96 protein-coding genes and 1 pseudogene (1 of these 97 only partly in view) are annotated in these 112,131 nt (G+C 67.5%); 56 read left to right on the top strand and 41 right to left on the bottom strand.

Annotated features, from left to right (window positions below):
• The 8 genes from HFGMBDPB_RS17970 to typA form a co-directional block, all read left to right on the top strand.
• A protein-coding gene (locus tag HFGMBDPB_RS17970) for a cytochrome c (protein ID WP_212645943.1) crosses the window boundary here: on the top strand, positions 1-780 show its 3' portion. The gene continues 564 nt to the left of window position 1, outside the view; the window shows 780 of its 1,344 coding nt (coding positions 565-1,344); its start codon lies off the left edge, out of view; it ends in the stop codon at positions 778-780.
• A gap of 10 nt (positions 781-790) precedes the next feature.
• Positions 791-1,192, top strand: coding sequence for a thioredoxin family protein (locus HFGMBDPB_RS17965; RefSeq protein ID WP_016452383.1), 402 nt, complete (start codon positions 791-793; stop codon positions 1,190-1,192).
• A 278-nt stretch (positions 1,193-1,470) separates the two neighbouring features.
• On the top strand, positions 1,471-2,049 hold the full coding sequence (gene rimP, locus HFGMBDPB_RS17960; RefSeq protein WP_026062108.1) for a ribosome maturation factor RimP: 579 nt from the start codon (positions 1,471-1,473) through the stop codon (positions 2,047-2,049).
• 86 nt (positions 2,050-2,135) lie between these two features.
• The gene (gene nusA / locus HFGMBDPB_RS17955) at positions 2,136-3,623 is read left to right on the top strand and encodes a transcription termination factor NusA (protein ID WP_016448885.1); all 1,488 of its coding nucleotides are present in this window, start codon (positions 2,136-2,138) and stop codon (positions 3,621-3,623) included.
• A 23-nt stretch (positions 3,624-3,646) separates the two neighbouring features.
• Positions 3,647-6,502, top strand: a complete 2,856-nt coding sequence (gene infB, locus HFGMBDPB_RS17950; protein ID WP_016448884.1) for a translation initiation factor IF-2 — start codon at positions 3,647-3,649, stop codon at positions 6,500-6,502.
• 6 nt (positions 6,503-6,508) lie between these two features.
• Complete coding sequence (gene rbfA / locus HFGMBDPB_RS17945) at positions 6,509-6,880, top strand: 30S ribosome-binding factor RbfA (protein WP_016448883.1); 372 nt, start codon at positions 6,509-6,511, stop codon at positions 6,878-6,880.
• Between the two features lie 4 nt (positions 6,881-6,884).
• Positions 6,885-7,850, top strand: a complete 966-nt coding sequence (gene truB / locus HFGMBDPB_RS17940) for a tRNA pseudouridine(55) synthase TruB (protein ID WP_047217232.1) — start codon at positions 6,885-6,887, stop codon at positions 7,848-7,850.
• Between the two features lie 23 nt (positions 7,851-7,873).
• Positions 7,874-9,703, top strand: a complete 1,830-nt coding sequence (gene typA, locus HFGMBDPB_RS17935; RefSeq protein WP_026062109.1) for a translational GTPase TypA — start codon at positions 7,874-7,876, stop codon at positions 9,701-9,703.
• Positions 9,704-9,824: 121 nt separating this feature from the next.
• On the opposite strand, the gene HFGMBDPB_RS17930 is transcribed toward typA, so the two are convergent.
• A complete protein-coding gene (locus HFGMBDPB_RS17930; RefSeq protein WP_016452380.1) occupies positions 9,825-10,715 on the bottom strand; it encodes a LysR family transcriptional regulator in 891 nt (296 codons plus the stop codon).
• An 83-nt stretch (positions 10,716-10,798) separates the two neighbouring features.
• Here HFGMBDPB_RS17930 and HFGMBDPB_RS17925 point away from each other — a divergent pair, with 83 nt between their 5' ends.
• From HFGMBDPB_RS17925 to HFGMBDPB_RS17910, 4 genes are all read left to right on the top strand, one after another.
• Positions 10,799-11,995, top strand: coding sequence for a CaiB/BaiF CoA transferase family protein (locus HFGMBDPB_RS17925; RefSeq protein ID WP_212645942.1), 1,197 nt, complete (start codon positions 10,799-10,801; stop codon positions 11,993-11,995).
• A 1-nt stretch (position 11,996) separates the two neighbouring features.
• A complete protein-coding gene (locus HFGMBDPB_RS17920; protein WP_212645941.1) occupies positions 11,997-12,500 on the top strand; it encodes a MaoC family dehydratase in 504 nt (167 codons plus the stop codon).
• 42 nt (positions 12,501-12,542) lie between these two features.
• Positions 12,543-13,556, top strand: a complete 1,014-nt coding sequence (locus tag HFGMBDPB_RS17915) for a Bug family tripartite tricarboxylate transporter substrate binding protein (RefSeq protein WP_212645940.1) — start codon at positions 12,543-12,545, stop codon at positions 13,554-13,556.
• Between the two features lie 153 nt (positions 13,557-13,709).
• Positions 13,710-14,801: an enoyl-CoA hydratase/isomerase family protein gene (locus tag HFGMBDPB_RS17910; protein WP_016448876.1), complete on the top strand. Its 1,092-nt coding sequence runs from the start codon at positions 13,710-13,712 to the stop codon at positions 14,799-14,801.
• A 75-nt stretch (positions 14,802-14,876) separates the two neighbouring features.
• Here the strand turns inward: HFGMBDPB_RS17910 and HFGMBDPB_RS17905 are convergent, their stop codons facing one another.
• Positions 14,877-15,542 carry a TetR/AcrR family transcriptional regulator gene (locus HFGMBDPB_RS17905; protein WP_016448875.1) on the bottom strand — a complete coding sequence of 222 codons (666 nt, stop codon included), beginning with the start codon at positions 15,540-15,542 and terminating at the stop codon, positions 14,877-14,879.
• Positions 15,543-15,698: 156 nt separating this feature from the next.
• Between HFGMBDPB_RS17905 and HFGMBDPB_RS17900 the strand changes: the two genes are divergently transcribed.
• Positions 15,699-16,394, top strand: coding sequence for a DAPG hydrolase family protein (locus HFGMBDPB_RS17900; RefSeq protein WP_016448874.1), 696 nt, complete (start codon positions 15,699-15,701; stop codon positions 16,392-16,394).
• 16 nt (positions 16,395-16,410) lie between these two features.
• Here the strand turns inward: HFGMBDPB_RS17900 and HFGMBDPB_RS17895 are convergent, their stop codons facing one another.
• The 4 genes from HFGMBDPB_RS17895 to smpB form a co-directional block, all read right to left on the bottom strand.
• Positions 16,411-17,247, bottom strand: a complete 837-nt coding sequence (locus tag HFGMBDPB_RS17895) for an anti-sigma factor family protein (protein WP_016448873.1) — start codon at positions 17,245-17,247, stop codon at positions 16,411-16,413.
• Between the two features lie 10 nt (positions 17,248-17,257).
• Positions 17,258-17,791, bottom strand: a complete 534-nt coding sequence (locus tag HFGMBDPB_RS17890; RefSeq protein WP_016448872.1) for an RNA polymerase sigma factor — start codon at positions 17,789-17,791, stop codon at positions 17,258-17,260.
• A 30-nt stretch (positions 17,792-17,821) separates the two neighbouring features.
• The gene (locus tag HFGMBDPB_RS17885) at positions 17,822-18,238 is read right to left on the bottom strand and encodes a COG4315 family predicted lipoprotein (RefSeq protein WP_016448871.1); all 417 of its coding nucleotides are present in this window, start codon (positions 18,236-18,238) and stop codon (positions 17,822-17,824) included.
• 109 nt (positions 18,239-18,347) lie between these two features.
• Positions 18,348-18,821, bottom strand: a complete 474-nt coding sequence (smpB, locus tag HFGMBDPB_RS17880; protein WP_016448870.1) for an SsrA-binding protein SmpB — start codon at positions 18,819-18,821, stop codon at positions 18,348-18,350.
• Positions 18,822-18,989: 168 nt separating this feature from the next.
• On the opposite strand from smpB, the gene HFGMBDPB_RS17875 reads away from it, so the two are divergent.
• The gene (locus tag HFGMBDPB_RS17875; RefSeq protein WP_016452375.1) at positions 18,990-19,442 is read left to right on the top strand and encodes a type II toxin-antitoxin system RatA family toxin; all 453 of its coding nucleotides are present in this window, start codon (positions 18,990-18,992) and stop codon (positions 19,440-19,442) included.
• Complete coding sequence (locus HFGMBDPB_RS17870; RefSeq protein WP_212645939.1) at positions 19,435-19,779, top strand: RnfH family protein; 345 nt, start codon at positions 19,435-19,437, stop codon at positions 19,777-19,779. The genes HFGMBDPB_RS17875 and HFGMBDPB_RS17870 overlap by 8 nt, the downstream gene beginning before the upstream one ends.
• Before the next feature lie 19 nt (positions 19,780-19,798).
• Here the strand turns inward: HFGMBDPB_RS17870 and HFGMBDPB_RS17865 are convergent, their stop codons facing one another.
• Complete coding sequence (locus HFGMBDPB_RS17865; protein ID WP_034364364.1) at positions 19,799-20,353, bottom strand: DUF4124 domain-containing protein; 555 nt, start codon at positions 20,351-20,353, stop codon at positions 19,799-19,801.
• Between the two features lie 84 nt (positions 20,354-20,437).
• Between HFGMBDPB_RS17865 and guaB the strand changes: the two genes are divergently transcribed.
• On the top strand, positions 20,438-21,913 hold the full coding sequence (gene guaB, locus HFGMBDPB_RS17860; RefSeq protein WP_013803023.1) for an IMP dehydrogenase: 1,476 nt from the start codon (positions 20,438-20,440) through the stop codon (positions 21,911-21,913).
• Between the two features lie 127 nt (positions 21,914-22,040).
• Here guaB and ilvD read toward each other — a convergent pair whose 3' ends face one another.
• The gene (ilvD, locus tag HFGMBDPB_RS17855; RefSeq protein ID WP_071955098.1) at positions 22,041-23,735 is read right to left on the bottom strand and encodes a dihydroxy-acid dehydratase; all 1,695 of its coding nucleotides are present in this window, start codon (positions 23,733-23,735) and stop codon (positions 22,041-22,043) included.
• Positions 23,736-23,828: 93 nt separating this feature from the next.
• Here ilvD and HFGMBDPB_RS17850 point away from each other — a divergent pair, with 93 nt between their 5' ends.
• From HFGMBDPB_RS17850 to guaA, 4 genes are all read left to right on the top strand, one after another.
• Positions 23,829-24,758: a LysR family transcriptional regulator gene (locus tag HFGMBDPB_RS17850; protein WP_047217240.1), complete on the top strand. Its 930-nt coding sequence runs from the start codon at positions 23,829-23,831 to the stop codon at positions 24,756-24,758.
• A 140-nt stretch (positions 24,759-24,898) separates the two neighbouring features.
• Positions 24,899-25,177, top strand: coding sequence for a type II toxin-antitoxin system Phd/YefM family antitoxin (locus HFGMBDPB_RS17845; RefSeq protein WP_012204855.1), 279 nt, complete (start codon positions 24,899-24,901; stop codon positions 25,175-25,177).
• On the top strand, positions 25,174-25,608 hold the full coding sequence (locus HFGMBDPB_RS17840) for a type II toxin-antitoxin system VapC family toxin (RefSeq protein ID WP_012204856.1): 435 nt from the start codon (positions 25,174-25,176) through the stop codon (positions 25,606-25,608). Before HFGMBDPB_RS17845 ends, HFGMBDPB_RS17840 begins: the two co-directional genes overlap by 4 nt.
• Positions 25,609-25,639: 31 nt before the next feature.
• On the top strand, positions 25,640-27,256 hold the full coding sequence (guaA, locus tag HFGMBDPB_RS17835; protein WP_212645938.1) for a glutamine-hydrolyzing GMP synthase: 1,617 nt from the start codon (positions 25,640-25,642) through the stop codon (positions 27,254-27,256).
• A gap of 91 nt (positions 27,257-27,347) precedes the next feature.
• Here the strand turns inward: guaA and HFGMBDPB_RS17830 are convergent, their stop codons facing one another.
• Both HFGMBDPB_RS17830 and HFGMBDPB_RS17825 read right to left on the bottom strand, forming a co-directional pair.
• Positions 27,348-29,219 carry a DUF2075 domain-containing protein gene (locus HFGMBDPB_RS17830; protein ID WP_061287779.1) on the bottom strand — a complete coding sequence of 624 codons (1,872 nt, stop codon included), beginning with the start codon at positions 29,217-29,219 and terminating at the stop codon, positions 27,348-27,350.
• A complete protein-coding gene (locus HFGMBDPB_RS17825) occupies positions 29,216-29,590 on the bottom strand; it encodes a nucleotide pyrophosphohydrolase (protein WP_016448215.1) in 375 nt (124 codons plus the stop codon). The genes HFGMBDPB_RS17830 and HFGMBDPB_RS17825 overlap by 4 nt, the downstream gene beginning before the upstream one ends.
• A gap of 319 nt (positions 29,591-29,909) precedes the next feature.
• Between HFGMBDPB_RS17825 and HFGMBDPB_RS17820 the strand changes: the two genes are divergently transcribed.
• Both HFGMBDPB_RS17820 and HFGMBDPB_RS17815 read left to right on the top strand, forming a co-directional pair.
• On the top strand, positions 29,910-31,052 hold the full coding sequence (locus HFGMBDPB_RS17820; protein WP_016448214.1) for a protein NO VEIN domain-containing protein: 1,143 nt from the start codon (positions 29,910-29,912) through the stop codon (positions 31,050-31,052).
• A gap of 157 nt (positions 31,053-31,209) precedes the next feature.
• Entirely contained in the window at positions 31,210-32,496 is a 1,287-nt protein-coding gene (locus tag HFGMBDPB_RS17815; RefSeq protein WP_212646077.1) for a M16 family metallopeptidase, read from the top strand.
• 67 nt (positions 32,497-32,563) lie between these two features.
• On the opposite strand, the gene HFGMBDPB_RS17810 is transcribed toward HFGMBDPB_RS17815, so the two are convergent.
• Positions 32,564-32,992 (bottom strand): 5-carboxymethyl-2-hydroxymuconate Delta-isomerase, encoded by a 429-nt coding sequence (locus HFGMBDPB_RS17810; protein WP_212645937.1) that lies wholly within the window; start codon positions 32,990-32,992, stop codon positions 32,564-32,566.
• Between the two features lie 12 nt (positions 32,993-33,004).
• Positions 33,005-33,985, bottom strand: a complete 981-nt coding sequence (locus HFGMBDPB_RS17805; protein ID WP_126311968.1) for a Bug family tripartite tricarboxylate transporter substrate binding protein — start codon at positions 33,983-33,985, stop codon at positions 33,005-33,007.
• A gap of 105 nt (positions 33,986-34,090) precedes the next feature.
• Here HFGMBDPB_RS17805 and HFGMBDPB_RS17800 point away from each other — a divergent pair, with 105 nt between their 5' ends.
• Entirely contained in the window at positions 34,091-35,035 is a 945-nt protein-coding gene (locus HFGMBDPB_RS17800; RefSeq protein ID WP_227468457.1) for a LysR family transcriptional regulator, read from the top strand.
• 40 nt (positions 35,036-35,075) lie between these two features.
• Here HFGMBDPB_RS17800 and HFGMBDPB_RS17795 read toward each other — a convergent pair whose 3' ends face one another.
• From HFGMBDPB_RS17795 to HFGMBDPB_RS17785, 3 genes are read right to left on the bottom strand one after another with little or no spacing between them, the layout of a single operon-like run.
• Positions 35,076-35,375 carry a putative quinol monooxygenase gene (locus HFGMBDPB_RS17795; protein ID WP_212645936.1) on the bottom strand — a complete coding sequence of 100 codons (300 nt, stop codon included), beginning with the start codon at positions 35,373-35,375 and terminating at the stop codon, positions 35,076-35,078.
• Between the two features lie 3 nt (positions 35,376-35,378).
• Positions 35,379-36,398, bottom strand: a complete 1,020-nt coding sequence (locus HFGMBDPB_RS17790; RefSeq protein ID WP_047327221.1) for a zinc-binding alcohol dehydrogenase family protein — start codon at positions 36,396-36,398, stop codon at positions 35,379-35,381.
• Positions 36,399-36,444: 46 nt separating this feature from the next.
• Positions 36,445-37,551, bottom strand: a complete 1,107-nt coding sequence (locus HFGMBDPB_RS17785; protein WP_212645935.1) for an alkene reductase — start codon at positions 37,549-37,551, stop codon at positions 36,445-36,447.
• Between the two features lie 220 nt (positions 37,552-37,771).
• Between HFGMBDPB_RS17785 and HFGMBDPB_RS17780 the strand changes: the two genes are divergently transcribed.
• A complete protein-coding gene (locus HFGMBDPB_RS17780) occupies positions 37,772-38,332 on the top strand; it encodes a dihydrofolate reductase family protein (RefSeq protein WP_212645934.1) in 561 nt (186 codons plus the stop codon).
• Between the two features lie 29 nt (positions 38,333-38,361).
• Here HFGMBDPB_RS17780 and HFGMBDPB_RS17775 read toward each other — a convergent pair whose 3' ends face one another.
• The 3 genes from HFGMBDPB_RS17775 to HFGMBDPB_RS17765 form a co-directional block, all read right to left on the bottom strand.
• Positions 38,362-39,312 (bottom strand): LysR family transcriptional regulator, encoded by a 951-nt coding sequence (locus HFGMBDPB_RS17775; protein ID WP_212645933.1) that lies wholly within the window; start codon positions 39,310-39,312, stop codon positions 38,362-38,364.
• Positions 39,313-39,445: 133 nt separating this feature from the next.
• On the bottom strand, positions 39,446-40,960 hold the full coding sequence (locus tag HFGMBDPB_RS17770) for a 4-hydroxyphenylacetate 3-hydroxylase family protein (RefSeq protein WP_212645932.1): 1,515 nt from the start codon (positions 40,958-40,960) through the stop codon (positions 39,446-39,448).
• Positions 40,960-42,108: a branched-chain amino acid ABC transporter substrate-binding protein gene (locus HFGMBDPB_RS17765; protein WP_034364373.1), complete on the bottom strand. Its 1,149-nt coding sequence runs from the start codon at positions 42,106-42,108 to the stop codon at positions 40,960-40,962. Before HFGMBDPB_RS17765 ends, HFGMBDPB_RS17770 begins: the two co-directional genes overlap by 1 nt.
• A 289-nt stretch (positions 42,109-42,397) precedes the next feature.
• On the opposite strand from HFGMBDPB_RS17765, the gene HFGMBDPB_RS17760 reads away from it, so the two are divergent.
• The 7 genes from HFGMBDPB_RS17760 (at position 42,398) to HFGMBDPB_RS17730 (ending at position 48,613) form a co-directional block, all read left to right on the top strand.
• Positions 42,398-43,315: a branched-chain amino acid ABC transporter permease gene (locus tag HFGMBDPB_RS17760; RefSeq protein ID WP_013802992.1), complete on the top strand. Its 918-nt coding sequence runs from the start codon at positions 42,398-42,400 to the stop codon at positions 43,313-43,315.
• Positions 43,315-44,496: a branched-chain amino acid ABC transporter permease gene (locus HFGMBDPB_RS17755; RefSeq protein ID WP_046238696.1), complete on the top strand. Its 1,182-nt coding sequence runs from the start codon at positions 43,315-43,317 to the stop codon at positions 44,494-44,496. Before HFGMBDPB_RS17760 ends, HFGMBDPB_RS17755 begins: the two co-directional genes overlap by 1 nt.
• Positions 44,486-45,313, top strand: coding sequence for an ABC transporter ATP-binding protein (locus tag HFGMBDPB_RS17750; RefSeq protein ID WP_016448201.1), 828 nt, complete (start codon positions 44,486-44,488; stop codon positions 45,311-45,313). Before HFGMBDPB_RS17755 ends, HFGMBDPB_RS17750 begins: the two co-directional genes overlap by 11 nt.
• The gene (locus HFGMBDPB_RS17745) at positions 45,306-46,004 is read left to right on the top strand and encodes an ABC transporter ATP-binding protein (RefSeq protein WP_016448200.1); all 699 of its coding nucleotides are present in this window, start codon (positions 45,306-45,308) and stop codon (positions 46,002-46,004) included. Before HFGMBDPB_RS17750 ends, HFGMBDPB_RS17745 begins: the two co-directional genes overlap by 8 nt.
• Before the next feature lie 115 nt (positions 46,005-46,119).
• Positions 46,120-47,394 carry a flavin-containing monooxygenase gene (locus HFGMBDPB_RS17740; RefSeq protein WP_212645931.1) on the top strand — a complete coding sequence of 425 codons (1,275 nt, stop codon included), beginning with the start codon at positions 46,120-46,122 and terminating at the stop codon, positions 47,392-47,394.
• 53 nt (positions 47,395-47,447) lie between these two features.
• Positions 47,448-47,882 (top strand): RidA family protein, encoded by a 435-nt coding sequence (locus HFGMBDPB_RS17735; RefSeq protein WP_212645930.1) that lies wholly within the window; start codon positions 47,448-47,450, stop codon positions 47,880-47,882.
• A 53-nt stretch (positions 47,883-47,935) separates the two neighbouring features.
• The gene (locus HFGMBDPB_RS17730; protein WP_017406790.1) at positions 47,936-48,613 is read left to right on the top strand and encodes a DUF1028 domain-containing protein; all 678 of its coding nucleotides are present in this window, start codon (positions 47,936-47,938) and stop codon (positions 48,611-48,613) included.
• Between the two features lie 67 nt (positions 48,614-48,680).
• On the opposite strand, the gene HFGMBDPB_RS17725 is transcribed toward HFGMBDPB_RS17730, so the two are convergent.
• A complete protein-coding gene (locus HFGMBDPB_RS17725) occupies positions 48,681-51,650 on the bottom strand; it encodes a diguanylate cyclase (RefSeq protein WP_249343532.1) in 2,970 nt (989 codons plus the stop codon).
• A 317-nt stretch (positions 51,651-51,967) separates the two neighbouring features.
• On the bottom strand, positions 51,968-52,939 hold the full coding sequence (locus HFGMBDPB_RS17720) for a LysR family transcriptional regulator (RefSeq protein ID WP_212645928.1): 972 nt from the start codon (positions 52,937-52,939) through the stop codon (positions 51,968-51,970).
• Between the two features lie 116 nt (positions 52,940-53,055).
• Here HFGMBDPB_RS17720 and HFGMBDPB_RS17715 point away from each other — a divergent pair, with 116 nt between their 5' ends.
• Together HFGMBDPB_RS17715 and HFGMBDPB_RS17710 are read left to right on the top strand one after the other, a co-directional pair.
• The gene (locus HFGMBDPB_RS17715; protein ID WP_212645927.1) at positions 53,056-54,297 is read left to right on the top strand and encodes a serine hydrolase domain-containing protein; all 1,242 of its coding nucleotides are present in this window, start codon (positions 53,056-53,058) and stop codon (positions 54,295-54,297) included.
• The gene (locus tag HFGMBDPB_RS17710) at positions 54,294-55,466 is read left to right on the top strand and encodes an MFS transporter (protein ID WP_133073039.1); all 1,173 of its coding nucleotides are present in this window, start codon (positions 54,294-54,296) and stop codon (positions 55,464-55,466) included. The genes HFGMBDPB_RS17715 and HFGMBDPB_RS17710 overlap by 4 nt, the downstream gene beginning before the upstream one ends.
• A gap of 32 nt (positions 55,467-55,498) precedes the next feature.
• Here HFGMBDPB_RS17710 and HFGMBDPB_RS17705 read toward each other — a convergent pair whose 3' ends face one another.
• The 6 genes from HFGMBDPB_RS17705 to HFGMBDPB_RS17680 all read right to left on the bottom strand — a co-directional run bounded on the left by HFGMBDPB_RS17705 (position 55,499) and on the right by HFGMBDPB_RS17680 (position 61,319).
• Positions 55,499-57,775 (bottom strand): putative bifunctional diguanylate cyclase/phosphodiesterase, encoded by a 2,277-nt coding sequence (locus tag HFGMBDPB_RS17705; protein WP_212645926.1) that lies wholly within the window; start codon positions 57,773-57,775, stop codon positions 55,499-55,501.
• A gap of 28 nt (positions 57,776-57,803) precedes the next feature.
• Positions 57,804-58,562 (bottom strand): GGDEF domain-containing protein, encoded by a 759-nt coding sequence (locus tag HFGMBDPB_RS17700; protein WP_016448192.1) that lies wholly within the window; start codon positions 58,560-58,562, stop codon positions 57,804-57,806.
• On the bottom strand, positions 58,562-58,963 hold the full coding sequence (locus HFGMBDPB_RS17695) for a DUF1987 domain-containing protein (RefSeq protein WP_016448191.1): 402 nt from the start codon (positions 58,961-58,963) through the stop codon (positions 58,562-58,564). Before HFGMBDPB_RS17695 ends, HFGMBDPB_RS17700 begins: the two co-directional genes overlap by 1 nt.
• 84 nt (positions 58,964-59,047) lie before the next feature.
• Positions 59,048-59,620 carry a SiaB family protein kinase gene (locus HFGMBDPB_RS17690; RefSeq protein ID WP_212645925.1) on the bottom strand — a complete coding sequence of 191 codons (573 nt, stop codon included), beginning with the start codon at positions 59,618-59,620 and terminating at the stop codon, positions 59,048-59,050.
• A 9-nt stretch (positions 59,621-59,629) separates the two neighbouring features.
• Positions 59,630-60,862, bottom strand: a complete 1,233-nt coding sequence (locus HFGMBDPB_RS17685; protein WP_016453717.1) for a SpoIIE family protein phosphatase — start codon at positions 60,860-60,862, stop codon at positions 59,630-59,632.
• 193 nt (positions 60,863-61,055) lie between these two features.
• A complete protein-coding gene (locus HFGMBDPB_RS17680) occupies positions 61,056-61,319 on the bottom strand; it encodes a DUF2789 domain-containing protein (protein ID WP_034364437.1) in 264 nt (87 codons plus the stop codon).
• Between the two features lie 224 nt (positions 61,320-61,543).
• Here HFGMBDPB_RS17680 and HFGMBDPB_RS17675 point away from each other — a divergent pair, with 224 nt between their 5' ends.
• The 7 genes from HFGMBDPB_RS17675 (at position 61,544) to HFGMBDPB_RS17645 (ending at position 71,235) form a co-directional block, all read left to right on the top strand.
• Entirely contained in the window at positions 61,544-62,584 is a 1,041-nt protein-coding gene (locus tag HFGMBDPB_RS17675; protein ID WP_016453715.1) for a ligase-associated DNA damage response exonuclease, read from the top strand.
• Positions 62,581-64,272, top strand: a complete 1,692-nt coding sequence (locus HFGMBDPB_RS17670; RefSeq protein WP_212645924.1) for an ATP-dependent DNA ligase — start codon at positions 62,581-62,583, stop codon at positions 64,270-64,272. Before HFGMBDPB_RS17675 ends, HFGMBDPB_RS17670 begins: the two co-directional genes overlap by 4 nt.
• Before the next feature lie 22 nt (positions 64,273-64,294).
• Positions 64,295-67,180, top strand: coding sequence for a ligase-associated DNA damage response DEXH box helicase (locus HFGMBDPB_RS17665; RefSeq protein ID WP_212645923.1), 2,886 nt, complete (start codon positions 64,295-64,297; stop codon positions 67,178-67,180).
• A gap of 16 nt (positions 67,181-67,196) precedes the next feature.
• Positions 67,197-67,928, top strand: coding sequence for a ligase-associated DNA damage response endonuclease PdeM (pdeM, locus tag HFGMBDPB_RS17660; protein WP_034347934.1), 732 nt, complete (start codon positions 67,197-67,199; stop codon positions 67,926-67,928).
• Between the two features lie 133 nt (positions 67,929-68,061).
• A complete protein-coding gene (locus tag HFGMBDPB_RS17655) occupies positions 68,062-68,679 on the top strand; it encodes a hypothetical protein (RefSeq protein WP_016448183.1) in 618 nt (205 codons plus the stop codon).
• 200 nt (positions 68,680-68,879) lie between these two features.
• On the top strand, positions 68,880-69,923 hold the full coding sequence (locus HFGMBDPB_RS17650) for a transporter (protein ID WP_016448182.1): 1,044 nt from the start codon (positions 68,880-68,882) through the stop codon (positions 69,921-69,923).
• Between the two features lie 94 nt (positions 69,924-70,017).
• Positions 70,018-71,235 (top strand): Fic family protein, encoded by a 1,218-nt coding sequence (locus tag HFGMBDPB_RS17645; protein ID WP_016453711.1) that lies wholly within the window; start codon positions 70,018-70,020, stop codon positions 71,233-71,235.
• Positions 71,236-71,245: 10 nt separating this feature from the next.
• Here the strand turns inward: HFGMBDPB_RS17645 and HFGMBDPB_RS17640 are convergent, their stop codons facing one another.
• From HFGMBDPB_RS17640 to HFGMBDPB_RS17625, 4 genes are all read right to left on the bottom strand, one after another.
• The gene (locus tag HFGMBDPB_RS17640) at positions 71,246-72,754 is read right to left on the bottom strand and encodes a tripartite tricarboxylate transporter permease (RefSeq protein WP_212645922.1); all 1,509 of its coding nucleotides are present in this window, start codon (positions 72,752-72,754) and stop codon (positions 71,246-71,248) included.
• A 27-nt stretch (positions 72,755-72,781) separates the two neighbouring features.
• Positions 72,782-73,381 carry a tripartite tricarboxylate transporter TctB family protein gene (locus HFGMBDPB_RS17635; RefSeq protein ID WP_212645921.1) on the bottom strand — a complete coding sequence of 200 codons (600 nt, stop codon included), beginning with the start codon at positions 73,379-73,381 and terminating at the stop codon, positions 72,782-72,784.
• 11 nt (positions 73,382-73,392) lie between these two features.
• On the bottom strand, positions 73,393-74,433 hold the full coding sequence (locus HFGMBDPB_RS17630; protein ID WP_212645920.1) for a Bug family tripartite tricarboxylate transporter substrate binding protein: 1,041 nt from the start codon (positions 74,431-74,433) through the stop codon (positions 73,393-73,395).
• Between the two features lie 105 nt (positions 74,434-74,538).
• Positions 74,539-75,780 carry a pyridoxal-phosphate-dependent aminotransferase family protein gene (locus tag HFGMBDPB_RS17625; protein ID WP_212645919.1) on the bottom strand — a complete coding sequence of 414 codons (1,242 nt, stop codon included), beginning with the start codon at positions 75,778-75,780 and terminating at the stop codon, positions 74,539-74,541.
• Between the two features lie 159 nt (positions 75,781-75,939).
• On the opposite strand from HFGMBDPB_RS17625, the gene HFGMBDPB_RS17620 reads away from it, so the two are divergent.
• Genes HFGMBDPB_RS17620 through HFGMBDPB_RS17610 form a run of 3 tightly spaced genes read left to right on the top strand, consistent with a single transcriptional unit; the run spans position 75,940 to position 80,193 of the window.
• Positions 75,940-76,629 (top strand): GntR family transcriptional regulator, encoded by a 690-nt coding sequence (locus HFGMBDPB_RS17620; RefSeq protein ID WP_074923449.1) that lies wholly within the window; start codon positions 75,940-75,942, stop codon positions 76,627-76,629.
• A gap of 8 nt (positions 76,630-76,637) precedes the next feature.
• Positions 76,638-79,724 carry an FAD-binding and (Fe-S)-binding domain-containing protein gene (locus HFGMBDPB_RS17615; protein ID WP_212645918.1) on the top strand — a complete coding sequence of 1,029 codons (3,087 nt, stop codon included), beginning with the start codon at positions 76,638-76,640 and terminating at the stop codon, positions 79,722-79,724.
• A gap of 49 nt (positions 79,725-79,773) precedes the next feature.
• Positions 79,774-80,193 carry a heme-binding protein gene (locus HFGMBDPB_RS17610; RefSeq protein ID WP_212645917.1) on the top strand — a complete coding sequence of 140 codons (420 nt, stop codon included), beginning with the start codon at positions 79,774-79,776 and terminating at the stop codon, positions 80,191-80,193.
• Between the two features lie 12 nt (positions 80,194-80,205).
• Here HFGMBDPB_RS17610 and HFGMBDPB_RS17605 read toward each other — a convergent pair whose 3' ends face one another.
• A complete protein-coding gene (locus tag HFGMBDPB_RS17605) occupies positions 80,206-80,892 on the bottom strand; it encodes a GntR family transcriptional regulator (RefSeq protein ID WP_012204906.1) in 687 nt (228 codons plus the stop codon).
• A 228-nt stretch (positions 80,893-81,120) separates the two neighbouring features.
• On the opposite strand from HFGMBDPB_RS17605, the gene HFGMBDPB_RS17600 reads away from it, so the two are divergent.
• Positions 81,121-82,071: a transglutaminase-like domain-containing protein gene (locus HFGMBDPB_RS17600; protein WP_016453703.1), complete on the top strand. Its 951-nt coding sequence runs from the start codon at positions 81,121-81,123 to the stop codon at positions 82,069-82,071.
• 54 nt (positions 82,072-82,125) lie between these two features.
• On the opposite strand, the gene HFGMBDPB_RS17595 is transcribed toward HFGMBDPB_RS17600, so the two are convergent.
• The 7 genes from HFGMBDPB_RS17595 to msrB all read right to left on the bottom strand — a co-directional run bounded on the left by HFGMBDPB_RS17595 (position 82,126) and on the right by msrB (position 90,803).
• Positions 82,126-84,285 (bottom strand): TonB-dependent siderophore receptor, encoded by a 2,160-nt coding sequence (locus HFGMBDPB_RS17595; protein ID WP_212645916.1) that lies wholly within the window; start codon positions 84,283-84,285, stop codon positions 82,126-82,128.
• 321 nt (positions 84,286-84,606) lie between these two features.
• On the bottom strand, positions 84,607-85,293 hold the full coding sequence (locus HFGMBDPB_RS17590; RefSeq protein WP_212645915.1) for a B3/B4 domain-containing protein: 687 nt from the start codon (positions 85,291-85,293) through the stop codon (positions 84,607-84,609).
• Between the two features lie 84 nt (positions 85,294-85,377).
• A complete protein-coding gene (locus tag HFGMBDPB_RS17585; RefSeq protein ID WP_203399558.1) occupies positions 85,378-86,205 on the bottom strand; it encodes an AraC family transcriptional regulator in 828 nt (275 codons plus the stop codon).
• Between the two features lie 13 nt (positions 86,206-86,218).
• Positions 86,219-87,577: a chromate efflux transporter gene (gene chrA / locus HFGMBDPB_RS17580; RefSeq protein ID WP_212645914.1), complete on the bottom strand. Its 1,359-nt coding sequence runs from the start codon at positions 87,575-87,577 to the stop codon at positions 86,219-86,221.
• Positions 87,578-87,672: 95 nt separating this feature from the next.
• Entirely contained in the window at positions 87,673-88,422 is a 750-nt protein-coding gene (gene msrA / locus HFGMBDPB_RS17575) for a peptide-methionine (S)-S-oxide reductase MsrA (protein WP_212645913.1), read from the bottom strand.
• A 34-nt stretch (positions 88,423-88,456) separates the two neighbouring features.
• Positions 88,457-90,286 carry a cytochrome c biogenesis protein DipZ gene (locus tag HFGMBDPB_RS17570; RefSeq protein ID WP_212645912.1) on the bottom strand — a complete coding sequence of 610 codons (1,830 nt, stop codon included), beginning with the start codon at positions 90,284-90,286 and terminating at the stop codon, positions 88,457-88,459.
• A gap of 16 nt (positions 90,287-90,302) precedes the next feature.
• Positions 90,303-90,803: a peptide-methionine (R)-S-oxide reductase MsrB gene (gene msrB, locus HFGMBDPB_RS17565; RefSeq protein ID WP_016448169.1), complete on the bottom strand. Its 501-nt coding sequence runs from the start codon at positions 90,801-90,803 to the stop codon at positions 90,303-90,305.
• A 168-nt stretch (positions 90,804-90,971) separates the two neighbouring features.
• Here msrB and HFGMBDPB_RS17560 point away from each other — a divergent pair, with 168 nt between their 5' ends.
• The 6 genes from HFGMBDPB_RS17560 (at position 90,972) to HFGMBDPB_RS17535 (ending at position 97,369) form a co-directional block, all read left to right on the top strand.
• Positions 90,972-91,688, top strand: coding sequence for a response regulator transcription factor (locus tag HFGMBDPB_RS17560; protein WP_016448168.1), 717 nt, complete (start codon positions 90,972-90,974; stop codon positions 91,686-91,688).
• Positions 91,689-91,690: 2 nt separating this feature from the next.
• The gene (locus tag HFGMBDPB_RS17555) at positions 91,691-93,196 is read left to right on the top strand and encodes a sensor histidine kinase (RefSeq protein ID WP_074923442.1); all 1,506 of its coding nucleotides are present in this window, start codon (positions 91,691-91,693) and stop codon (positions 93,194-93,196) included.
• A gap of 87 nt (positions 93,197-93,283) precedes the next feature.
• A complete protein-coding gene (locus HFGMBDPB_RS17550) occupies positions 93,284-95,002 on the top strand; it encodes an FMN-binding glutamate synthase family protein (protein ID WP_034364403.1) in 1,719 nt (572 codons plus the stop codon).
• A gap of 88 nt (positions 95,003-95,090) precedes the next feature.
• A complete protein-coding gene (locus tag HFGMBDPB_RS17545; protein ID WP_016448165.1) occupies positions 95,091-95,369 on the top strand; it encodes a hypothetical protein in 279 nt (92 codons plus the stop codon).
• 16 nt (positions 95,370-95,385) lie between these two features.
• Positions 95,386-97,059, top strand: a complete 1,674-nt coding sequence (locus tag HFGMBDPB_RS17540) for a PepSY-associated TM helix domain-containing protein (protein ID WP_212645911.1) — start codon at positions 95,386-95,388, stop codon at positions 97,057-97,059.
• The gene (locus HFGMBDPB_RS17535) at positions 97,052-97,369 is read left to right on the top strand and encodes a DUF3325 domain-containing protein (RefSeq protein WP_046984647.1); all 318 of its coding nucleotides are present in this window, start codon (positions 97,052-97,054) and stop codon (positions 97,367-97,369) included. The genes HFGMBDPB_RS17540 and HFGMBDPB_RS17535 overlap by 8 nt, the downstream gene beginning before the upstream one ends.
• A 31-nt stretch (positions 97,370-97,400) precedes the next feature.
• Here the strand turns inward: HFGMBDPB_RS17535 and HFGMBDPB_RS17530 are convergent, their stop codons facing one another.
• Complete coding sequence (locus tag HFGMBDPB_RS17530; protein WP_249343530.1) at positions 97,401-99,917, bottom strand: cadherin-like domain-containing protein; 2,517 nt, start codon at positions 99,915-99,917, stop codon at positions 97,401-97,403.
• 179 nt (positions 99,918-100,096) lie between these two features.
• Here HFGMBDPB_RS17530 and HFGMBDPB_RS17525 point away from each other — a divergent pair, with 179 nt between their 5' ends.
• The 4 genes from HFGMBDPB_RS17525 to HFGMBDPB_RS17510 are packed head-to-tail and all read left to right on the top strand — an operon-like array spanning position 100,097 to position 107,659.
• Positions 100,097-102,478, top strand: coding sequence for an ATP-binding protein (locus HFGMBDPB_RS17525; protein WP_212645910.1), 2,382 nt, complete (start codon positions 100,097-100,099; stop codon positions 102,476-102,478).
• A 4-nt stretch (positions 102,479-102,482) separates the two neighbouring features.
• Complete coding sequence (locus HFGMBDPB_RS17520; protein WP_017407842.1) at positions 102,483-103,694, top strand: EAL domain-containing response regulator; 1,212 nt, start codon at positions 102,483-102,485, stop codon at positions 103,692-103,694.
• A gap of 20 nt (positions 103,695-103,714) precedes the next feature.
• Positions 103,715-106,987: a hybrid sensor histidine kinase/response regulator gene (locus HFGMBDPB_RS17515; protein ID WP_212645909.1), complete on the top strand. Its 3,273-nt coding sequence runs from the start codon at positions 103,715-103,717 to the stop codon at positions 106,985-106,987.
• Between the two features lie 18 nt (positions 106,988-107,005).
• Entirely contained in the window at positions 107,006-107,659 is a 654-nt protein-coding gene (locus tag HFGMBDPB_RS17510) for a response regulator (RefSeq protein ID WP_016448158.1), read from the top strand.
• A 25-nt stretch (positions 107,660-107,684) separates the two neighbouring features.
• Here the strand turns inward: HFGMBDPB_RS17510 and HFGMBDPB_RS17505 are convergent, their stop codons facing one another.
• Positions 107,685-107,930, bottom strand: coding sequence for a hypothetical protein (locus HFGMBDPB_RS17505; protein WP_223275363.1), 246 nt, complete (start codon positions 107,928-107,930; stop codon positions 107,685-107,687).
• 372 nt (positions 107,931-108,302) lie between these two features.
• Here HFGMBDPB_RS17505 and HFGMBDPB_RS17500 point away from each other — a divergent pair, with 372 nt between their 5' ends.
• The gene (locus HFGMBDPB_RS17500; protein ID WP_212645908.1) at positions 108,303-110,462 is read left to right on the top strand and encodes a methyl-accepting chemotaxis protein; all 2,160 of its coding nucleotides are present in this window, start codon (positions 108,303-108,305) and stop codon (positions 110,460-110,462) included.
• Positions 110,463-110,476: 14 nt separating this feature from the next.
• Here HFGMBDPB_RS17500 and HFGMBDPB_RS17495 read toward each other — a convergent pair whose 3' ends face one another.
• Positions 110,477-111,310, bottom strand: coding sequence for a BRO-N domain-containing protein (locus HFGMBDPB_RS17495; RefSeq protein ID WP_438831799.1), 834 nt, complete (start codon positions 111,308-111,310; stop codon positions 110,477-110,479).
• 582 nt (positions 111,311-111,892) lie between these two features.
• Here HFGMBDPB_RS17495 and HFGMBDPB_RS17490 point away from each other — a divergent pair.
• A pseudogene (locus HFGMBDPB_RS17490) lies at positions 111,893-112,131 on the top strand (IS30 family transposase); the annotation flags it as partial.

The raw sequence follows: 112,131 nt of genomic DNA, 5'->3' as shown, positions 1-112,131 counted from the left end.
TGGCGCGCGCTGTTCTTCTCGCCGAAGGATTGGCAGGACCAGCCAGGGAAGGCCCCGGCCTGGAATCGCGGCGCCTATCTTGCCCAGGGGCTGGGCCATTGCGCGGCCTGCCATGCGCCGCGCAATGGCCTGGGTGCCTCCGGCCAGGCCATGTCCGGCGGCTTTGTGGCAGGGCAGTCCTGGTATGCGCCTTCGCTGCTCGATCCCGGCGAGGCGGGTGTGCGCGCCGGCCAGGAATCCGCCTGGGTGCAGTTGCTGCAGACGGGGTCCGGCCCCGCAGGCTCGGCACTGGGCCCCATGGCCGAAGTCGTGGCGCGCAGCACCCAGCACTGGCAGCCACAGGATCTGCAGGCGCTGGCTTCCTATCTGCAGGAGCGGGGTGCTGCTGCTGCCCCAGCTGCCGGCACAGACGGGCACGGTGCCATCAAGGCTGTGCAGCCTGGGCAGATGGCCTTGGGGCGGGCCGTGTACGAACGGCAGTGCGCGGTCTGCCATGGTGCGCAGGGCCAGGGAACACCGGGCGCGTTTCCTGCGCTGGCCGGCAATGCTTCCGCGACCATGGCCGAGCCGCGCAACCTGCTGCTGGTGCTGCTGGACGGTGGCTATCCCCCGTCCACGCGGCAACAGCCGCAGCCGCATGGCATGCCGCCCTTTGGCCATGTGCTGTCTGACGCACAGGTGGCCGCCGTGGCCAGCTATGTGCGCAATGCCTGGGGCAACAAGGCGGCGGAAATCGGTACCATGGAGGTTTATCGCGCCCGGGAAGGGCGTGGTTTCTGAGAGGTTTTCCATGGATTCAATGGCCGGCAAGCTGCCGGACGACAGCGCGGCAGCCAGCCCCTGGTGGGTGGTTTGCCTGTGTGCGCAATGGTGCGGCGTTTGCAACCAGTACCGGAGCGCGTTTGCGGAGCTGGCCACCCAGTTCCCGCAGATGCACTTCGTCTGGCTTGATGTCGAGGACCGCGAGGATGTGGCCGGGGACCTGGACATCGAAACCTTTCCCTCTGTGCTGATCGCTGACGGCGAGCGCGCGCGCTTTCTGGGGCCGGTGCTGCCCCAGCCGGGCGTTGTGGCGCGCATGCTGCAGTCATTGGCCCAGGACCCTGGCGCGGCCCCGGCCGACCCCGCCGAAGCGCAGGCCCTTTTGCGGCGGCTTCAGTCGGCGCAGGCGCTTGAGCGCGTGGGCGCCTGAGCCTCCGGCGGAGGGGTGTCCGCCCTGGCCTGGGCTGCCTTGCGCAGTGCCTGCCAGCGCCTGTTTTTGTACGGCGCGAACTTGGCCTGAAGGTCGTTTGCGGATACAATGGCATATTCACGACCAAACGGGCGGGTACCAACCGCCCTTTTTTTTGGGCGATCTTCGGGCGACCTTAGGGATTGCCATGGGGCTCGGCGCTGTTGGGACATGGCTGCTGCCAAGGTTCCAGGGGCGTTCCGGGTCTTTTGTGTTTGCAGGATTGAATTTAATTACACGTGGCACTACAGCAAATCGTTGAACAAACCGTGACAGGTCTGGGCTATGACCTGGTGGAAATAGAACGCTCGGCAGGCGGGCTGTTGCGCGTCACAATTGATTTGCCTTGGCAGCCCCCGGTGGAGGGCGAGCCGGTGGTGCCGGAGCAGTTCGTGACAGTCGAGGACTGCGAGAAGATCACGCGCCAGCTGCAGTTCGCGCTGGAGGTCGATGGCACGGATTACACGCGCCTCGAGGTCTCCTCCCCGGGCATCGACCGCCCCCTGCGGCATGAGCAGGACTTCATCCGCTTTGTCGGGGAAGTCATCGACCTGACCCTCAAGGAGCCCATCGGCGCTGCCGCTGAAGGGCAGGTCAGCGCCAATCGCAAGAAATTCCGCGGCACGCTGGAGCGTGCCGAAGGTGGTGGCTGGCAGATCGTCTGGAGCGACGAGCCACCCGTCAAGCCTGGCCAGAGGGTCAGCAAGAAGCGTGTTCCCGCGCCCCTGCAGGCGCTGGGTTTCACGCTGGAGGAGCTGCGCGAGGCGCGTCTGGCTCCCCTTGTGGATTTCAAGGGGCGTTCTGCCAAGCCGGTCTGATCGGAGCGGGCAGGGTACGTCGAATCATTGGGGCAGAAGGGCATTGCCATCCCCTTTCTGCGTGATTGAAATAGGAGAGTCGTCGCATGAATCGCGAATTGTTGATGTTGGTAGAAGCCATTTCGCGCGAAAAGAACGTGGAGCGCGATTTGGTGTTCGGTGCAGTGGAATCGGCCCTGGCCCAAGCCACGAAGAAGCTGTACCAAGGTGAAGTGGACATCCGCGTGGCCATCGATCGCGACAGCGGTAACTACGACACCTTCCGCCGCTGGCTGGTGGTGCCCGATGATGCGGGCCTGCAAAACCCCGATGCCGAAGAAATGCTGATGGACGCACAGGACCGCGTCCCCGGCATCTCCGAAGGCGAGTACATCGAGGAAGAGATCGAGTCGGTGCCCATCGGCCGCATCGGTGCGATGGCGGCCAAGCAGGTCATCCTGCAAAAGATCCGCGATGCCGAGCGCGAAATGCTGCTCAACGAGTTCCTGTCGCGCGGCGACCGGATCTTCACGGGCACGGTCAAGCGCATGGACAAGGGCGACATCATCGTCGAGGCCGGCCGTGTCGAAGGACGCCTGCGCCGCAGCGAAATGATCCCCAAGGAAAACCTGCGCAACGGCGACCGCGTGCGGGCCATGATCATGGAAGTGGACGCCACGCTGCGCGGCGCGCCCATCATCCTGTCGCGTTCGGCGCCGGAGTTCATGGTCGAGCTGTTCCGCAACGAAGTGCCCGAGATCGAGCAGGGCCTGCTGGAGATCAAGAGCTGCGCTCGCGATGCCGGCAGCCGCGCCAAGATCGCCGTGCTCAGCCATGACAAGCGTGTCGATCCCATCGGCACCTGTGTCGGCGTGCGGGGCACCCGCGTCAACGCCGTCACCAATGAATTGGCTGGCGAGCGCGTGGACATCGTGCTGTGGTCCGAGGACCCCGCACAGTTCGTGATCGGTGCGCTGGCTCCGGCCAATGTGTCGTCCATCGTTGTGGACGAGGAAAAGCACGCCATGGACGTGGTGGTTGACGAGGAAAACCTCGCCATCGCCATCGGCCGTGGCGGCCAGAACGTTCGCCTGGCTTCCGAGCTTACCGGCTGGAAGATCAACATCATGGACGCGGCTGAGTCTGCGCAAAAGCAGGCGGACGAGTCTGCCGTTGCGCGCCAGCTGTTCATGGAAAAGCTCGATGTGGACGAGGAAATCGCCAACATCCTCATCGAGGAAGGTTTCGAGACCCTGGAAGAAGTGGCCTACGTGCCGCTGCAGGAAATGCTCGAAATCGAGGCGTTCGACGAAGAGACGGTGAACGAGCTGCGCACCCGTGCGAAGGATGCCCTGCTGACGCAGGAAATCGCGCACGAGGAAAACGTGGGCAAGGTGTCGCAGGATCTGCTGACGCTCGAGGGAATGACTCCGGAGATCGTGGACAAGCTGGCCGAGGCCAATGTGCACACTCGCGACGATCTGGCCGATCTGGCCATCGATGAGTTGACCGAGCTGACCGGGCAGACCGAGGAAGAAGCGAAGGCTTTGATCATGAAGGCGCGTGAGCACTGGTTCACCGAAGGGCAAGAGTAAGGTCAGGGAGGTTCAGAGCATTTATGTCCAGTAATACGGTTGCCGAGTTTGCAAAAGAGCTCAACAAGACCCCTGACACGTTGCTGCAGCAGCTCAAGGCTGCAGGCGTCGCCAAGGACAACGCATCGGATGCGTTGACCGACGGCGACAAGCAGCAACTGCTCAGCCATCTGCAGGCCAGCCACGGAAGTGGCGCCAAGAAGATCACGCTGACCAAACGGTCCACCAGCGAGATCAAGCAGGCCGATTCGTCGGGCCGCGCCCGCACCATCCAGGTGGAAGTGCGCAAGAAGCGCACCTTCGTCAAGCGCGACGAGGCCGCCGAAGGCGCCTCCGATCCCGCTGCCGTTGCGGCTGCCCAGGAGCAGCGCGCGGCGTCGGAGCGCGAATCTCAGGAATTGGTGCGCCGCGAAGGGGAAGCACGTCGCCAGGCCGAAATGATCGGCCGGGAGGAGGAAGAATTGGCACAGCAACGCCGTGAGCGCGAAGAGCGCGAGCTAGTCCAACAGCGCGAGCGCGAAGCCGAAGAGCGCGCAGCCGCCTATGCGGCTGCCGAAGCCGCAAAGATTGTCGAGGCCAACCGCGCTAAGCAGGAAGCCTCGCGCGAGCAGGCTGCCGGCCAGATAGCGCGCGCCGAAGCCCAGCTCGCGGCACGCGCCAAGGCCGAGGAAGAGTCCAAGGCCCGTGCGGCCGAGGAAGCCGAACGCGCCAAGGATCTGGAAGACCGCCGCCGCAAGGCGCTGGCCGAAGCCGAAGCCATTCGCGCCATGATGGCCGCGCCCAAGAAGGTGCTCGTGGCCAAGAAGCCCGAAGAGCCCAAGCCCGTGGCAAAGCCTGCAGCGCCTGCTGCCGCCGATGCCAAGAAGACCACGCTGCACAAGCCCGCTGGCACGACCGCCGGCGGAGCCGGTGCGCGCGCGCCTGCCGGCGCCGGCAAGGAAGTCAAGTCCGCCAAGCTCTCCTCGAGCTGGGCCGGCGATGGCAAGAAGAAGGAAATCAAGACCCGTGGCGACAGCTCCGGTGGCGTGGGCGGCCGTTCCAACTGGCGCGGCGGCCCGCGTGGCGGCCGTCGCGGCAATGACCGCAATGACGGACAGCACCAAAGCGCGGCAACGGAATTCCGTGCCATCGAAGTGCACGTGCCCGAGACCATCACCGTGGCCGAGCTGGCGCACAAGATGTCGGTCAAGGCATCCGAGCTGATCAAGGTGCTGATGAAGATGGGCCAGATGGTCACCATCAACCAGCCCCTGGACCAGGACACGGCCATGATCGTGGTCGAGGAAATGGGCCACACCGCCAAGGTCGCTGCGCTGGACGATCCCGAAGCCTTCACGGCCGAGGAAGTGTCCCAGCAGGAAGCTGCCCAGGAGTCGCGCGCCCCCGTGGTCACCGTCATGGGCCACGTGGACCACGGCAAGACCTCGCTGCTGGACTACATCCGCCGCACCAAGGTTGCGTCGGGCGAAGCCGGCGGCATCACCCAGCACATCGGTGCCTACCATGTGACGACGCCCCGCGGCATCGTCACCTTCCTGGACACCCCGGGCCACGAGGCCTTCACGGCCATGCGTGCCCGTGGTGCACAGGCCACCGACATCGTCATCCTGGTGTGCGCTGCCGACGACGGCGTGATGCCCCAGACCAAGGAAGCCATCAAGCACGCGAAGGCGGCGGGTGTGCCCATCGTGGTTGCCATCACCAAGGCCGACAAGCCCGATGCCAACCTCGACCGCGTCAAGCAAGGCCTGGTGGCCGAGCAGGTGGTGCCTGAAGAGTACGGCGGCGAGTCCCCGTTCATCGCCGTGTCGTCCAAGACCGGCCAGGGCATCGACGAGCTGCTGGAACAGGTCCTGCTGCAGGCCGAAGTGCTGGAGCTGACCGCTCCCGTGGAAGCCGCTGCCAAGGGTCTGGTCATCGAAGCGCAGCTGGACAAGGGCCGCGGCCCCGTGGCCACGGTGCTGGTGCAGTCCGGCACGCTGAAGGTGGGCGACGTGGTGCTGGCAGGCCAGACCTACGGCCGCGTGCGCGCCATGCTGGACGAAGACGGCAAGCAGACCAAGTCCGCTGGCCCCTCCATCCCGGTGGAAATCCAGGGTCTGTCCGACGTGCCCCAGGCCGGCGACGACTTCATGGTGCTGCAGGACGAGCGCCGCGCCCGCGAAATCGCGACCTACCGCGCCGGCAAGTTCCGCAACACCAAGCTGGCTCGCCAGCAGGCTGCCAAGCTCGAGAACATGTTCGCCGAAATGGGTGCGGGCGAGGTCCAGACCCTGCCCATCATCGTCAAGGCCGACATGCAGGGCTCGCAGGAAGCACTGGGCGCATCGCTGCTCAAGCTCTCCACCGAAGAGATCCGCGTGCAGCTGGTCTACTCGGGCGTGGGCGGCATCAGCGAGTCCGACGTGAACCTGGCGCTGGCCTCCAAGGCCATCATCATCGGCTTCAACGTCCGGGCCGATGCCCAGGCGCGCAAGACGGCCGAGAGCAACGATGTGGACCTGCGCTACTACAACATCATCTACGACGCCGTCGAAGAGGTGAAGGCAGCGATGTCCGGCATGCTGGCTCCCGAGCGCAAGGAAGAGATCATCGGCATGGCCGAGATCCGTACCGTGTTCGTGGCGTCGAAGATCGGCACCGTGGCTGGCTCGTACATCACGCAAGGCCAGGTTACGCGCAATGCGCATTTCCGCCTGCTGCGCGAGAACGTGGTCATCTACACGGGCGAGATCGAATCGCTCAAGCGCCTGAAGGACGACGTCAAGGAAGTCAAGGAAGGCTTCGAGTGCGGTATCAAGCTCAAGAACTACAACGACATTCGCGAAGGCGACGTGCTCGAAGTGTTCGAGATCAAGGAAATCGCGCGCTCGCTGTAATTCGACATGGCAACACGCAAGTCCGCTGCGCCGAACCGCAGCTTCAAAGTCTCCGACCAGATCCAGCGGGATCTGGCGGAGCTGATCGCACGCGAGTTGAAGGACCCGCGCGTGGGCATGGTGACGCTGCAAAGCGTGGAGGTGACTCCGGACTATGCCCACGCCAAGGTCTACTTCAGCCTGCTGATCGGCGATCCGCAGGAGACGCAGGACGCCCTGAACCAGGCCGCAGGCTTCCTGCGCAACGGCCTGTTCAAGCGCCTGCACATCCATACCGTGCCCACGCTGCACTTCATCTACGACCGCACCACCGAGCGTGCGGCCGACATGAACGCCTTGATCGCCAAGGCCGTCTCCTCGCGCGGGAAGGAAGAGTAGCCCCATGAACGCGCCACGCACAAGGGTGCAGCGGCGCCCTGTGCATGGGGTGTTGCTGCTCGACAAACCGCTGGAGCTGTCCAGCAACGACGCCTTGCAGAAGGTCAAGTGGTTGCTGCGCGCCGAAAAGGCCGGACACACCGGCACGCTGGACCCATTGGCCACCGGCGTGCTGCCGCTGTGCTTCGGTGCGGCGACCAAGTTCAGCCAGTTGCAGCTCGAAGCTGCCAAGACCTACGAGGCGATTGCGCGCCTGGGCCAGACCACGACCACGGCCGATGCCGAGGGCGAGGTGCTGCGCGAGCGCGCCATCGATCCCGCCGCCCTCACGGCCGAGCGGCTTGCCGCCGTGCAGGCGCAGTTCACGGGCTCCATCCGCCAGGTGCCGCCCATGTACAGCGCGCTCAAGAAGGACGGCAAGGCTCTTTATGAATATGCGCGTGCCGGCATCGAAGTCGAGCGACCGGCGCGCGAAGTGACAATCCACGCACTGGAGCTTTCGCTGACGCAAGACAGCCAAGGCCAGCCGGCGATCCGGATGCTGGTGACCTGCAGCAAGGGCACCTATATCCGCACGCTGGCGGAGGACGTGGGAGAGGCCCTGGGCTGCGGCGCGCACCTGCGCGCGCTGCGCCGTATCGACACTGGCGGGCTGGGTGTCGAGCGCTGTATCTCGCTGGAGGCGCTGGCCGCCATGGGCGAGGACGAGCGTCTGCAGCAGTTGCAGCCTGTCGATGCCTTGCTGGCCAGCCACACGGCTGTCACGCTGGGCGAGCAAGATGCGGCCCGTTTTCTCACGGGCCTGCCCCGCAAGGGCGCTTGGGCCGATGCCGAGGCGGTGGCTGTGTATGGCGAAAACCCCCAGGCTCTGCTGGGGGTGGGGCGCGTGGTGCGTGGGGAACTCATCCCCGCCCGCCTGCTCAGTTCACTGGAAATTCAACAGATTTTGGAAGACACGCCGCGCCCATGACGCAGCGGCAATGGGAAAACACTATGAGCAAACAAATCCGCAATATCGCGATCATCGCCCACGTGGACCACGGCAAAACCACCATGGTGGACCAGCTGCTGCGTCAATCCGGAACCTTCGCCGAGCACGAGAAAGTCGTGGACACGGTGATGGACAACAACGCCATCGAACGCGAGCGTGGCATCACCATCCTGGCCAAGAACTGCGCCGTGAGCTGGAACGACACGCACATCAACATCCTCGACACACCCGGCCACGCGGACTTCGGCGGTGAAGTGGAGCGTGCCCTGTCCATGGTCGACGGCGTGGTGCTGCTGATCGACGCGCAGGAAGGCCCCATGCCCCAGACGCGCTTCGTGACCAAGAAGGCGCTGGCCCTGGGCCTGAAGCCCATCCTCGTGGTCAACAAGGTGGACAAGCCCGGCGCGCGTCCCGACTACGTGGTCAACGCCGCGTTCGACCTGTTCGACAAGCTGGGTGCCACCGACGAGCAGCTGGACTTCCCCGTGGTGTACGCCTCGGGCATCAACGGCTGGACCTCGCTGGAAGAAGGCGCTCCGGGCGAGCAGTGGGGCCCCGACATGTCGGCCCTGTTCGACACCATCCTGAAGCACGTGCCTTCGGTCAAGGGCGATCCCGCCGCTCCGCTGCAAATGCAGATCTCGGCGCTGGACTACTCCACCTTCGTGGGCCGCATCGGCGTGGGCCGCATCACTTCCGGCACGCTCAAGCCTTCGACCGACGTGCTGGTCATGGAAGGTCCTGACGGCAAGAGCTACAAGGGCCGCATCAACCAGGTGCTGAAGTTCCAGGGCATCGACCGCGTGCAGGTGACCGAAGCCGGCCCCAGCGACATCGTGCTGGTCAACGGTATCGCCGACCTGGGCATGGGCGTCACGCTGACCGACCCGCTGAACCCCCGGCCGCTGCCGATGCTCAAGATCGACGAGCCCACGCTGACCATGAACTTCTGCGTCAACACCTCGCCGCTGGCGGGCCGTGAAGGCAAGTTCGTGACCAGCCGCCAGATCTGGGACCGCCTGCAAAAGGAACTGCGTTCCAACGTGGCCCTGCGTGTCAAGGAAACCGACGAAGATGGCATCTTCGAAGTGTCGGGCCGCGGCGAACTGCACCTGACCATCCTGCTGGAAGAAATGCGCCGTGAAGGCTACGAGCTGGCCGTGTCCAAGCCCCGCGTGGTCTACCGCGACGTGGACGGCGTGCGCCACGAGCCCATCGAGCTGGTGACGGCCGACATCGAGGAAGGCCACCAGGGTGGCGTGATGCAGGCCCTGGGCGAGCGCAAGGGCGAGCTGGTCAACATGGAACCCGATGGCCGCGGCCGCGTGCGCCTGGAATACCGCATTCCTGCGCGTGGCCTGATCGGCTTCACCAACGAATTCCTGAACCTGACCCGTGGTTCCGGCCTGATCTCCAACATCTTCGACAGCTACGAGCCGCACAAGGGCGAAATCGGCGGCCGCAAGAACGGTGTGCTGATCTCCATGGACGAAGGCGAAATCTTCACCTACGCCCTGGGCAAGCTGGACGACCGTGGCCGCATGTTCGTCAAGGCCAACGATCCCGTGTACGAAGGCATGATCATCGGCATCCACAGCCGTGACAACGACCTGGTGGTCAACGCCACGCGTACCAAGCAGCTGACCAACTTCCGCGTGTCCGGCAAGGAAGATGCCATCAAGATCACGCCCCCGATCGACCTGTCGCTGGAATACGCGGTGGAATTCATCGAGGACGACGAGCTGGTGGAAATCACCCCCAAGAGCATCCGCGTGCGCAAGCGCCACCTGTCTGAGAACGAGCGCAAGCGTGCTTCGCGCGCAGGCGCATAAGCGCCGTGGCGCCGAGGGCGCGCAAGCCAGCCGGCTTAGCCGCCCTGATTGTCAAAGGCCGCATCCGCGGCCTTTGTCTTTTCTGCGGCGGCTTCTGCCAGGCCGTCCGCCAGGCCGTCCGTCAGGCATTCAGCCGCAGCAGCAACTCGCGCAGGCGCTGGCCGGCCGCTGCGCTTTGCTGCGGATTGAGCGCCAGGGCCAGGCCGATGGAGGGCAGGTTCTCGGTATCTGCCAGCGCGCGGAACACCACCCCCGGCGTGCTGCCCTTGGCCACGACGGCCGGCACCAGGGCCACGCCCAGGCCCGCGCCCACCAGGCTGACCAGGGTCTGGGCCTGCACCGCATGCTGCTTGACCTGGGGCATGAAGCCCGCGTTCTGGCAGGCCAGCACCACAAGCGCATGCAGGCCGGGCACTTCGCTGGGGCGGTAATTGATGAATGGCTGGTCGGCCAGATCCCGCAGCCGCAAGGCGGGCCGCTGCAGCAGCGGGTTGCCTTCGGGCAGCACGGCCACCAGTTCGTCCTTTTCCACGGGCGTGATGGACAGCTCGGTGGCCTGCGTCACCGGGTAGCGCAGCAGGCCGGCATCGAAATCGCCGCTGGCCACCTGCGCGCAGATCTCGCGCGTGGTCGATTCGGTCAGCACCAGGTCGATCAGCGGATATTCGCTGCGAAAGGCCTGCACCAGCCGTGGAATCAGCGAGAACGTGGCCGAGCCTATGAAGCCTATGTGCAGCCGGCCGCGCTCGCCACTGGCCGTGGCCTGCGAGACCTCCTGCACCTGGCGCGCATGGTGCAGTGCCAGCTCGGCACTTTCCAGGGCCGCCCGGCCTGCCTCGGTCAGCTCCGTGCCCCGGCGGTCGCGCTGGAACAGCTGCACGCCCAGGCTGTCTTCGAGCCGGCGGATGGATTGGGACAGCGGCGGCTGCGACATGTGCAGCTGCTCGGCCGCCTGCCGGTAGTTGAGCGTGCGGGCCAGGGTGACGAAGTGACGCAGTTGGCGCAGGTCCATTGATATCCACCGTGTATCAGCGATGCTGAATTAAGTCTTAGACGCGACTTCAAAGATATCAAATACTGGCTCCCTGAAGCAACATGGAGACCACAGTGCAGGCTGCGTTGACAGGGATTCGGGTGCTGGATCTGTCCAGCGTGGTGTTCGGGCCGCTGGCCAGCCAGGTGCTGGCCGACTATGGTGCCGAAGTCATCAAGATCGAGCCGCCGGCCGGCGACTCCACGCGCCATACCGGCCCGGCCGTGGAGCCCGGCATGGCAGCCATGTTCATGGGCACCAACCGCAGCAAAAAGAGCGTGGTGCTGGACCTCAAGCAGGACGAGGCGCGCCAGGCCCTGCATGCGCTGCTGGCTACGGCCGATGTGTTCATGCACAGCATGCGCCCGCAGAAGCTGGCCCCGCTGGGCCTGGACCCCGACACGCTGCGCGAGCGCTATCCGCGCCTGGTCTACGCAGGCCTGCATGGCTTTGGCGAGGACGGCCCCTATGCGGGCATGCCCGCCTACGACGACGTCATCCAGGGCATGAGCGGCCTGGCCGACCTGATGGAACGCCAGACGGGCGAGGCGCGCTACCTGCCCACCATCGCGGCCGACAAGACCTGCGCCCTGGTGGCCGCGCATGCCGTGCTGGCGGCGCTGTTCCAGCGCGAGCGCAGCGGCCACGGCTGCTTTGTCGAAGTGCCCATGTACGAGACCATGGTGGGCTTCAACCTGGTCGAGCATTTCTACGGCATGCACTTCAGCCCCGCGCTCAGCGGCGCAGGCTACCCGCGCGTGATGGCGCCCTGGCGCAAGCCCTACCGAACGCTGGACGGCCACGTCTGCATGATGCCGTACACCGATGCGCACTGGCAGCGCTTCTTCGCCGCCGTGGGCCAGCCGCAGCTGGCCCTGGACGCGCGCTTTGCCAGCCAGGCCAGCCGCACGGCCCACATTGCCGAGCTGCTGGAGACCGCTGGCGAGCATGTGGCCCTGCACGGCACCCAGTACTGGCTGGACACCTGCCAGCGCCTGGAGATTCCCGCCGCCCCGGTGGCGCGCATGGATGAGCTTCCCGCCGATCCGCATCTGCAGGCCACGGAGTTCTTCGTGCCGCTGCACGACCCCGCCATGGGCACCGTGCACCTGCCTCGCTCCTCCGTGCGCATGGATGGCCGGCAGGCGCCCATGGGCATGCCGCCGCGCCTGGGCGAGCACACAGTGGCGCTGCTGGCCCAGGCGGGCTGGAGCGCCGAGCGCATTGCGGGCCTGAATACCCCGCAACAGGAGATTTGAAATGACTGCAGACATCACTCCCCCGCCCGCCGCCTCCGCACCCGCCTGGAACGCCGTGCCCCGCATGGGCCAGGGCTTTTTCTGGCAGGACCTGCAGGTTGGCCAGCAGCTGCGCACCTTCCGCCGCACCGTGACCGAGTCCGACCTGGTCGCCTTCATCAATGCCACGGGCATGCTGGAGGCCATCTTCATCGAGGAGGGCTACGACGGCGGCGCCATTGCCGGCCGCCCCGTGCCGGGCGCCATGACCTATGCGCTGATCGAAGGCTTCATCCTGCAAAGCATGATCCAGGGCACGGGCCTGGCCATGCTGGAGCTGCACCAGAAGATCCTCGGCCCCGTGCTGGTGGGCGACACCATCGAGGCCCTGGTCGAAGTCACCGCCATCAAGCCCACCTCCAAGGGCAACCGCGCCGTCGTCACCTCGCGCATCGAGGTCTTCAACCAGGGCCACCAGAAGGTGATGGAATACACGGCCGTGCGCCTGCTGGCCGGACGCAGCTAGACGGACAAAAGAATTCCCATAACGACACCAGGAGACAACAGCATGGACAAGAAAGGCAACAAGGCCGCAGGCAGACAAGCGCGGCGCAGGGTGCTGGCCACCGTGGCGGCCTGCATGGCAGCCGCAGCGGCAGTGCCGGGAGCGGCCCTGGCCCAGCAGCCCTGGCCCAGCAAGCCCATCACGCTGGTCGTGCCTTTCCCGCCGGGCGGGCCCACCGACCTGGTGGCGCGCGTGCTGGCCCAGCAGGTGGGGCAGCAACTGGGCCAGACCGTGATCGTGGACAACCGGCCCGGCGCCAACGGCAACATCGGCAACGCCCTGGTGGCCAAGGCCGCGCCCGATGGCTACACCGTGCTCTACAACACTTCGTCGATTGCGCTGAGCCCGTCGCTCTACAAGAAGATGAGCTACGACGTGAACAAGGACCTGATGCCCGTGGCGCTGACGGCCGTGGTGCCGCTGGGCCTGGTGGTCAACCCCAAGCTGCCGGTGAAGAACGTGCAGGAGTTCGTGCGCCATGCCAGGGACAAGGCGGGCCAGCTGTCCTATGGTTCGGCCGGCAACGGCAACGTCACGCACCTGGCGGCCTTCCAGGTCGTGCAGCACTACCAGATCGAGGCCAGCCACGTGCCCTACAAGGGCAGCGCGCCGGCCGACGTGGATCTGGTGGCCGGGCAGATCGACTTCATGACCGACACCATCAACTCCGTCGCACCCTTCATCAAGGAGGGACGGCTCAAGCTGCTGGCCGTGAGTTCCTCCAAGCGCCTGCCCAACTTCCCCGATGCACCCACGCTGGCCGAAAGCGGCATGTCCGGCTTCGAGGCCGGGGCCTGGCAGGGCGTGATGGTGCCCGCGAAGACGCCAGCCGCCATCATCCAGCGGCTCAACCAGGAGCTGATGCGCGCGCTCAAGGACCCGGGCGTGGTCGAGAAGCTGCAGCTGCAGGGCGCCGAAGGACTGGGCTCCTCGCCCGAGGAATACGGCGCCTACATCCGCAGCGAGATCAAGCGCTGGGCCGGCGTGGTCAAGAGCACGGGCGTCTCTCTGGACTGAGTGCGCTGCGGTGCGCGGCGGCTGCCCGCCCTGTCGTGCACTTGCGCAAATTGGCACCTGTTTGTCAGGGGTGGGCGCGGATTTTCAGCTATGGTTGCGGCTCATCGCCCCGGGCTGCCGGGGCAGGGCATGCATAGCAACAAGGAGCAAGATATGACGGGAGCTGCCGGCGAAGTCCTCAGCGAAGTGCGGGGCCGCATTGGCATGATCACCTTGAACCGGGCCAAGGCGCTGAACGCGCTGTCGCTGGGCATGGTGCGCGATCTGCTGGCCACCCTGCTGGCCTGGCAAAAGGACGATCAGGTGCTGGCCGTGGCCATCCGCGGCATGGGCAAGGAAGGGGCCTTCGGCGCCTTCTGCGCGGGCGGCGACATCCGTTTTCTGCACGGCGCAGGCAGCACGGGCAATCCCCAGCTGGAGGACTTCTTCACCGAGGAGTACGCGCTCAACCACCTGATCCACACCTTCGGCAAGCCCTACATCGCCTTCATGGACGGCATCGTCATGGGCGGCGGCATGGGCATCAGCCAGGGCGGCACGCTGCGCATCGTCACCGAGCGTACCAAGATGGCCATGCCCGAGACGGCCATCGGCCTGTTCCCCGATGTGGGTGGCGGCTACTTCCTATCGCGCTGCCCCGGTCACGCGGGTGAGTGGCTGGCGCTGACGGGCGACGTGATCGGCGCGGCCGACGCGCTGGACTTCGGCCTGGCCGATGGCTATCTGCCCTCGGACCAGCAGCCTGCGCTGTGGGATGCCCTGGCCGCCGGCAGCTTTGCCGATGCAGCGGCCGTCGAGGCGCTGGTGAAGTCGAAGTTCACGGCCCCGGCCAAGCCAGCGGCCCAGCCCCGCGCCGAGATCGACCGCGTGTTTGCCCTGCCCACGGTGGCTGCCATGGTGCAGGCACTGGAAGCGGCGGATGGCGAGTGGGCGCAGCACACGGCAGCCACGCTGCGCAAGCGCTCGCCGCTGATGCTGCACGTGGTGCTGGAGCAGATTCGCCGCGCGCGCGGCATGACGCTGGCCCAGGACCTGCGCATGGAGCGCGACATGGTGCGCCACTGCTTTTACCTGCGCCCCGGCCAGAGCGAGACCATCGAAGGCATTCGCGCCCTGGCCGTGGACAAGGACCACCAACCGCGCTGGAACCCCGCGCGCATCGAAGACGTGCAGGACGCGCAATGGCGTGCCTTCTTCGACAGCCCCTGGCCAGTGCACTCGCACCCGCTGGCGGCGCTGGACTGATCGCGCGGCGGTTGCTCAAACCTCCAAGGGTTCAAAAGGCTATCCGGCACCGCGCCGGATGGCCTTTTTTTCGGTTTAGCAATCAGCGGGCTCCATGCGGCAGGAATGGCCTGCCAGCAGCCGTACCGCGTCGTCAATGCGCGGGCCCGGATCCCATTCGGGCACGGGCGGCGTCAGGCCCAGGGCCATCTGCCGCAGCGGCTCGGCAATGGCCATGGACAGCAACAGGTCGCAGATGACATCGGGCTGCTCTGCCCTGAGCAACCCCTTCGCGCACTGGCGCCGCAGCCAGTCCACCAGCATGCCGCGGCCGCGCTCTATGCCGTTGCGCTGGTAGACCTCCAGCAACTCGGGCTTGGCGGGGAAATCGGTGGTGAGCAGGCGGAACATCCCCACCGCCTCGGCCGACAGCACGCGCGCGGCAATCACGCGCAGGATCTCGGCCAGCGCCGGAGCCACCTCTGAGGCCGACTGCGCATCGGCCGACAGGGCGGGGCGGAAACCGTCGGTCCAGCTGCGCACCACCAGGGCCACCAGATCCTCGCGGTTGGCGGCAAAGCGGTAGAGCGTCTTCTTGGCCAGCCCCGCGCGCTTGGCCACGGCTTCCATGGTGGTGGCGGCATAGCCTTCGTTGAGCAAGAGCCAGGTGGCGGCGGCCAGGGCGGCATCGTTGGCCTCGTGCTCGGGCCGGGCCGGCCGCCCGCGCGGCCTGGGGGCCGCAGGAGTGATTTCGGATTCCATTGGATTTCTTGTCGTTCCGTTCGGTGTTGCGCAGGGTCGTGCCTGGTTGTGCAGCATTTTGTTACCCGGCTGGGATTATCCGATTGTTTGGAAACGTTGTTCGTTTCTTTAATATAAGATGGCTTTTCCTCATCAACCCAGGAACGGAAAACACCCATGAACTCCCATGCCTTCGAGCCCGACATTTCCCGCATCGACGAGCTGCTGCACATCACGCCGCTGCGGCTGGAGACGGGAATCCAGCGCCTGCCCAGCGGCTGTCTGGTGGTGGCCTGCCGCACCGACCTGCACGGCTGCAGCGGCCGCATGCTGGACTGGTGGTTCAAGTTCTTCGAGACCACGCAGCACATCAAGTGGTGGCATCCGCATGACCACATCGCACATCGCGGCTGGGATGCGCAATGGAAGAAGGGCGAGAGCTACATAGGCGCCTCCATCGAGGCCGTGGAGTCCCTGGCCGATATTCCGCCCGTGGCGGCCAGGCTCAAGTTCCATGATCCGCGCGAGCTGTTCGACCCTGCGCAACTGGAGCTGGCCTTTGCCGAAAAACGCGCCTCGGCCGCCGTGTATGCGCGTATCGGCTTCGGCGAGCATGTGCAGCTGGATGCCAGCGGGGACCCGATGGACGGGCAGATGGTGCACCTGGCGCGCGATACGCCCTTTGGCTGCGTGCTGCGCAGCCGCTTCCTGCTGGGGCAGTCCTGCACGGACCCGGCGGCCGAGCTGCCCGACGCTCTGGGCCTGGGCCTGCTGCGCCACTGCTACACGGAGTTCACCTACCTGTCGCGCTTTCTGCCCTCGCTGTACTACGGCGAACATGGCAACGGCGAGGCGGCGCCGCTGCCCTGGTAACTGCGGCCCCAGGGCTTCAAAGCTGCTGGTGCACGGCCGTGGCCAGCTGCAGCAGCCGGTTGCGTGGCAGGGCGCCGCTGAGGGCATAGCCAAAGCCCTGGTCCACCCAGTAGAAGCTGGGCACGGGGCCGTCGCTGCTGAAGCGAAAGGCGGTCTCGCCACGCGTGGCCGGGTCCTCCAGCGCGCCCAGATACAGGGTGATGCGCTCGCCGGCCGCATCCTGGTACATGAACTGGGCGCGTGCGCCGCTGTCGCCGGGCAGCAGCCGGCCGCCCACCAGCTCATAGCCCAGTTCCGTGAGGGCTGGCAGCTTCAGCGGCCGGCCCAGCCGCTTGGAAAGCCATTGCAGCAAATGGGCCTGTTGCGCTGCCTCGACCTCGACCGGGTGGCGCTGCTCGGGCTGGTAGACCGCGTGGGCGACTGCTGCCTGATGGGCGAAGCGGGCAGGTGCGGCAGCGGCCAGCGTGTCCGCCGTTGAGGGTGCCGCAGGCGCTGCCTGCTGCCCGTGCACCAGCCAGCCCAGGCCGAAGGCCAGCAGCCAGCCTGCGGCCATGCCGCCCCAGCGCCACCATTGCTGCTGGCGCTGTTGCAGGCCCTGCAGCTGCTCGGCGGCGGCGCGCATTTCATCGGGCATGGGCGGTTCGCTGCGGGCGCCGTGCAGGGCGCGCAGCAGCTGCCGCTGGCGCTGCCATTGCTCCACGCGTGCTGCGCTGTCTGCATCCAGCTGCTCGCGCAGCGCCTGTGCCTGTGGGGCCGGCAGGCGGTCATCGACCAGGGCATGCAGCTGCTCGTCGGGGATGGCCGTGGCAGCCGAGACACAGGAGGAGGGGGAGGTGGGGGCGGGGGCAGTCATGGCGGCCTCGTCATTTGAGCCGGCGCAGCGACGGGGCTGCGGCTTGGGGTGCAGCAGTCTGGGCGGGCGAAGCTGCGGGCGGTGCCTCCATCAGCTCGCGCAACCGGGAGCGTGCGCGCGACAGGCGCGACATCACGGTGCCCAGGGGCAGCTGCAGCACGCGCGCCGTGTCGGCATAGCTCATGTCCTCCACGCTGACCAGCAGCAGCACGGCCCGCTGCTCGGCGGGCAGGCGCTGCAGGCAGCGCTCCAGGTCCAGGGCAGCGTCGCTGCTGTCCTCGGGCGCTGCCAGGGACTCGGACAGGCTGTCGATGTCCAGCCACTGCCCTCGTGCGGCAGAGCGCCGCTGGTTCAGGTAGAGGTTGTGCATCAGGGTGAACAGCCAGGCGCGCAGATCGCCATCGGAGCGCCACAGCAGCCATTTGCGGCAGGCGCGTTCCAGCGTGTCCTGCACCAGGTCGTCGGCTGCCCAGGCATCGCCTGCCAGCAGCCGCGCGTAGCGGCGCAGGCCGGGCAGGTGCTCCAGGATCTGGCTGCGGTCCATGGGCAGGTCTGATCGCGCAGGGGGCCGGACTCAGGGGCGTGCGGTATGCCAGACGCCCATGACGCCGTCGCCCGTGGTATCGCCGGCCTTGCCGTCCTTCACCCAGTAGTACAGGGGCTTGCCCTTGTAGGCGATCTGGCTGCTGCCATCGTCGCGCTGGATCACGCTGTAGTTGCCGCCAGAGGGCGCCTGCTTGCCCATCAGGGGCGGCCAGTTGGTCGCGCAGGGGCCATTGCAGACGGACTTGCCACTGCCGGCCGTGTCCTTGTCGAAGGTATAGAGCGTCATGCCGTTGGCGCCGACCAGGATGCCGTTTTGCACGCTGACCGCACTGGGCGGCGTCTGGCCAGAGGCGTTGGCCGCAGGCGCGGAATAGCAGCCTGCCAGGGCCAATGTCAGGGCTGCCGTGAAGGCACAGGTACCAAGTTTCATGCCGAGCTTCTTCATCGCTGTCTCCGGTGCTTGCCGGCGCGCGAAATTGCGGCCGGACACTGCAATGAACACTGGGCCGTGCCGGTTTATTCCGCAGCAGTGCAAAAAAAGCTGCGGATGCCCGTCAACGGTTGAAGCTCTTCATGGCGCGCTCGACCTCGCGCTTGCCTTCGCGGTCCTTGATCACGTCGCGCTTGTCGTGCTCGGCCTTGCCCTTGGCCAGGGCAATGTCGCATTTGACATAGCCGTTCTTCCAGTGAAGGTTGATGGGCACCAGGGTGAAGCCCTTTTGCTCCACCTTGCCGATCAGGCGCAGGATGTCGTCCTTCTTGAGCAGCAGTTTCTTGATGCGCGCCGCGTCGGGGTTGACGTGGGTGGAGGCGGTCTTGAGCGGGTTGATCTGGCAGCCGAGCAGGAACAGCTCGCCGTCCTTGACGATGACGTAGCCGTCCGTCAACTGCACCTTGCCGCTGCGCAGTGCCTTCACTTCCCAGCCGTGCAGCACGATGCCGGCCTCGAAGCGTTCCTCGAAGAAGTAGTTGAATGCGGCTTTTTTGTTGTCGGCGATGCGCGACTGTGTTTCAGGTTTCTTGGCCATGGAGTAATAGATGCGGCGAAAACCTGGAGATGAAAGGTCTCCCTACAATACTGGATTGCCGTCTTCCCGCCGTGCGGGATTTTAGTTTCGCCTTGCCGTCATTGTGACAGCCGGCTGTGCCATGGCGGCGCTGCCGGTGTTTTGCATGCCGTGCAGCCCGCCCCATTCATGAAAAAAGTCAATAAGTCCGTCCTGATCTGGTACAGCCCCCAAGAAATGTTTGCCCTGGTGACGGACGTGGCCCACTATGCCGACTTCCTTCCCTGGTGCGATCAGGCCAGGGTGCTGGAGCAGGACGAGCAGGGCATGACGGCCGAGGTGGGCATTGCATTCGGCGGCATGCGCAAGTCCTTCGTCACGCGCAACACGCACAGCGTGCTCGACGATGGCGGGCGCCAGGTCAGCATCCGCCTGATCAAGGGGCCGTTCTCGCGGCTGGAGGGCCACTGGATGTTCCGCCCCGTGGGCGACGGATCGCAGCGCGCCTGCCGTGTCGAACTGCAACTGGACTACGGTTTCGACAACATGGCCCTGGCCGCCGTGGTCGGCCCGGTGTTCGACCGCATTGCAGGCTCCATGGTCGATGCCTTCATCAAGCGTGCCGAGCAGGTCTATGGCTGAGGCCCAGCCCGCTGTGCGCATCACGCTGGCCTGCAGTGCGCGCGCCGGCGAAGTCGTCGAGCTGTTTCTGCAATTGCCGGCCGGTGCCACGATTGCCGATGCGGTGGCGGCGGCGGGCGGCTGGCAGGCGCTGGGCTTTGCGCAGGCCGGGCCGGCAGGCCTGTGGGGCCGCGGCGCGCCTTTGACGCAAGCCCTGCGCGACGGTGACCGAGTGGAGCTTTACCGGCCCTTGACCGTGGACCCCAAGGTGGCGCGCCGCGAGCGTTTCGCACGCCAGGGCGCTCGGGCCACGGGGCTGTTCCAGCGCCAGAGGCCTGGAGCCAAGGCCGGCTACTGAGCCGGCCCGGATTCGGCGATCAGCGCATTGCGCCGCAATCGGAGGCGATGATGGCGTCGGCGCGCTTGAGTTCCGCATCGCGCGTGGCGTCGTCCATGAAGCCGCGCTCGCCCTGCTCATTCGTGTAGCCCAGCAGGCGGCCCGAAGACAGCGCGGTCTTGGACTGCTTGGCGCGTGCGCAGTTGTCCTGGCGCTGCTTGGCAATCCGTTCCTTTTCCGCCTTGGCCTTGGCGGCCTCCTGGGCTTCGGCCTTGCGCTTTTGCTCTTCCAGTGCCTTGTCGGTGCCTGCGGGCTTGGTGTCCTTGGCGGCTGCGGCAGGTGCTGCCGGTGCCGCGGCGTCCGCCGCAGGCGCCGTGCCTGCATCCGCAGCTGCCGCAGCGGCGGAGGGCGCGGCGGCAGGCGGCGGTGTGCTGCCGCCAGGCTGGCGCAGGATGTTCTTGGCGGGAATGTCAGGAGGCGGTGCGCGGTCGCTGAAGACCTTGCGGCCTGTGGCGTCGACCCATTGCCACTGGGCGGCTGCGGGCAGCGAACAGGCGGCAAGCGTGACTAGCAAAACAAGCTTGATGGCGTGCATGGTGAGTTGGGGATCGGGCCGAATGGCCTACAGCATACATTGTGATCCGGCGCACGGGTACAATCCTTCTTTTGGAGCTCTCACATGCGCCTTCTCGGTAAAGCCCTGACCTTCGACGACGTCCTTCTGGTCCCCGCTTTCTCCCAGGTCCTGCCCAAGGACACTTCGCTCAAGACGCGCTTTTCGCGCAACATCTCCCTGAACATTCCCCTTGTGTCCGCCGCCATGGACACCGTGACCGAGGCGCGTCTGGCCATTGCCATCGCGCAAGAGGGCGGTATCGGCGTCATCCACAAGAACATGACGGCCGAGCAGCAGGCCGCCGAAGTGTCCAAGGTCAAGCGCCACGAATCCGGCGTGGTGCACGACCCCGTGGTCATCACCCCCGAGCACACCGTGCTGCAGGTGCTGCAGCTGTCCGAGAACCTCGGCATCTCGGGCTTTCCCGTCTGCGACGGCGGCAAGGTGGTGGGCATCGTCACCAGCCGCGACCTGCGCTTCGAGACCCGCTACGACGTCAAGGTCAGCCAGATCATGACGCCGCGCGAGCGCCTGATCACCGTCAACGAGAAGGACGGCACCACGCCCGTGGAAGCCAAGGCCCTGCTCAACAAGCACAAGCTCGAACGCATCCTGGTCGTGAACGACGCCTTTGAACTCAAGGGCCTGATCACCGTCAAGGACATCACCAAGCAGACCACCTTCCCCAACGCAGCGCGTGACAGCGCAGGCCGCCTGCGCGTGGCCGCCGCCGTGGGCGTGGGCGAGGGTACCGAGCAGCGCGTGGAGCTGCTGGTCAAGGCCGGCGTCGATGCACTGGTGGTGGACACGGCCCACGGCCACAGCAAGGGCGTGATCGACCGCGTGCGCTGGGTCAAGCAGAACTACCCGCAGGTGGACGTCATCGGCGGCAACATCGCCACCGGCGCCGCTGCGCTGGCACTGGCCGAGGCAGGCGCCGACGCCGTCAAGGTCGGCATCGGCCCCGGCTCCATCTGCACCACGCGCATCGTCGCCGGTGTGGGCGTGCCCCAGATCATGGCCATCGACAGCGTGGCCCAGGCCCTGCAAGGCACGGGCGTGCCGCTGATCGCCGACGGCGGCATCCGCTTCTCGGGCGATATCGCCAAGGCCCTGGCCGCTGGCGCCTCGACCATCATGATGGGCGGCATGTTCGCCGGCACCGAAGAGGCTCCGGGCGAAGTCATCCTGTACCAGGGCCGTTCGTACAAGAGCTATCGCGGCATGGGCTCCATCGGCGCCATGCAGCAGGGCTCGGCCGACCGCTACTTCCAGGAATCGAGCACCGGCAATCCCAACGCCGACAAGCTCGTGCCCGAAGGCATCGAAGGCCGCGTGCCCTACAAGGGCTCCATGGTCTCCATCGTCTACCAGATGGCCGGCGGCGTGCGCGCTGCCATGGGCTACTGCGGCTGCGCCACCATCGAAGAGATGAACAACACGGCCGAGTTCGTGGAGATCACCGCCGCAGGCATCCGTGAATCGCACGTGCATGACGTGCAGATCACCAAGGAAGCGCCCAACTACCGCGCCGACTGATCCAGGTCCAGCGCCTTGGCGCGGGATGGAAAAGAGGTCCGGGCAGCCGCTGCCCGGGCCTCTTTTTTTCGTGCGCTCACGAAGCTCAGATGGCGAAGCTCAGATGGCGAAGCTCAGATGACGACGCTCAGATGGCGAAGTTGTCCAGCACCGCGCCCGAGCTGGCGCTCGATGCGTTGAACGCGAACTTGGCCTGCACGCCCCGCGTGTAGCGGGGCGCGGGGGCCTTCCATGCCGCACGGCGCTGGGCGAGCACGTCTTCGGGCACGTTCAGCTGCAGCTGCAATGCGTGCGCGTCGATGGTGATCGAGTCGCCCTCGTGCACCAGCGCGATGGTGCCGCCCACGGCCGCTTCCGGCGCCACGTGGCCGACCACCATGCCCCAGGTGCCGCCGGAGAAGCGGCCATCGGTGATCAGGCCCACGCTCTCGCCCAGGCCGGCGCCGATCAGGGCGCCCGTGGGGGCCAGCATTTCCGGCATGCCGGGGCCGCCCTTGGGGCCCAGGTAGCGCAGCACCATCACGTCGCCGGCCTGTATCCTGCCGTCGAGGATGGCCGCCAGTGCCGATTGCTCATCGTCGAACACGCGTGCCGGGCCGGTGATGACCGGGTTTTTCAGGCCCGTGATCTTGGCCACCGCACCTTCCGGACTCAGGTTGCCCTTGAGGATGGCCAGGTGGCCCTGCGGGTAGAGCGCATCCGAGAGGGGGCGGATGACCTGCGGGTTGGGCGGTTCGTCAGGCACGCCGGCCAGTGTCTGGGCGATGGTCTGGCCCGAGATGGTGATGCAGTCGCCGTGCAGCAGGCCCGCATTCAGCAGGATCTTCATCACCTGCGGGATGCCGCCCGCCTGGTGCAGGTCCACCGCCAGGTATCTGCCGCTGGGCTTGAGATCGCACAGCACCGGCACCCGCTGGCGGATGCGCTCGAAGTCGTCGATGGACCAAGGCACGCCGGCCGCATGGGCGATCGCGAGAAAGTGCAGCACGGCATTGGTGGAGCCTCCGGTCGCCATGATCACCGAGACCGCGTTCTCGATGGACTTGCGCGTCACGATATCGCGCGGCTTGAGGTCCATCTTGATGGCCTCGATCAGCACCCTGGCGGATTCCTTGGCCGAGTTCTCCTTTTCATCATGGGGATTGGCCATGGTGGAGGAGTAGGGCAGGCTCATGCCCAGCGCCTCGAACGCGCTCGACATGGTGTTGGCGGTGTACATGCCGCCGCACGAGCCCGTGCCGGGAATGGCGTGCTGCTCGATGTCCTTGAGCTCCTGGTCGCTGATCTTTCCCGCGGCGTTCTCGCCGACGGCCTCGAACACGCTGACGATGTTCAGGTCCCGGCCTTTCCACCTGCCGGGCAGGATGGTGCCGCCGTAGACATAGATGGCCGGCACATTGGCGCGCAGCATGCCCATCATGCCGCCCGGCATGTTCTTGTCGCAGCCGCCGACCACCAGCACGCCGTCCATCCACTGGCCGCCCACGCAGGTCTCTATGCAATCGGCGATCACCTCGCGGCTGACCAGCGAGTACTTCATGCCTTCCGTGCCCATGGACATGCCGTCCGAGATGGTCGGCGTGCCGAACACCTGCGCGTTGCCGCCGGCCTCCTCGATGCCTGCGATGGCCGCGTCCGCCAGCCTTTGCAGGCCGGAGTTGCACGGCGTGATCGTGCTGTGGCCGTTGGCCACGCCGACCATGGGCTTCTTGAAATCCTCTTCCTTGTAGCCCATGCCGTAGAACATGGAGCGGTTGGCTGCGCGCGCCTTGCCTTCGGTGATGTGGGCGCTTCGGCGGTTGATCTGGTTCGGCGGGGTCATGGCATGTCTCTCGTTGTGGGGGTTGGATGAGTATGGGCCGACTGATTCATCTGATCCAATCCTATTCATCGGCATGATTGATATGCTGCACATATGAATGAGCCCCCCATTGATCTGCGCGTCTGGCGGCAATTCCTGGCCGTGGCGGACGAGCTGCACTTCGGCCGCGCCGCATCGCGCCTGCACATGACGCAGCCGCCGCTCACCCAGGCCATCGCCCAGCTGGAGCGCAGCCTGGACGTGGCGCTGTTCGAGCGTTCGAGCCGCCACGTCGCGCTGACGCCGGCCGGCGAGGCGCTTGTGCCGCAGGTGCGTGAGCTTCTGGCGCGGGCGGCGGCGCTGCCCGGGATTGCGCGGGCTGCGGCAGCGGGAGAAGTGGGACGCGTGCGGCTGGCCTTTGTCTCCACCATCGGCTTCACCCGGCTGCCGCTGTGGGTGCGGGACTTCGTGGCAGGCACGCCAGGTGTGGCGCTGGAGCTGGTCGAGGCCACCAGCGATGTGCAGATGGAAGCCTTTGAGCGCGGGCAGATCGATGCCGGACTGATGTTGCATGCCCCCGGGCATGCGCCGGCCGGCCTGGAGCGCCTGGCCGTGGGACGGGAAGCCATGGTGCTGGCCCTGCCGCAGCAGCATGCGCTTGCCGGTGCGGACCGGCTGATGCTCGACGAAGTGCTGGAGCAGCCGCTGGTGATCTTTCCGCGCCGCATCATGCCCTCGCTCCATGACGCGGTGACGGATCTGTACCGACGGCACGGACATGTGCCGCGCATCGCGCAGCAGGCGATACAGATGCAGACCATCGTGAACCTGGTCTGGGGCGGTATCGGCCTGGCCTGGGTGCCCGCCAGCGTGATGCAGTTCTGCAGGCCCGGAGTGGTCTACCGCGAGGCGGTTTTCGCCAGCGCCCGTGCAGGCAGCAAGGCCGTTGCCCTGCCGGTCTGCGAGACCAGCCTGGCCTGGCCTGCCGGAGCCATGTCGCCCGCGCTGGCGCGGTTTGTCGGCTTCGTGCGCGAACAGCGCTGACTGGCGTTCACCGACAGCCCCCCGAGGCAAGGCCCGTGAATATACGCATGGTTCTGGTCTGAATTTTTGGAAATTCTGGCCAGAATGATAGAATTCGGGCCAGGCCGGACACCAGGCCTGCTTTTGTTTTCAGCCCCGCCATGCAATCTGTCGGTATCTACGAAGCCAAGACCCGTTTCTCCGCCCTGATCGAACTTGTCGAGCAGGGCGAGGAAGTGCGCATCACCCGCCACGGCAAGGAAGTGGTGCGCATGCTGCCGGTGCGCCGCCGCCCCGTGATCACCGACGAGCAGATCGCCCGCGAGCTGGAGCAGATGCAGGCGCTGCAGGCCACGGTGCGGCCAGCCCAGCCGGCCCAGTCGGCACAGGCGCCGGACTCCACCACCCGACTGCGCCACGCAGGCCGGAGCCAGGCATGACCTCCTTCGTGCTCGATGCCTCCGTCACCGCCGCCTGGCTGCTGCCCGATGCCGCCAGCGTGCACACCCAGCGCCTGTACACCCGAATCCGACGCCACGAAGTGGACCCGCAGGCGCCCAACCTCTGGCAGTGGGAGTGCGGCAACCTGATCGCCTCGGGCGTGCACGGCGGCCGCATTCCGCACAGCTCGGTCGAAGGCCTGTGGGGCGTGCTCGAGGCCATCCGCCACCGCGTGGAACTGCACGAGCTGGCGCCCGCCCAGCACAAGGCCGTGCTCGACGTGGCGCTGGACACCCGCCTGCCGGTCTATGACGCGGCCTACCTGTGGCTGGCGCAGTCGCTGCGCCTGCCGCTGGCCACCTTTGACGCGGCCCAGGCCGCCGCCGCCCGCAAGCGCGGCCTGGCGCTGCTGGCCCCTGAAGATTTCTGATCCCCTCCCATCACCTTTGCCTGAGATGACCATGCAACACGACAAGATCCTCATTCTTGACTTCGGCTCCCAAGTCACCCAGCTGATCGCCCGCCGCGTGCGCGAAGCCCATGTCTACTGCGAAGTCCACCCCTGCGACGTCAGCAGCGACTGGGTGCGCGAATTCGCCGCCGACAGCCGCCTCAAGGGCGTGATCCTGTCGGGCAGCCACGCCAGCGTCTACGAAGTGGACGACCGCGCCCCCGACGCCGTGTTCGAGCTGGGCATTCCCGTGCTGGGCATCTGCTACGGCATGCAGACCATGGCCACCCAGCTGGGCGGCAAGGTCGAAGGCTCGCACACCCGCGAATTCGGCTACGCCGAAGTGCGCGCCCATGGCCACACCGAACTGCTCAAGGGCATCGAGGACTTCGCCACGGCCGAAGGCCACGGCATGCTCAAGGTCTGGATGAGCCACGGCGACAAGGTCACCGAGCTGCCCCCGGGCTTCAAGGTCATGGCCTCCACGCCGTCCTGCCCCATCGCCGGCATGGCCGACGAGGCGCGCCGCTTCTACGCCGTCCAGTTCCACCCCGAAGTCACGCACACCGTGCAGGGCGCGGCCCTGCTCAACCGCTTCGTGCGCGAGATCTGCGCGGCGAATGCCGACTGGATCATGGGCGACTACATCGAGGAAGCCGTCGCCAAAATTCGCGAGCAGGTGGGTGATGAGGAAGTCATCCTCGGCCTGTCGGGCGGCGTGGATTCGTCCGTGGCTGCAGCCCTGATCCACCGCGCCATCGGCGACCAGCTGACCTGCGTCTTCGTGGACCACGGCCTGCTGCGCCTCAATGAAGGCGACATGGTCATGGAAATGTTCGAAGGCAAGCTGCACGCCAAGGTCATCCGCGTGGACGCCAGCGACCTGTTCCTGGGCAAGCTGGCCGGCGTCAGCGAACCCGAGGCCAAACGCAAGATCATCGGCGGCCTGTTCGTGGACGTGTTCAAGGCCGAGGCCGCCAAGCTCAAGGCCGGCGATGCAGGCCACAAGGGCGCCACCTTCCTGGCCCAGGGCACCATCTACCCCGACGTCATCGAGTCGGGCGGTGCCAAGAGCAAGAAGGCCGTCACCATCAAGAGCCACCACAACGTCGGCGGCCTGCCCGAACAACTGGGCCTGAAGCTGCTCGAGCCCCTGCGCGACCTGTTCAAGGACGAAGTGCGCGAACTCGGCGTGGCCCTGGGCCTGCCGCGTGAAATGGTCTACCGCCACCCCTTCCCGGGCCCGGGCCTGGGCGTTCGCATCCTGGGTGAAGTCAAGAAGGAATACGCCGACCTGCTGCGCCGCGCCGACGCCATCTTCATCGAGGAACTGCGCAACTGGACCGACGAAGCCACCGGCAAGAACTGGTACGACCTCACCAGCCAGGCCTTCACCGTCTTCCTGCCCGTCAAGAGCGTGGGCGTCATGGGCGACGGCCGCACCTACGACTACGTCGTGGCCCTGCGCGCCGTGCAGACCAGCGACTTCATGACCGCCGACTGGGCCGAGCTGCCCTACGGCCTGCTCAAGAAGGTGTCTGGCCGGATCATCAATGAAGTGCGCGGCATCAACCGCGTGACTTACGACGTTTCGACCAAGCCGCCGGCGACGATTGAGTGGGAATGATTGCGCAATAGGAAACGGCCGGGGTCGTCCGGCCGTATTTCCGAATCAAGCCCGCGGCACTGCGGGCTTTTTTCTGCCCGCCCGCCGTTGTTCAGTGGGATGCTGGAATAGCCGAATGCTCGCGCAGGTATGCCCTCAGCTTCGCGTCCGTGGCATACACATAGCACCCCTTCATGCCACGGGTCATCAAGGTGCGATAAGTGTTCTTGATGATGCTTTCCGCCAGCCGTGCGGCCTCGGCAGGCTGCTCCTTCGTCATCTTCACGAATCCCTTCATGGTCTTGTCATGTCTGTCCCTGGCTCGGGGCACTGCCACCAGCGTGTCGCCCATGATGGTCAGGTCTGGCCCGATGATGACTCCCACATAGTCCACTTCCAGCCCCTGGCAGGTGTGTATGCAGCCGACCTGTGCCACAGAGTTCGGTGCCACGATCCAGAGGCTGCCGTCCTGGTCCAGATTCCATTGGCGCTCGTAGTCTCCGATGACTACGTCCATAAGCTTGGGATTCTTCTTGCTGTTCCATGGCCAGCAGTAACCAGCCACAACGCGTGCCCGGTTGTTGGCGTTCTTCGTCTCGATGGCCTTGTGCAGATCCGAGGGGTCGTCAAACACCTGAAAGTCAAACGGAATATCTGCAAGGCTAGGGTTGGCGGTAGTTCGGATCTGCAACGTATGGTCTACCCAGGCCAGATAGCCGTCGGAGCCGGCGCACCGAAATTGGGAAGTCAGCGAATATTCCTCTACCTCAGCATTCCGCCCGGCTGCAAACTTGCGGATGATCTCCTTGGAACCTACATCCTTGAGAGTCACGCGCTGGTCTTCGTCGATGAAAAAGATGCTGCACTTGGCAGCTTCTATCAGCTCCTTGACCTGATGGGTGCCCAGATTCCCATAGAAGCCGCTTTTTTCGGTTAGGCGATGTGCTTCGTCCACGACCAAGACATCAAAGGCATCCTGCACGGTTTCCGTGAAGGAGCCTGATCCGCCGAAAAGATTGACCAGATGTGCGTTGTCGCGCGTCTGTATCAGCTTGTCGCTATAGACAGCGCGTGGGGCAGCGTTCTTGGAAATGTATTTGACGGTCAAGCCTTCGCGCAGAGCCGCAAGCAGGTTGACGGCGATCACCGACTTGCCGGTTCCAGGACCGCCCTCAATGATCAAGACGCGAGGCCTGCCGCTGGCGCTGGCCTGGCGGCATGCCGCCTTCGCAGCCTCGAACACTTCCTTCTGGTCGTCGATTAGCGCGAACTCGCTGTTGCCCTTCAGCAGCTTGCCGACCACATCCGCCAGCGCTTTGGATGGCCGCATCCTTCCTCGTTCAAGATCGAACAGCACCTGGCGGCCTCGGCCATGCCGGATGTGCTGTTTGATGAACTCGCGGAGTTTCTTGCGGTCTTCATCGCCTTTCAGGAACAAAGGTGCCCGCTCGATATAGGGCTGGTACTGGGGGGAGTCGATGATGCCATCGGCGGCATAGTTGTGCAGGTAGGCGCAAGGCTTCAGCTGCAGCCCGCCGTCATAGATGGCCTCGTTGAACCCCTCCAGAAATGCCGTGTACGACCACGCCTGGTAGCTGGGGTGAATGCGCGCCTGGTCAGGGCGCATTCCACCGCGCAAAAGCACGATGGCATCGCGGTCGGTGGCGCCGACCGATGACCATTGCTTGAGTTCGACCACCACCAGCCGTCGAGAGCCGTCGTCGGCATGTCCGGCAAGAATGACATCGATGCGTTTTGACGATTGCGGCAGGATGAATTCGACAGCGACCCCGATGTCGGGTGCGATTTCCGGGTCACGCAGAAGGCGGGCAATGTAGCCCAGCGACTCGCGCCATGATCGGATCTCCGCCTTGGCTACCTTGCGGTGAGTCGCTGCCTGGTACTTCGCGTAGATGACGTCTTCAATATCGCGTTCGTCGTAGTCGAGCAGGAATTGTGTCTTCTCGGCCTGATAAACGATCATGGCTCGGGCAACTGGTCGTATTTGGTGCTGACGCCGCGCGACGCCTCGACAGGGTATTTGGCGGCGTTGGAAGCCAGCTTGCTGGCGATGGCTGCGTTGAGGTCCACGTCCAGCACATCCGCCAAGCGGATGAGGTACAGGGCGACATCGGCCAGTTCGTCGCGTACCGCCGAGGCGGTTTTAGGATTCGAGGCGGCCGAATGAGAGTCGGCCTCGGTCATCCATTGGAATATTTCGGTCAACTCACCCACCTCGCCCGAGAGAGCCATGACCAGATTCTTGGGTGAATGGAATTGCTGCCACTCCCGCTCTTGCGCAAACTGCCTCAGCGCGTGTACCGCGCCCGTCACGTCAATCAGACTTTTGTCCACATCCAGACCCTTTCGGAACGGATTGTTACCTATTCTGCAGTTCCTAGGACTCAGAGACCTGAAGTATCGCTGCGCCTAGGAAGATTCTGAGCCCGGGCGAGGCTTGGATGTAAGAACTAGCCGCCTGATTCCCAGGCCAGGTGCAAGCACTTGCGCGCAGACAGACGAAGTCCAGTGTTCCCCATGAAAGACATGGCTGCTACCAGACCAAGCATGCGTTTGTAACGTAAAGTACTATTTCTTTGCAATTTGCTGTGTGCTGCTGCGGACCTAGCCCGTGGGTATTGATTCCGCATGAAGATACTTCTCCCAAACGCTGATGGCTGTTGAAATCTCTCGCCTTCAAAGTCCTGCGGCCGTTCAGGCGGCGTTGGACGAGTTTTCACGTCTTGGTCGGACGGCATTCCTGAAGCGATACGGATTTGGAAAATCGCGCGATTTCTTGGTTCGCAATGCAAGAACCGGGCAGCTATGCGACTCCAAGGCCATCGTCGGAGCTGCGTTCGGCCATCAGTTCCCGCAGGAGGGACCGCTCAAGCCGACTGATTTCTCCGGTGGAGAGGCCACCGTCGTTCCTCGATTGCAGCATCTGGGCTTCGATGTCGTGCGCATTGGTGAAGACTGGACCTTCGATGAGGTGCAGGCCACGGTCGCGTCATATTTCGAGATGCTTTTGCTGGAGGCCGAGCAGCAGCGCTACACCAAGACCGAATTCAATGCGCAGTTGCGCCAGCGGCTGCGTGAGCGCAGCAAGGGATCGGTGGAGCTGAAGTTCCAGAACATCAGCGCCGTCCTGCATGACCTGGAGCTGCCCTTCATCCGCGGCTACAAGCCCCGGAGCAACGCTCAGCTTCTGTTGCGTCAGGCGGTGCAGCAGTTCGTCCTGAATCAGCCGGGCCTGGTTTCCCGTGTGGTGGATGCGATGGAGGAGGTCAAGACGTCTGCTGAGCAGAGCTTTCATGCCTGCCTGGTTGAACCGCCTGCGCTGGAGACAGTGGCGCAGTTAGCGAAAGACGGCGCCAAGGTCAGATTTCCACGCAAGACGAACTGGGCCCAGCGGGATGAAGCCAACCGGCATCTTGGCCGTGCCGGAGAGCAGTGGGTCATCGGATTCGAGCAGCGGCGACTTGTCCATGCCGGGTATCCGGAGCTTTTCCAGCAACTGGACTGGGTGTCTGACCGGCTCGGCGACGGGAGCGGCTACGACATCCTCTCGCATGAGCGGCCCGGCGAGCATCGCTTCATCGAGGTCAAGACCACCAATGGCGGGCATGCCTCGTCCTTCATCATCAGCCGCAACGAACTGGATTTCGCAGCAGAGGCCGGGGATGCCTTCCATCTCTACCGGGTTTTTCAGTTCCGGGAGGAACCAAGGCTCTACATCCTGAACGGGCCGCTGGCGGACCAGCTGCACCTGGAGCCCATCGATTTTCGGGCGTCGTTCCGGCGCCTGGTGGGGTAACGCGCAGGTCGGCCGGGCCAGAGCTCCCCGCAGCTTTGATCACAGGCACATGAAAGAGGGCTGAAGAGGGCTGCCCTGCGCATCCGCTGGAGCGCGACGACAATAGCCCATGATTCAAGAAAAGCCCCTGGCGGCAACCGAACTGGAGCGGCCTGCCATGGCCTTGCGCACTCTTGCGAATGGGGTCCGGCTGCTGGCGCTGCCCATGCCGCATTTGCAGAGCGTCAGCGTGGGTGTGTTCCTGCGCGTGGGCTCCCGCGACGAGACCTCCACCAGCAACGGCATCAGCCATGTGCTGGAGCACATGGCGTTCAAGGGCACGCACACGCGTTCCGTGCAGGAGATCAACCTGGATGCGGAGCGGCTGGGCGCGGAGGTCAACGCCTTCACCGGCAAGGACATCACCGGCTATTTCATGACCGGCCTGGGCTGGCATGCGCAGGCCTTGCTGGGAATGATTGCGGACATCGTGCTGAACAGCGTGTTTCCCGAGCATGAGCTGCAAAGGGAGCTGCAGGTGATCCGGCAGGAGGCCATCGAGTACGAAGAGGACCCGGAGGACAGCGCCGGCGATCTGCTGGACCGCGCCATCTGGGGCGACGACCCCATGGGCATGCCGGTGATCGGCACGGTGGCCAATATCGAAGGCTTCACGCGGCAGGATCTGGTGCGCCATGTGCAGTCCCATTACGTGGGAGAAAAGACCGTCGTCGTCGCGGCCGGAAACTTCGATGTGCCGGCCTGGCTGGAGCAGGCGGCGCAGCTGTTCGCCGGCATGCCTGCGTCGGCCGATCCCGCTGTGGCGTTGCCCCCTCAGCCCGCAAAGTATGTGGGGCAGGCCCTGGCGCAACGCTTCACGCAGGTGTCCCAGGTGTTCGTGAACCTGGCCTATCCCCTGGTGTTCGAGCAGTTGCAGGGCGAGCATCCGCAGCGTGCGCGTCTCGTGGCCTCGCTGGCGGCCCATCTGCTGGGTGAGGGGATGTCGTCGCCCCTGGTCGATACCGTGCGCGAGCGGCTCGGACTGGCCTATACGGCCTATGCGGCGATGGAGGGCGGTGACGTCTGGGCCAATTTCATCGTGCATGCGGTCACGACGCCGGACAAGCTCGAAGCGCTGGTGGCCGCGACAGGCGGCCTGCTGCGCGCCCAGGCTGCCGGCATCGACCCCGTGCATCTGGAACGGGCCAAGAACCAGCTGGCGGTCTCGCGGGTGCGTGCGGGCGAGCGGACCTACGCCACCATGGAGCGGGCTGTCGAGGACCTCTTTGCCCATGGCAGCGTGACATCCGTGGCCGAAACGCTGGCGATGATCGATGGCATCGGGGCCGAGGAAGTGCGCAAGGTCTTCGAGCGCATGCTGACCCATCCTCCAGCGGTGGCCATCACCGGCAAGGGCGCCAGTGCCCGGACCGTGCGGCAACTGGCCGCAGGCCTGGCGGCCTGAGCCGGCAGCGCGCGATCAGCGGCCAGCGTCCAACCGCCAGCCGCAACACATGGCGCTTTTCCCGTTGTCATGGAGTTGAGGGAGCGGGCGGCGGCGCGTTCCATTGCCGCTTGAAGTAGTGCGACTTCGGGTGCTCCTGCAGGAACACGCAGCACTGCACCCACGCCGCTGATTCCGGGGGCGCTTCGAACGGGCCGATCGCACCGATCGCACCGATCGCACCGATCGCGCGCGAGAGATGCTCGAACACGGCCTCGGCCATGGCCGAGCACATCTGCGGCGGGCGCGGGTTGGTCAGCGTCAGGGTGGCGATGAGTTGCTGCGCGTGGGGGTCCTCGCCGCACAGTCCGACGGCGATGGGTGCCACGCGCGACTTCAGGTCCGCGAGCCGTGCCCATCCGCGCTCGGCCAGCGCAAGGTGCATGGCGTGCAGGACCGGCTCCCACTGGATCGACGGGAGCAAGGATGGCGATACCTCGATGGCGATGTGCGGCATGGGGCGGCGCCTTCAGTCGAGCTTGATGCCGACTTCGCGGATCAGCGTCTGCCAGCGTGCCCGCTCGCTGTCCAGCAGGCGTGCGAATGCCTGGGGCGAGTTGTCGATGGGCACCGAGCCGAGTTCGGCCAGCCTGTCCTGCGTGGCCTTGGCCGCCAGCGCCGCGCCCATGTGCTTGACCAGCCAGGCCTTGCGGTCGGCCGCAATTGCAGCGGGCGCGAGGAAGCCGTACCAGCCGCTGATCTCGGCGTCCACACCCGATTCCTTGAGCGTGGGCACGCCAGGCAGCGCGGGAATGCGCCTGGCGGACGTCACGGCCAGCGCCTTCAGGCGCCCGCTTTGCACATGCTGCAGGATGGCCGGCGTGGCTTCGAACACCATCTGCACCGTGCCGCCCAGCACGTCGTTGAGTGCAGGCGCGGAGCCGCGGTAGGGAATGTGCAGGATCGAGGTGCCGGTATGGCGCTTGACGAGTTCTCCCGCCAGGTGCTGCGGCGTGCCGTTGCCGGCGGATGCGTAGGAGAACTTGCCCGGGTTCTTGCGCAGCCATTCGAGCGCCTCCTTGGCCGTGGCCGCCGGGAAGGAGGGATGCACGGCCCAGATCAACGGCACCGAGGCGGCCCATGCCAGCGGTGTGAAGTCCTTGGCCGGATCGAAGTTGAGCCTGGAGTACAGCGCCGGGTTCGCGGCCATGGGGCCGAGTGCGCCCAGCAGCAGCGTGTAGCCGTCGGCCTCGGCGCGTGCTGCCGCCTCCGTGCCGATGTTGCCGCCCGCACCGCTGCGGTTGTCGACGATCACCGTGCTGCCGCTGTCCGACTGCAAGGCATTCGCCATCAGGCGGGAGACGGCATCGGTGGTCGCACCTGCCGGATAGGGGCAGATGATGCGGATGGGCTTGGAAGGGAATGCCTGTGCGCGCGCCGAGGGGCTTGCGCCCATGGCTGAAATGGCCGTCGCCGTGCTGGCGTACTGAAGGAAGTTGCGTCGTTTCATCGGTGCTCTCGTGACCAGAGTTGTCTCGTGGCCGTAGTGTCGGCAGGCCCTTGTTTCTTCGCAATTCGCATTTTCTGGCCGCGCCTATCGGATAATCCGATGGCCATGTCCGCACGCAGCCGCGACCCCCTCGATCTCGTCTCATTGCGCCAGTTGCGCTACTTCGTGTCGGCGATGCGGGCGCACAGCTTCAGTGCGGCATCACGCGATGCCTCGATCTCGCAGGCGGCGCTGTCGGAGCAGATCGCCTTGCTGGAATCGACCCTGGACGTGCAGCTGTTCGACCGTGCGAGCGGGCGCGCCGTAGCCACGGCCTCCGGACATGAGCTCGACCGCCGGGTGTCGGCCTGCCTCAGTGAGCTGCAGGCGGCGCTGCGCGACGTGCAGGCGCGTGCGAGCACCGTGGCGGGCCTGGTGCGCATCGGCCTGGTGCAGTCCTACGCGGGATGCTGGGTACTGCCCGTCGTGCGCAGGGCCCAGGCGCAGTGGCCGCAGCTGGCGATCGCACTGCGCAGGCGCACCGCACAGGCCTTGGTGGAGGGCGTGTTGCGTGGCGATTTCGATCTCGCCGTCAGCTTCGACCCGGAGCCGCATGCCGATCTGGAGATCCTGGCCTGCTTCGACGAGCCCGTGGTGGCCGTGGGATTGAAGCCCCGGCGGCGGCGACGCCTGCTGGAGCTCAGCGAGGTCGCGAACCACCCCCTGGCCTTGCTGCCAAGCGAATACGCCATGCGGCGCCAGCTCGACAACGCCTTTGCGGCGCAGGGGCTGAAGCCGGGCGTGCATCTGGAGTCCGATACGCTGGAGGACCTGGTGCATGCCGCCCGTGAAAACGGCATGGTTGCGCTGCTCAACGGTGCCGCGGCAATGAGCCTGGACGTGCAGGATGCAGTCCCGTTGGCCGAAAGAAATCTGGGCCGGCAAGCCTGCCTGGTGCGCTCACGCAGCCGTCACCACGGCTTTGCCGCCCAGTACGTATGGGACGAGCTGTCGGCGGCAACCCCCACGCTGCCGCCAGCGTGGGGGCGGCGCGTTGCAGCCGCGCGCTAGTCGTCGGCCGGGTCCGTTCCGCCCAGGCCCGTACCGCCCGTCAGGGCACTTCCTTCAGGCCCACCAGTTGCAGGGGGCGTGCCAGCAGTTCGTCGAAGCGTTTCTCGAACGCCTTGAAGTACGGCATGCTGAAGTGCGCATCCAGCGCTGCCTGGTCCCTGAATGACTCCCGCATGTAGAAGGTGCCGGGTTTGTCCGCCAGCTCGAACAGCGTGTAGTCCAGGCATCCGGGCTCTTGCCGGGTGAATGGCACCAGCGCGCGCAGGGCGTCGCGCAGCTGGTCTTGCTGGCCGGCCTTCGCCTCAAGGATGGCCAGGTTGAAAATGGTCTCTGTCTTCATGGCTCAGCCCCAGTTCTCCAGCACCACCTTGCCGCGCGCCTTGCCCGACTCGATCAGGGCATGGGCGCGCTTGAGGTTGTCGGCGTTGATGCTGCCGAAGCGCTCGGCCAGCGTGGTGCGGATCAGGCCGGCATCGACCAGTGCGGCAACCTCGTTGAGCAGGCGGTGCTGGCCGATCATGTCGTCGGTGCCGAACAGGGCGCGGGTGAACATCAATTCCCAGTGCACCGACACCGACTTGCGCTTGAGCTTGGTGATATCCAGCGACGCGGGATCGTCGATCAGGCCGAATTTTCCCTGGGGCGCGATCGCCTCGACGATCTGTGCGAAGTGCAGGTCGGTCTGCGTGAGGCTCACGATGAGGTCCACCGTGGGAAAGCCGATGCGCTTGAGTTCGTCGGCAATCGGCTGGCTGTGATCGATCACGTGGTGGGCGCCGAGCTCCTTGACCCAGGCCTGCGTCTCGGGCCGCGATGCGGTGCCGATGACGGTAAGGCTGGTCAGCCGCGTGGCCAGCTGCGTGAGGATGGAGCCCACGCCGCCGGAGGCGCCGATGATGAGCAGTGTCTTGTGGCTGGGGTGCTTGCCCGGCGCGATGCCCAGGCGGTCGAACAGCATCTCCCATGCGGTGATGGCGGTCAGGGGCAGGGCCGCCGCCTGTGCGAAGTCCAGCGACTTGGGCGCGTGGCCCACGATGCGCTCGTCCACCAGGTGCAGTTCGCTGTTCGTGCCAGGGCGCGCAATGGAGCCGGCGTACCAGACGCGGTCGCCCGGCTTGAACAGCGTGACTTCGGGGCCCACGGCCTTGACGATGCCGCTGGCATCCCAGCCCAGCACCTTGTGCGTTTGCCCCTCGGCGGGCGCGCCGCTGGCGCGCACCTTGGTGTCCACCGGATTGACGGACACGGCCCTGACTTCGACCAGCAGGTCGCGGCCGGTGGCCACGGGATCGGGCAGGGTGATGTCGATCAGCGATTCGGGTTGGCTGATGGCCTGGGGCTTCTGGTATCCAACGGCTTTCATGGTCGTGCTTTCAAAGGTTGAGGAAGAGGGGAGAGCAGGGAGGGCTTCAGGCGGTGGCGAGGGCTGCGTAGTCCGAGTAGCCGCGTGCGTCGCCGCCAAACAGGGCCTTGGGATCGAATGCGGCCAGCGGCGCCTGGGCGGCGTAGCGCGCCGGCAGGTCCGGGTTGGCAATGAAGGGGCGGCCGAAGGCGACGAGGTCTGCCAGGCCCTCGTGCAGGATGGCTTGGGCGCGCTCCGCGTCGTACTTGCCCGCAACGATCACCTTGCCCTGGTAGGCGCGGCGCAGCGCGTGGCGGAAGTCGTGCGGAATCTCGGGCGCATCGTCCCAGTCGGCTTCCGACAGGTGGATGTAGGCCAGGCCGATCTCGTCGAGCTTGCTGGCCAGATGCAGGATGGTCTCGATGATCTGCGGGCAGTTCATGTTGCGCTGCGTGATGAAGGGCGCCAGGCGGATGCCGGTGCGCTCGGCCCCGACCTCGCCCGCCACGGCGGCCGTGACCTCTTCGGCGAAGCGCGTGCGCTGGGCGATGCCGCCGCCGTAGGCGTCGGTGCGGTGGTTGGAGGTGGTGCGCAGGAACTGATCGATCAGGTAGCCGTTGCCGCCGTGGATTTCCACGCCATCGAAACCGGCACGCATCGCATTGGCCGCGCCCCTGCGGAAGTCGCCGATCACGTCCTGGATGTCCTGTGCGCTCAGTGCGCGCGGTACGGGGCAGTCGACCATGCGGCCGACACCGTCGTCGCCGACCACCCAGACCTGCGCTTGGGGCGACAGCGCCGAAGGCGCGACCGGCAGGCCATCGGCGTGAAAGCTGGCATGCGACATGCGGCCAACGTGCCACAGCTGCAGCACCATGCGCCCGCCGGCGGCGTGCACCGCGTCCGTGACGCGGCGCCAACCGTCCACCTGCGCCTCTGAATAGATGCCGGGGGTGAAGCTGTAGCCTTGGCCCTGGCGGGAGATCTGGGTGGCTTCCGAGACGATCAGGCCGGCGCTGGCGCGTTGTGCGTAGTAGGTGGCCATCAATGCATTGGGCACGTCGCCTGGCTGGCTGGTGCGGCTGCGCGTCATGGGGGCCATCACCATGCGGTTGGGCAGGCTGAGCGGGCCGAGCTGCAGGGGGCGAAACAGGGGCGTGGAGGCGGTGGTCATGCGGTTCCTTGGCGGAGCTGTAGAGGTGTTGGGGCGGGAGCGGAAACCCGGTTCGCAAGTCGTCTGGGCATGGAGCGATGTTGACCTGGGTGTTTCAATTGAAAAAGACCCGCAAGACTGAAGGCGGCTTCAAAAGAAATTTGACGATGGGGTCCAGGCGCGGCCTGCACGACACCCGGGCGGATGGCCGTGCCGCGCCTGCCTGGCTACCATCTCCCCCATGAAAACCCAATACTTCGCCGCCACCTCACTCGACGGATTCCTGGCCACCGAGGACGACTCCCTGGACTGGCTGTTCCCGCTGGGCGACATGCAGGCCACGGGCTACCCGGAGTTCATTGCCGGCGTGGGCGCGCTGGCCATGGGGTCGGCCACCTACGAATGGATGCTGCGCCACGCGGAGACGGTGGCCAGGGAGACCGGGGCGGCGTGGCCCTATACGCAGCCTGCCTGGGTGTTTTCCAGCCGCACGCTGCCTGGTATCCCGGGTGCCGATATCCGGTTTGTCAGCGGTGATGTGCGTGCCGTGCATGCGCAGATGCAGGCGGCGGCCGGCGGGCGCAACCTCTGGATCATGGGAGGCGGAGACCTGGCAGGCCAGTTTTATGACGCGGGCCTGCTGGACGAGATGATCCTGAGCGTGGGCTCGGCCACGCTGGGCCGGGGCAAGCCGCTGTTTCCGCGCCGGGTGCTGCATCCGGTGCTGCGTTTGTTATCCGTGCGGCAGATTGGCGAAGGCATGGCGGTGCTGCATTACGAGGTGCGCAAGAGCACGGCCTGACAGGCTCCCTGATTCGGTCTGCGCGCCGCTCAGTTCGCCTCCCCGCGCCCAGGCGCCGTCATCCCCGGAATGTATTCATTGGAGATGAAGCTGCGGCAGCGGTGCATGAAGGCTTCCACCACATGGCGGGGCTTTTGTTCGCGGGCCCAGGCCAGGCCCAGTTTCATGGGGCGGTGGTTGCCGTTCAGGTGCAGGTTGACGATCTTCTTGCCGTCCAGCGCATGGGAGTTGCGCGGGCGCACGTTGACCAGGGAGTAGCCCACGTCGTTGGCGACCAGGGAGCGCACCACGTCGGGGCTGGCGCTGCGGGCCGCGATCAGGGGCGAGACGCCGGCTTCGCGGAACAGCGACATGAAGTATTCACGGCTCAGGGGCAGGTCCAGCAGGACCATGGGCAACTGGGCCAGCGCCTCCAGCGTGGTGGAGCGGTGGTTGGCCAGCGGATTGAGTTCGCTGACGATGACCATGGGCGGCAGCTGGGCCAGGGGCTCGAAGCAGATGTCCGATTCGGCCACCAGCAGGTCGTAGGTGATGGCGACATCGATCTGCGCGGTGCGCAGCTTGTGGATCAGGCCTTCCTGGTGGTCCTCGATCTGGGTGACCGTGGACTTGGGGTGGGCGCGCGCGAATCCCTGGCACAGCTCGGGGGCGACCATGGCCGCCAGCGTGGTGAAGCAGCCCACGCGCACGGGGCCGCGCACCTGGCTTTGCGCGCTGCTGGCCACGTCATACAAGGCCATGGCCTGGTCGAGCAGGCCGCGGATTTCCCGCAGGACCTCGGCGCCTGCGGGCGTGACGGACAGGCCTTGCGCATGGTGGCGCACGAACAGCGGCACCTGCAGCTCCGCCTCCACCTGGGTGATGGCCGATGAGATGGACGAGGGCGAGACATGGATGCGGTTGGCGGCCTCGGCAATGCTGCCGAACTCGCCCGCCGCCACGCAGTATTCCAATTGTCTGAAGGTCAGTCGTGTCAGCACGGTGTGCAAGAGGTGGAGAGGGGGAGGGCGGCCAGGGTGACCTGCCGCGTAGTTGACCAAGCGGCGGACCGCGCTGCAAGAGGCCCTTCCCGCAAGGCGCCTGCATTGTGCGGCGGTCGGGCCCCGGCAGCCTTCAGTCGCTGGCGTTGTGATTGCGAAACCATTGCGCCACCGCACCGTCGCCCTGGGCCGGCGCCTGCGTGGCCTTCACGCGGTCCGTCAGCCCGGCGGACTTGCCCACGAAGTCCAGCGGCGCATCCCAGTTGAAGTGCCGGTACACGGCCGCCGTCTGGGCGTAGGGCGGGCATTGCGCAAACAGCTGGAAGCTGAGCCGGTGGCCGGCGTGGTCGGAGTCGAGCAGGTCGCGCGCATAGGCCAGCAGCCTGCGGCGGTCGTCGGCCTGCCATTGCGGGCCGAGGGTGTAGAACTTGCGCAGCCAGGGGCCGGTTTCCTCGTTCTCGAAGCTGGCGTGGTCCGGCGTCAGGCAGACCTGGCCGCCGCACAGCTCGCGCACGGTGTTCATCATGTGGTGCAGCTGGCCGGTGGCCAGCGACCTTCCCGTGAACAGCAGCGACTGGTTGGGCATCATCAGCCCGGCCGGGCTGCGCTCGGCCAGCGCGATGGCGGCCGTGAGGTGGGCGTTGATGCCTTCGCGGTAGCAGGCCAGGCCGGCCAGCCTGTCCTGCACGGCCTGCAGCTTCTCCACGCCGGTCTGGCGCGCGTTGTGCAGGGCCGTGCCTATCAGCATGTCGGCCAGCTTCAGGCTGCGCTGCAGGAAGGTGAAGGCCGAGTAGCGGTGCAGTGTCTCGCGCAGGAAATGGGCGGCCCGGGTGTGGCGGTAGAACAGCACGTTCTCCCAGGGAACCAGCACGTCGTCGAAGACCACGATGGCGTCCACTTCGTCGAAGCGATGGCTCAGCGGGTGGTCCTGGGCCGATGCGCGGGCGGCCAGGCCCGGGCGGCAGATGAAGCGCAGGCCGGGCGCGCCCAGGTCGCAGATGAAGCCTATGGCGTATTCGGACTGCGCCGCGTCGCCCCAGTGCGCCAGCCCCGGCTTGGTGAAGGCCTGGTTGGCATAGGCGGCAGCGGTCTCGTACTTGGCGCCGCGCACGATGACGCCTGCATCGGTCTCCTTGACCACGTGCAGCAGCACGTCGGGGTCCTGGTCCTGCGGCAGGCGCGAGCGGTCGCCCTTGGGGTCGGTGTTGGCCGATACGTGGAACAGGTCGCCACGCACCACGCGGCGGATGTGGGTGCGGATGTTGGCGGAAAAGCGCGGGTCCAGCTCGTTGAGCACGTCCTGGCCGTCGAACAGCGACCACATCTCGCCCACGCTCTCGTCGCCCACGCGCATGACCACGCCGCCCATGTCCTCCAGCAGCAGATCGGTGGCGCGGCGCTTGTCCCACCAGTCCTGGCGCGTCAGCGGCAGCTTGTGGGCGATGGGGTGGCGCTCGCCGTCGCCTTCGTCGCAGGTGAGCGCGTCGCGCAGCGCGGCCTCGTGCTGCAGGTCGTACATGCGCGCGCGGATGTCCACCAGCGGCTTGAACATGGGGTGGGTGGTCACATCCTTGACGCGCTCGCCGTTCATCCAGACCCGCCGGCCATCGCGGATGGAGTCGCGGTACTGGCTGCCTGTCCTGATCATCAGCGGCTGGCCCACTTGCCGTCTTTGACCTCGTGCAGCTGCAGCTCCACGGGCACCTGCGTCTGGCCGTTGGCATCAAAGGTCACGGTACCGGTCACGCCGTCGTAGCGTATGGCGCGGATGGCCTTGGCCACGGCCTGCCGGTCCTTGGTGCCTGCCGTCTTGAGCGATTGCAAAAGGATGCCGGTGGCGTCGTAGGCGTACTTGGTGTACGGGCTCTCGGAGTCGGCATAGCCCTTGGCGGCATAGGCGCGGCTCATGGCGTCCAGCCGGGGGTTGGTCTGCGATTTGGGCGTGCCGACGATGGTGCCGTCCGCGGCCGGGCCGGCGATCTGGATGAGCTGCGGATCGAAGATGCCGCTGATGCCCAGCATGGGCTGCTTCATGCCCAGCTCGGCCATCTGCTTGCGCACGATGCCGGCCTCGGTGATCACGCCGCCGAAGTAGACCGCGTCGGGGTTCAGGCTCTTGATCTTGGTGAGGATGGAGCGGAAATCCGTGGTGCCCACGGGGTAGCTTTCCTCGGCCACCACGCTGCCTTTTTCTGCCTTGTAGAAGCTGCCGAACGAGGCCAGGTTGGCACGCCCGTAGTCGCTGGTGTCGGCAATGATGGCGATCTTTCTTGCGCCCAGGCCCGTGGCGGCCCAGGCGGCCAGGGGCTTGTTCTCGTTGACCAGGGTGGGCGTCACGCGCGTGGTGTTGGCGAAGTTCTGGTCGGTGATCTTGGGGCCGATGGCGCCCCAGACGATGAAGGGCATCTGCACGCGGTTGAACACCGGCAGCGTGGCCAGGGCCACGGGGCTGTTCCAGTGGCCTATGGCGCCCACCACGTCGCGGTCGTTGACCAGCTTGAGCGCGGCGGACACGCCGGTCTGCGGGTCGGAGGCATCGTCCAGCACCACGCCCTCCACCTTGAACGGCACGCCGGCCGTGGCGTTCCACTGGTCGATGGCCAGCAGGAAGCCGTTCTTCGCGCCCAGGCCCTGCTGTGCGTTGCCGCCGCTGACGGGGCCGATGAAGCCCAGCTTCACGGTGGACTGGGACCAGGCCGCGCCGCAGGCCAGCGTGGCGGCGGCCAGCGCCAGGGCGGATGCGGCAAGGCGCCGGCGCGATGGCAGGAGGGCGGTGGATGTCGTGAAGGCTTGCATGGTCGGTCGGTCCTGTTCGGGTGAAGACGAAGGGCAGCCATGGCGGCCCGGGCGGGGCCCGGGGCGGCGGGGCGCCACGGTGCATGGCGGGCTGGCCGGCGCTGTCTGGCAACGCCGCCGGATCAATGTATCGCCGCACCGGCCCGGGACTGGATCGCGTTTTCCGAAGCAGCGCCTCGGCAAAAGCGACGCAGGTTTTGTGCGGTTTCTTGCTTCAATGGTTGCGTGACATGGAGACAAGCGAAGCCCCGCCAACCCGGCCGAACCCGACACAAGAGGAACCCTATCGATGCATGACGCGCTGTTCCAGCAACTCATCAACTGGCTGACCCTGGGCTGCATCTACAGCCTGCTTGCCCTGGGTTTCAGCCTGTTGTTTGGCGTGCTGCAGGTGATTCACTTTTCCCATGGCGACGTGGCCATGGTCGCCCCCTTCATCGCCCTGGCGGCCGTGCAGGCCCTGGCCGCCGCGCTGGGCGGCTCGGCCACCTGGCTGGTGCTGGGCCTGGCCTGCCTGGTGGCCATTGCGGCGGTGGGAGGGCTGGGCGTTGCCCTGGACCGGCTGGTGATCAGCCGCTTTCGCAATGCGCCGGCCATGATGCCGCTGGTGGCCACGGTGGCGCTGGGCATCGTGATCCGCGAGCTGATCCGCCACCTGTACCCGCAGGGCAGCAATCCGCACGCGTTCCCAGCGATTGCGCAGGGGGCCGTTCCCACCCCGTTCGGGCCGCTGCCCCTGATCAGCGTGGTCTCGGTGCTGGTGGCGGTGGCGCTGGTGGGCGTGCTGCTCTATGTGCTGCACCACACGCCCATGGGCATGCGCATACGCGCCGTGTCGCAGGACCGCGAAACCGCGCGGCTGTTCTCCATTGCGCCGGGGCCGGTGTTCCGCAACACCTTCTTCATTGCCTCGGCCACCGGCGCGGTGGGCGGCATCTTCCTGGCCAGCTATGCGGGCGTGGTGCGCTTTGACTTCGGCGTGCAGGCGGGACTGATCGGCTTTTCCGCCGCGGTGGTCGGCGGCCTGGGGCGGCTGGGGGGCGCCATTGTCGGCAGCCTGCTGATTGCGGCCATCGAGACCATCGTGCAGGGCTATGTGCCCAACGGCACCTCGTACCGGCTGGTGTTCGTGTTCGCCCTGGTGATCCTGGTGCTGATCTTTCGCCCCGCCGGCCTGTTCGGCGTTCAGAAAATGGAGAAGGTGTGATGCAGACAACGACGATACAGGCGCCGCCGCGGGCGGCTCCACGGAGTGCGGGCTCTGCCGCCATCGTGCTGGGCGTGGCCCTGGCGGGCGCCGTGCTGCTGCGCCAATTCCTGCTGGCCGAAAGCTGGATCACGGTGATGGCGCTGCTGGCCTGCTTTGCCGTGGCCCTGGTCGCGGTGCAGAAACGCCCGCTGATGGAAGACCGCATCGTGGCCGCCTTCGGCCAGTGCAGGCCGCTGGCCGTGGGCACGGGCGCGGTGCTGGCCCTGGTGTTTCCGTGGGTGCTGGGCGGTGACAGCTACGCCATGCACCTGATGATCATCGCCTGCCTGTACGCGGTGCTGGCGCTGGCGCTGAACTTCCAGCTGGGCAGCGCCAACATACCGAACTTCGCCACCGGCGCGTCCTACGGCATCGGCGCCTATGCGTCGGCCCTGCTGGCCATCCACTTCGGCGTGAGCTTCTGGATCTGCCTGCTGGTGGCCGCCGCCGTGGCCACGGTCTTCGGCTTTCTGCTGGGCCTGCCGTCCATGCGCACCCGCGACAGCTACCAGGCGCTGGTGACGATCGCTTTCGGCATCGTCGTGCACCAGCTGCTGATGAACCTGGAGTGGACGGGCGGCGCCAACGGCCTGGTGGGCATTCCTTCGCCCACATTGTTCGGCCATTCGTTCAACGACCCCATCACGCTGTGGGGCCACAGCCTGCCGGGCCAGGCCAACTTCTACTACGTGGCCGTCGCCCTGCTGGGGCTGGCCATCGTCTCGGCGCAGCGCCTGCACAGCTCGCGCGTGGGACTGGCCTGGAATGCCCTGCGCGACGACGAGATCGCCGCGCGCGCCTGCGGCATCAACGTCACCTGGTTCAAGGTCAAGGCCTTTGCGGTGGACGCCTTCCTGGCGGGCTTCGCGGGCACGGTGTATGCGTTCTATGTGAGCTTTATCTCGCCGGACAACTTCACCTTCCTGGTGTCCGTGACCATCATGACGCTGGTGATCGCAGGCGGCATGGACAACACGCTGGGCGTGATCGTCGGCGCCTTCCTGCTGACCATGCTGCCGGAGAAGCTGCGGGCGTTTTCCGACTACCGCATCCTGTTCTACGGCCTGGTGGTGATTGCCTTCCTCATCATCCGCCCGCGCGGCATCTTCCCCCAACGGGTGCGCAACCATGAGCATTGATTCCCATCCCACCCACCATGCCGCGCCCGCAGGTCCGCTGGTCCTGGAGGGGCGTGGCCTGACCATGCGCTTCGGCGGCCTGACGGCGGTGCAGGGCGTGGACATCCACCTGGCGGCGGGCGAGGTGCTGGGCATCATCGGGCCCAACGGCGCGGGCAAGTCCACCTTGCTGAACCTGCTGACCGGCATCTACCAGCCCACCGAGGGCGAGGTGCTGCTGCAAGGCCGCTCGCTCAAGGGCATGGCCGCGCACGACATCGCGGGCGCCGGCATTGCGCGCACCTTCCAGACCAGCCGGCTGTTCGGCTCGCTGAGCGTGCTGGACAACGTGATCATCGGCATGCACGCGCGCACCCGCTGCGGCGTGCTCACCGCGCTGCTGCGCCCGGCCGTCTCGCGCGCCGAGATGAAGCGCTGCGCCGAGCGCGCCTGCGCGCTGCTGCAAAGCGTGTCCAGCGACCTGCACCAGCGCCGCAACGTGCTGGCCAGCAGCCTGCCGCAGGCCGACCGCCGCCGCCTGGAGATTGCGCGCGCCCTGGCCGCCGAGCCCCGCATCGTGCTGCTGGACGAGCCCTCCAGCGGCATGGACGATCGCGACACCGATGCGCTGATCGCCGACATCCAGCGCCTGCGCGAAGGCAATCCGGCGCTGGGCTTCATCATCATCGAGCACGACATGCGGCTCATCGCCACCTTGCCGCACCGCGTGATGGTGCTGGACTACGGACGCAAGATCGGCGACGACAGCTTCGAGGCGGTGCGCCGGCTGCCGCGCGTGCAGGAAGCCTATCTGGGCAGAAAGGCCAGCCATGCTTGAACTGGACTCCATCAGCACGCGCTATGGCGTGGTGAACATGCTCAACCAGGTCTCGCTGCAGGTGCCCGAGCACAGCATCGTCTGCCTGCTGGGCCCCAACGGCGCGGGCAAGACCACCACCTTCAAGGCGATCGCGGGCCTGCTGCCCGTGCACCACGGCGCCATCCGTGTCATGGGCCAGCCGCTGGCGCGCATGCGCACCGAGGACCTGGCCGGCCTGGGCGTGGGCTTCGTGCCCGAAGGGCGGCGCCTGTTTGCCGAGCTGACCGTGCAGGAGAACCTGAAGATCGGCCACGACGCGCTGCGCCCGCAGCAGGGCTTTGCCCAGGCGCTGGAGCGCGTGGTGGCCCTGTTCCCCCGGGTGGGCGAGCGCCTGTCGCAGGCGGCCGGAACGCTGTCCGGCGGCGAGCAGGCCATGGTGGCGCTGGGCCGCGTACTCATGGGCGAGCCGCGCCTGGTGGTGATGGACGAGCCCACGCTGGGGCTGTCGCCCAAGCTCATCGAGGAGTACTTCGAGACGGTGCAGCGCATCCACAGCCAAGGCATCACCGTGCTGCTCATCGAGCAGAACGCCGAGGCGGCGCTGTCCATCGCCCACACGGGCTATCTGCTGCTCAAGGGCCAGCTGGTGGCCTCGGGCACGGCCAGCGAGCTGCTGGCCAACGACGTGGTGAAGCACCTGTACCTGTAGCGCCGCACGGGCGGCCTTCACCTCCTTCCCTTTTTTGTTGCGGACCACACCAAGGCAGTCGGCACCGCGCCGATGCGGGACGGCCTGCGCCTTTTTTTCCTGAGAGATCCACACCATGACAGCTGACATCCAAACCATCAACACGCTCGTGGTCGGCGCCGGGCAGGCCGGCATTGCGGCCAGCGAACACCTGAGCCAGCTTGGCGTAGAGCACCTGGTACTGGAGCGCCAGCGCATCGCCCAGGCCTGGCGCACGGGGCGCTGGGACTCGCTGGTGGCCAACGGGCCGGCCTGGCATGACCGCTTTCCGGGCCTGGAGTTCAAGGGCGACCGCGACGGCTTTCCCGGCAAGGACGAGGTGGCCGACTACTTCGAGGACTATGTCCGCCAGATCAAGGCGCCCGTGCGCACCGGCGTGGAGGTCAGGCGGGTCACGCGCAACCAGGGCCGGCCGGGCTTCACGGTGGAAACGTCCGAGGGCGTGATCGAGGCCCGCAACGTGATCGCGGCCACGGGGCCGTTCCAGGTGCCGGTGATCCCGCCGATAGCGCCAGCTGCGCCCGCCGATGGCCGCCTGCTGCAGATCCATTCCGCGCACTACCACCGCCCCGCGCAGCTGCCCGAAGGCGCCGTGCTGGTGGTGGGCGCAGGCTCCTCGGGCGTGCAGATTGCCGATGAACTGCATCGCGCGGGCCGCAAGGTGTTCCTGTCGGTGGGCGCCCATGACCGGCCGCCGCGCGCCTACCGCGGCCGTGATTTCTGCTGGTGGCTGGGCGTGCTGGGCGAATGGGATGCGGCCATTGCCAAGCCTGGCCGCGAGCACGTGACCATTGCCGTCAGCGGCGCGCGCGGCGGCCACACCGTGGACTTTCGTGCGCTGGGCCATCAGGGCATCACCCTGGTGGGGCTGACCGAGTCCTTCGCCGATGGCAGTGTGCGCTTTAGGGACGACCTGGCCGAGAACATCGCCAACGGCGACGCCAACTACCTGGCCATGCTCGATGCGGCCGACGACTACATCCGCCGCAACGGCCTGGACCTGCCCGAGGAGCCCGAGGCGCGCAGGCGCCTGCCCGATCCCGAGTGCGTGACCCATCCGCTGCGCGAACTCGACCTGGCCGCCGCAGGCATCACCTCCATCATCTGGGCCACGGGCTACAGGGTGGACTTCAGCTGGCTGCAGGTGGACAGCTTCGAGCCCGGCGGCAAGCCGCGCCACCACCGCGGCGTGGGCCACGAGCCCGGCATCTACTTCCTGGGCCTGCCCTGGCTGTCGCGCCGTGGCTCGTCCTTCATCTGGGGCGTGTGGCATGACGCCAAGTTCGTGGCCGACCACATCGCCAAGCAGCGCCGCTACAGCGACTACGACGCCGCCGCCCGCAGCAGGTAGCCGGTAGCGCGCTCTGAGACACCTTCCCATCCACCCCCTGCAGGAGCCAGACCATGCCCACCCATACCCGCATCCGCATGTTCAACACCAAGGACACCTATCCCAACCAATCGCTGGACAACGACCTGTGCCAGGCCGTGCGCGCCGGCAACACCGTCTATGTGCGCGGCCAGATCGGCACCGATTTCGAGGGCAACCTGGTCGGCCTGGGCGATCCGCAAAAGCAGGCCGAGCAGGCGATGAAGAACGTCAAGCAGCTGCTGGAGGAGGCGGGCAGCGACCTGTCGCACATCGTCAAGACCACCACCTACATCATCGACCCGCGCTACCGCGAGCCCGTCTACCGGGAAGTGGGCAAGTGGCTCAAGGGCGTGTTTCCCATCTCCACGGGGCTGTGCATCTCGGCCCTGGGGCAGCCGCAGTGGCTGATGGAGATCGACGTGATCGCGGTCATCCCCGATGACTGGCAGCCGGCGGCCAGCGCCTGAGCGTCAACCCCAGCAAGCACCTGGTACAGCCGCATCGGCAGGAGGAAGAAACCATGACTTTTTCGATTGTGGGGCGCTGCGAGCGCACCGGGCAGCTGGGCGTGGCCATCAGCTCGTCCAGCATTGCGGTGGGCGCGCGCTGCCCCTGGGTGCGCGCGGGCGTGGGCGTGGTGTCCACGCAGAACATCACGCTGCCCGCCCTGGGCCCGCGCGTGCTGGACCTGCTGGAGCAGGGCGCCGACCCCCAGGCCGCGCTGCGCCAGGCGCTGGACGACGGCAGCTGGCCCCAGTACCGCCAGGTCACCGTGGTGGACGCGCAGGGCCGCACCGGCGTCTTCAGCGGCAGCCAGGCACTGGGCATCTTCACCAGCGCCGTGGGGCGGCAGTGCGTGGCGGCCGGCAACCTGCTGGCCAGCGAACGCACCATCGAGGCCATGGTGCCGGCCTTCGAGCGCAGCGCGGCGCTGCCGCTGGCCGAGCGCCTGCTGGCCGCCATGCAGGCCGCCATGGCCGCGGGCGGCGAGGCCGGGCCCGTGCATTCGGCCGCACTCAAGGTGGCGGGCGAGCACAGCTGGCCCATGGCGGACCTGCGCGTGGATTGGTCGGAGCACGATCCCATCGGCGCGCTGCAAGGCCTCTGGGCCGCCTACGCGCCGCAGATGCAGGACTACCAGACGCGCGCCATCGATCCCACGGCCGCGCCCAGCTACGGAGTGCCGGGCGATGAGTGAGGCGGCCGGGTAGCTGACACATCGCCTTGCCCGGGCGCACGGGCGTGTCGCGGCACTGGCATCGCGTTCACTTGGCGTCTGAAATCACGGGGGTATCGGGCGTCCAGCACGTGGTGCGGTTGCGGCCATTGCGCTTGGAGAAGTACATGGCGGCGTCGGCCCGCTCCAGGCAGCGCTCGACCGATGCCTCGCCCTCGTCCATGAGGCATACGCCCAGGCTCACGGTGAAGCGGATCGGGCTGTCCTGGCCCTGTACGGACACGGCCAGCGCCGCCACGGCCTCACGCAGGTTCTCCGCGCGCCGCAGTGCGGTCGGGGCGTCCACGTCCGTCAGCAAGACGGCGAATTCCTCGCCGCCCAGGCGGCCCAGCATGTCTCCCTGGCGCAGCTGCTTGGACACCGCGATCACCAGATGCCTGAGCACCTCGTCGCCCACGCCATGGCCGAAGCTGTCGTTGACGCGCTTGAAATGGTCGATATCCAGCATGATCAGTGCCGACGGATGGCTCAGTCCCAGGCGCAGATGCTCCAGCTCCGACTCCATGCGCGTGATGAAGGCCCGCCGATTGCTGGCACCCGTGAGCGCATCGGTCAATGCCAGGGCTTCGAGCTGCGTTTCGCGCCTCTTGTAGTCGGTCACGTCGTGGAATACCCAGCAGTAGCCAAGCAGCCGCTCCTGCCTGCGAAGCGGCAGCAGCTCCGTTTCTATATGGCGGCCGTTGGACAGGGCAAAGATCGTTCGTTGCGACAGGGCTCCTCCCCCCGGTTGCGGTGCAGGTTGCAAGGCCGTTGCCATGGCCGGGGGCAAATAGGACAGCAAGGTCTGCAGGCTTTTCCCCACAAGGTCCGTGGCGGACAGCGGCAGCTCGAACAGGTCCACCAGCATTGCGTTGCTTGCCCTGATGCACTGCCCCGCATCGTCGGTCACCAGGATGCCTGACGGAAATTTCTCGATGATGGCCTCCAGCCGCTGCTGTACCTGGTGCAATGCGCTTTCCGCCTGATGGCGGGCATCTACGTCGAACAGTGTCCAGATCACATTGCCCTGGGGGTCTTCGGGGTCCAGCAGTGCGCCCTGCATGTCGAACCAGCGCATGTGGCCACCCTTGACCTTCAGTGCCCACTCGGTACGCACCGTGCCCTTCAGGCTCAGGCGCTCGTACAGCGATGCGAAGCTGTCGAAACTGTCGCTGGACGGATGCAGCTGCTGGAATGAGCACTGCGGCTCGAGCGCGCCCGCGGCAAGGCCGAAGCACTCGGCTGCCCGGGCATTGGCGTAGACGATGCTGCGGCGATGGCTGGCGACAAGCACCAGGGCGCTTCCGCGCTCCAGCAGGGCGCTCACCATATGGGTCTGCTCCACCCGTTCCTGGATATCGGTGTGCATTCCCAGCATGCGCAGTGCCTTGTTGTCGGCATCGCGCAGGGTCACTTCCCCGCGCGATTCGATCCATCGCCAGGAGCCATCGGCCTGCCTTATGCGCATCTCGACACGGAATGGGTCGCCGTGTTCGAGGTGGCGCCTGAGCCGTTCCTGGACGCGAGGCTGGTCCAGTGGGTGCAGCAGATGCATGAAGCCGGCCACGGTGAACGAACCGAGTGCCTGGTCCGGCATGCCCAGCATCTGGTAGCAGCGGGCATCCCACAGCACCTGGTCGTGTTCGCGGTCCCACTGCCAAAGTCCGTCACGCACGGCACCGATGGTCAGCCGCAGCCGCTCCTCGCTCTCATGAAGCGCCTTGCGCAGGCTTTCGTCCTGGGTGACATCGAGGATGTAGCCATGCCAGAGCACGGTTGCGTCGTCAGTGCGTTGCGGGCGTGCATGGCCCTGCAGCCAGCGCACGGAGCCATCGGCGGACTGCACGCGGTACTTGCAGGCCCAGTCCTCCTGGCTGCGCATCGCTTCGTCGATGGACCGCCTGAGCGCGGAGATATCTTCCGGATGAACCCGCTGTGCCAGGTCCTGCAAGGCAGGGTCTGCCGTATCCGGATCGATGCAGTGCATGGCATAAAAGCCGGGGTTGGCAAACGACAGAGCGTAGTGGCCGGCAGGGTCCCAGCTGTACTGGAACAGGCCGCCCGGCACTTCCTGCGACAGGAGATGAAAGCGCTCTTCGGACTGGACCCGCTGGTCCTCCTCCCGCCAGCGCTGGAACGCCAGCCAGGCCGTCAGCATCCCGCCCAGAAAAATCAGCAGCGTGCCTATGCCGTTGCGCCACAGGCTCTGCCGTATGGTCTCGTTGAGCGGGCCGAACACGGCCTCGTGGTCCAGCCCCGTGCTCACCAGTATCGGAAAGCCGCTGACGCGGCTCCAGGCATACATGCGCTGTATTCCGTCGGTGCTCGCCAGCACCTCGTAGGTGCCATGCGTGACATCGGGGGCAAACAGCGCCACCCGCTTCGCGGGCAACTGGCGCCCGAGCACCCGGTCCTGGTTCTGCGAGCGCGCAAGATAGGTGCCGTCCTCGCGCAGCAGCAAGATCACGTCGCGCGGGCTGTCGAAGATGGCCTGCAACTGCCGTGACAGGTACTGCGGCGACAGCGACACCACCAGCACGCCCGCAAACGCGCCACGGTGGTGCAGGGCGCGGCTCAGCTGGATACCCCATTGCCCGGAAACCCGTCCCTGTACCGGACGGCCAATGAAGGTTCCCTGCGTCAGGCCCTTCAGATGCGCCTGGAAATGTTCGCGGTCGAAAATGGACACGCCCTGCGCAGGCGGCTCCGAGGCTGCCAGGCTCGAATACACCACCTGGCCCTTCGCATCGGCCACGGCCACCTGGACGATGGTGCCGGGCGGATAGGCCTCCTGGACGCTGGCGACGGCCCGCCCGAACGCCTCGGAGTCACCCGACTCGTAGTCCTGGGCCAGGTCCCGCAGGGAATAGTTCAGGCCCGACAGCATGGTCCCGGCCTGCGCGGAAACCGCCTGGGACATCTGCGAGACGCGCAGCCATGCCTGATCCTGTGTGTAGCGCTGCATGTACTGGTGGCTGGCCAGCAACGCGGCCCAGTACAGCCCCGCTGCGAGCGCCATCAAGCAGACGCCTGCAATGACGGCCAACGATGTTCTTGCGTGCGAGCGCGAGGAAAGGGCGGGACGATGGATAGCGGTGGAACGAGAAGACATGCAACGCAGCGAGACAAGAAAAAAGATCTGCAACGCCAGCTGTCAACCGCAATGGCCCACCGATACAGCGCCCCGCACGCCACAGCGCTCGAGACGCAGGTCCTGCCTGCCGGTGGGCCAGAGCAACCGATATGACTCTGTGAATACGTCGCTCTATAAGCATGCTAACTCAGATAGGGGCCTGCGCGATAGCCAGCAAGTCAGGGCAGCAGCCGGCGCGCAGCCTATCCGCGCGTCCCGGATGTCTGGGGTGTCTTGGGTGTCTTGGGCGCCCCGGTCCTGGCAGCGTCCTGGACCTGCCCGGGCTGCGCCTGTGGAAACACCCGCGCGCACAGGAAGTCCACCAGTGCCCGCAGCTTGGGCGAGGGGTGCCTGCTGGCGGGCCACAGCACGTGGAAGACATTGGTGTGCTCCATCCAGTCCGCCAGCACGGGCTGCAGCCGGCCGTCGGCCAGCGGCTCGCGGATGGAAAAATCCGGCAGGTAGGCGATGCCCAGGCCCTGCAGCGCAAAGCACAGCCGGGTTTCGATGTTGTTGCAGATCATGGAGGTGGGCAGTTGCAGCTCGGGCGCGCCCGCTGCGCGCCGCAGCACCCAGGGCTCCAGCTTGCCGCTGTGGGGGTAGCGGTAGTGCAGGCAACTGTGATGCAGCAGATCCTCGGGCACCCGGGGCGTGCCGCGCTGCGCCAGATAGCCGGGCGAGGCCACCAACAGGTAGCCGAAGGCACCCAGCCGGCGCGCGGACAGCCGGGAGTCGGCGGGCGCGCCCGTGCGCACCACGGCATCGAAGCCTTCCTCGATCACATCCACCAGCTGGTCCGTGAAGTCCAGGTCCAGCTCGATCTCGGGATAGGCGCGCATGAACTCGCCCAGCACCGGCAGCACCAGCGAGCTGACCAGGGGCAGGCTGACCCGCAGCCGGCCGCGCGGCGCGGTGCTGGCCTGCGACAGCTCCAGCTGCGCGGCCTCGATCTCGGCCAGGATGCGCCGGCTGCGCTCCAGGAACAGCGTGCCCTCGGCCGTCAGCGTGATGCTGCGCGTGCTGCGGTGGAACAGGCGCACGCCCAGCCGGTCCTCCAGCCGCGCCACGCTCTTGCCGATGGCCGATGCCGAGACTCCCATCAGCCGGCCTGCCGCCACGAAGCTGCGGGTCTCGGCGACCTGCACGAACACCAGGAAACCGTTGAGGCTGTCCAAGGCCACTCCTTCATTGCGGACAGAAAGCTCCGCATAACCCGGAAATCTACCCCACTTTTTCTTTAATCGAGGGCTTTCTATCGTCAGGACCCTGTTCATTGATCCCGGGAATTCCCATGACGATTGCTCTTTCTGCGGCATCTGCTGCACCCGCTGCGCTGCCTGCAGCCCCGTTGAACTCGCCCCTGTCCGACCGCATCCAGGCCGTGGTCCGGCAGGCGCTTGAGGCGCAGCGCCTGGTCGGCGCCGTGGTGCTGGTGGCGCGTGGCGGCGCCCTGGTCCACCGCCAGGCGGCCGGCTGGGCTGACCGCGAGCGCGGCCTTCCCATGGCCGTGGACACGGTGTTCCGCCTGGCTTCGGCGAGCAAGCCCATTGTTTCGGCGGCGGCCCTGGTGCTGGTGGCGCAGGGCCGGCTCGGTCTGGATGAGGGCGTGGACCGCTGGCTGCCGCAGTTCCGGCCCCGGCTGGCCGATGGCCGGCCGGCGCGCATCACCGCGCGGCAGCTTCTCAGCCACACGGCGGGGCTGGGCTACCGCTTCTTCGAGGCCGACGCACAGGGCCCTTATGCGCTGGCCGGTGTATCGGACGGCATGGATGGCTCGGGCATCAGCCTGGCGGAGAACCTGCGCCGCATCGCCAGCGTGCCGCTGCGGTACGAGCCTGGCACGGCCTGGGGCTACTCGCTGGCCACCGATGTGCTGGGCGCCCTCATTGAACAGGTGCACGGCAGGCCGCTGGAGCAGGCCGTGCGCGACCTTGTGGCCGGGCCGCTGGGCATGGCCGATACCGGCTTTGCCGTGACAGATGCGCTGGCCGCACGGCGCGTGGCCACGGCCTATGTCAGCGATGTGCCGCAGCCCCATCCGTTGGCCGAGGGCGAGACCGTGTCGCCCTTCGAGGGTGCCATCGGCATCCCGTTCAGCCCGGCCCGCATCTTCAATGCGCGGGCCTTTGCCTCGGGCGGCGCGGGCATGGCCGGCACGGCCGGCGACTTCCTGCGCCTGCTGGAGGCCCTGCGCCAGGGCGGCGGAACGCTCCTGCCCGACGCGCTGGTCGCCGAGATGACGCGCGACCAAACGGGCGGGCTGGAGCTGCCCGATGCGCCCGGGTTCGGCTTCGGACTGGGCTTTTCCGTGCTGCGCGATCCGGCGCTGGCCGCGTCGCCCGAGTCGGCGGGCACCTGGCGCTGGGGCGGGGCCTATGGGCATTCCTGGTTCGTGGACCGGGCGCAGGAGCTCAGTGTCGTGGCCTTCACCAACACCTTGTACGAGGGCATGTCGGGGCGCTTCGTCAACGATTTGCGCGACGCGGTCTACGGGGTTTGTGAGGTCCACGGGGCTTCGGGAGAGCCGCAATGAACGGAACAAGCCAGGACCGCCTGCCCGTTGCCTCCCTGCTGGCGCTGGCCATGGCAGCCTTCATCACCATATTGACGGAGGCGCTGCCGGCCGGCCTGCTGCCGCAGATGGCCCAGGGCCTGGCCGTGACCGAGGCCTGGGTAGGCCAGACCGTCACCCTCTACGCCATAGGTTCCCTGGTGGCCGCCATACCGCTGACGGCCGCCACGCAGGGCATGCGCCGCCGCCCCCTGCTGCTGGCGGCGATCGCCGGCTTTGTCGTCGCCAACACGGTCACGGCGCTGTCCACGCACTTTGCGCTGACCCTGGTGGCGCGCTTTCTGGCGGGGGTCTCGGCCGGGCTGCTTTGGGCGCTGCTGGCCGGCTACGCGGCACGCATGGTGCCCGGCCATCTCAAGGGCCGCGCCATCGCCATTGCCATGGTGGGCACGCCGCTGGCGCTGTCGCTGGGCGTGCCGGCCGGCACCGTGCTGGGCCAGTGGGTGGGCTGGCGGCTGTGCTTCGGCCTCATGAGCGTGCTGGCGCTGGCGCTCATGGTCTGGGTGCGCGCCCGCCTGCCCGACTTTGCGGGGCAGGCGGCAGGCCGCCACCTGCCGCTGCGGCGCGTGTTCACCCTGGCGGGCGTGCGCCCCGTGCTGTTCGTGGTGCTGGCCTTCGTGCTGGCGCACAACATTCTCTACACCTACATCGCGCCCTTCCTGGCGGTGGCGGGCATGGCCGCGCGCACGGACCTGGTGCTGCTGGTGTTCGGCGCCACCTCCGTGCTGGGCATCTGGATCACCGGCGTGCTGATCGACCGCCACCTGCGTGCGCTCACGCTGGCCAGCATTGCGCTGTTCGCCTTGTCCACGCTGGTGCTGGGCGTGGCCGCTGATGCGCCGGCCCTGGTGTATGCGGCGGTGGCCGTCTGGGGCCTGGCCTTTGGCGGCGCCGCCACGCTGCTGCAGACCGCCATTGCCCACACGGCGGGCGAGGCCGCCGACGTGGCGCAGTCCATGCTGGTCACGGCCTGGAACCTGGCGATTGCCGGCGGCGGCATCGTGGGCGGCCTGCTGCTGGCGCGCATGGGCGTGGGCGCCTTCACGCCCGTGCTGCTGGCGCTGCTGGGCGCATCGCTGGCCGTGGTGTGGGCGGCCAGGCGGCATGGGTTTCCTGCGGTTTGCAGGTAGGTAGGGAGGGAGCAGGACGCGGCCTGCCCGCCTCAGGGGAACTCAGAGGTGCCAGGCTGTCGCTGAAGCGCTTCATTGCGCTGGCCCAGCCAGCCCAGCAACTGCGCCTTGTCCATGGGCCGGGCAACGTGATAGCCCTGTCCCTCCTGGCAGCCCATGGCGCGCAGGGCCTGCCAGGCGCTGGCGTCCTCTATGCCTTCGGCCAGGACCTGCAGGCCGAGCTTGCGGCCCAGCTGGGCGATCATTTCGGCGATGCGCGCTTCCTGTGATTCGCCAAGCTGGCGCACGAAGCTGCGGTCGATCTTGATGCGGTCCAGCGGCAGGCGCTCCAGGTAGCTCAGCGAGGAGTAGCCGGTGCCGAAGTCGTCGATGGCAATGGTCACGCCCAGCGTGCGCAGGGCGCTGAGCGTGGCCTGCAGCAGCTGGGTGGGCAGGACCGCGACGGATTCGGTGATCTCCAGCTCCAGCTGCGCGCCCTGCAGGCCGTGCTCGGCCAGGGCATGGCGCACCGTCTGCAGGAAGCCCGGGTCCTGCAGCTGCACGGTGGAGACGTTGACGGCCATGCGCCGGGGCGCGCGGCCGGCGTCCAGCAGTTCGCGCATGGTGCGGCAGGCCGTGGCCAGCACCCATTGGCCCAGCGGCACGATGAGGCCCGAATGCTCGGCCACGGGAATGAAGCGGTCGGGCGGCACGAAGCTGCCGTCCTGCCGTGGCCAGCGCAGCAGGGCCTCCAGGCCGACCAGGGCATGGGTTTCCAGGTCCACCTGGGGCTGGTAGACCAGGAAGAGCTGGGCGCCGTCGATGGCCGCGCGCAGGTCGGACAGCAGCAGGGCGCGGTCGCGTGCCTCCATGCCCATGTGCTCGGAATACTCCAGCAGCTGGCCCCGGTGGTCGCGCTTGGCGCGCTTGAGGGCGATGGTGGCGTCCTTGACCAGGTCGGTGCCGGCCTGGCGTTCACGGGGCAGGTGCACGTAGCCGCAGGTCAGCGAGACCTTGTGCGGCACGCCGTCCACGGCCAGGGGCTGGCGCGCGCAGTCCAGCAACTGGCCCAGGGCCACTTCCCTTGTGGGGCCCAGGATGCCGAAGGTGTCCGAGCCCACGCGCGCCAGCAGCACGCCGGCGGGCAGGGCGCCGGCCAGGCGGCGGGCCATGGCTTCGAGCAGGCGGTCGCCGAAGCGGTGGCCCATCACGTCGTTGGTGGCGCTGAAGTCGTCGATGTCCACCAGGGCCAGCACATGGTCCTGCGTGCCGCGCCACACGCATTCGTCCACTTTTTCCACGAAGTGGGCGCGGTTGGGCAGGCAGACCAGGGGGTCGAAATAGGCGGACTGGTGCAGGCGCTCCAGCAGGCCGCGGTTGTGCAGCAGCGTGCGCAGGTTGGCGCAGAAGACTTCGAGCAGCTGGCGGTCCAGTGCGCTGTGCGAGGCCGGCGCGTCGATGAAGACGGCCATGTCCTGCTCGTCGCCACGGCCTATGTACAGGGCCACGCCGCGCTGCACGCCATAGATGTTGCGGCGGGTCTGCAGCGCCTGGCGCAGCAGGCGCAGCCCGCGCGAGGCCAGCACGGTGGCGATGGGCTGGTCGATGAGCCGGGCGAACGGCCCCGTGGCCGCGAGCACGCGGTAGGGCTCGGCCGGGTGCGTGCCCTCCGAGCAGACCAGGCCTTCGCTGGCCACGCCCAGCAAGGTGGCCAGCTGGGTGATCACGCCGCGTGCGAAGGCGTGCAGGTTGGTTTCCTCCAGCAGCGAGGCGCTGGAGCGCACCATCAGCTCCAGGCTGCGGCGGTTGGCCTCGATGGCGCACAGCTGCTCGTAGGAGCGCACGGCGGTCACCACGATGGCCAGCAGCCGGTCGGGCGTGAGTTCGGTCTTGGTGCGGCAGTCGTTGATGTCGTAGCGCAGCAGGGTTTCCAGATCGGGCGCCTGGCCCGGGCGGCCGGTGCGCAGCACGATGCGGCTGTTGCGCAGGCCGGCCGTGTAGCGGATGAAATCCACCAGGTCCAGCCCGGCGCCCGTGCCGTCGGTCACGGCGTCGAGCACCACCACGGCCAGGTCCTGCTCGCTGCGCAGCAGGTTGCGCGCCTGCGTGCCGGAGCGGGCGTAGAGGAACACCAGCGGCCGGCCGAACAGGCTGTGGCCTTCCAGCGCCAGGCGGAAGGCGGCGTGTACGTCGGGGTCGCTGTCCACGATCAGTACCCGCCATTCAGGCCCGGGCACGGGCGATGGCGGGGGCGGCTGCAGAGCCGGCTGCAGGAGGGCGGAAGCAGGGGCGGGCGCCCTGGGCGCCCGTGCGCGCATCACGAAACTCATGCCTCAGCCCTGTCCGTGTCCGCGCCGCTCAGGCCGTGGCATGGTCTGCCGCGCGCACGACCTGGTTGCGCCCGCTGCGCTTGGCGGCGTACAGCGCCTCGTCGGCCAGGCTGTAGGCCTCGTCGAAGCGGCCGCCGCTCGGGCGCCAGCTCACGCCGAAGCTGGCCGTGATGCAGCTGGCGTCAGGCAGGCCGAAGGGATGGGCCTCGATGGCGGCGCGCACCTGCTCGGCCACGCGCACGGCGCCGTCGCTGTCGTGCTGGGGCAGCAGCACGGTGAATTCCTCGCCGCCCACGCGGCCGATGTGGGCCGTGTCCGGCACGGCGGCCTTGAGACAGCGCACCACGCCCAGGATCACGCTGTCGCCCACGGGGTGGCCGAAGCTGTCGTTCACGCGCTTGAAGTGGTCTATGTCCAGCACGATCAGGGCCAGGCCCTGCTGGGTGAAGTGGCGGTTCACGCGCTCGATGATGGCCGCGCGGTTGAGCACGCCGGTCAGCGGGTCGTGCGTGGCGCGGTACTCCAGCTCGCCGGCCAGCTCCTGCAGGCGCTGGTTGAGCTGGGTCATCTCCAGCTCGGCGCGGTCGCTGCGGCGCACCAGCCGGCGCGTTTCGCGCAGCAGGCGGTCATAGGCGGCCAGCAGCGCGCCCAGGGCCTGGTGGCAGGCCCGGGCGCCGGCCTCCTCGCCCAGCTCGTGGGCCGCGCGGGCCGCCAGCAGGGCCCGGTGCTCGGCATCGAAAAGATCTGCAGGAGCGGCGCAGGCGGCGGGTGCTGCCACGGTGTCCATCACGCGGCCTTCACGGGATGGCCGGTGAAGGCAATGGCGGCAAAGTCGTCGCGCAGCTCCTCGCCGAATTCGCAGATGGTGTCGTCTTCCTCGTCGTAGTACCAGTGCAGGGCCACGGTGCGGCCGGCCTCGGCGGCCTCGCTCAGCGCCTCGATGAGGTTGAACAGCATCTTGGTGCTGGAGCTGTTGAAGTAGGCCAGCGCGATGTGCACCTGGATCGGTGCCTGCTGCTGCGCGGGCTGCGCCAGGGCCAGGTAGTCCTGCAGGCGGGTGAGGATGCCGCCATAGAAGGCGGCGGCGTTCTCCGGATAGGACTCGCCACGCAGGTGCAGCGTGTGCGTGTCGAACCGGAAGTCCACTTCCGGGGAGCTGGGGGTCGGAGCGATGTAGAGGTTGTCCATGCGTGATCTCGGTGCGTTGTCCGTGCCTGCGCGCCCGGCCTGTCCAGGTCCGGTGCCGGAGCGTTCCTGGCTGGCCGGTGCGGCTCAGAGCGTGGCTTTCAGGTAGAAGACGGGACGACCGTCCACGGTCTGGGCGGGATCGAAGTCGAACTGCAGTGGCTCGCGCGCATCGCGGGCCAGGGTCAGGAAACCCATGCCCGCGCCCTTGCTGCCTTCGGGCGCGTCGTCGCGCAGCGACTGGCGGCAGGCCTTCTTGATCTCGTCCAGGGTCATGCTGCGCAGGGCGTCGAGCTTGGCGCGCAGCGCCTCGCCCATGCCGGGCTCGATGGGGTTGGCGCACAGCAGCACGAAGCTGCCGTCTTCCTCGCGGCGGATGCAGACCGCGCCGTGGCGCAGCTCGCCATCGTCCTGGTGGGGCGGGGTCAGGGCATCGGCCGAGTAATGGATGATGTTCTGCGCCATCTCCACGAAGGACGAGAACAGCTTGCGCCGCGTGGGGCCGGGCACGCCGGCCACTTCCAGCTGCAGCCGCACGGCCTCGGCCATGGCCGCGACGATGTTCTGCGAGAAGTAGCCCACGTAGTAGAAGATCACCTGGTGCTGGCGCGCCAGGTGGAAGAAGCTGCCGTACTTGTCGGCGATCTGTGCTTGGGGCATGGGAGGCATTCAGGTTCTGAAGCAGAAGAAGGTCAGGTCGTCACGGCGGTGGTGCTCGCCTTGCCAGGCCTGCAGGGCGTCCAGCAGGGCGCGGTTGATCTCGGCGGGCGTGCGGCCGGCCTGCTCCAGCAGCAGCTCGCGCAGGCGCTTCTTGCCGAAGGTGATGCCGCGCGGGCCGCCGACCTGGTCGATCAGGCCGTCGGTGGTGGTGAAGACCAGGGTGCCTGCGGGCAGCTCCAGGCCGATGTTGTTCCAGGCGAAGTCGAATTCGCTGTCCACATAGCCCACGCCCTTGCGCTGGCCGTCCACCACCTCCACCGCCTCGGCGCCGGGGCGCAGCAGGAACAGCGACAGGCGCGCGCCTGCAAAGCGCAGGCGCCGGTGCGCGGGCTCGAACCAGAAGCAGGCCGCGTCCAGCCCGTCGTCCGAGCCCGGCGTGCCGTCCTTGCCGTCGAGCTGGCCCAGCATCTGCTTGACGCTGCGGTTCACATGGCCCAGCAGCGCGGCCGGGTCGCGCGGGCCGTGTTCCTTGATGGCCTGGCCCAGGCTGCTGGTGGCGATCAGCGTCATGAAGGCGCCGGGCACGCCGTGGCCCGTGCAATCGGCCACGGTGGCAAACCAGCCATCGCCGTCCTGGCTGAACTGGTAGAAGTCGCCGCCGACCACGTCGCGCGGCTCCCAGACCAGGTCGGCGCCGGGGCAGGCGCGTGCCAGGGCCTCGCGCGAGCTGCGCAGCAGCGACTGCTGGATCACGCTGGCGTATTCGATGCTGTGCATGATCTGGCGGTTGCGCGCCACCTGCATGTCCGCCACCGCACGCATCAGCTGCAGGCCGTGGCCCACGCCCGCGAACAGGCCGCCGCGCGTGATGATGAAGCCGTCGGTCAGCGCCTTTTCACCGTACTCCACGGTCTTCACGGTCAGGGTGTCGATGTCGGTGGAGGCATCGACCACCAGCGGCTCCTTGTCCATGAAGGCGATGCAGCTCTTCTTGCCGTACAGCTCCATGCGAAACGGCTTGCTGAACTGCGACAGGAAGATGCTGCGGTTGATCAGGCCGATGGGGCGGTCGCCCTCCACCACGGGCAGGCTGGCCAGATCGCGGTGGCGCGTGAAGACCTCGAGCACCTTCTCGTTGGTCTCGTCGGCGGTCATGCAGGGGACGGGGGTGCACAGGTCCGCGGCGCTGGGTGGGCGGAAACGGGGCCGGGAATCGCTCAGGTAGGCGCGGGACTCATCCATGGAATGCACATCGCAAAATTGTTAGGGAATGTTACGATTTCCCTGTTTCAGTTTTGTGACGCGGATGGGCCTGAGGGGCAGGCACCTCTTTGGAGGACTGTGAGCCGACAGCCTTCGTCCTGGCGCGGCATGGCCGTTCGCGGCCTGGGGCTGCCGTCCATGCAGGCCATCGGGGTGGACAGGCTGCCTCGCTTCAGCTCAGGCCTTCGGCGCGCCGCCTGACCGCGTCCTCGTGCAGCGACTCGCTGAGCTGGTCGACCACGATGGCCCAAGAGGCATCGGCCTTGAGCTGCTCGGCCAGGAACTGGCGCTGCGCATCGCTCCAGTAGGGCGCATCCACCACATCCACATCGGCGGCCAGCTGGTGGGCGCGGATGAAATCGGCAATGGCCTGGTCGCTGGCATCCAGGCCCAGTTGCAGGAAGAGATTGGACATGCGGACGACGGAGTTGTTCATGGCGGCGTGTTCGGTGCGTGTGGGATCAAAGGGAGCCGGCGGGCCGGCTGCAGGAAGGGGCCAGGGCGCTATCTTCCCCGATTTGCAGGGCGCCGCAGGCCAGTTGCGGCAGCATGGCAGCGCGGGTAGGTGCAGGCTGACAGCCTGCCGCGCTCCGGGCCAGCGCGCGCCCGTCGACTGCCCCACTAGCATGGGGACATGAGCACTGCTTTCCCCGATCCCGCATGCCCGCCGACCTGATCGTGGCCCGTCCCGAAGGCCTGTACTGCGCGGCCGGCGATTTCTACATCGACCCCTGGCGGCCCGTGGACCGGGCCGTGATCACGCATGGCCACTCCGACCATGCGCGCGCCGGCCACGCCCATTACCTGGCCCATGACGACAGCGCAGGCGTGCTGCGCGCACGGCTGGGCGCGGACATCACGCTGCAGACCCTGCCGTATGGCGAAGCCATCGATCACCACGGCGTGCGCATCTCCCTGCACCCGGCCGGCCATGTGCTCGGATCGGCCCAGGTGCGGCTGGAGCATGGCGGCCAGGTCTGGGTGGCCTCGGGCGACTACAAGACCGAGGCCGACGGCACCTGCACCCCCTTCGAGCCCGTGCGCTGCGACACCTTCATCACCGAATCCACCTTCGGCCTGCCCATCTACCGCTGGCCCCGCCAGCCCGAGCTCATGGCCGACATCAACGCCTGGTGGCAGGCCAATGCGGCCCAGGGCAGGCCCTCGGTGCTGCTGTGCTATGCCTTCGGCAAGGCCCAGCGCATCCTGCATGGGGTGGACAGCGGCATCGGCCCCATCGTCGTGCACGGCGCGGTGGAGCCGCTCAATGCCGTGTACCGCGCAGCGGGCGTGGACCTGCCGCCCACGCTGCGCGTGACCGACCCCGGCGTGGATGCACAACGGCTCAAGACCGCCCTGGTGCTGGCGCCGCCCTCGGCGCAGGGCACGCCGTGGATGCGCCGCTTTCCCGGCCATGCCGATGCCTTTGCCAGCGGCTGGATGCAGCTGCGCGGCACGCGCCGCCGCCGTGGCGTGGACCGGGGCTTTGTCATGTCCGACCATGCCGACTGGCCCGGCCTGCAGTACGCCATTGGCGCCACGGGCGCCGAGCGGGTCTTCGTCACCCACGGCAGCGTGGCCGTGCTGGTGCGCTGGCTGCGCGAGCAGGGCCTGGATGCGCAGGCCTTCCAGACCGAATACGGTGATGAGGACGAGGCTGCCGCCGCCCAGGCTGCACCGGATGAGGCGCCCGCCCCATGAAGGACTTCGCCGCCCTCTACCGCGCGCTGGACGCCAGCACCGCCAGCCGTGACAAGCAGGCCGCGCTGCAGGCCTATCTGCGCGCCGCCGCGCCTGCCGATGCGGCCTGGGCCGTCTATTTCCTGGCCGGCGGCAAGCCGCGCCAGCTGGTGCCCACCAAGGTCTTGAAGGAGCTGGCGCGCGAGGCTGCCGGCCTGCCCGAATGGCTGTTCGACGAAAGCTACGAGGCCGTGGGCGACCTGGCCGAGACCATTGCGCTGCTGCTGCCGCCACCCGGTGACGCGCACGACCTGGGCCTGGCCGCCTGGGTCACGGACCACCTGCTGCCGCTGCGCGGCATGGCGCCCGAGGCGCTGGCGGACACGCTGCGCATGCAATGGGCGCGGCTGGCGGCCGATGAGCGGCTGGTCTACTTCAAGCTGATCACCGGCGCCTTCCGGGTCGGCGTGTCGCGGCTGCAGGTCACGCAGGCGCTGGCGGCCGTCAGCGGCGTGGATGCCAAGCGCATCGCCCAGCGGCTCATGGGCTACACCCACATCGGCGCGCGGCCCGGGGCGGCCGACTACCTGCGGCTGGTGGCAGGCGAGGAAGAGGGCGATGACGCGCATTCGGGCGAAGCACGCGGCCACCCCTATCCCTTCTTCCTGGCCCATCCGCTGCAGTTGCCGCTGCAGCAGTTCGACGCCGTGCTCGGCCCGCCGTCCCAATGGGTGGTGGAGTGGAAATGGGACGGCATACGCGCCCAGATCGTGCGGCGCGGCAGCGGTGACGCGCTGGGCACCTGGATCTGGTCGCGCGGCGAGGAACTGGTGAGCGAGCGCTTCCCCGAGTTGCAGGCCATGGGCGATGCCTTGCCTGCGGGCACCGTGATCGACGGCGAGATCGTCGTCTGGGCCGCGCAGCAGGGCGAGGCGCCCGCCCATGTGCGCCCCTTTGCCGACCTGCAAAAGCGCATAGGCCGCAAGAGCCTGGGCCCCAAGCTGCTGCGCGAGCTGCCCGTGGTGCTGCTGGCCTATGACTTGCTGGAGGAGGGCGGCCAGGACCTGCGCGCCTTGCCCCAGCATGAACGGCGCGCGCGGCTGGAACGGCTGGTGGCCCTGGTGGCGCACCCGGCGCTGCTGCCCAGCCCCGTGCTGGCAGGCGACAGCTGGCAGGCCCTGGCCGAACTTCGCGAGCAGGCCCGTTCCCTTGGTGTGGAGGGCATGATGCTCAAGGCCCGCGACGCCGCCTACGGCGTGGGCCGCACCAAGGACAGCGGCGTGTGGTGGAAGTGGAAGATCGATCCGCTGAGCGTGGACGCCGTGCTCATCTATGCACAGCGTGGCCATGGCCGTCGCGCCAGCCTCTACAGCGACTACACCTTTGCCGTCTGGAACGCGCCGCCCGGCACCGAGGGCCGCGCCCTCGTGCCCTTCGCCAAGGCCTATTCGGGCCTGACCGATGCAGAAATGGCGCGCGTGGACGCCGTCATCCGCAAGACCACGGTGGAGAGCTTCGGCCCCGTGCGCAGCGTGCGGCCCACCCTGGTGTTCGAGCTGGGCTTCGAGGGCATTGCGCGCAGCGCACGCCACAAGAGCGGCATTGCCGTGCGCTTTCCGCGCATGCTGCGCTGGCGCGAGGACAAGCCTGTGCAGGAGGCCGACTCCATCGATACGCTGGCGGCCCTGCTGCCGCACTCCGACCCGTGACCCACCCTTGACGCACCGCGCCATGGCCACCCGTTCCCCCCATCCCCTCGCCACCGCCTGGCTTGCCGCACGGGGCTGGAAGCCCTTTGCCTTCCAGCGCGCCGTGTGGAAGGCGCTGGCCCAGGGCCACAGCGGCCTGCTGCATGCCACCACGGGCGCGGGCAAGACCTATGCGGTCTGGCTGGGCGCGCTGCAGGCCCTTGCGGGCCCGCCGCAAACCCCGATGCCGGCGCACACCGGAAAACGAAAACCGGCCTCCGCACCGCTCACCGTGCTGTGGATCACGCCCATGCGCGCCCTGGCGGCCGACACGCTCAAGGCGCTGCAGACGCCCTTGCAGGCGCTGGCCCAGGGCCATCCCGCGCTGGCGCGCTGGACCGTGGGCGCACGCACGGGCGATACGGGAAGCGCCGAGCGCAGCGCGCAGTCGCGCCAGCTGCCCACCGTGCTGGTCACCACGCCCGAGAGCCTGTCCCTGCTGCTGGCGCGCGCCGATGCGCGCGAGCTGCTGGGCTCCGTGCGCCTGGTGGTGGCCGATGAATGGCACGAGCTGCTGGGCAACAAGCGCGGGGTGCAACTGCAGCTGGCCCTGGCGCGGCTGCGCGGCTGGAGCCCGCAGCTGTGCGTTTGGGGCATGTCGGCCACGCTGGGCAATCTGGACGAGGCCATGCAGACCCTGCTGGGCTTGGACGACCATGGCCAGCCGCGGCCCGGCGTATTGGTCCAGGGCCAGGTGGACAAGCGCCTGGTGGTGGACACCCTGCTGCCCGACCGGCCCGAGCGCTTTTCCTGGGCCGGCCACCTGGGCCTGGCCATGCTGCCGGCCGTGGTGCGCGAGCTGGAGGCCACGGCCGGCTCCACCCTGGTCTTTGTGAATGTGCGCTCGCAGGCCGAGCTTTGGTACAAGGCGCTGCTGGAAGCCCGGCCCGACTGGGCCGGCCTGCTGGCCATACACCATGGCTCTCTGGACCGGGGTGTGCGCGAATGGGTGGAGGCCGGGCTCAAGGCCGGCACGCTCAAGGCCGTGGTCTGCACCAGCAGCCTGGACCTGGGCGTGGACTTCCTGCCCGTGGAGCGCGTGCTGCAGATCGGCTCGGCCAAGGGCATCGCGCGGCTGCTGCAGCGCGCGGGCCGCTCGGGCCATGCGCCGGGCCGGCCCTCGCGCATCACCCTGGTGCCCACGCACAGCCTGGAGCTGGTGGAAGCGGCCGCCGCCCGCGCCGCCGTGCGCGCGCAGCAGGTGGAAATGCGCGCCAGCCCCCGCCAGCCCGCCGACGTGCTGGTGCAGCACCTGGCCACCGTGGCCCTGGGCGGCGGCTTCGTGCCCGATGAGCTGTATGCCGAAGTGCGCCGCACCGTCGCCTACGCCGGGCTGGCGCCTGCGGTCTGGCAGTGGTGCCTGGACTTCGTGCACCGCGGCGGCCCCTCGCTGGCCGCCTATCCCGACTACCAGCGCGTGCGGCCCGATGAACAGGGCATCTGGCGCATGCCCGATGCGCGGCTGGCGCGCAGGCACCGCGCCAACATCGGAACCATCGTCAGCGATGCCAGCATGAGCGTGCAGATCCTGCATGGCGCGCGGCTGGGCAGCATGGAAGAGAGCTTTCTGTCGCGCCTGTCGCCCGGCGATGCCTTTGTCTTCGCGGGCCAGGTGCTGGAGCTGGTGCGCATCGAGGACATGACCGCCTACGTGCGCCGCGCCGCGAGAACGCGGCCCACCGTGCCGCGCTGGGCCGGCGCGCGCATGCCGCTGTCCACCGTGCTGGCCGACTTCGTGGTGCAGCAATTGGCGCTGGCGGCGGCGGGCGACTACCACTCGCCCGAACTGCGCTGCGTGCGCCCCCTGCTGGAAGTGCAGCAGCGCTGGTCGGCCCTGCCCACGCCAGCCACGCTGCTGGCCGAAACCCTGCGCACGCGCGAGGGCTGGCACCTGTTTCTCTATCCGTTTGCAGGCCGCCATGCCCATATGGGCCTGGCCAGCCTGCTGGCCTGGCGCGCCGCCCAGGGCGAGACGGGCACCTTCTCCATCGCCGTCAACGACTACGGGCTGGAGCTGCTGAGCGCCACCGAGCGTGACTGGGCCGCCATGCTGCCCGAACTGCTGCGCGCCGAGCCGGCCCAGGCCGTGGCAGTGCCCGGGCGCGTGTCCGCCAGCCAGGCGGTCGCCACGCGCAACACCGCCAATGCGGACCGCCACTGGGACCAGGCCGCCGACGATGCCCACCTGGCGGGCGAGGAGGCCCATCAAGCCCGCCATGCCCTGCTGCACGAAGTGCTGGCCAGCCTCAACGCCACCGAGATGGCAAGGCGGCGCTTCCGCGAGATCGCCCGCGTCTCTGGCCTGATCTTCCAGAGCCACCCGGGCGAGCGCCGCAGTGCGCGCCAGCTGCAGGCCTCGGCCCAGCTGTTCTTCGAGGTGTTTCGCAAGTACGACGACAGCAACCTGCTGCTGCGCCAGGCCGACGAGGAAGTGCTGAGCCAGGAACTCGATGTCGCCCAGCTGCTGGCCGCGTTGCGCCGCATGCAGGCGCAGACGCTGGTGGTGAGCGCGCTGCGCCGGCCCAGCCCGTTTGCCTTCCCGCTCATGGTGGAGCGCTTTCGCGAAAAGCTCACCAACGAGCATCTGGCCGACCGCATCGCGCGCATGCTGGCCCAGCTGCACGAGGCGGCAGATGCCGGCGGTGCAGCCAGCGAGCCGCGCACGCAGGACCTGGTCCCGCCCGATCCGCCGCTGCGTCCACGGAAAAAGCCCAAGGCAGACCAGCCCCCCGCCGTGGACGAGGATACGGCCGCCGTGCGCCGCACGCTGGATTTCTCGCTGCAGGCCACCGACGGCCCCGAGGCCGATGCCGCCAGCCGCCGCCCGCGCCGCGTACGCAAGCCCTCGCGGCCCTTGCCGCTGCTGTAGAACCATTGCACCGCTGATGAAAGGCCACGCACCGTTGCCAAGTCCTGTTTCCCCCGACGCCCTGGCCGGCAGCCTGGGCATGTTCCTGGCCGGCGAGCCCGTGCACCTGCTGGCCCAGCATGCGCTGTGGTGGCCCGCCCAGGGCACGCTGTTCATCGCCGACCTGCACCTGGGCAAGGCCGCCACCTTCCGCGCGCGCGGCATTCCCGTGCCGGCGGGCACCACGCAGGGCAACCTGGAGCGGCTGTCGGCCCTTCTTCTGGGCCTGCCCGTGCGGCGGCTCGTGGTGCTGGGCGACTTCCTGCACGCGGCCGAGGCACGCAATCCTGCCGTACTGGCTGCACTGGCCCGCTGGCGCAGCCGCCATGCGGCCGTGGAACTGGTGCTGGTGCGCGGCAACCATGACAGCCACGCAGGCGATCCGCCGCCCGCGCTGGGCTTTGCCATCGTGGACGAGCCCTGGCACCTGGGGCCGTTCGCCGCCTGCCATCACCCCCCGCCGCCAACGCAGGACCTGCAGGCGCAGCAGGCCCGGCCCTGGCATGTGCTGGCCGGCCATGTCCATCCCGCCATCGTGCTGCGCGGCACCGGCCGCGACGCCCTGCGCCTGCCGTGTTTTGCCGTGCACGCTGGCTTTACCCTGCTGCCCGCCTTCGGCCTGTTCACCGGCATGGCCAGCCTGCCGCCCGAGCCAGGCCGCCAGCTCTTTGCCGTGGGTGCGGACCGGGTCTGGGCCGTGCCTGGGTGAGCCCAGGGATGTAATCGGGCGTAATTCTCCGCAAGGCCGTTGTTCCCTACAGTGACTCCCGCAGCAAGCGTGGCGGGACAGCAGGCAGTGCCCGGGGATGCCGCAGCGCTTTTCGTTCCACCAGGAGGAATGCATGGGCGTTCAACTCAATTTCTTCAACCAATCGAACGACGCGAACCACCCGCAGATCGTCATCTTCCAGAAGAACGTCGCCAGCGACCTCGATGCGCCTGCCGTGGCCTGGCGCGTCATCAAGTACTGCGGACAGGGCGACAACCATCCGTTCACCTTTCCGCTGGGCCTGCAGGTCGGCGCCAGCGACAGCCATGGCAACTGCACGCCGCAGCTGGAGGCGCAGTACGGCCAGCAGTTCCAGATGGCGCCGTCCACCGCCGGCGATCGCCTGGCGCCCGCAGGCTACGGCGCCAGCTCCAAGGAAGTCCAGGTGCTCAACGCGCTGCCCCAAGGCGCCATCAACGCCAGCTGCTACAAGGACGGCAGGCTGCTGGCCGTCAAGACCGCGATTGCCCCCCGGCAAAAGGCCGTCTTCGAATTCAAGCCCAGCATCTGGATCGGCGTGGCCTCGCACATCCAGCAGGGCCAGATCATGAACTCGGCCATCGTCTCCCAGATGAACACCGAGATCTCCCTGCTGGGCATCTCCCGTGCCGACATCGTGATGCGCGGCGGCGGCTCGGGGGCGAATTCCCGCCCCTTCTCGTTCTCGCTGGAGAACGTCGTGATGTGCTGATGCAGGGTCGCGGCAAGGGGAGGGGAGGAGCAGGGGCCGTGAGGGGGCCGTGAGGGGGCGGTGAGGGGGCGGTGAGGGGACGCAAGGGCCTGTGCATGACGGTCTGATGACGGCTGTCACATCCCTGTCATGGACGCAGCCAAGAATCCCGCACTTGCCCGGCCCGCGCAGGCCACTTCCGCAGGTGCTTCCTCCTCCCCATGACCGATGCAGCCTCCCCCCTGGCACAGGCCCACGAAGACGCAGGCCTGATCTGCGGCTGGCGCTTCTTCAGTGACACACGGCAGTGCGTGCAGGCCGTGACGGCGCCATCCGCCGCGCAGTGGCTGGCCGATGCCGCAGCCCGGTCCGATGCGGGCCGGCGCGATTTCCTGTGGCTGCACTTCAACCTGACCCACACCCAGTCCCTGCGCTGGCTGCAGCGCCATGCGGGCCTGCCCGACGTGTTCTATGCCGCCCTGCGCGAGGGCCTGACCTCCACGCGCATCGAGCGCGCCGACGACAGCCTGGTCGCCGTGCTCAACGATGTGAACTTCGAGTTCAACTTCGATTCGGCCGACATCGCCACGCTGTGGATCTGCCTGGACGAGCGCCTGGTCATCACCGCGCGCACCCAGCCGCTGCGCTCTGTCGATGCCCTGCGCGACGCCGTGCGCCGCGGCGACAGCCCCGCCAGCACGGCCGAGCTGCTGGAGCACCTGATGCGCACCCAGGCCGATGTGCTGGTCAAGGTGGTGCGCGAGACCACGGCGCGCGTGGACGATATCGAGGACGCCATCCTGGCCCAGCGCTACCACCATCCGCGCGCCCACCTGGGCCGGCTGCGCCGCCTGCTGGTGCGCCTTCAGCGCCTGCTGGCGCCCGAGCCCGCCGCGCTGTTCCGCCTGCTGCAGCAGCCCCCCGGCTGGATGGGCGAGGAAGACCGGCGCGGCCTGGCCGCAGCGAGCGAGGAGTTCTCGCTCATGCTGCGCGACATGCAGACCCTGCAGGACCGCATCAAGCTGCTGCAGGAAGAGGTGGCCGCCGCCGTGAACGAGGACAACAGCAACAGCCTCTTCGTGCTGACCGTGGTCACCGTGCTGGCCCTGCCCATCAACATCCTGGCCGGCCTGTTCGGCATGAACGTGGGCGGCATACCGCTGGCCGAGCACGAGCACGGCTTCTGGATCGTGGTGTCCATCGTCGTCGCCTTCACCGTCATCGCCGCATGGCTGGCGTTTCGCAAGAAGCGGTACAGGGATTAGGGGACGTGTCAGGGAATCTTGCAGAAGAACTCGCAAAATATCTCGCACCAAACGGATTTCATCTATATAAATCAGCTGCTTATATAGGTGATCAATGTCGCAAAAATTCCTGCTCTACGACCATCCTGCCCAGATGGAGCCGCTGCTGCCGGGGGAACACAAGCTGGGCCCTTTGCTGGAGCTCTCCCATGACCTGATCAGGTTGGGTGAGCGGCTGGCCGGCCGCTACCGACCAGACACATTGCCAGGCCTGCGCCGGCTGCTTCGGGCCATGAACTCGTATTACTCGAACAGGATCGAGGGGCAGCACACCTTTCCGCTGGATATCGAGCGCGCCCTGCACAACGACTATGCGCAGGACGAAGATCAGGCCCGCCGTCAGCGATTGGCGCTGGCGCACATGGCCACTGAAGAGCAACTGGAGTACAGGTCCACGCAATGGACGAATGCGCAGGTCTGGACCCCCCAGATGCTGGCCGATATCCACCAGGATCTCTTCGCCCGTCTGCCCCAGGCCGATCTGGAGGCCGGCGCCCTTGGCGACGATGCCATCGAGCCGGGTCGATGGCGCACGCGGGAGGTTAGCGTGGGCAGGCATGCGGCGCCTGCAGCGGGGCAGTTGCCATTTTTTCTGGACCGCTGGTCGAGCTTCTACTCAGGCGTGCGCCGTGGCGAGTTGCAGTTGGTGGCCATGGCCGCTGCGCACCAGCGCCTGGCCTGGATCCATCCGTTCCGGGACGGCAACGGGCGCGTGGCCCGGCTGCATTCACATCTCGTACTAACCCACATGGGCCTGAGCAATGGTCTGTGGTCCCCCCTGAGGGGGTTCGCACGGTCGCAGGAGCGCTATTACGCCTTGCTTGCCGCCGCAGACGAGCCGCGCCGTGGTGACCTTGATGGCCGTGGCAATCTGACCGAACTGGGGTTGATCGACTGGATCGCATACGTGCTGGAACTATGCATGGACCAAGTGAGCTTCATGGAGGGACTTCTGTCGCTGGACGGCATGAAGGAACGCATGGCGGCATGCCTTGCCTATGAGGAACGGGTGGTGCGCCAAGGCGTGCGCAGCGAGGCATTGCGCGCATTGCACTATCTTTTTGCGGCCCAGGCGGAGATGGATCGGGCCGACTTCAAGGCCATGCTGGGGTTGGGTGACCGGCTGGCCACCGCCCAGGTATCGGCACTGCTCAAGCGCGGCCTGCTGGAGACGGATTCACCGTATGGAAGAGTGCGCCTGGGCGTGCCGCTGCACGCCCTGCGTTTTTACTTCCCCCGCCTCTGGCCGGAAGCGGAGGCTGACTCGCTGTAGACGGCTCCTCTCAGGCCGCCACAGCCCTCGCCCCGAACGCCACCGCCCGCAGCCTGCCCAGCAGCGGCCACACCAGCATCAGCAGGGCCAGCGTGGTGATGGTGCCCGACAGGCCGTTGTGCCAGAAGATGCCTAGCGCGCCCTGGCTGGAGAGCATGCTCTGGCGGAAGGCGTCTTCCATTCGGTCGCCCAGCACGATGGCCAGGACCATGGGCGCCAGCGGATAGTCGAGCTTCTTGAACACGTAGCCGACCACGCCGAAGACCAGCATGAGCCAGATGTCCGTGGCATTGCCGTGCACGGTGAAGGCGCCGATGGCGCAGACCATGAGGATCATGGGCGCGACGATGGAAAACGGCACGCGCAGGATGGCGGCGAACAGCGGCACGGTGGCCATGACGATGACCAGCCCGGCGATGTTGCCCAGGTACATGCTGGCGATCAGGCCCCAGACGAAGTCCTTTTGCTCGGTGAACAGCAGCGGGCCGGGCTGCAGGCCCCAGATCATCAGCCCGCCCAGCAGCACGGCCGCCGTGGCCGAGCCCGGAATGCCCAGGGCCAGCATGGGCAGCAGGGCCGAGGTGCCGGCCGCGTGGGCGGCGGTCTCGGGGGCGAGCACGCCTTCGGGGTTGCCCTTGCCGAAGCTGTCGGGGTCGCGCGAGAACTTCTTGGCCAGCCCGTAGCCCATGAAGCTGGCCGCCACGGCGCCGCCGGGCGTCACGCCCATCCAGCAGCCCACCAGGGCCGAGCGCAGCATGGTCAGCCAGTAGCGCGGCAGCCGGGCCCAGGTCCTGAACACCACCTTGAGGTCGATGGAGGCCTTCTTGCCCTTGAAGGCCAGGCCTTCCTCGATGGTCATCAGGATCTCGCTGATGCCGAACAGGCCGATCACCACCACCAGGAAATCAAAGCCGCGCAGCAGCTCGGTGGAGCCGAAGGTCATGCGCAGGTCGCCCGAGATGGTGTCCATGCCCACGGCCGCCAGCAGCAGGCCCACGGCCATGGCGGCCACGATCTTGGCCTTGGGCTCCTTGCCCATGCCGATGAAGGAGCAGAACGTCAGGAAGAAGACCGCAAAGAACTCCGGCGGCCCGAACTGCAGCGCGAACGAGGCCACGACCGGCGCCAGGAAGGTGATCAGCATCACGCCCGAGATGGCGCCGATGAAGGAGCCCGTGAAGGCCGTGGTCAGCGCGGCCCCCGCGTGCCCCTGCTGGGCCATGGGGTAGCCGTCGAAGGTGGTGGCCACCGACCAGGCCTCGCCCGGGATGTTGAACAGCACCGAGGTGATGGCGCCGCCGAACAGCGCCCCCCAGTAGATGCACGACAGCAGGATGATGGCCGAGGTGGGCGACATGCCGAAGGTCAGCGGCAGCAGGATGGCCACGCCGTTGGGGCCGCCCAGGCCCGGCAGCACGCCGACCACGATGCCCAGCAGGATGCCCGTGAGCATCAGCCCCGTGTTCTGCCAGGTGGTGACGGCCGCGAAGCCGTGCGCAAGGTATTGGAGTTCGTCCATGGTGTTGCTCCGTGGCGGCGACAGGGGTCAATAGCCGAGCCAGGCTTCAAGCGGACCCTTGGGCAGGGGCACCTTGAACTGGATCTCGAAGACGTAGAACAGCAGCACGCTGGTGAAGCCCGACAGCGCCACGGCCTTCCACCAGGGATAACGGCCCGCAAACACCATGAAGCCCGTGATGAACAGCACCGAGGCCGCGTAGATGCCCAGCGGCGCGATCACGGCGATGTAGGCCGTCAGCGGCAGCAGCACCTGCGCCACGCGCCTGAGCTGCAGCCAGCTGGCGAATTGCTCCTGGCTGCGGCTGCGCAGCGCCTGCACGAAGACGGCGATGGCGCAGATGCCCAGCACGGCGCCCACGCGCAGCGGGAAGTAGCCGGCCTGCGGGCCGGTGTCGCCCCAGCCCGCGCCAATGCGCTGGTTGTCCCAGACCACGAGCACGGCCAGCGCCAGCAGCACGGCGGCCACGCCGTACTCCACATGGCGGCGGGACAGGCCGGGGACCTGGGCTTCGGTGGCGGGGATGGATTCGGTGGCCGCGCTGGCGGGCTGGGCCGGGGCTGCTGCTGCTGCCGCTGCTGCCGCTGAATTGGAGGAGGGCGGGGCAAGGTGGATGGCGGTGTCCATGGCGCGGCTCCTCACTTGGCTGCGGCGGCGGCCACGCTGGTCGACAGGAAGCCGGCCTTCTTCATGATGTCGAGGTGGCGCGTCTCGTCCTTGGCCAGGAAGTCCACGAAGGCCTGCCCCGTCATGTACTCGGGCTTGAGCGCGTTTTTCTCCAGGTACTCCTTCCACTCGGGCGTGGCCACCACCTTGTGCATCACGCCTGCATAGAACTGCGCCTGTTCGGGCGTGGTGCCGGGCGGCAGGAAGAAGCCGCGCAGCATGGTGTATTGCACATCCAGGCCCTGCTCCCTGCAGGTGGGGATGTCCGACAGCGCCTGGCTGCCCGTGACCTTGGCCGTGTACTCGATGCGCTGCGTGTCGAACACGCACAGCGCCCGCACCTGGCCCGCGCGCCACTGCGCCATGGACTCGCTGGGGTTGTTGACGTTGGAGTCGATGTGCTTGCCCACCAGCTGGGTGCTGGCCTCGCCGCCGCCCTTGTAGGGGATGTAGGTGAACTTCACGCCGGCGGCCTGTTCCATGTTGGCGGTGATGATCTGGTCCTCGCGCTTGGAACTGGTGCCGCCCATCTTGAGCTTGCCGCCGGCCTGCCGCGCTGCGGCCAGGTAGTCGGCGGGCGTCTGGTAGCCGGTCTCGGCATTGACCCAGAGCACGAACTGGTCCTGGGCAATCATGGCCACGGGATTCAGGTCGCGCCACTGGAAGGGCAGGGCCGTGGCCATGGGCAGGGTGAAGATGGCCGTGGAGGCCACCAGCAGCTTGTGCGGGTCGCGCGCCGAGGCCTTGACATCCAGAATGCCCTCGGCGCCGGAGGCACCGGCCTTGTTGAGGATGACCACGGGCTGCTCGATCAGCTTGTGCTTGGTGACGATGGCCTGGATCACGCGCGCCATCTGGTCCGAGGCGCCACCGGCCGAGAACGGCACGACGAGTTCGACGGACTTGGCGGGCTTCCATTGCGCCCAGGCGGCAGGGGCGGCGAGGGTGATGGCGGCGGTGGCGGCGAGGGTGGCGACGGCAGTTGCCGCCAGGCGGTTGCGGGGCGATGTCATGTCTCTTGTCTCCTGTTATTTCCTGGTATGGGTGCAATCCACGATCAAGGGGGCGAGCCATGTGCTCCGGCTCTGCCAAGGGGTTTCGGCGCGGGGCCGATGGGTTCAGGCGGCCTTGCGCAGCGCACCGGCTGCGGCGTGGGCCGCGAAGTAATCCATGGACGCCTGCACGCCGCTGCCGGCCAGCCGGATGCCGTACAGCTTCAGCCCCATCTCCACGCCCGCGACCATGGCCAGCAGCGTCAGGTCGTTGCTGTCGCCCAGGTGGCCCATGCGGAACATGCGGCCCTTGAGCTTGCCCAGGCCCGCGCCCAGCGACAGGTCGAAGCGCGTGTGGATCAGGCGGCGCAGGGCGTCGGCATCCACGCCCTCGGGCGTGATCACGCCGGTGAGCACGGGCGAGTAGACCTGCGGATCGGCGCACTGGATGGGCAGGCCCCAGGCCTGCACGGCGGCACGCACGCCGGCCGCCCAGCGCTGGTGGCGCGCAAACACCGTATCCAGCCCTTCGGCCAGCAGCATGTCCAGCGATTCGGACAGGGCGTACAGCAGGTTGGTGTTGGGCGTGTAGGGCCAGTAGCCGGTCTGGTTCATCTCCACGATCTCGTCCCAGGCCCAGAACGACTTGGGCAGCCTGGCGCTTTTGGCGGCCTCCAGCGCGCGTGGCGACAGCGCGTTGAAGCTGATGCCGGGCGGCAGCATCAGGCCCTTTTGCGAGCCGCTGATGGTCACGTCCACGCCCCATTCGTCATGGCGGTAGTCGGCGCTGGCCAGGCCCGAGATGGTGTCCACCAGCAGCAGGGCCGGGTGGCCCGCCGCGTCGATGGCCCGGCGCACGGCGGCGATGTCCGAGGTCACGCCCGTGGAGGTCTCGTTGTGCACCACGCACACGGCGCGGATCCGGCGCTCCGTGTCCTTGCGCAGCCGTGCCTCGATCAGCCCGGCCTGCACGCCATGGCGCCAGCCCGGCGCCTGGGGCAGGTGCTCATCGGAGCCGCCATAGGACAGGAACTCGGTGGACAGGCCCAGGCGCGTGGCCATCTTCTGCCACAGCGAGGCGAAGTGGCCGGTCTCGAACATCAGCACATGGTCGCCAGGGCTGAGCGTGTTGATCAGGGCCGCCTCCCAGGCGCCCGTGCCGGAGGCCGGATAGATCACCACCGGATGCCGGGTCTTGAAGACCTGCTGGATGCCGGCCAGCACCTTCAGGCCGAGCTGGCCGAACTCCGGCCCCCGGTGGTCGATGGTGGGCAGGCTCATGGCCCGCAGGATGCGGTCGGGAACCGGGCTGGGGCCGGGGATCTGGAGGAAGTGGCGGCCCGTGGGATGGTTGTCGAGCGTGAGCATGGTGCGTCCCTTTCAAGGAAATGCCAGGTCGGTCTGTGGGGGGAGGGTGTTTGCGAATTTTTGCATTCAAAATTCATAAATGCCTTGGTGATAACCATAAATGCCTTAAGAAATGCTTGCGTAAAAATGAATGCAAAATTCATTCGACCAGGAGAATCCATGGCGGAGATCATCGAGATTTCGCGGCTTGCCCTGCATGACCAGGTGGCGGCGCGGCTGCGCACCTGGCTGGTGGAGGGGCGCATACCGCCCGGCGCCAAGCTCAACGAGCGCGCGCTGTGCGAGCAGCTGCGCGTCTCGCGCACGCCGCTGCGCGAGGCCATCAAGCTGCTGGCCTCCGAAGGGCTGGTGGACCTGGTGCCCAACCGCGGCGCCGTGGCCGTGCGCCTGGGCGAGACCGATGTGCTGCAGACCTTCGAAGTGCTGGCGGGGCTGGAGGGCATGTCGGGCGAGCTGGCCGCGCAGCGCATCAGCGAGCAGCAACTGGCCGAGGTGCGGGCCCTGCACTTCGAGATGCTGGCCAGCCATGCGCGCCAGGACCTGTCCGGCTACTACCGGCTCAATGCGCTGATCCACTCGGCCATCAACCGCGCCGCCGCCAACCCCGTGCTGGCCGAGACCTATGGCCGCATCAACGCCCGCGTGCAGTCGCTGCGCTTTCGCACCAACCAGGACGCGGCCAAGTGGAAGCGCGCCGTCCAGGAGCACGAACGCATGCTGGAGGCGCTGCAGGCGCGCGACGCCGCCGCGCTGCGCCAGGTGCTGGTGGCCCACCTGGAGCACAAGCGCGACACCGTCATCGCCCTGCTCAAGGCAGGCCAGATCTACCCACGAACCATGAACGAATGAGAGCTACCATGCTGATGGAATCCACGCACCGCCTTGCCGCTTCCCCCGACGACACCGTGCCCGCCCCCGGCACCGTGCTGCCGCCCGACGATGTCAGCCAGATGCTGGCGCGCCGCCTGCGCGCGGACACGCGCGGCCAGGTCCTGTTCGACGCCGCCTCGCGCGGGCGCTATGCCACCGATGCCTCCATCTACCAGATCATGCCGGTGGGCGTCTTCGTGCCCACCTGCGAAGAAGACATCGCCACGGCCCTGCAGATCGCCCGCGAGCTGAGGGTGCCCGTGCTGCCGCGTGGCGGCGGCACCAGCCAGTGCGGGCAGACCACGGGCGCGGCCCTGGTCATCGACAACAGCAAGCATTTGCGCAACATCCTCTCGGTGGACCCTGATGCAGGCACGGCCGAGGTCGAGCCCGGCCTGGTGCTGGACCACCTCAACGCCCGGCTCAAGAAGCTCGGCCTGTGGTATCCGGTGGACGTATCGACCAGCGCCCAGGCCACGCTGGGCGGCATGGCGGGCAACAACTCCTGCGGCTCGCGCTCGATTGCCTACGGCAACATGGTGCACAACGTGCGCGGCGCCCGCGCCTGGATGGCCGATGGCGAGCTGCTGGACTTCGGCCCCGTCGCCCAGGCCACGGGCCGCGCGGCGCGCATTGCGCAGTTCGTGCACGGGCTGGCGCAACAGCACCGCGAGGACATCCACGCCCACTGGCCCAAGGTCATGCGCCGCGTGGCGGGCTACAACCTCGACATCTTCGACAACCAGAGCGAGCGGCCCTACACGGCCGACGGCAGCGTCAACCTGGCCCATCTGCTGATAGGCGCCGAGGGCACGCTGGCCTACACGCGCTCGCTCACCCTGCAGCTCAGCGCGCTGCCGCGCGCCAAGGTGCTGGGCGTGGTCAACTTCCCCACCTTCCACGCGGCCATGGACTCGGCCCAGCACATCGTGAAGCTGGGACCCACGGCCGTGGAGCTGGTGGACCGCACCATGATCGAGCTGGGCCTGGCCAACCCGGCCTTCAAGCCCACCATAGAGACCGCGCTCATCGGCCGCCCGGCTGCCATCTTGCTGGTGGAATTCGCCGGCGACGACCGCGCGGCGCTGCTGGCGCGGCTGCGCCAGCTGGTGGAGCTGATGGGCGAGCTGGGCCTGCCCGGCAGCGTGGTGGAAATGCCCGAGGAAGCGGCCCAGAAAAACCTCTGGGAAGTGCGCAAGGCGGGGCTGAACATCATGATGAGCCTCAAGGGCGACGGCAAGCCCGTGAGCTTCATCGAGGACTGCGCCGTGCCGCTGCAGCACCTGGCCGAGTACACCGACGCGCTCACCGAAGTGTTCGCGCGCCACGGCAGCCGGGGCACCTGGTACGCCCATGCCTCCGTGGGCACGCTGCATGTGCGGCCCATCCTGGACATGCGCACCGACGGCGCGGCGCGCATGCGCGCCATTGCCGAGGAAGCGGCCGAACTGGTGCGCAAATACAAGGGCGCCTTCAGCGGCGAGCACGGCGACGGGCTGTGCCGCGGCGAGTGGATTGCCTGGCAGTTCGGGCCCGCCATCACCGAGGCCCTGCGCGCCATCAAGCAGGAGTTCGATCCCCAGGGCCTGTTCAACCCCGGCAAGATCATCGATACGCCCAGGATGGACGATGGCCGGCTGTTCCGCTTTGCGCCCGCCGATGCGCCCCGGCCCTACCGGCGCATTCCCATCACGCCCGTGCTCGACTGGTCCGCCTGGAACGTGCAGGCCGACCCGGTCACCGAAGTCACCACGGCGCCCGGCACGGGCGGCGACGTCACCGGCGGCTTTGCCAAGGCCGTGGAGATGTGCAACAACAACGGCCACTGCCGCAAGTTCGACGCCGGCACCATGTGCCCCAGCTACCGCGTCACGCGCGACGAGCAGCACCTGACGCGGGGCCGCGCCAACACCCTGCGCCTGGCCATCTCGGGCCAGCTGGGCCCGGACGCCTTCACCAGCGAGGCCATGCACGACACCATGGACCTGTGCGTGGGCTGCAAGGGCTGCAGGCGCGACTGCCCCACGGGCGTGGACATGGCCCGCATGAAGGTGGAATTCCTGGCCCACTACAAGGCCCGCCATGGCCACACGCTCAAGGACCGGCTGGTTGCCCATCTGCCGCGCTACGCGGCCACGGCCAGCCGCATGCCCTGGCTGCTGAACCTGCGCAACCGCCTGCCCGTGCTGCGCCAACTGGGCGAAAAGCTGCTGGGCCTGTCCGCCCGGCGCTCGCTGCCGGCCTGGCGCAGCGACACCTTCTGGCGCGAGCCCGAAGCACATACCTTTCTTGACCGCGACCAGGCCCTGGCCCGCGCGGCGGCCGGCGAGCGCGTGGCCGTGCTCTTCGTGGACACCTTCAACGGCACCTTCGAGAGCGAAAACGCCCTGGCCGCCGCGCGCGTGCTGCAGGCTGCCGGCTATGCGCTGCACACCGCCAGCAAGTCCACCAAAGAGGGCGGCGGCCACCACTGCTGCGGCCGCACCTACCTGGCCACCGGCATGGTCGAGCAGGCCAAGGCCAGCGCCGGTGCGCTGATCAACGCCCTGGCGCCCTTGGCCCGGGCCGGCATCCCCATCGTCGGCCTGGAGCCCTCCTGCCTGCTGACCCTGCGCGACGAAGCCCTGGTCATGGGCCTGGGCGAGCCTGCACAGGCCGTTGCCGCCCAGGCCCTGCTGTTCGAGGAATTCATTGCCCGTGAAGTGAAGGCCGGCCGCTTTGCGCTGCCGCTGCGTGCGGCCGAGGCGCCCATCCTCGTGCACGGCCATTGCCACCAGAAGGCCTTTGGCGCGGTCAGCCCCATCCTCGACGTGCTGCGGCTGATTCCCGGCGCCCAGCCCGAGCTCATCGAAAGCTCCTGCTGCGGCATGGCCGGCAGCTTCGGCTACGAGGCCAGCCACCACCAGGTGTCCATGGACATGGCCGAGGCGGCCCTGCTGCCGGCCATCCGCCAGCGCCCCGAAGCCATCGTCGTGGCCGACGGCACCAGCTGCCGCCACCAGATCGCCGACGGCGCGGCGCGCGAAGCCGTGCATGTGGCGCGGCTGCTGGAAAGCCTGCTGGACGCCCGCTGACTGCCCGCTGACCGCCATCCTCCCTCCCGCACAAGACCAAGGTACTCCCATGAAGCACAAGCCCTGCCTGGACCTCCAGGACATCAAGGCCATCGCCCAGGCCGCCGAGGCGCATGCCACGGCGCACGGCTGGGCCGTCAGCATCGCCATCGCCGATGACGGCGGCCACCTGCTGTGGCTGCAGCGCCTGGACGGCGCGGCACCGGCCTCGGCCCACATCGCGCCGGCCAAGGCCCACGCCGCAGCACTGGGCCGCAAGGAAAGCCGGCTCTATGAGGAAATGATCGATGGTGGCCGCACCGCCTACCTGAGCGTGCCCGCGCTGCAGGGCCTGCTGGAAGGCGGCGTGCCCATCACCAGGGAGGGCCACTGCCTGGGCGCCGTGGGCGTCAGCGGGGTGAAGCCTGCAGAGGATGCGCAGGTGGCGCGGGCCGGCGTTGCGGCGCTGGGGGCCGCGCCGCAGCGGTAGGGGCCCTGGGCTTCAGCGCGCCTTGCGCGGCTGCAGGGCCTCGGCGCGCAGCATGGCCAGCACGGCATCGCGCTTGTGGTGCAGGTGGGTGACCAGCAGCTCGCGCAGGGCCGTGGCGTCGCGTGCGCCCAGGGCCTCGATCATGGCTTCGTGCTCCTTGACGGCCTGCTTCCACTTGGCCGTGTCCAGGTTGGTGCGAAAGCGCAGCGACTGCACGCGGTTGTTGATGCGCTGGAAGGTCTCCGTCAGCACGGGGTTCTTGGCGGCGCTGTTCAGCGCCGCGTGGATGGCGGCGTTGAGCCGGTAGTAGGCAGACACGTCGGCGCGCGCCACGCTGGCCATCATCTCGTAGTGCAGGGCGCGGATTTCGGCGAATTCCTGGTCGGTGATGCGCTGGGCGGCCAGTTCGCCCGACAGGCCCTCGATGCCTGCCAGCACTTCGAAGGCGTGCATGACATCGGCCTCGCTCAGCTTGACGGCAATGGCGCCGCGGTTGGGCAGCAGGTCGGCCAGGCCTTCGGCGGCCAGCAGCTTGATGGCCTCGCGCAGCGGCGTGCGCGAGACGCCGAGCTGCTCGCACAGCTCGCGCTCGTTGAGCTTGGCGCCCGGGGCGATGCGCCCCTCGATGAGCATGGACCGCAAACGGTCCGCCACCTGCTCGTGCAGCGCCGCCCGCGATATCTCGATGATCTCCGCCATCTAGCGGTCTCCTTGGCTGTTCCTGGCTGGTGGATGCCCCCGCCACAGGTATTGCGCCATGCGGGGCGGCGCCGATGTTAGCCGAGTTTGCATCCCCTGCGGGCCGCCGGGCGGGCGCACGCGCTGTCCCTGCCAAGCACTACAGGCTTTTCAGCAGGGGCCTACGGCCGGCGGAGACTCTTGATCCCACCATGGATGCCGATCCGACAGACCAACCAGGGAAAAACAATGGCCCAACCAGGAATCAGGCTGCAGATCCAGGTGGATCTTGCCTATGACATCCGCGATCCGGCCGGGGCCGACTTCGTGTTCAACATCCATGCGGCCCACACCTCGCACCAGACGGTGGAGAACGAGCGTTTGGTGCTCAGCCAGCCGGTGGAGCCCGACATTGCCACCGAGCCCGCCACCTCCACGCGCTTCATGCGCCTGCATGCCAACCCCGGCCCCCTGCACCTGACCTACACGGCCACCGTCTGCATCGCGCACCACCGGGAGGATCCGGCGGCGCTGGGCGAGGTTCCGGTGCGCTGCATCCCGCTGGAGGTCCTGCCCTACATCTACCCCAGCCGCTACTGCCAGTCCGACCGGCTGATGCAGCTGGCCTTCCGCAATTTCGGCCAACTGGCGCCCGGCTATTCGCGCGTGCTGGCCATACAGCAGTGGGTGCAGGAGCTGGTGACCTTCGCTTCGGCCACCAGCAACTCGTCCACCTCGGCCGTCGATACCCTGGTGGAGCAGGTGGGCGTGTGCCGCGATTTCACGCACCTGATGATCGCCCTGTGCCGCGCGCTGAACATTCCCGCCCGCATCGCCACCGGCACGGACTACGGTGCCGACCCTGCGCTGGGCCCGCCCGATTTCCATGCCTACGTGGAAGCCTACCTGGGCGACAGGTGGTACCTGTTCGATGCATCGGGCACGGCCATTCCCATGGGCTTCATGCGCTTTGGCACGGGCCGTGACGCGGCCGACGTGGCCTTTGCCACCATCTTCGGCAACGTGGTGGCCATGGCCCCCATGATCCAGACACAGGCCCTGGAAGACGAGCGCAGCCAGCTGCCCCGGCAGTGCAGCGAGGCGCTGTCGACCACCGCGCCTTCGCCCGCCGTGCTGTCGGGCTGCGCATCGTTTGGCAGCACGGCGGACAGAAGGAGCTTCAGGCAGCTGCCTGCCTGAGCTGCCTGCGCTGCGTGAAATGCCTGGGCTGTGTGAGGCGCGCGGCGGCGGTCCTCAGAAGCGGTGCGTTCCCGTCACCGCAAAGGTGCGCCGCTGGCCGTAGAAGCAGTCGCCGCGTGCCAGGCACTGCGTGATCTGCACCTTGTCGGTCAGGTTGACCACGTTGAAGGCCAGGCGCCATGGGCCGGCGTCATAGGACACCATGGCATCCAGCAGGGTGGCCGAAGGCGTGTCCACCAGGCTGGTGCCCGTCCACTGCGAACCCGTGTAGCGCACGCCCGCACCCAGGCTCCAGCCGCCGCGCCCTTCGCTGGCAAAGCGGTGCGTCAGCCAGGCCGACGCCGTGTGGCGCGGCACGCTGGTCACGCGCTGGCCCTGGTCGCCGCCATTGCTGCGCGAGATGACGGCGTCGGTGTACGCATAGGCCAGGGTGGCGTCCCAGTGGCGGGCCAGGCTGGCGGTGAGCTCGGCCTCGAAGCCGTTGACCTTGACCTCGCCGATCTGCAGGCTGTTGAGCGGGTTGGCCGGGTCGGTGGTCTTGCGGTTCTTCTCGCGCAGCGTGTAGACGGCGGCAAAGGCCGACAGGCCCTGGCCCGGCGGCTGCCATTTCACGCCGGCTTCCCATTGCTCGCCGCGCTGCGCCTTGTAGGGCGTGCCGTAGACGTTCACGCCGCCCAGCGGCTGGAAGGACTCGGAGTAGCCCAGGTAGGGCGCCCAGCCACCGTCCATCTGGTAGGTGGCGCCTGCGCGCTTGGTCCAGGCCTTCTCGTCCACGGCGGAGGCGGGACGGCCTTCGGTGTCCGTCTGCGCGCTGTCGTGGCGCAGGCCCAGGGTGGCGGTCCAGCGGCCCCACTTGATCTGGTCCTGGGCGTAGAAGCCCAATTGCTTTTGCGACACGCCCGGCTGGCGCACCAGCTGCGAGGCCGTGGGCGGCGTGAAGTTGCCGTAGACGGGGTTGTAGACGTCAAACGGCGCGGTCAGTCCGCGCCAGGTGGACTGGCTGGTGCTGTTGCGCTGTGCGTCCATGCCGGCCAGCACGGTGTGCTCGGCCGTGCCCCAGCGCAGCTTGCCTTCGAGCTGCGTGTCGATCACCAGCATGCGCCCGCCGTTGACCTGCCAGGAGGCATCGCGGTAGACGCTGCGGTTGTCGGGGTTGAAGACCGGGCGCGCAGGGCGGCCCTGGCCGGGGATGGCGGTGAAGCTGGTGTAGATGGAGCGGTAGTCCACGTCGCTGATGGTGCGCCGCAGGTTCTGGCGCACGGTCCAGTCCGCGTTCAGGCGGTGGCTGAACAGGTAGCCCCAGGATTTGTTCTCTGTGTCGAACGAGTCCCAGCCGGGCTCGCCGATGAAGGTGCTGGTGGGAATCTGGCCGTAGGGGCTGGGCAGGCGCGTGCCCTGCCAGGGGAAGAAGCCGATCAGCGAGCCGCTCTTGTCCTTCTGGTAGAGCGCCTGCAGCGTGAGCGAGGTATCGGCGCTGGGCCGCCAGGTCAGGCTGGGCGCGATCACCAGGCGGTCATCGTTCACATGGTCCACCTGGGTGCCGCTTTCCCGGCCCACGGCCACCAGGCGGTACAGCCACTGGCCGTCTTCGGTGACGGCGCCGGTCAGGTCGGCGGCGATCTGCTTGCGCCCGTAGCTGCCCACCTGCACCTGCACCTCGCGCAGCGCCTCGGCCTGCGGGCGCTTGCTGGTCAGATTGAGCACGCCGCCCACGCTGCCCTGGCCGTAGAGCACGGAAGAGGGTCCGCGCAGGAATTCCACGCGCTCCAGCGTATAGGGATCGGGCCGGCTGGTGTTGTAGGTGCCGTAGGTGCGCAGCAGACCGTCCTGGTACTGGCTCACGTTGCCGCCGCGTGCCGAGAAGCTGTCCACCCGGCTGTCGAAATAGTTGGACACCACGCCGGCGCTGTAGGCGGTGGTCTGGCGCAGCGTCTGCACGCCCTGGGCCTCGAACTGGTCGCGCGTGACCACGCTGATGGCCTGGGGCGTCTCTATCAGCGGCGTGTCGGTCTTGGTGGCCGAGATGGCGCGCTTGGCGGTGAAGCCCACCACAGGGCCGGTGGGATTTTCCTTCTCGGTGCCTGCGTTCACGGTGACCGGGGCGAGCGTGGCCTCGGGGACCTTGTCAGGCTGGGCCTGTGCGTGGGCTGCGCCGCACAGGGCAAGCAGGGCGGCATGCGCAACTGCCGTGCGCGAGAGTCTTTGGGTAAGCATGGTCAATGGTCGAGAGCTGGGAAACCTGTGCCGTGGGGCGTGCTCTGGGTGCGTCGGCGCTGCTGCCGGCCCTGGGGCCAGCAGCGCAGCCTGTCATGGCGGGTGCGGATTCTAGAATGACAATGGGAATGATTTCTTTTTCTTTTCATTTGTATGTAGCATGCAACGCATTTTTATCAATTTGATAGCGTAGAAGCTTGTTCTGAAGGGACCTGCGGGTCGATGTGCAGGGCGGTGCGATACGCGTACGGTCTTGCTTGCGGGAAGTCCGCGCAGCGTGATAGCCCTCTTCGCGCCGGGGCGCCAACCGCCCCGGTCGCCTCAGGCCAGGGCGGCCTGCAAGGGGTTGCCTGGGTGTGAAACGGCCTCGGGCCACAGCCGACCGGCCGCCGCTTGCAACGCTTGCACCAACTGCTGCGTATCCCTCTTGCCGGTGGCGTGCAGCGCTTCGGTCACGATCAGCGCGTTGACGGTGGATTCGCGCACTGCCGAGTGGCCGCTTTGGCGGTTGCACCAGCGCCGGGCGTGGGCGCGGCCAGCCGTGTCGGCAAAGATGATTTCGCCGGGCTCGGGATATTCGATCTCGCCCGAGAAGGTCTCGTAGACCTCGCTGCCGGTTGCGGGGCGCACCTGCAGGCAGCCGCTGATGCGGTCCAGGTCGAAGACGGCCACGGGAATGGCAAAGGCCACCGAGGCCGCATTGCACAGGTCCACCAGCGGATGCAGGCCCGGCAGATCTCCCTCCTTGCGCAGGCGGCGCAGCAGGGCCTCGGCGGCGCAGCGGTATTGCGTGGGCTTGAGGCCCATCCTGGCAAAGCCGCGCCGCCAGGCCTGGATGGATGGCATCTCGCTTTCCGGGGTGCAGGCCAGGTTCTGCCTGGCCTGTGCCATGAAGGGGGCGATCACGGCGTGTGCGGGCACGTCGGGCGACAGGCCGCGCAGCAGCAAGGTCTGCGTGGCCAGTTCAGGAAAGTCGCGGGGGATGGAGGGTGCGTAGGAGAACGGCAAGATCGGGCCTTGTGATTGGAGAGGGGATGTGATCTCCATCCTCGCCAGGCCGGTTTGCGTGGTCTTGAAGGAAATTGCAGCGCGTCACGCAGCGCAGGCGCTTGCTGCCCTGGCATAGAAGCCGGGCGCCATGCCGAAGCTGCGCACGAACAGGCGCGTCATATGGCTCTGGTCGGCAAAGCCGCTGTGCGCGGCGGCCTCGGCCAGCGGCATGCCGCTGGCGATGAGCCCGCGCGCCTGGTGCAGGCGCCGCTGCAGCAGATAGGCATGGGGCGTCATGCCTGTGGCGCGCGCAAAGGCACGCAGGAACTGGTAGCGGCTCAGGCCCGCCTCTTGGGCCAGGGCGCCCAGGGTCAGGGGCGCGCCGGGATCGTCGTCCATCCGGGCGCGGGCCAGGGTGATGGGGGCCGGTGCGCGGGGCGCAGGGGCAGGGCGCTGCAGCATGCCGCCCAGCAGCTGCAGCAGGGCTTCGTCCAGGTCCAGGGCGTCCGCTGGCTCGCCGCTGCCGGTCATCCTGCGGTACAGGGTCTGAAAACACGCGGCCAGGCGCGGGTCGCGCACGGCGGGCTGGCGGAACTCGAAGCCGGCCGCCGGCCCTGCGCCATCCATGTCCGCCATGAGCCCGGCCACGACCCAGGGCTCCAGGTAGAGCATGCGCCAGGCGCGACCGCCATCGCCCAGGGGCATGCCGTCATGCAGCTCGCCGGGGTTGACCATGATGAGGTCGCCGGCCCCGGCCTCGTAGAGACCTCGCCCGCTGGCGGACTTCTGCGCGCCACGCTCGATCAGGCCGATGCCGTACTGCTCGTGGGTATGCCGCCCAAAGTGCCTCGCCGTGTCGGCGGCCACGGCCTCCACGCCTGCGGTGCGGCAGCGCAGCCAGCTGAAATGCCCATCCGTGGTCGATACCATGCCGCAGCCTTTCCTACCCACCCTGGCGTGCCAGCGTGATCGCCAGGCCGGCCAGCCCCGCGCCCACCACCACGGGGATCACGCCCACCTTCCAGCGCAGCAGCGCGGCCGCCGCAGCCAGGCCCAACAGTGCGGACGGCCAGTCGAAGGGACCCGCCCAGCCCTGTGGCCACAGCACGTGCCAGGCAAAGAACACGGCCAGGTTGGCGATGACGCCCACCACGGCGGCCGTGATGCCCGTCAGCGGCGCGGTGAAGCCCAGCCTGCCATGGGTGGACTCGATGAAGGGGCCGCCCAGCAGGATGAAGGCAAAGGACGGCAAAAAGGTGAAGAAGGTCACGACCAGGGCGGCGGCGGCGCCGGCAGGCAGCAGCGCATCGGGGCCGAACACCTGCGTGCTCCAGCCGCCCAGGAAGCCCACGAAGGACACCACCATGATCAGCGGCCCCGGCGTGGTCTCGCCCAGGGCCAGCCCGTCCATCATCTGCGTGGCCGTGAGCCAGTGGTAGTGGTCCACCGCGCCCTGGTAGAGGTAGGGCAGCACGGCATAGGCGCCGCCAAAGGTCAGCAGTGCCGCCTTGGTGAAGAACCAGCCCATCTGGGTGAGCGCGCCCTGCCAGCCGAAGGCGGCGGTCAGCAGGCCCAGCGCCAGCGCCCACAGCCCCAGGCTGGCCGCCAGCACCTGGCTGAAAAAACGCCAGCTGAACCGTGCATGGGCCGGTACGGGCGTGTCATCGTCGATGACGGCCGGGCCGTGGCTGCCGCCGCCGTGGCCGTGCCCGCCTGCAGGGGCGAAGTGGCGCGGCGCCAGCCTGCCCCCCAGGTAGCCCAGTGCGCCGGCCGCCAGCACGATCAGCGGAAACGGCAGCTTCAGCGCGAAGATGGCCACGAAGGCCGCCGCGGCAATGCCCCACAGCCAGCCGTTGCGCAGGGTGCGCGAGCCCACGCGCCAGGCCGCCTGCACCACCAGCGCCGTCACGGCCGGCTTGATGCCGTAGAAGATGCCGGCAATGGCCGGCACATGGCCGAAGGCCACATAGATCCAGGACAGGCCGATCAGCAGCACCAGCGAGGGCAGCACGAACAGCCCGCCGGCCACGATGCCGCCCCAGGTGCGGTGCAGCAGCCAGCCGATGTAGGTGGCCAGCTGCTGAGCCTCGGGGCCGGGCAGCAGCATGCAGTAGTTGAGCGCATGCAGGAAGCGCCCCTCAGAGATCCAGCGCCGCCGCTCCACCAGGTCCTCATGCATGATGGCGATCTGCCCGGCCGGCCCGCCAAAGCTGATGCAGCCCAGCTTCAGCCAGTAGCGCAGGGCTTCGGCGCGGGTGGGCGGGAGGGGTGCAGCGGGTGCATCAAGCGAACTGGGAGGCATGCCGCAAATGTCTCATACGGCAGCCGCCGCCGACGCCTGCAGGCACCTGTACCGCATCCGTACCGCACCTGCACCGCACCCGCGCTGCGCAAACGCTACATCTGCCGCGCGGCCTGCTTGACCAGCACCGGCTCGGCCCGGTAGCTGTCCGGGAACAGGCGCTTGAGCTGTTGCACCTTGGGCAGGTCGTTGATGACGATGTAGGGATGGCGCGGGTTCTCGGTCATGAAGTCCTGGTGGTAGTTCTCGGCAGGGAAGAAGCTGGGCTTGTCCTCCAGCCGGGTCACGATGGGCTTGCCGAAGACCTTGGCGGCATCGAGCTGGGCCACATAGGCCTGGGCGGTCCTGAGCTGCGCGGCGTCGGTGGCGAAGATGGCCGAGCGGTACTGCGGGCCCGTGTCCGGCCCCTGGCGGTTGAGCTGGGTCGGGTCATGGGCCACGGAAAAGTAGATCTGCAGCAGCTGCCCGTAGCTGACCTGGGCCGGGTCATAGGTGATCTCGACCGACTCCGCATGCCCGGTGCGGCCGCTGCTCACCGCCGAATACGAAGCCTGGGCCGCCGTGCCGCCGCTGTAGCCCGAGACGGCGCGCTGCACGCCCTTGACATGCTGGAATACGCCCTGCACGCCCCAGAAGCAGCCGCCCGCAAAGATGGCTTTCTGCGGCCCCTGGCCCGTGGCCGGCATGTCCTGCGCGGGTGGCGGAATGCGCACGGCCTGCTCGGCCGCCTGCAGGTTGCTGCCCTGCCACAGCAGGGCGCCGCCCAGCAGCACGGCGCTGCCGGTCAGCAGTTGGAGAAGGCCGCGGCGGCGGGGTGCGGCGGCGAGGGGGGAATCGTTGGTCATGGTGTCTCTCCGGTGAAAGTGAAGCGGCCAGGGATCAGCCAAAGGTGAAGGCATAGGCGGAGATGCCGGGGTCCAGGAATTCGATGCTGAAGGTGCGTTCGGCTGCGCCGCCGTCCTGGCGCACCAGCTGGTACAGGCGCTGCGCGGTCACGCTGCCGCTGCCGTCGGCGGCCACGTCCATGCCGCGCGAGGCGCCGGGCGCCTTGCCGTCGATCAGCACCTTGAAGCGCACGGGCTTGCCATCGCTGCCGGGGCCCAGCACCAGGTGCAGGTCGCGTGCCTGGAAGCGGTAGGTGATGCGGCCGGTGGCGCCGTCCAGCGTGGCGCTTTCCGGGCCCACCGTCCATTGGCCGCTCAGGCCCCAGGCGTTGAGCGGCAGGCGCTCGGGCGTGGCATAGGCGGTGGCCTGGTTGTGCACGGCGGCAGGCGTGGCGGCAAATTGCTCGGCGCGCTCGTAGCCCAGGTAGGTCTCGTGCGAGCGCACGGCTGCCATGTCGGCTGCCTGCTGCACGCCCTGGGCCTGCACGTCGATCAGGCCCAGGTCCACCTGCTTCGATCCGGCTTCCTGCAGCAGTTGCTGGATCACGCGCTCGGACTCGGCATAGCCGCCTTCGCCAAAGTGGTGGTGCCGGATGCGGCCCTGGGCATCGATGAAGTAGTGCGCCGGCCAGTACTGGTTGTTGAAGGCGCGCCAGATCTTGTAGCCGTTGTCCACGGCCACGGGGTAGCTGATGCCCAGGTCCTTGATGGCCTTTTCCACGTTGGACAGCTTGCGTTCGAAGGCGAACTCCGGCGCATGCACGCCCACTACCACCAGGCCCTGGTCGCGGTACTTCTCGGCCCAGGCCTTCACATAGGGCAGGGTGCGCAGGCAGTTGATGCAGGAGTAGGTCCAGAAATCCACCAGCACCACCTTGCCGCGCAGTTGTTCGGCCGTCAGCGGGGTGGAGTTGAGCCAGTCGGTGGCGCCGTCCAGCGCAGGGGCCAGCCCTTCGTCCGGCAGGGCGGCGCGGGACGGGCCGCCGGCCATGCGCATGGCGCCGCCTGCGGCCATCATGGCCGGGCCAGCACCGGAGTCCGTATCCACGGCGGCCATCATTGCGGGACCGGCCTGCATGGCCATGGCACCACCCTCGGGCCTGCCGCTCAGGCGGTCCACCAGCCTTTGCTCCAGGCCGCCGGTGGAGGCCGTGGACACTTGCGCCAGCACGCCCGTGTCCAGCCCCAGCGCAATCGCGCCCACACCGGCCAGCATGGCCGCGCCCAGCCCGCGCCGCACCCATTCGCCCGCGCCCAGCATGCGCTTGAGCGCCACAAACACCTTGCCGCCCAGCAGCAGGGCCGCCGCCATGGAGGTGGCCGCACCGGCCGCATAGGCCAGCAGCAGCAGGCTGGAGGTGGTGTTGGCGCCCTGCAGTGCGGCGCCCGTGAGGATCAGGCCCAGGATGGGGCCGGCGCAGGGCGCCCACAGCAGGCCCGTGGCCACGCCCAGCAGCAGCGAGGCGCCGGGGCGGGCGCCGCCGTCCGTGCCCTGGGCACGCTCGGACAGGCGCGAGCCCGCCGCCACCAGCGGCCGCGTCAGCCGCTCGGACAGGCCGGGCCACAGCAGGGTCAGCGCAAACACGGCCACCAGGCCCAGGGCCAGCCAGCGGCCGTATTCATTGGCGGCCACCACCCAGCCGCCGCCCACGGCGGCCAGCGAGGCCACCAGGGCGAAGGTCAGCGCCATGCCCGCCAGCAGCGGCAGGCCGCTTTTGGCGAAGGGCTGGTCGGCGCGTGCAAAGACGAAGGGCAGCACCGGCAGGATGCAGGGGCTGACGATGGTCAGCACCCCGCCCAGATAGGCCAGGACGATCAGCAGCATGGCGTGGCTCCCGGGTTCAGGCAGGCTGGGGCGTGAACGTCAGCGACAGGCCGTTCATGCAGTAGCGCAGGCCCGTGGGCCTGGGGCCGTCGTCGAAGACATGGCCCAGGTGGCCGCCGCAGCGGCGGCAATGCACCTCGGTGCGCAGCATGCCGTAGGTGCGGTCCTGGCGCGTGGCCACGGCCTTGTCCAGCGGCTGCCAGAAGCTGGGCCAGCCCGTGCCGCTGTCGAACTTGGTCTTGGACGAGAACAGGGGCAGCGCGCAGCCTGCGCAGGCAAAGGTGCCCGCGCGGTGCTCCTTGTTCAGCGGGCTGGAGCCTGCACGCTCCGTGCCTTCCTTGCGCAGGATCCGGTACTGCTCGGGCGTGAGGCGGGCGCGCCACTCGGCATCCGTGTAGCTGACCTCGAAGACCTCGCTGGAGGCGGCCGCTGGCGCGCGGCGCGGGAACAGGCTGGCCGCCAGCACGGCGGTGGTGCCGGCGCCTGCAGTCCACAGAAGATGGCGTCTGGTGGTCATGGTGTGCTCCTGAAGGTTGCGTGCGTCTGAAAACGATGCGATGCCAGTCAGGTTAGGGCGCCGGCCTCCCGAAGTCCTCACGCAGAGTTCAAAGATTCGTGATAACTCCCGGCCCCGGTATTGCGCACAATGGCAGCCACTCCCGCCACTTCCAGGAAACCGCATCCGATGACCGCCACGCGCCGCGTACTTCTCGTCGAGGACGACGCCCATATCGCCGACCTGCTCACGCTGCACCTGCGCGACGAAGGCCTGGAAGTCATGCACTGCGCGCGCGGCGACGACGGCCTGCGCCAACTGGAGCGCGGCGGCTGGGACGCGCTGGTGCTGGACATCATGCTGCCCGGCGTGGACGGCCTGGAGATCTGCCGCCGCGCCCGCGCCATGGCGCGCTACACGCCCATCATCATCATCAGCGCGCGCTCCAGCGAGGTGCAGCGCATCCTGGGCCTGGAGATCGGCGCCGACGACTACCTGGCCAAGCCGTTTTCGGTGCTGGAGCTGGTGGCGCGCGTCAAGGCGCTGCTGCGCCGCGTGGAGGCGCTGGCCCAGAACGCGCGGCTGGAGTCCGGCAGCCTGTCCATTGACGGCCTGGCCATGGACCCCGTGGCGCGCGATGCCCGGCTTCATGGTGCCCGGCTGGACCTGACCCCGCGCGAGTTCGACCTGCTGTACTTCTTTGCGCGCCAGCCCGGCAAGGTGTTCTCGCGCATGGACCTGCTCAATGCCGTCTGGGGCTACCAGCACGAGGGCTACGAGCACACCGTCAACACCCACATCAACCGCCTGCGCGCCAAGATCGAGGCCGACCCGGCCCAGCCCGCGCGCATCCTCACCGTCTGGGGGCGCGGCTACAAGTTCGCCGAAGCGGGCGAGGGCGCATGACCATGAAACTGCGCCTGACACTGACCCAGCGCCTTTCCCTGGTCTTTGCCGTGCTGCTGCTGGTGTGCAGCGGCACCTCCGCCTGGATGCAGCTGCGCGCCAGCCGCATGCACGAGCTGGAAGTGGTGCAGGGCCTGTCGCGCGACGTGGCCGAAAGCATTGCGCGCGACGCCCAGCTGACCGACGCCAACGGCCTCATGCCCGGCGCCGTGCGCAGCTTCTTCAACCAGCTCATGCTGGTCAACCCCAGCGTGGAGGTCTATCTGCTGGACGCCGACGGCCGCATTGCCGGCCATGCCGCCCCCGACGGCCGCGTGCGCCGCGAGCGCGTGGACCTGGCCCCCGTGCACCGGCTGCTGGAAGGCGGCACGCTGCCCATCCTGGGTGACGACCCGCGCAGCACCGAAGGCCGCAAGGTCTTCAGCGCGGCGCCGCTGCGCGTCAACGGCAAGGAAGTGGGCTTCATCTACGTGGTGCTGCAGGGCGAGGCGCATGACCAGCTGGTGGCGCAGGGCTCGGCCAACTCGGTGCTCAGCACGGCGCTGTGGTCCATCGGCCTGGTGGCGCTGCTGTGCCTGGTGGCCGGCCTGGTGGCCTTTGCGCTGATCACGCGGCCGCTGCGCCGGCTCACCGAAGAGGTGGCCGGCTTCGACATCCATGGCACCCCCCCGGACCTGCCGGCCCCCCAGCCCGGTGCCGCGCAGGACAGCCGCGACGAGATCGCCGTGCTGGACGCGGCCTACCGCCGCATGGTGGCGCGCATCGGCGAGCAGTGGCGCGCCCTCACGCGCCAGGACCAGGAGCGGCGCGAACTCATCGCCAACGTCTCGCACGACCTGCGCACGCCGCTGTCGTCCCTGCACGGCTACCTGGAAACGCTGCTGCTCAAGGACGCCGTGCTCGACACCACCGAACGCCGCCGCTACCTGGGCATTGCCCTGGCCCAGAGCCAGAAGGTGGGCGAGCTGGCGCAAAGCCTGTTCGAGCTGGCGCGCCTGGAGTACGGCTTTGTCCAGCCCGAGCCGGAGCCGTTTTCCATGCCCGACCTGGTGCAGGACGTGTTCCAGAAATTCGAGCTGCGTGCCGAGGCGCGACAGGTGGCGCTGCGGGCCGACTTCCCAGCCCGCCTGCCCGTCGTCCAGGCCGACCTGGGGATGATCGAGCGCGTGCTGGGCAACCTGCTGGACAACGCGCTGCGCCACACCCCCGAAGGCGGCAGCATCCTGGTGGCGCTGGCGGCGGCGGGCAACGCCGTCGAAGTCACCGTGGCCGATACCGGCCCCGGTATCCCGGCCGATCTGCGCGAAGGCCTGTTCGAGCGGCCCTTCACCGTGGGCGGCGCCCGCCGCGGCGGCGGCCTGGGCCTGCGCATCGTCCACCGCATGCTGGAGCTGCACGGCTGCCGCATCGAACTGGTGGACCCGCCGGGGCAGGGGGCGAGCTTCCGGTTCGTGCTGCCTGCGGCCGCGCAGGCAACGGGCGCCGGCGCCCGGCCGCGCCAGGGCTGACGCGGATCGTGGGTTAACCTTGTGCACAGCGCGCCCTCGAAGGCGCGGCATGCACAAGATCGTCAACTCGTTCCGAGGACCCACGCCATGTCAACGTCTGCATCTCCCGTTCATCGCCTGCCCGCATGGGTGCCGCTGCGCTACACCACGTTCTGCCTGAGCCTGGTCGGCAGCGCGGGGCTGCTGGTGGCGGCGCTGGTGTGGGGAGGGCTGTGGTGGTGGCTGGGCTTTGGCGTGTGCGCCGCGCTGGCGCTGCTGGGCGTGCGCGACATGACCCAGGTGCGCCATTCGGTGCTGCGCAACTACCCCATCATCGGCCACCTGCGGTTTTTGCTGGAGTTCATCCGGCCCGAGATGCGGCAGTACTTCATCGAGTCCGACCATGAGGCGCTGCCGTTCTCGCGCGCCCAGCGCTCCCTGGTCTACCAGCGCGCCAAGGGCGACCCGGACAGCCGCCCGCTGGGCACGCAGCTCAATGTCACGGCCCAGGGCTATGAATGGGTGAACCATTCCATGCAGCCCACCAGGCTGGCCTCGCATGATTTCCGCATCACCATCGGCTGCGCCGATGAAGGTGCCTCGCCCTGCACCCAGCCCTACAGCGCCAGCATCTTCAACATCTCGGCCATGAGCTTCGGCGCGCTGTCGGCCAATGCCATCCTGGCGCTGAACAAGGGCGCGAAGATGGGCGGATTTGCGCACGACACGGGCGAGGGCTCCATCAGCCAGCACCACCGCGTGCACGGCGGCGACCTGATCTGGGAGGTGGCCTCGGGCTACTTCGGCTGCCGCAACGACGATGGCACGTTCAGCGAAGAGAAGTTCATCGCCAATGCCACCGACCCGCAGGTCAAGCTCATCGAGATCAAGCTCAGCCAGGGCGCCAAGCCCGGCCACGGCGGCATGCTGCTGGGCGCCAAGGTCACCCCCGAGATCGCCGCCGCGCGCGGCGTGCCCGTGGGCGTGGACTGCATCAGCCCCTCCAGCCACAGCGCCTTCAGGACGCCGGTGGAGATGATGCATTTCATCGCCCGCCTGCGCGAGAAGTCGGGCGGCAAGCCCACGGGCTTCAAGTTCTGCGTGGGCCATCCCTGGGAGTGGTTCGCCATCGTCAAGGCCATGCAGGAGACGGACATCACGCCGGACTTCATCGTGGTCGATGGCGCCGAGGGCGGCACGGGCGCGGCGCCCGTGGAGTTCACCGACCACGTGGGCGTGCCGCTGCAGGAAGGCCTGCTGCTGGTGCACAACACGCTGATCGGCGTGGGCCTGCGCCACCGCATCAAGATCGGCGCGGCCGGCAAGGTGATCACGGCCTTCGACATCGCGCGCATGATGGCGCTGGGCGCCGACTGGTGCAATGCCGGGCGCGGCTTCATGATGGCCCTGGGCTGCATCCAGGCGCAGAACTGCCACACCGGCCACTGCCCCACGGGCGTGGCCACGCAGGATGCGGCGCGCCAGAAGGCCCTGGTCGTGCCCGACAAGGCCACGCGCGTGGCCAACTTCCATGACAAGACCCTGCATGCGCTGCAGGAGCTGGTGCAGGCGGCGGGCCTGGAGCACCCCTGCGACATCACGGCCCACCACATCGTGCGGCGCATCTCCGACACCGAGGTGCGCCAGCTCGCCAACCTGGTCCTGCGCGTGGAGCCCGGCGCTCTGCTGGGGCCGCTGGACAAGCAGCACAACGTGTTCAAGCTCTACTGGCCAGGGGCGCGCGCGGATACCTTCCAGTTCGTGCCGCCCACGCTCAAGCCTTCGGCACCGCAGGCCAAGGCGCAGGCGGCAGGCCAGCCCGCATAGGGACACCACGGCCGATCACGGGTTTTGACGGCGCTCGGGGATAATGCGCCCCGAGCACTTTGGTCCACGACTGTATTTTTCTTTGTAAATGAAAACTATTTTGGTTCGCATTGCAGCTGCCGTCTTCGGCGGTTATGCCTTCACCTGGGGCTTCATCGCCCTGGGCGTGGCGCTGATGTTTGCCGCCGGAATGGAGTTCCACGATGCCGAGCATCTGGGCTACATCCTCGGCTTCCTGGTGTTTCTGACGGTGTTCCTCTGGGCCTTTGCGGCGCAGAGCCTCCCGCGCGTCTGGGCCGTGCTGGCCGGCGGCGGCATTGTCATGACCGGTTGCGCATCGCTGCTCCAGCAGATGCTGCTGCCCTGAATCCGGAGAACGCCCCATGTTCCAGAACTTCCGCCTCTCCATGGCCTGGCTGCACACCTGGTTCGGGCTTGCGCTCGGCTTCGTGCTCATGGCCGCCTTCTTCTTCGGCGCGCTGTCGGTGTTCGACCGCGAGATCGACCGCTGGGCCATCCCGGCCTCGCGCTTCGAGCCCACGCCCATGCCCTCGTACGACCAGATCCTCAAGCCGGTCTTCGAGTCCATGCAGCCCAACGCCCAGGCGCGCGATGCCATGCGCGGCGAGGTCAACGGCCCGCTGCCCGAGCGCTTCGACACGCCCCAGCGCTGGGGCGCCTACACCACCCACCGCGATCCCGTGCTGGGCCTGTTCGCCGGCTACGAGGTGCCCAACGCCAAGAAGCCCGAGACCCTGATCTGGGCCATGCGCACCATCGACCCGCGCAATGGCGAATCCCTGCCGGACGACCACCTCAAGATCGGCAGCCGCTTCTTCTACCCGCTGCACTACAGCCTGACGCTCAACTGGATGAACCTTGGCTACTGGATCGTGGGCTTTGCCGCGCTCATCATGCTGGTGGCCCTGGTCAGCGGCGTGGTCATGCACCGCAAGATCTTCCGCGAGCTGTTCACCTTCCGTCCGAAGAAGGCCACGCAGCGCAGCGTGCTGGACCTGCACAACCTTACCGGCGTGGTGGCGCTGCCCTTCCACTTCTTCTTCGCCTTCACGGGCCTGGTGATCTTTGCGGGCATCTACTTCCCCATCACCCATACCCAGCTGGAGCCCCTGCACGAGTTGCACGAGAAGATGGAGGCCGAGGAAACCGGCCTGCCGCACGACCGCGCCGGCGTGGCCGCACCCATGGCCTCGGTGGACGCCATGGTGGCCGAGGCGCAGCGCCGCTGGGCCGCCAAGGGCATGGCCGGCGACGTGGGCTTCCTGTCCGTCACCCATGTGGGCGATGCCAACGGCTACGTCAGCGTCTACCGCGCCGGCACCGACCGCATCGCGCTCACGGGCGAGGGCATCCACTTCAAGGCCAGCACGGGCGCCCTGCTGCGCGAAGATCCTCCGCGCACGGCCGTGGACAGCATCAACACCTTCCTCACCGGCCTGCACCTGCAGCACTTCCGCCACTGGCTGCTGCGCTGGCTGTACGTGCTGGGCGGCCTGGCCGGCTGCGTGTGCATTGCCACCGGCTTTGTCTTCTTCGTGGAAAAGCGCAAGAAGCAGCACGCCAGACAGGGTGTGCAGGGCGCGCGCGTGGTCGATGCCCTGGCCGTCACCACGGTCACCGGCATGCTGGTGGCCACGCTGGGCATGCTGATCGCCAACCGCCTGCTGCCCGAGGCCATGCCCCAGGGCTGGCCGGGCCGGGGCGACATGGAACGCTATTTCTTCTGGGCCACCTGGCTGCTGGCCATGGCGCATGCCTTTGTGCGCAGCGCCCCCGTGGCCCGGGGCCTGCCCAACCCCGCCTGGCGCGAGCAGTGCTGGGCCGTGGCCGCCATGGCCGTCACGGCCGTGCTGCTGAACTGGCTGACCACGGGCGACCACCTGTTCAAGACCCTGGGCGCGGGCTACTGGCCGGTGGCCGGCGTGGACCTGTTCATGCTGGCCAGCGCCGTGCTGGCCGTGGTGGTGGCGCGCAAGCTCAAGACGCGCGCCGCGCCCGCCATGCCCTCGCGCGCCGCGGAGGTGGCCCATGTCTGAGGGACTGATGGACGCACTGCTGCTGGCCGCCGCCTTTGCGGCGTCGCTGCTGGGCATGGCCTGGTTTGCGCTGGCCAAGGACGTGCACTGGGAGCAGGTGCACGGCGACATGCCCCAGCCCGATGGCAAGGTCAGGCTGCTGCGCTGGCTGGGCGCCTCAGGCCTGGCCGCCTCGCTGGGCCTGTGCCTGGCGGTGGACCATGCCTCCATGGCCTCCCTGGTCTGGATCATGACGCTGGCAGCCGCCGCCCTGGCCATTGCCTTCACGCTGACCTGGCGGCCGCGCTGGCTGCGCTGGCTGCCGGCCTGACGTTTGCGCGGGACCTGCGCCCGCTGCGGGCTCAGGCCTGCCTTTTCCTCATCCTGCGGCTGGCCAGATAGGCCATGCCGCACAGCAGCGCCAGCATGCCGCCCTGGCCCAGGCCGGGAACGGCCTGGACATTTCCGGGGCCGGGACCGGGTCCTGGGTCCGTGCCCGGACCGGGGTCGGGATCGGTGCCCGGGCCGGGATCGGGAGGATCGGCAGCGATCACCTCGATGGTCACGGATGCTGGTGCGGCAGCGCTCTGGTGCCCGTCGGATACCGTGAAGGCGAAGGTATCGGGCCCGGAGTAGCCGGCCGCCGGCGTGTAGACCAGCGTACCCGTCTGGGGATCGAAGCCGCTGATGACGCCATGGGCGGGGCCGGCGGTGATCTCGAAGCGCAACGGGTCCGACTCGAAGTCCGTGCCAGCGAGGGTGATGGACAGCGCCGTATCCTGCGGGGTCGTGACGGCTTGCGGCAGGGCCACGGGGGCGGCGTTGGCCGCCATCGCGTTGGAAAAGCGCGAGGTGTCACCGGTGGAAATCCGGGTGGCGGTCGCCGTGACCGCGGCCTGGTCGCCCGGGGGCATGGCGCCCTTGAACACCAAGGGCGCATGGCCGGAGGCATCGGTGGTCACGGTCTGCGAGCCCAGCAGAACCTTGCCGGCGGCGCGCTCCACCAGCCCGTCGGGCAGCCTGGGCGTCGAGAAATACTCGATGCGCATGCTCTCGTTGGCGACGCTGTCCAGCGTGCCGGACAGGCCCTCGGGCGTCACCGTGAGCAGCACCGGCTCGGCAGGATCTCCGTTGGCCAGGCTGGTTCGTGCGATGCCTCCCTCGGTATTGCCGTAGATGGCATTGCCGAGCATGGAGACGCCCTTGACTTCGTCCCCCCGCAATCCCACGCCGAACAGCCTGTTGTGCGCAATCACGTTGGCATGTGCCGCGTCGTCACCGCCGACCAGGGTGTCATGGGCCTTCTGGAAAAAGGAAACGCCTTCCCCATTGGGCAGGGCGGTTCCCTGGGGGCTGACGCCCACGTAGTTGCCCTGCACGAGGTTGTTCTTGCTGGCGCCCTGGAACTGTATGCCGGACGCCTTGCTGCCACCGACGATGTTTGCGCGCACGGTCACCTCGTCCGAATCCTTGATGACGATGCCCCATTGATTGGGCAGCATGGTGCTGGCATCCAGGCTGGTTCCCACGATATTCCCGGCAATCAGGGTATTCGAGTTGCGTGCGCCATAGTTTCCATTCAATTCAATGGCCGTTTCCTTGTTTCCGGCAACCAGGTTGCCGTCCTCAGGGCCTGTGCCAATGCGATGTCCGCCCTCCGACGAAAAGAATACGGCAATGCCTGGCCCATTGTTGGGAATCATGGCCGTGCCGGCTGCATTCGTTCCGACTCGGTTGCGGGTCACCAGCGTGTGGGCGCCGGAAATGGAAATCGCGGAGGAGCCGCCTGTTTCCCTGACATTGCCGGAGACGAGGTTGCTGTCGATCAGCGTGCCGGTAAAGTCGGATGCCACGCTGATGCCGTTTCCCTGGTTTCCCAGGGCCACATTGCCGGTGATATCGGTGCCTATGTAGTTTCCCTGAATGATGTTTCCTGTACCGGCGCCCGGCCAGGAAAGCCATATTCCGGAATTCTCCGCCGCGGAAATGACATTTCGCCCGCCAATATCCAGATTCCCGATGCGGTTGCGGTTGCCGGAGTGGACAAGGATGTTGCTGCGATTGCCCATGGCAACCGTTCCCGATGCGTCAACGCCTATATGGCAGCCCAGCACGGTGTTGCCGTCGCCGGTCACCGCCAGGGCCGTATTGAAGCCGCCTATCGCCAGGCCGCGCACCGTGATGGCGCCTGCCAGCTCGAGCCCTATGCCGAACTCGGGGCTGCCTGACTGCAGCGTGATCAGGGGGCGGCGTGGCAAGTGGTCCTCATAGCCGGGCTGCGTGCTGGCGTCCACGGTGAGCGATGTGGCCGGTGCAATGGGCTGCATGAGCCTGCCATTCCAGTTGCTTTGGGTGACGATGGTCTGCTCTCCCCCCGCACCGATGCGGAACTCGATGCGGTTGTCGCCGCCTTTGTTGCGGTTGGCGTTGGCGTAGGTGATGGCATCGCGCAGCGTGCAGGGCCCCAGGCCGGTGCTGGCGCACGGGCCAGTTGCGTCGGCGGCGCTGTCCACCACGACGGTCCATGCGTGGGCCGTGGCGATGCAGCCGTGCGACAGCAATGCCAGGGCGAGCAGGCGCAGGGGCCTGCGTGCCGCCGTGGGAGTGAATCGTTGCCTGTATATGCTCATTGCCTTTTTACTTTCCCTGAAATGGACTGCCGAAACGCCTTGCGGGCATTGATTGCGCAATTGCTGGACAGGACGCTGCAATATCGCATGTGCGGCGTCTGTGTGGAATATCCCGGGGCCTGACCCAAGAAAATGAAGCAGCCCTTGTTGATGAAGCAAGCCGGCAATGATCCCCGGGGCATCCGAGTTTGGGTCTAAGAATTTTCTTAAATCATCAAGACTGCTGAAATCGCTGAAGAGATCGGACAAGGTCCTTGATGACGAAGCGAGGCGGGCGATATTCCCGGGTGAAGCGGCGTGCACGGGTTTGCAGGATTAAGAAAATTCTTAGCCCTGTTTCTTCATCCGATTCCTATGATTTAGCAATGCGCCAGTTTCAAGACCTTCTGTTTTCTTCCCGCTCGACTCGGCACGGGTGGTGCCCGTCCATGGCACTGCGCGATTGGATGGCGTCGCTGCGTGATTGGACGGTATTTGCACTGGCAATCATGGCCATGCTGGCCTGCGCCTTGCACAGCGGCAGGGACGATGCCGCCCCGGCGCCGCCATCCCGCAGCCGCGCGCATGTGCCTGTGGGGGACATGCAGCTGTTTTTCATGGACCGGTATTTCCTGCTGCTGGACGCTGCCGTGGGCGCGACCCGCGCGGCCGTCCATTCCCAGGCCGGTCTGGCATGGCCGTGGCGCACCAGCGCACCGCAGGACCACCTCGTGCCGCTGTATTCGCTGATGCATGTGGGCCGGGGCCTTCCCGAATCGCTGCTGCTGCGCAAATCCGTGAACAACGCCGCATGGCTTGCAGAGCGCTGGGAGCCCGTGCGGCAACTGGTCAGGGCCCACGCCTGGCTGCTGCTGTGGTCCGTGTCGCTGGGACTTGCCCTCATGGCTGCACTTGCATGGTGCGTGCGCCGGCTGAGACGCGGCGTGCCGGCTTCGGCCTGGAGCCGGGCAGGCGCCTGCGCTGCCGGTGATGCGCTCTGCCGCAAGCTGCTGGACACGGCCCCCGTGGGCCTGGCGCTGGTGCGGTGCAGCGATCGCAGCCTGCTGCTGTCCAACGGACTGGCGCGGCAGTGGGTGTGCAGTGATGCTTCCTGGTTCGAGCATGCCGTGGCCGGGGGCACGCAGCAGGGCCCGCGTGAGCTGGCGCTGGGGGACGGGCGATGGGTGGAGGTCCGCACCACGCCCACGACCCACGGGGGCGAACCGGTGGTCTTCTGCCTGGTCAGCGATGTGACGGCGCTCAGGCAGGCGCAGGCAGCGCTGGTCGATGCCAAGCAGCGCGCCGAATCGGCGAGCCAGGCCAAGACGCAGTTTCTGGCGACCATGAGCCACGAAATACGCACACCGCTCTTTGGCATCCTGGGAACGCTGGAGCTGCTGGCCCTGTCCAGGGTTCCTTCCGAACAGACCCGCTACCTGGGGGCCATGCAGCAGGCATCGGCCTCCTTGCTGCGCATCGTCAACGACAGCCTGGACCTGTCGGCCATCGAGGCGGGCCGGCTGCAGCTGGAGGCCCAGGCGTTCTCGGCCACCGAATTGCTCGACAGCGTGGCCGCAGGCCTGCTGTCGCGTGCCGAGCAAAAGGGCCTGCAGCTGTATGCCGTCTCCGATGTGAAAACGCCGCCCCTGCTGGTGGGCGATGCCTTGCGGCTGCGGCAGATCCTGGACAACCTGGTGGGCAATGCCATCAAGTTCACGTTCTCCGGCCACGTGGCCCTGCGCCTGCAGGTCATGGGCGACAGCGAGGAAGGCACCGACCTGCGGTTCCAGGTGCAGGACACGGGCATCGGCATCGACCCGGACCAGCAGCCCTTCCTGTTCGACCCGTACTTCCGTGCCCATGCGGCCACCCAGCAGCAGGTCCAGGGCGCGGGCCTGGGACTGTCCATCTGCCTGCGCCTCAGCCAGGAGATGGGCGGGCGGCTGACGGCCGCCAGCCAGCCGGGACTGGGGACCTGCGTGTCATTCGAGCTGCGCCTGCCGCGCGAGAGCGCGGCAGGCTATGAGGCAGTGCCCAGTCTGTTGCCGCACACCGTCTACGTGGATGGCGCCATTCCGGAAGTCGTGCACAACCTGTGCGCCTGGCTGCGGCATTGGGGCGCCATGGCCCAGCCCTACCGGGACCAGGTGCAGGGTCCCAATGAGCAGGCCGTGCTGGTGCAAGCCTGGCCGCGGTCGCTGCGCCGTCCGCAATGGACGGGCAAGTGCGTTCTGGCGCTGGCGCCGGGCGAGAGCCCCCGCGAGACCGTGCAGGCCTGCGTGTGGGAGGCCAGCGCGCCTGGCGTGCCGGCAGTGGGCCATGCGCTGGGCCTGGCCCAGCAGGGCATTGCGCCGGGCGCGCGCCCCGACCTGTATGCCGCCGCCGCCCAGGTCCACGAGCCCCTGGGGCTGAGGGTGCTCATCGTCGAGGACAACCCCATCAACAGGATCATCCTGCGAGAGCAGCTGCAGTTGCTGGGCTGCGAGGTCCAGCAGGCCAGCAATGGACAGGACGCGCTGTCCCTGCCCGGCCTGCTCGAATTCGATGCCGTTCTCACCGACCTGCACATGCCGTTGCTGGACGGCCCGGCCCTGGCGCGTGCGCTCAGAAAGCGCGGGTATGTCCGCCCGATCGTCGGCCTGACGGCCAATGCACAGCCGCAGCCGCAGCCGCAGACCCAGACGCAGGCGCAAGAGCAATCGCAAGGGCAGGGGCAGGGGCAGGGGCAGGGCGAAGGACTGCCGGCCGGCTTCGACAGCCTGCTGTGCAAGCCATTCACGTTGGCGGTGCTGCGCACCACCTTGAACAACATCAAGCAAGGCAGGACCTGAACCCATGCTGGCCCCATTCAAAGTACTCATCCTGGACGACCATCCCCTGTGCTGCGAGCACGCGCGCAGCCTGCTCATGGAGGCGGGACTCACGGACACGCACATGGCCTGCAACGCGCGGGAGGCCCTGGAGAAGCTGGGCGACGGCGGATTCCATCTCGTCATCACCGACCTGAAGATGCCTGACATGGACGGCCTGCAGTTCATCGATGAATTGAGCCGGCGCGACCTGCATCCCATGCTCGTGATATCCACCTCCTGCTCGCGCCGGCTGATGAACAGCGTCAGTCTCATGGCCAAGGAGTCCGGCTTTTCCGTCATCGGGATGTTCCAGAAGCCGTTCGGCACGGACCATGTCCAGGCGCTGGTCAGCCAACTCAGGTCCGTCCATGCAAACGAGGGGAAAACCGCTGCCGGCATCAGGGAGCGGCCGATTTTCGCCAAGGCCCACCTGGTGCAGGCTTTGCAGGAGAAAACCATACAGGCCTGGTTCCAGCCCAAGAAATCCCTGCTCACGGGCCACATCGTCGGCGTGGAAGCGCTGGCGCGCTGGAACGATCCGCAGTTCGGCTTCATGATGCCGGGCTCATTCATGTCCGCCATCCGGTTCCATGGGCTGGACCATGCCTTGCTGGTGCGGATGATGGAAGATGCCATGTCGGCGCACCTGGCCTGGCGCAGTGCCGGACATGTCGTGCCTGTGTCCGTCAACCTGCCGGTACCGCTGCTGGACGATATCGGCCTGCCGGACGAGTTGCACGGCATGGCGGCCCGGTGCGGCATTGCTGCGGAGAACATCACGTTCGAGCTGCTGGAGGACCAGGCCGTCGGCATACCTGCCAACTACTACATGAGCGCGAGCCGGTTGCGCCTCAAGGGCTTCGGCCTGGCCCAGGATGACTACGGGCGCGGATACAGCTCGATGTACAGCCTCATCTCCACGCCCTTCACCGAATTGAAGATCGACCGGGCCTTCGTGGCCGGTGCGGCAGGTGACGAGGTGCGGACTGCGGCCTTGACGTCGTCGGTGCAACTGGGGCGGCAGCTGGGCCTGACGGTGACGGCGGAAGGCGTGGAGACCACCCGGGACCTGGAGTTGCTGCGCAGCATCGGATGCGATTGCGTGCAGGGCTATCTGCTGTCCGCCGCGGTGCCTGCGGTTGAATTTGCCCTTATGCTGGCGTCCGAACCCCGGCACCAAGGCAACCCCACCTGACCCAAGCACGCAAGGCGTCCATGCCCGACTCCCCGTTCAGCAAGATCACACGCACCACACGCTGGCAGAACCGGGTACTGTTTGGAGCGCTTCCCCTGGCGATCTTCCTCATCGCCGTGCTGCTGTGGGGCTCGGAGAGGATCTTCGAGCAGGAGCAGGGGCGCCTGGCCTTGAACTTCTCCGCCATCGTCGGCTCGCTGCAGGAGCAGGAAATCTTCCTTCGGCGGCTCAAGGGCCGCAACGAGTCCTGGAAAGCGCTGCCGGACCAGCGGATAGCCACCATCGTCGACGTGCCCGCTCCTGCGCAGGCGGACTACCGCATGTTCCGTGGCCGCGAGGCCATCGGCGGCATTCCCTTTTCACTGCAATGCTCTGCGCGCGTGGCCTGCGACACGCTCCCGGACCGGCTTTTCTCGCTGGGCAGCTCCCTGGCCGCAGGCTATTCCTCCTTCTGGGCAGGCTCCTACTTCCCGGCAGCCGCTGCCTTCTTCACCAAGGAGGACGGGGCGATCAGCATCGGCGTGCCGGCCATCGACGTGCCCATCGGCAACGAGAGCGTCACGCAGGAGATGTTCGACAGCACGATTGCCGCCGTCAAGGCGCATCTGCGGGCCAGGGCCGCCGATGCCCGGCCGGGCGCCGGCTCCACGGCGCCGGCGCAGGAAATCGTCTGGTTCCGGTCGCCCCAGTTCCCGGAGAAGATGATCGGCATGGTCGCCGCCGGCTTTTCAAGCCATCTCGAAGCCGGCGACGAAGCCGCCACAAGCCCGATCTACGCCGCCATCCTTTTCAGCCGCCAGCGCATCAGCGCCATAGAAAGAACCATCCATACGCTGCCCAGGCATCTTTTCTGGCTGGAGCACCGGGACTTCGGCGTGCTCATGGGCACCGGCCCCGTCCCGCAGGTGGACGACACGGGGATGCAGTACACGCGCAATGGCCTGATCCTCAAGACCGAGGATGCCTCCGGCCGGTGGACCGGCTACTACCAGGTGGACTACGCCACCTTTTTCCAGGGCAGGCTGTTCGCCCCTTCTGCCGGCCTGGTGCTGGCCCTGCTGCTGAGCCTGCTGGCCGGCGTGGCCTATACCCGGTGGTTCAACCGCAAGGTGATTGCGCCCGCGCAGGAGGCGCAGCGGGTCATCGTCGAGAGCAATGAATTCAACAGGACGCTGATCGAAACCGCTCCCGTGGCCATCTGCCTTGTGGCCTACGGCAGCGGGAAAATCATCTTCAGCAACTCGCTGGTGCAGGAGTGGCTGCACTCGGCCGATGGCTACCTGCGTCCCGGCTCGCCGGAGAACAAGGCGGCACTGGAGGAGATTGTCCATGCCCGGGCCGCAGGCACCATGGAGCGCCTGGTCACCGAGCAGGGCAGGACGCTTCATGTGGCCTATGCGCCCACGCGCTACCTCGGCCAGGATGTGACGCTGTGCATTTTTGCCGACGTCAGCGCGCGCGCGGAGATCGAAAGCAACCTGGAGCGGGCCAGAATCGCGGCGGACGAGGCCAACGAGGCCAAGTCCACCTTTCTGGCGACCATGAGCCACGAAATCCGCACGCCGCTGTATGGCGCGCTGGGCACGCTGGAGCTGCTGGGCATGACCGAGCTCACCCAGCTGCAGAGCAAATACGTGGACCGTATCGAAGCGTCCTCGTCCATCTTGCTGCAGATCATCAGCGACATCCTGGACACCAGCAAGATCGAGGCCGGCCAGCTGCAGCTGGAAAAGGCCCCGTTCAATCCCCGGGAGCTGGTGCAAAACTGCACCAGTTCCTACGCCGCCATGGCGCAGCAAAACGGCCTGCTGCTGTTTTCCTGCGTGGACGCGCAGGTGCCCGAGTCGGTGCTGGGCGATGCGGTGCGCATCCGCCAGATCCTGGGCAATCTCATCAGCAACGCCATCAAGTTCACGGAGGCCGGCCATGTGATCGTCCGCCTGCGCAGCATGCCGGGCCCGGCCTCGCAGGCCCGGCTGGTGTTCGAGGTCTGCGACACGGGCGTGGGCATAGAGAAATCCCTGCATGGCGAGCTTTTCACGCCCTTTTATCTCGTCAAGAACAGCAGCCGCACGGCGCGGGGAGCGGGCCTGGGCCTGTCCATCTGCTGGAGCCTGGCCCGGATGATGTCCAGCTCCATCGAGGTCTGGAGCGAGCCCGGCCTGGGCAGCAGGTTCTGGTTCGAGCTGGGGCTGGAGACCGTCGCGCAGGAGCAGGGGCAGGAGCAGGAGGAGGCTCCCGCGCTGCAGGGCGCCCGGATCGCGGTGCGCACCCCCCACCCGGAACTGACGGACAACATCTGCGCCTGGCTGCGGCGCTGGGGCGGCCAGGCCCGCGCGGCGGCAGCCGCCCCGGTGGCGGCCCATGACGATGAGCTGCTGCTGGACGTCCTGCTGCCGGCGGACAGCCCCGCGCCGCAGTGGAAGGGGCGGCACCTGAACCTGTCCTCGCCGGACAACCGGGGCATCGACGGGCACAACGTCCTGAGCATCGGCCAGGGCATTGCGCAGGTGCTTGGCGGTGCGCAGCGCTCTGCCAGCGCCGGCACCGATCTGCCCCTGTTCGACCTGCGCGTGCTGGTCGCCGAGGACAATCCCGTCAACCAGGTGACGCTGCGCGGCCAGCTCGAGAGCCTGGGCTGCGAAGTCACGGTCGCCGACGACGGGGAGGAGGCGCTGGCGCTGTGGGACATCAGCCCGCACGACCTGGTGCTGACGGATGTGAACATGCCCTACCTCAACGGCTACGAACTCGCCGAGCGGCTGCGTTCGGAGGGGGTTGCCTGCCCCATCGTCGGCGTGACCGCCAATGCCATGCTGGACGAGGAAAACCGCTGCCTGAACGCCGGCATGAATGCCTGGCTGGTCAAGCCCATCCAGTTGCGCACCCTGGTCCGCACCCTGGAGAAGTTCGCGCCGAGAAAGCGCCTGCGTCCGGCGCCTGCCCAGGCCGGCGCTGCGGCGGCGGACATTCCCCCGCCCCCGGCCCTGTCGGAGCCCAACGTTTTGCAGACGCACAGGCAGGTCTTCGTGCAGTGCATGAACGACGACATCGCAATGCTGGCCCGCGGCCTGGATGAGCGCCGGCCCGACCTGGCCGCCCAGGCCCTGCACCGCATGCGCGGCGCCTTGCTGCTGGCCAGGATGCAGGAGCTTGCCGCCCGCACCCAGGCGCTGGAGGAGCGGCTCCTGAACGGCGCCCCGGAGCCCGGCCTGCAGGCCGCGCTGTCAGTCCTGCTGGACGACCTCCTGGCCGACCTTCGCGCCATGATGGCGCAATTGCCCCAGCCCTAACCCTTTGCTTGCGATCCCATGAAACTGAAACTGCGCATTGCTGTCGTGGACGACCACGCCGTGGTCCTGCTTGGCGTCAAGGACTTCCTGGAGCAGGACCCCAATCTCCAGGTCGTGGCCACGTTCGATACCCCGTCGTCCTTGATGGAATACGCCAGATCGAACCCCCTGGACGTGGTTCTGACCGACTACTCCATGCCGGGCGATGACCTCTACGGAGACGGCCTGCGCTACGTGGACTACCTGATACGCCATTTCCCGCACATCAAGGTGCTGGTGCTGACGACCGTCTCCAATCCCATGATCATCTCGGCCCTGTATGACGCGGGCGTCGCCGGCGTGCTGCTCAAGGAAGACCCGCTCAGCCAGATCATGGCGGCGCTTCAATGCGTGCGCCTCAACACGCGCTACTACTCGCCCTCGTTCCAGGCAGGCACGCCCAGGCAGGAGAGGACGGTTTTCCTGAGCGAACGCGCCAACAACCTCTCGCCGCGTGAATTCGAAGTCCTCAGGCATTTCGCCAAGGGGGAATCCATCACGGAAATCGCCGCACGCCTGAGGCGCAGCGTCAAGACCGTCAGCCTCCAGAAGAACTCCGCCATGCGCAAGCTGAACGTGGACAGCAACCAGGACCTGGCCGCCTTCTGCGCCGAGCACCATCTGTTCGACTGACCGGCCTGCGGGCTGCACCAGCCGGTCAACCTTCCAGCGCCTGGCCTTGCGCCTGGCTGCCGCCCTCGGCGTCCACCTCGCCCAGGCGATAGTGCGGTTCGGACGGCATCAGGCGAAACCCCAGAAGTGCCCCGCGCCGGCTTGTCTTCATCGCCAGGGGCGCCTGGCAATGCACGCAGCCATAGTTCACGAAATTGGCATCCTGCTCCAGCGAGTAAAAGCGGAACCTCAGTCCGGGGTGGGGCTTGGACAGGGATGTATTGCTCAGCAATTCGTAGCATGGGTCGCACAGTTTCTGGATTGTTTTCGGCTGCATTTCTGGAAATAAAACGGATCGATATACCGCTGTCCAGTCTTGCCAGAACCTGCGCAACCCAGGTTAAGACGATTCTTATCGTCGGCTGTCATATCCGTTGCAATGAATGCCGCCGCCGGCGGCAATCCGGCAGTTTCCGCTGCTGTTGCAACACTTGGTTACTTCCTTGACCCATCTCAAATCCCCCAGGCGGCGGCGCCGATACGCTTCGGCCCATGAATCGCCACGGCTTGACTTGGGTCAGCCTGGCCTGGCACGCAGGCATTCCATGCCGATACCGCGTGCGCACACAACAGCGGCGCCCTACGCCGCACAGGAGATGCATCAATGCACATCGGCCAACGTTTCTGGCGCCGCCAAGGGCTGGGCACCAAACTGTCCATCACCAATTTCGTCTGGGTCGCCTCCATCCTGGGCCTGCTGGTCCTGGGCATTGCCTGGGATGTCAGCAAGTCCCTGCAGTCCAGGATGAACAGCGACATGCAGCAGGGCATACGGACGCTGTACAACTTCATCGAGTCCAACGACAAGGAGCTGCGCCAGCGCACCCAGTTCCTGGCCGACAGCCTGGCGCACAGCCTGCAGGGCACGCTCAGCCTGGACACCGGCGGCAGCGAGCCGGTGCTGAGCCTGGACGGCCAGCCTCTCAACGGCAACGATGCGCAGCTGCAGGCTTTCACGCGCAGCACCGGCGCCGTGGCCACCGTGTTCGCGGCCCAGGGGCAGGGCGACTTCGTGCGCATTGCCACCACGCTCAAAAACGAGAAAGGCGACCAGAGCGCGGCCGTGCTGGGCAGCCGCCTGGACCGCGCCCACCCCGCCTACGCCGCCATCCAGGCCGGCCAAAGCTACATGGGCCTGGCCCATCTGTTCGGCCGCCAGTACATGACGCACTACCGCCCGCTCAAGGACGCGGCGGGCGCCACCGTGGGCATTGCCTTCGTGGGCCAGGACTTCTCGCAACTGCTGGAGCACTTCAAGGACTCCATCCGCGCGCTCAAGGTCGGCCAGACCGGCTACTACTTCGTGCTCAACGCCGAAGACGGCCCCCAGCGCGGCCAGCTGGTGGTGCATCCCGCCATGGAGGGCAAGAACATCAGCGAGTCCAGGGACGGCGACGGCCGTTTCTTCATCCGCGACATGCTGGACCGCAAGCAGGGCAGCATCGCCTATCCCTGGACCAACCCGGGCGAGGAGCAGCCCCGCGACAAGCTGGTCGTCTTCAGCCACTACGCCCCCTGGAACTGGGTCATCGCCACCAGCGCCTACGTGGACGAATTCGTCTCCGAGACCCGCAGCCTGATCCTGCAGTTCGCCCTCATGGGCCTGGGCGCCGTGCTGCTGCTGTCGGCCGCGTGGTTCTGGCTCATCCGCCGCATGATCGTGCGCCCGCTCAAGCAGGCCAGCCACATGGCCTACGCCATTGCCGATGGCGACCTCACCTTGCGCGTGCACAGCGACCGCCATGACGAAATCGGCCACCTGCTGGAGGCCATGAACACCACCAGCACGGGCCTGACCCGCGTGGTCGGCAGCGTGAACGAACAGGCCCACAGCGTGGCCCTGGCCAGCGCGGAAATCGCCCAGGGCAACCAGGACCTGGCCGCCCGCACCGAAAGCGAGGCCAGCGCGCTGGAGCAGACCGCCGCCGCCATGGAAGAGTTGGGCTCCACCGTGGCCCACAACGCGGACCACGCGCAATCGGCCGACCGCATCACGCGCGAGGCCCAGCGCGTCGTCACCGAAGGCGGGCAGGCCGTGCGCAAGGTCGTGCAGACCATGCAGGGCATAGACGCCAGCAGCAAGAAGATTGCCGACATCATCGGCGTCATCGACGGCATTGCCTTCCAGACCAATATCCTCGCCCTCAACGCCGCCGTGGAAGCGGCCCGGGCGGGCGAGCATGGCCGGGGCTTTGCCGTGGTGGCCGAGGAAGTGCGCGCCCTGGCAGGCCGCAGCGCCGAGGCCGCCAAGGAAATCAAGCAGCTCATCAGCCACAGCGTCGCCGAAATCCACACCGGCAACCAGGAGGCCGCGTTTGCCGGGGAAACCATGGAACAGGCCATGGAGGAAATCCGCAAGGTCACCCAGCTCATCTCGGACATCAGCCACGCCAGCGCCGAGCAAAACAGCGGCGTCGCCCAGGTGGCCGAGGCCATCACCCACATCGACCAGACCACGCAGAAGAACGCCGCCCTGGTCGAGGAAATGGCCGGCGCCGCCGCAGGCCTGCGCCACCAGTCCGATCAACTGGTGCGCGTGGTCTCGGTCTTCCGGTTGCAGGGCGGCAGCAATGCCCAGGCGCAGGCGGCGCCCCGTGCACCGTCGCTGGCGCCCGGCGCGGCCAAGGCATCTGTGCCCCAAGCCGCCCCGCCTGCCGTTGCCAAGCCTGCCACCCCGGCCGCGTCGGCTGCCTCGGCAAAACCGGCTGCCGCCAAGCCCATCGCCATGGCCTCCACGGCCGATGACGACTGGGACAACTTCTAGGCGTCGCGCCCGCCTCAGTCGTGCCGCGCCATCAGGTCACGGCGGCGGCGCTCGTAGTAGTGCCGCTGGCACTCGGCCGCCTCCTGCCAGGCCTGCCTGTCTATGGCTTCCTGCACATGGTCGGGCAGCGGCCGGGGCGGCACAGCCGTTGCCAGCATGGCCTCCATGCCCTCCAGCGGCGCAAAGCCCAGGCAGGGCAGCTCGAACGGCAGCGCGGGCTCCTGCGCATTGGCCAGAATGGCCCCCAGCGCCCAACGTGCCATGCGGTCAAAGAACCCGTCAGGGTGCCCATGGTTCCAGTAGCGCGCCATCTCGGGCCCCGCAAACCGCATGGCGTCATAGGCATGCCTGGGGTTGTGGCGGGCCAGCTCCACCACCTCGCTGAACCAGATCTCTCCAATCCCGTAGTGCTCATGCCCGCTGTTCACGCGCGGCGGCACAAACCACTGAATGCGCTCCCCCTTCGCATTGCGCCGTGTGAAAGACAGGTCATCGCAGGTGCGGATGCGGCGCAAGACCTTGGGCGCAGGCCCCGGGATCAGGCTTTGGGGCGGGTGCTTGGCCTTGTACTTGGGTTTGCGGTCTTTGGCCGATGCATCCATGCTGGCCAGGACCTTGTCCTTCACCCAGCGCCTGAAGCGCTTGGCCTCAGGTGAGGGGCTGGCCTGGATCAGCGCCTGCAGGCCTTCTGCACTGATGGCCGCCACTGCTTCGCGCCTGGGCTTGCGGCCGGGTTCGCTGGAAAGGCGAACGGTGCAGCGCTGGTCCTCGTCGAGCTGGCCTGTAGCCACCCTGTGGCGGGAGATGCCCAGGGCGGTGCACACATCCTTGGCAAGGAGCCAGGTCACGCCATTCCTGGGGAATGTGCGGATCGGGGTGTGACCGAAGTGGAAGGTTTGGGGGGTGATGTCGTCTGCAGGGACAGCATGGGAGGGAGATCGCAAAGCCATGAATGGCCTCCTATGTCAACACGGTCATAGGGTTGCCCGTCTGTCTTTGCCTTGATGGCTTTATGCAGCGGCGGGCAGCCCGGCCATAAACAAGACTTGCCCTGGATTGCAGGGCAAGACAAAGCGTATGGACGAAACGCCACTGACTTTCGGGAGTGACTTCCGCCTATGAAGGTGTGTTGAGCACCACGGGGGATCGTAGCAGGTGTGGGGTGCGGGAGCTGCCCAAAGCTGTTACGTAGGGGTGCTGGATGGAGGGTGCAGGGACGTGTTGAATGAGGGGCTTTGCAGTGAATTGCGAGGGTAACGTTTAGTTGTTCAAGGCCTGTGCTTCAGCAGTAGGCCACCGCAGACGTCCGAACGACGGCCTCAGGCTGGGAACCGCCGCTCAGAACAGATGAAACCAACAGCGGCTATGCACTGTGAATTCAACCGGTCGATGCAACACAATGACTGCACCTGGCGCAAGGAGTGCTGGCCATGAAGCAACGACCTCGGATCTACTACACCGAAGCACAGAAGGCGATGATGTGGGATCGCTGGAGCAAGGGCGATACCCTGCACCAGATCGGCAAGCTGTTCGATCGGCCACATACCTCCATTCAGAACATCCTGGCCGCAACCGGCGGAATCCGCCCGCCAGCGCGCCATCGATCACGATTGGCACTGACTCTCGCTGAGCGCGAGGAGATCTCGCGGGCATTGGCTGCGGGCGAATC

Source organism: Delftia sp. PE138 (assembly GCF_018320755.1).
GTDB lineage: Bacteria > Pseudomonadota > Gammaproteobacteria > Burkholderiales > Burkholderiaceae_C > Comamonas > Comamonas tsuruhatensis.
The sequence above is the reverse complement of the archived record's forward strand: the minus strand, read 5'-3'. Positions and strand labels throughout refer to the sequence as shown.

Bases quoted from the DNA above. Each gene is read 5' to 3' on its own strand.
- HFGMBDPB_RS17965 (WP_016452383.1), top strand. From the start codon at position 791: ATGGATTCAATGGCCGGCAAGCTGCCGGACGACAGCGCGGCAGCCAGC.
- nusA (WP_016448885.1), top strand. From the start codon at position 2,136: ATGAATCGCGAATTGTTGATGTTGGTAGAAGCCATTTCGCGCGAAAAG.
- infB (WP_016448884.1), top strand. From the start codon at position 3,647: ATGTCCAGTAATACGGTTGCCGAGTTTGCAAAAGAGCTCAACAAGACC.
- rbfA (WP_016448883.1), top strand. From the start codon at position 6,509: ATGGCAACACGCAAGTCCGCTGCGCCGAACCGCAGCTTCAAAGTCTCC.
- truB (WP_047217232.1), top strand. From the start codon at position 6,885: ATGAACGCGCCACGCACAAGGGTGCAGCGGCGCCCTGTGCATGGGGTG.
- typA (WP_026062109.1), top strand. From the start codon at position 7,874: ATGAGCAAACAAATCCGCAATATCGCGATCATCGCCCACGTGGACCAC.
- HFGMBDPB_RS17930 (WP_016452380.1), bottom strand. From the start codon at position 10,715: ATGGACCTGCGCCAACTGCGTCACTTCGTCACCCTGGCCCGCACGCTC.
- HFGMBDPB_RS17925 (WP_212645942.1), top strand. From the start codon at position 10,799: ATGGAGACCACAGTGCAGGCTGCGTTGACAGGGATTCGGGTGCTGGAT.
- HFGMBDPB_RS17920 (WP_212645941.1), top strand. From the start codon at position 11,997: ATGACTGCAGACATCACTCCCCCGCCCGCCGCCTCCGCACCCGCCTGG.
- HFGMBDPB_RS17915 (WP_212645940.1), top strand. From the start codon at position 12,543: ATGGACAAGAAAGGCAACAAGGCCGCAGGCAGACAAGCGCGGCGCAGG.
- HFGMBDPB_RS17910 (WP_016448876.1), top strand. From the start codon at position 13,710: ATGACGGGAGCTGCCGGCGAAGTCCTCAGCGAAGTGCGGGGCCGCATT.
- HFGMBDPB_RS17905 (WP_016448875.1), bottom strand. From the start codon at position 15,542: ATGGAATCCGAAATCACTCCTGCGGCCCCCAGGCCGCGCGGGCGGCCG.
- HFGMBDPB_RS17900 (WP_016448874.1), top strand. From the start codon at position 15,699: ATGAACTCCCATGCCTTCGAGCCCGACATTTCCCGCATCGACGAGCTG.
- HFGMBDPB_RS17895 (WP_016448873.1), bottom strand. From the start codon at position 17,247: ATGACTGCCCCCGCCCCCACCTCCCCCTCCTCCTGTGTCTCGGCTGCC.
- HFGMBDPB_RS17890 (WP_016448872.1), bottom strand. From the start codon at position 17,791: ATGGACCGCAGCCAGATCCTGGAGCACCTGCCCGGCCTGCGCCGCTAC.
- HFGMBDPB_RS17885 (WP_016448871.1), bottom strand. From the start codon at position 18,238: ATGAAGAAGCTCGGCATGAAACTTGGTACCTGTGCCTTCACGGCAGCC.
- smpB (WP_016448870.1), bottom strand. From the start codon at position 18,821: ATGGCCAAGAAACCTGAAACACAGTCGCGCATCGCCGACAACAAAAAA.
- HFGMBDPB_RS17875 (WP_016452375.1), top strand. From the start codon at position 18,990: ATGAAAAAAGTCAATAAGTCCGTCCTGATCTGGTACAGCCCCCAAGAA.
- HFGMBDPB_RS17870 (WP_212645939.1), top strand. From the start codon at position 19,435: ATGGCTGAGGCCCAGCCCGCTGTGCGCATCACGCTGGCCTGCAGTGCG.
- HFGMBDPB_RS17865 (WP_034364364.1), bottom strand. From the start codon at position 20,353: ATGCACGCCATCAAGCTTGTTTTGCTAGTCACGCTTGCCGCCTGTTCG.
- guaB (WP_013803023.1), top strand. From the start codon at position 20,438: ATGCGCCTTCTCGGTAAAGCCCTGACCTTCGACGACGTCCTTCTGGTC.
- ilvD (WP_071955098.1), bottom strand. From the start codon at position 23,735: ATGACCCCGCCGAACCAGATCAACCGCCGAAGCGCCCACATCACCGAA.
- HFGMBDPB_RS17850 (WP_047217240.1), top strand. From the start codon at position 23,829: ATGAATGAGCCCCCCATTGATCTGCGCGTCTGGCGGCAATTCCTGGCC.
- HFGMBDPB_RS17845 (WP_012204855.1), top strand. From the start codon at position 24,899: ATGCAATCTGTCGGTATCTACGAAGCCAAGACCCGTTTCTCCGCCCTG.
- HFGMBDPB_RS17840 (WP_012204856.1), top strand. From the start codon at position 25,174: ATGACCTCCTTCGTGCTCGATGCCTCCGTCACCGCCGCCTGGCTGCTG.
- guaA (WP_212645938.1), top strand. From the start codon at position 25,640: ATGCAACACGACAAGATCCTCATTCTTGACTTCGGCTCCCAAGTCACC.
- HFGMBDPB_RS17830 (WP_061287779.1), bottom strand. From the start codon at position 29,219: ATGATCGTTTATCAGGCCGAGAAGACACAATTCCTGCTCGACTACGAC.
- HFGMBDPB_RS17820 (WP_016448214.1), top strand. From the start codon at position 29,910: ATGGCTGTTGAAATCTCTCGCCTTCAAAGTCCTGCGGCCGTTCAGGCG.
- HFGMBDPB_RS17815 (WP_212646077.1), top strand. From the start codon at position 31,210: ATGGCCTTGCGCACTCTTGCGAATGGGGTCCGGCTGCTGGCGCTGCCC.
- HFGMBDPB_RS17810 (WP_212645937.1), bottom strand. From the start codon at position 32,992: ATGCCGCACATCGCCATCGAGGTATCGCCATCCTTGCTCCCGTCGATC.
- HFGMBDPB_RS17805 (WP_126311968.1), bottom strand. From the start codon at position 33,985: ATGAAACGACGCAACTTCCTTCAGTACGCCAGCACGGCGACGGCCATT.
- HFGMBDPB_RS17800 (WP_227468457.1), top strand. From the start codon at position 34,091: ATGTCCGCACGCAGCCGCGACCCCCTCGATCTCGTCTCATTGCGCCAG.
- HFGMBDPB_RS17795 (WP_212645936.1), bottom strand. From the start codon at position 35,375: ATGAAGACAGAGACCATTTTCAACCTGGCCATCCTTGAGGCGAAGGCC.
- HFGMBDPB_RS17790 (WP_047327221.1), bottom strand. From the start codon at position 36,398: ATGAAAGCCGTTGGATACCAGAAGCCCCAGGCCATCAGCCAACCCGAA.
- HFGMBDPB_RS17785 (WP_212645935.1), bottom strand. From the start codon at position 37,551: ATGACCACCGCCTCCACGCCCCTGTTTCGCCCCCTGCAGCTCGGCCCG.
- HFGMBDPB_RS17780 (WP_212645934.1), top strand. From the start codon at position 37,772: ATGAAAACCCAATACTTCGCCGCCACCTCACTCGACGGATTCCTGGCC.
- HFGMBDPB_RS17770 (WP_212645932.1), bottom strand. From the start codon at position 40,960: ATGATCAGGACAGGCAGCCAGTACCGCGACTCCATCCGCGATGGCCGG.
- HFGMBDPB_RS17765 (WP_034364373.1), bottom strand. From the start codon at position 42,108: ATGCAAGCCTTCACGACATCCACCGCCCTCCTGCCATCGCGCCGGCGC.
- HFGMBDPB_RS17760 (WP_013802992.1), top strand. From the start codon at position 42,398: ATGCATGACGCGCTGTTCCAGCAACTCATCAACTGGCTGACCCTGGGC.
- HFGMBDPB_RS17755 (WP_046238696.1), top strand. From the start codon at position 43,315: ATGCAGACAACGACGATACAGGCGCCGCCGCGGGCGGCTCCACGGAGT.
- HFGMBDPB_RS17750 (WP_016448201.1), top strand. From the start codon at position 44,486: ATGAGCATTGATTCCCATCCCACCCACCATGCCGCGCCCGCAGGTCCG.
- HFGMBDPB_RS17745 (WP_016448200.1), top strand. From the start codon at position 45,306: ATGCTTGAACTGGACTCCATCAGCACGCGCTATGGCGTGGTGAACATG.
- HFGMBDPB_RS17740 (WP_212645931.1), top strand. From the start codon at position 46,120: ATGACAGCTGACATCCAAACCATCAACACGCTCGTGGTCGGCGCCGGG.
- HFGMBDPB_RS17735 (WP_212645930.1), top strand. From the start codon at position 47,448: ATGCCCACCCATACCCGCATCCGCATGTTCAACACCAAGGACACCTAT.
- HFGMBDPB_RS17730 (WP_017406790.1), top strand. From the start codon at position 47,936: ATGACTTTTTCGATTGTGGGGCGCTGCGAGCGCACCGGGCAGCTGGGC.
- HFGMBDPB_RS17725 (WP_249343532.1), bottom strand. From the start codon at position 51,650: ATGGCGCTCGCAGCGGGGCTGTACTGGGCCGCGTTGCTGGCCAGCCAC.
- HFGMBDPB_RS17715 (WP_212645927.1), top strand. From the start codon at position 53,056: ATGACGATTGCTCTTTCTGCGGCATCTGCTGCACCCGCTGCGCTGCCT.
- HFGMBDPB_RS17710 (WP_133073039.1), top strand. From the start codon at position 54,294: ATGAACGGAACAAGCCAGGACCGCCTGCCCGTTGCCTCCCTGCTGGCG.
- HFGMBDPB_RS17705 (WP_212645926.1), bottom strand. From the start codon at position 57,775: ATGAGTTTCGTGATGCGCGCACGGGCGCCCAGGGCGCCCGCCCCTGCT.
- HFGMBDPB_RS17700 (WP_016448192.1), bottom strand. From the start codon at position 58,562: ATGGACACCGTGGCAGCACCCGCCGCCTGCGCCGCTCCTGCAGATCTT.
- HFGMBDPB_RS17695 (WP_016448191.1), bottom strand. From the start codon at position 58,963: ATGGACAACCTCTACATCGCTCCGACCCCCAGCTCCCCGGAAGTGGAC.
- HFGMBDPB_RS17690 (WP_212645925.1), bottom strand. From the start codon at position 59,620: ATGCCCCAAGCACAGATCGCCGACAAGTACGGCAGCTTCTTCCACCTG.
- HFGMBDPB_RS17685 (WP_016453717.1), bottom strand. From the start codon at position 60,862: ATGGATGAGTCCCGCGCCTACCTGAGCGATTCCCGGCCCCGTTTCCGC.
- HFGMBDPB_RS17680 (WP_034364437.1), bottom strand. From the start codon at position 61,319: ATGAACAACTCCGTCGTCCGCATGTCCAATCTCTTCCTGCAACTGGGC.
- HFGMBDPB_RS17675 (WP_016453715.1), top strand. From the start codon at position 61,544: ATGCCCGCCGACCTGATCGTGGCCCGTCCCGAAGGCCTGTACTGCGCG.
- HFGMBDPB_RS17670 (WP_212645924.1), top strand. From the start codon at position 62,581: ATGAAGGACTTCGCCGCCCTCTACCGCGCGCTGGACGCCAGCACCGCC.
- HFGMBDPB_RS17665 (WP_212645923.1), top strand. From the start codon at position 64,295: ATGGCCACCCGTTCCCCCCATCCCCTCGCCACCGCCTGGCTTGCCGCA.
- pdeM (WP_034347934.1), top strand. From the start codon at position 67,197: ATGAAAGGCCACGCACCGTTGCCAAGTCCTGTTTCCCCCGACGCCCTG.
- HFGMBDPB_RS17655 (WP_016448183.1), top strand. From the start codon at position 68,062: ATGGGCGTTCAACTCAATTTCTTCAACCAATCGAACGACGCGAACCAC.
- HFGMBDPB_RS17650 (WP_016448182.1), top strand. From the start codon at position 68,880: ATGACCGATGCAGCCTCCCCCCTGGCACAGGCCCACGAAGACGCAGGC.
- HFGMBDPB_RS17645 (WP_016453711.1), top strand. From the start codon at position 70,018: ATGTCGCAAAAATTCCTGCTCTACGACCATCCTGCCCAGATGGAGCCG.
- HFGMBDPB_RS17640 (WP_212645922.1), bottom strand. From the start codon at position 72,754: ATGGACGAACTCCAATACCTTGCGCACGGCTTCGCGGCCGTCACCACC.
- HFGMBDPB_RS17635 (WP_212645921.1), bottom strand. From the start codon at position 73,381: ATGGACACCGCCATCCACCTTGCCCCGCCCTCCTCCAATTCAGCGGCA.
- HFGMBDPB_RS17630 (WP_212645920.1), bottom strand. From the start codon at position 74,433: ATGACATCGCCCCGCAACCGCCTGGCGGCAACTGCCGTCGCCACCCTC.
- HFGMBDPB_RS17625 (WP_212645919.1), bottom strand. From the start codon at position 75,780: ATGCTCACGCTCGACAACCATCCCACGGGCCGCCACTTCCTCCAGATC.
- HFGMBDPB_RS17620 (WP_074923449.1), top strand. From the start codon at position 75,940: ATGGCGGAGATCATCGAGATTTCGCGGCTTGCCCTGCATGACCAGGTG.
- HFGMBDPB_RS17615 (WP_212645918.1), top strand. From the start codon at position 76,638: ATGCTGATGGAATCCACGCACCGCCTTGCCGCTTCCCCCGACGACACC.
- HFGMBDPB_RS17610 (WP_212645917.1), top strand. From the start codon at position 79,774: ATGAAGCACAAGCCCTGCCTGGACCTCCAGGACATCAAGGCCATCGCC.
- HFGMBDPB_RS17605 (WP_012204906.1), bottom strand. From the start codon at position 80,892: ATGGCGGAGATCATCGAGATATCGCGGGCGGCGCTGCACGAGCAGGTG.
- HFGMBDPB_RS17600 (WP_016453703.1), top strand. From the start codon at position 81,121: ATGGCCCAACCAGGAATCAGGCTGCAGATCCAGGTGGATCTTGCCTAT.
- HFGMBDPB_RS17595 (WP_212645916.1), bottom strand. From the start codon at position 84,285: ATGCTTACCCAAAGACTCTCGCGCACGGCAGTTGCGCATGCCGCCCTG.
- HFGMBDPB_RS17585 (WP_203399558.1), bottom strand. From the start codon at position 86,205: ATGGTATCGACCACGGATGGGCATTTCAGCTGGCTGCGCTGCCGCACC.
- chrA (WP_212645914.1), bottom strand. From the start codon at position 87,577: ATGCCTCCCAGTTCGCTTGATGCACCCGCTGCACCCCTCCCGCCCACC.
- msrA (WP_212645913.1), bottom strand. From the start codon at position 88,422: ATGACCAACGATTCCCCCCTCGCCGCCGCACCCCGCCGCCGCGGCCTT.
- HFGMBDPB_RS17570 (WP_212645912.1), bottom strand. From the start codon at position 90,286: ATGCTGCTGATCGTCCTGGCCTATCTGGGCGGGGTGCTGACCATCGTC.
- msrB (WP_016448169.1), bottom strand. From the start codon at position 90,803: ATGACCACCAGACGCCATCTTCTGTGGACTGCAGGCGCCGGCACCACC.
- HFGMBDPB_RS17560 (WP_016448168.1), top strand. From the start codon at position 90,972: ATGACCGCCACGCGCCGCGTACTTCTCGTCGAGGACGACGCCCATATC.
- HFGMBDPB_RS17555 (WP_074923442.1), top strand. From the start codon at position 91,691: ATGAAACTGCGCCTGACACTGACCCAGCGCCTTTCCCTGGTCTTTGCC.
- HFGMBDPB_RS17550 (WP_034364403.1), top strand. From the start codon at position 93,284: ATGTCAACGTCTGCATCTCCCGTTCATCGCCTGCCCGCATGGGTGCCG.
- HFGMBDPB_RS17545 (WP_016448165.1), top strand. From the start codon at position 95,091: ATGAAAACTATTTTGGTTCGCATTGCAGCTGCCGTCTTCGGCGGTTAT.
- HFGMBDPB_RS17540 (WP_212645911.1), top strand. From the start codon at position 95,386: ATGTTCCAGAACTTCCGCCTCTCCATGGCCTGGCTGCACACCTGGTTC.
- HFGMBDPB_RS17535 (WP_046984647.1), top strand. From the start codon at position 97,052: ATGTCTGAGGGACTGATGGACGCACTGCTGCTGGCCGCCGCCTTTGCG.
- HFGMBDPB_RS17525 (WP_212645910.1), top strand. From the start codon at position 100,097: ATGGCACTGCGCGATTGGATGGCGTCGCTGCGTGATTGGACGGTATTT.
- HFGMBDPB_RS17520 (WP_017407842.1), top strand. From the start codon at position 102,483: ATGCTGGCCCCATTCAAAGTACTCATCCTGGACGACCATCCCCTGTGC.
- HFGMBDPB_RS17515 (WP_212645909.1), top strand. From the start codon at position 103,715: ATGCCCGACTCCCCGTTCAGCAAGATCACACGCACCACACGCTGGCAG.
- HFGMBDPB_RS17510 (WP_016448158.1), top strand. From the start codon at position 107,006: ATGAAACTGAAACTGCGCATTGCTGTCGTGGACGACCACGCCGTGGTC.
- HFGMBDPB_RS17500 (WP_212645908.1), top strand. From the start codon at position 108,303: ATGCACATCGGCCAACGTTTCTGGCGCCGCCAAGGGCTGGGCACCAAA.